At 43.7% G+C, this 115,343-nt stretch carries 100 protein-coding genes and 3 tRNA genes (2 of these 103 only partly in view); 61 read left to right on the top strand and 42 right to left on the bottom strand.

Annotated elements, in window-relative coordinates:
• Nucleotides 1-350, bottom strand: partial view of a nicotinate (nicotinamide) nucleotide adenylyltransferase gene (gene nadD / locus BMX95_RS03670; protein ID WP_081198780.1) — the 5' portion only. The gene continues 223 nt to the left of window position 1, outside the view; the window shows 350 of its 573 coding nt (coding positions 1-350); its start codon is at nucleotides 348-350; its stop codon lies off the left edge, out of view.
• 302 nt (nucleotides 351-652) lie between these two features.
• Nucleotides 653-886 (bottom strand): FeoA family protein, encoded by a 234-nt coding sequence (locus BMX95_RS03665; RefSeq protein ID WP_014222468.1) that lies wholly within the window; start codon nucleotides 884-886, stop codon nucleotides 653-655.
• A gap of 60 nt (nucleotides 887-946) precedes the next feature.
• On the opposite strand from BMX95_RS03665, the gene ybeY reads away from it, so the two are divergent.
• Both ybeY and mnmG read left to right on the top strand, forming a co-directional pair.
• Nucleotides 947-1,396, top strand: coding sequence for an rRNA maturation RNase YbeY (gene ybeY / locus BMX95_RS03660; RefSeq protein ID WP_081198781.1), 450 nt, complete (start codon nucleotides 947-949; stop codon nucleotides 1,394-1,396).
• 3,472 nt (nucleotides 1,397-4,868) lie between these two features.
• Nucleotides 4,869-6,731, top strand: a complete 1,863-nt coding sequence (gene mnmG, locus BMX95_RS03650) for a tRNA uridine-5-carboxymethylaminomethyl(34) synthesis enzyme MnmG (RefSeq protein WP_081198783.1) — start codon at nucleotides 4,869-4,871, stop codon at nucleotides 6,729-6,731.
• Between the two features lie 83 nt (nucleotides 6,732-6,814).
• Here the strand turns inward: mnmG and BMX95_RS03645 are convergent, their stop codons facing one another.
• The 3 genes from BMX95_RS03645 to nadA all read right to left on the bottom strand — a co-directional run bounded on the left by BMX95_RS03645 (nucleotide 6,815) and on the right by nadA (nucleotide 9,280).
• Nucleotides 6,815-7,591: an NIPSNAP family protein gene (locus BMX95_RS03645; RefSeq protein WP_081198784.1), complete on the bottom strand. Its 777-nt coding sequence runs from the start codon at nucleotides 7,589-7,591 to the stop codon at nucleotides 6,815-6,817.
• 18 nt (nucleotides 7,592-7,609) lie between these two features.
• Nucleotides 7,610-8,086: a GAF domain-containing protein gene (locus tag BMX95_RS03640; protein ID WP_081198785.1), complete on the bottom strand. Its 477-nt coding sequence runs from the start codon at nucleotides 8,084-8,086 to the stop codon at nucleotides 7,610-7,612.
• A 183-nt stretch (nucleotides 8,087-8,269) separates the two neighbouring features.
• The gene (nadA, locus tag BMX95_RS03635) at nucleotides 8,270-9,280 is read right to left on the bottom strand and encodes a quinolinate synthase NadA (RefSeq protein WP_081198786.1); all 1,011 of its coding nucleotides are present in this window, start codon (nucleotides 9,278-9,280) and stop codon (nucleotides 8,270-8,272) included.
• A 572-nt stretch (nucleotides 9,281-9,852) separates the two neighbouring features.
• Here nadA and BMX95_RS03630 point away from each other — a divergent pair.
• From BMX95_RS03630 to cydB, 4 genes are all read left to right on the top strand, one after another.
• Nucleotides 9,853-11,988 carry a peptidylprolyl isomerase gene (locus BMX95_RS03630; protein WP_081198787.1) on the top strand — a complete coding sequence of 712 codons (2,136 nt, stop codon included), beginning with the start codon at nucleotides 9,853-9,855 and terminating at the stop codon, nucleotides 11,986-11,988.
• 196 nt (nucleotides 11,989-12,184) lie between these two features.
• A complete protein-coding gene (locus BMX95_RS03625; RefSeq protein ID WP_081198788.1) occupies nucleotides 12,185-12,691 on the top strand; it encodes a DUF2480 family protein in 507 nt (168 codons plus the stop codon).
• A 118-nt stretch (nucleotides 12,692-12,809) separates the two neighbouring features.
• Nucleotides 12,810-14,216 carry a cytochrome ubiquinol oxidase subunit I gene (locus tag BMX95_RS03620; RefSeq protein WP_081198789.1) on the top strand — a complete coding sequence of 469 codons (1,407 nt, stop codon included), beginning with the start codon at nucleotides 12,810-12,812 and terminating at the stop codon, nucleotides 14,214-14,216.
• Nucleotides 14,217-14,244: 28 nt separating this feature from the next.
• The gene (gene cydB / locus BMX95_RS03615) at nucleotides 14,245-15,279 is read left to right on the top strand and encodes a cytochrome d ubiquinol oxidase subunit II (protein WP_081198790.1); all 1,035 of its coding nucleotides are present in this window, start codon (nucleotides 14,245-14,247) and stop codon (nucleotides 15,277-15,279) included.
• Nucleotides 15,280-15,320: 41 nt separating this feature from the next.
• Here cydB and BMX95_RS03610 read toward each other — a convergent pair whose 3' ends face one another.
• From BMX95_RS03610 to BMX95_RS03590, 5 genes are all read right to left on the bottom strand, one after another.
• Complete coding sequence (locus BMX95_RS03610; protein ID WP_081198791.1) at nucleotides 15,321-16,316, bottom strand: sugar phosphate isomerase/epimerase family protein; 996 nt, start codon at nucleotides 16,314-16,316, stop codon at nucleotides 15,321-15,323.
• Nucleotides 16,317-16,419: 103 nt separating this feature from the next.
• Nucleotides 16,420-17,523: a magnesium/cobalt transporter CorA gene (corA, locus tag BMX95_RS03605; RefSeq protein ID WP_081198792.1), complete on the bottom strand. Its 1,104-nt coding sequence runs from the start codon at nucleotides 17,521-17,523 to the stop codon at nucleotides 16,420-16,422.
• A 102-nt stretch (nucleotides 17,524-17,625) separates the two neighbouring features.
• The gene (locus tag BMX95_RS03600; RefSeq protein ID WP_081198793.1) at nucleotides 17,626-18,192 is read right to left on the bottom strand and encodes a hypothetical protein; all 567 of its coding nucleotides are present in this window, start codon (nucleotides 18,190-18,192) and stop codon (nucleotides 17,626-17,628) included.
• Between the two features lie 168 nt (nucleotides 18,193-18,360).
• Nucleotides 18,361-19,455 (bottom strand): iron-containing alcohol dehydrogenase family protein, encoded by a 1,095-nt coding sequence (locus BMX95_RS03595; protein WP_081198794.1) that lies wholly within the window; start codon nucleotides 19,453-19,455, stop codon nucleotides 18,361-18,363.
• A 176-nt stretch (nucleotides 19,456-19,631) separates the two neighbouring features.
• Nucleotides 19,632-21,149 carry a glycoside hydrolase family 32 protein gene (locus tag BMX95_RS03590; RefSeq protein ID WP_081198795.1) on the bottom strand — a complete coding sequence of 506 codons (1,518 nt, stop codon included), beginning with the start codon at nucleotides 21,147-21,149 and terminating at the stop codon, nucleotides 19,632-19,634.
• Nucleotides 21,150-21,392: 243 nt separating this feature from the next.
• Here BMX95_RS03590 and BMX95_RS03585 point away from each other — a divergent pair, with 243 nt between their 5' ends.
• Both BMX95_RS03585 and BMX95_RS03580 read left to right on the top strand, forming a co-directional pair.
• Nucleotides 21,393-21,965, top strand: a complete 573-nt coding sequence (locus BMX95_RS03585) for a peroxiredoxin (RefSeq protein ID WP_081198796.1) — start codon at nucleotides 21,393-21,395, stop codon at nucleotides 21,963-21,965.
• Nucleotides 21,966-22,038: 73 nt separating this feature from the next.
• Nucleotides 22,039-22,638 (top strand): carboxymuconolactone decarboxylase family protein, encoded by a 600-nt coding sequence (locus BMX95_RS03580; protein WP_081198797.1) that lies wholly within the window; start codon nucleotides 22,039-22,041, stop codon nucleotides 22,636-22,638.
• 65 nt (nucleotides 22,639-22,703) lie between these two features.
• On the opposite strand, the gene BMX95_RS03575 is transcribed toward BMX95_RS03580, so the two are convergent.
• The 5 genes from BMX95_RS03575 to BMX95_RS35615 form a co-directional block, all read right to left on the bottom strand.
• The gene (locus BMX95_RS03575) at nucleotides 22,704-23,615 is read right to left on the bottom strand and encodes an ROK family protein (protein ID WP_081199856.1); all 912 of its coding nucleotides are present in this window, start codon (nucleotides 23,613-23,615) and stop codon (nucleotides 22,704-22,706) included.
• Between the two features lie 27 nt (nucleotides 23,616-23,642).
• Nucleotides 23,643-24,368, bottom strand: coding sequence for a 3-deoxy-manno-octulosonate cytidylyltransferase (gene kdsB / locus BMX95_RS03570; RefSeq protein ID WP_081198798.1), 726 nt, complete (start codon nucleotides 24,366-24,368; stop codon nucleotides 23,643-23,645).
• Between the two features lie 85 nt (nucleotides 24,369-24,453).
• Nucleotides 24,454-25,272 carry a sterol desaturase family protein gene (locus BMX95_RS03565; protein WP_081198799.1) on the bottom strand — a complete coding sequence of 273 codons (819 nt, stop codon included), beginning with the start codon at nucleotides 25,270-25,272 and terminating at the stop codon, nucleotides 24,454-24,456.
• A gap of 182 nt (nucleotides 25,273-25,454) precedes the next feature.
• Nucleotides 25,455-26,570 (bottom strand): DNA polymerase III subunit beta, encoded by a 1,116-nt coding sequence (dnaN, locus tag BMX95_RS03560; RefSeq protein ID WP_081198800.1) that lies wholly within the window; start codon nucleotides 26,568-26,570, stop codon nucleotides 25,455-25,457.
• A gap of 84 nt (nucleotides 26,571-26,654) precedes the next feature.
• Nucleotides 26,655-26,789, bottom strand: a complete 135-nt coding sequence (locus tag BMX95_RS35615; protein ID WP_262493564.1) for a hypothetical protein — start codon at nucleotides 26,787-26,789, stop codon at nucleotides 26,655-26,657.
• Between the two features lie 245 nt (nucleotides 26,790-27,034).
• On the opposite strand from BMX95_RS35615, the gene BMX95_RS03555 reads away from it, so the two are divergent.
• The 7 genes from BMX95_RS03555 to BMX95_RS03525 all read left to right on the top strand — a co-directional run bounded on the left by BMX95_RS03555 (nucleotide 27,035) and on the right by BMX95_RS03525 (nucleotide 34,414).
• A complete protein-coding gene (locus BMX95_RS03555) occupies nucleotides 27,035-28,357 on the top strand; it encodes a type III secretion system chaperone family protein (RefSeq protein WP_081198801.1) in 1,323 nt (440 codons plus the stop codon).
• Between the two features lie 62 nt (nucleotides 28,358-28,419).
• Entirely contained in the window at nucleotides 28,420-29,517 is a 1,098-nt protein-coding gene (locus tag BMX95_RS03550; RefSeq protein ID WP_081198802.1) for a trypsin-like peptidase domain-containing protein, read from the top strand.
• Nucleotide 29,518: 1 nt separating this feature from the next.
• A complete protein-coding gene (locus tag BMX95_RS03545) occupies nucleotides 29,519-30,004 on the top strand; it encodes a regulatory protein RecX (RefSeq protein WP_081198803.1) in 486 nt (161 codons plus the stop codon).
• A 709-nt stretch (nucleotides 30,005-30,713) separates the two neighbouring features.
• Nucleotides 30,714-31,439 (top strand): carboxy-S-adenosyl-L-methionine synthase CmoA, encoded by a 726-nt coding sequence (cmoA, locus tag BMX95_RS03540; protein WP_081198804.1) that lies wholly within the window; start codon nucleotides 30,714-30,716, stop codon nucleotides 31,437-31,439.
• A 63-nt stretch (nucleotides 31,440-31,502) separates the two neighbouring features.
• Nucleotides 31,503-32,177: a methyltransferase family protein gene (locus tag BMX95_RS03535; RefSeq protein ID WP_207631531.1), complete on the top strand. Its 675-nt coding sequence runs from the start codon at nucleotides 31,503-31,505 to the stop codon at nucleotides 32,175-32,177.
• Nucleotides 32,178-32,463: 286 nt separating this feature from the next.
• Entirely contained in the window at nucleotides 32,464-33,519 is a 1,056-nt protein-coding gene (locus tag BMX95_RS03530) for a sensor histidine kinase (RefSeq protein WP_165758861.1), read from the top strand.
• 115 nt (nucleotides 33,520-33,634) lie between these two features.
• Nucleotides 33,635-34,414, top strand: coding sequence for a LytR/AlgR family response regulator transcription factor (locus BMX95_RS03525; protein WP_081198807.1), 780 nt, complete (start codon nucleotides 33,635-33,637; stop codon nucleotides 34,412-34,414).
• A gap of 54 nt (nucleotides 34,415-34,468) precedes the next feature.
• On the opposite strand, the gene BMX95_RS03520 is transcribed toward BMX95_RS03525, so the two are convergent.
• From BMX95_RS03520 to BMX95_RS03510, 3 genes are all read right to left on the bottom strand, one after another.
• Nucleotides 34,469-37,531 carry a sensor histidine kinase gene (locus BMX95_RS03520; RefSeq protein ID WP_133053884.1) on the bottom strand — a complete coding sequence of 1,021 codons (3,063 nt, stop codon included), beginning with the start codon at nucleotides 37,529-37,531 and terminating at the stop codon, nucleotides 34,469-34,471.
• Between the two features lie 400 nt (nucleotides 37,532-37,931).
• The gene (locus tag BMX95_RS03515; RefSeq protein WP_081198809.1) at nucleotides 37,932-39,212 is read right to left on the bottom strand and encodes an OmpA family protein; all 1,281 of its coding nucleotides are present in this window, start codon (nucleotides 39,210-39,212) and stop codon (nucleotides 37,932-37,934) included.
• A gap of 96 nt (nucleotides 39,213-39,308) precedes the next feature.
• Complete coding sequence (locus BMX95_RS03510) at nucleotides 39,309-41,540, bottom strand: FUSC family protein (RefSeq protein WP_081198810.1); 2,232 nt, start codon at nucleotides 41,538-41,540, stop codon at nucleotides 39,309-39,311.
• A 694-nt stretch (nucleotides 41,541-42,234) separates the two neighbouring features.
• On the opposite strand from BMX95_RS03510, the gene BMX95_RS03505 reads away from it, so the two are divergent.
• Nucleotides 42,235-42,486 carry a hypothetical protein gene (locus tag BMX95_RS03505; RefSeq protein WP_081198811.1) on the top strand — a complete coding sequence of 84 codons (252 nt, stop codon included), beginning with the start codon at nucleotides 42,235-42,237 and terminating at the stop codon, nucleotides 42,484-42,486.
• Between the two features lie 138 nt (nucleotides 42,487-42,624).
• Nucleotides 42,625-43,422, top strand: a complete 798-nt coding sequence (locus BMX95_RS03500; RefSeq protein ID WP_081198812.1) for a copper resistance protein NlpE N-terminal domain-containing protein — start codon at nucleotides 42,625-42,627, stop codon at nucleotides 43,420-43,422.
• Nucleotides 43,423-43,442: 20 nt separating this feature from the next.
• Here the strand turns inward: BMX95_RS03500 and BMX95_RS03495 are convergent, their stop codons facing one another.
• The 5 genes from BMX95_RS03495 to BMX95_RS03475 form a co-directional block, all read right to left on the bottom strand.
• On the bottom strand, nucleotides 43,443-43,727 hold the full coding sequence (locus tag BMX95_RS03495) for a hypothetical protein (RefSeq protein ID WP_133053885.1): 285 nt from the start codon (nucleotides 43,725-43,727) through the stop codon (nucleotides 43,443-43,445).
• Nucleotides 43,728-43,757: 30 nt separating this feature from the next.
• Nucleotides 43,758-45,701, bottom strand: a complete 1,944-nt coding sequence (locus BMX95_RS03490) for a M1 family metallopeptidase (protein WP_081198814.1) — start codon at nucleotides 45,699-45,701, stop codon at nucleotides 43,758-43,760.
• A gap of 101 nt (nucleotides 45,702-45,802) precedes the next feature.
• A complete protein-coding gene (locus BMX95_RS03485) occupies nucleotides 45,803-48,046 on the bottom strand; it encodes a penicillin-binding protein 1A (RefSeq protein WP_081198815.1) in 2,244 nt (747 codons plus the stop codon).
• A gap of 216 nt (nucleotides 48,047-48,262) precedes the next feature.
• Complete coding sequence (locus tag BMX95_RS03480; RefSeq protein WP_081198816.1) at nucleotides 48,263-49,267, bottom strand: EamA family transporter; 1,005 nt, start codon at nucleotides 49,265-49,267, stop codon at nucleotides 48,263-48,265.
• A gap of 4 nt (nucleotides 49,268-49,271) precedes the next feature.
• Nucleotides 49,272-49,742 (bottom strand): Lrp/AsnC family transcriptional regulator, encoded by a 471-nt coding sequence (locus tag BMX95_RS03475; protein WP_081198817.1) that lies wholly within the window; start codon nucleotides 49,740-49,742, stop codon nucleotides 49,272-49,274.
• 420 nt (nucleotides 49,743-50,162) lie between these two features.
• Between BMX95_RS03475 and BMX95_RS34830 the strand changes: the two genes are divergently transcribed.
• The 4 genes from BMX95_RS34830 to BMX95_RS03460 all read left to right on the top strand — a co-directional run bounded on the left by BMX95_RS34830 (nucleotide 50,163) and on the right by BMX95_RS03460 (nucleotide 51,984).
• A complete protein-coding gene (locus BMX95_RS34830; RefSeq protein ID WP_165758862.1) occupies nucleotides 50,163-50,315 on the top strand; it encodes a hypothetical protein in 153 nt (50 codons plus the stop codon).
• 185 nt (nucleotides 50,316-50,500) lie between these two features.
• On the top strand, nucleotides 50,501-50,776 hold the full coding sequence (locus BMX95_RS03470) for a hypothetical protein (protein WP_090519275.1): 276 nt from the start codon (nucleotides 50,501-50,503) through the stop codon (nucleotides 50,774-50,776).
• A gap of 244 nt (nucleotides 50,777-51,020) precedes the next feature.
• Nucleotides 51,021-51,530 (top strand): hypothetical protein, encoded by a 510-nt coding sequence (locus BMX95_RS03465; RefSeq protein ID WP_081198819.1) that lies wholly within the window; start codon nucleotides 51,021-51,023, stop codon nucleotides 51,528-51,530.
• 85 nt (nucleotides 51,531-51,615) lie between these two features.
• A complete protein-coding gene (locus BMX95_RS03460; protein WP_081198820.1) occupies nucleotides 51,616-51,984 on the top strand; it encodes a DUF3127 domain-containing protein in 369 nt (122 codons plus the stop codon).
• Between the two features lie 78 nt (nucleotides 51,985-52,062).
• Here BMX95_RS03460 and BMX95_RS03455 read toward each other — a convergent pair whose 3' ends face one another.
• The gene (locus tag BMX95_RS03455; RefSeq protein WP_081198821.1) at nucleotides 52,063-53,223 is read right to left on the bottom strand and encodes a vWA domain-containing protein; all 1,161 of its coding nucleotides are present in this window, start codon (nucleotides 53,221-53,223) and stop codon (nucleotides 52,063-52,065) included.
• Nucleotides 53,224-53,328: 105 nt separating this feature from the next.
• On the opposite strand from BMX95_RS03455, the gene BMX95_RS03450 reads away from it, so the two are divergent.
• Together BMX95_RS03450 and BMX95_RS03445 are read left to right on the top strand one after the other, a co-directional pair.
• Nucleotides 53,329-53,796, top strand: a complete 468-nt coding sequence (locus BMX95_RS03450) for a hypothetical protein (protein ID WP_165758863.1) — start codon at nucleotides 53,329-53,331, stop codon at nucleotides 53,794-53,796.
• 70 nt (nucleotides 53,797-53,866) lie between these two features.
• Nucleotides 53,867-54,091, top strand: a complete 225-nt coding sequence (locus BMX95_RS03445; protein WP_014222518.1) for a CDGSH iron-sulfur domain-containing protein — start codon at nucleotides 53,867-53,869, stop codon at nucleotides 54,089-54,091.
• A 21-nt stretch (nucleotides 54,092-54,112) separates the two neighbouring features.
• Here BMX95_RS03445 and BMX95_RS03440 read toward each other — a convergent pair whose 3' ends face one another.
• Nucleotides 54,113-54,622: an asparaginase domain-containing protein gene (locus tag BMX95_RS03440; protein ID WP_081198823.1), complete on the bottom strand. Its 510-nt coding sequence runs from the start codon at nucleotides 54,620-54,622 to the stop codon at nucleotides 54,113-54,115.
• 348 nt (nucleotides 54,623-54,970) lie between these two features.
• Between BMX95_RS03440 and BMX95_RS03435 the strand changes: the two genes are divergently transcribed.
• The 10 genes from BMX95_RS03435 (at nucleotide 54,971) to BMX95_RS03390 (ending at nucleotide 63,376) form a co-directional block, all read left to right on the top strand.
• Nucleotides 54,971-55,735 carry a hypothetical protein gene (locus tag BMX95_RS03435; RefSeq protein WP_081198824.1) on the top strand — a complete coding sequence of 255 codons (765 nt, stop codon included), beginning with the start codon at nucleotides 54,971-54,973 and terminating at the stop codon, nucleotides 55,733-55,735.
• Nucleotides 55,736-55,838: 103 nt separating this feature from the next.
• Nucleotides 55,839-56,528: a response regulator transcription factor gene (locus BMX95_RS03430; protein WP_081198825.1), complete on the top strand. Its 690-nt coding sequence runs from the start codon at nucleotides 55,839-55,841 to the stop codon at nucleotides 56,526-56,528.
• 5 nt (nucleotides 56,529-56,533) lie between these two features.
• Nucleotides 56,534-57,907 carry a HAMP domain-containing sensor histidine kinase gene (locus BMX95_RS03425; RefSeq protein WP_081198826.1) on the top strand — a complete coding sequence of 458 codons (1,374 nt, stop codon included), beginning with the start codon at nucleotides 56,534-56,536 and terminating at the stop codon, nucleotides 57,905-57,907.
• Nucleotides 57,908-58,026: 119 nt separating this feature from the next.
• Nucleotides 58,027-58,539, top strand: a complete 513-nt coding sequence (locus tag BMX95_RS03420; protein WP_081198827.1) for an adenine nucleotide alpha hydrolase family protein — start codon at nucleotides 58,027-58,029, stop codon at nucleotides 58,537-58,539.
• A gap of 37 nt (nucleotides 58,540-58,576) precedes the next feature.
• Entirely contained in the window at nucleotides 58,577-59,488 is a 912-nt protein-coding gene (locus BMX95_RS03415; RefSeq protein WP_081198828.1) for a bestrophin family protein, read from the top strand.
• A gap of 524 nt (nucleotides 59,489-60,012) precedes the next feature.
• Nucleotides 60,013-62,076, top strand: coding sequence for an elongation factor G (gene fusA / locus BMX95_RS03410; RefSeq protein ID WP_081199858.1), 2,064 nt, complete (start codon nucleotides 60,013-60,015; stop codon nucleotides 62,074-62,076).
• A 135-nt stretch (nucleotides 62,077-62,211) separates the two neighbouring features.
• Nucleotides 62,212-62,574, top strand: coding sequence for a RagB/SusD family nutrient uptake outer membrane protein (locus tag BMX95_RS03405; RefSeq protein WP_165758864.1), 363 nt, complete (start codon nucleotides 62,212-62,214; stop codon nucleotides 62,572-62,574).
• An 89-nt stretch (nucleotides 62,575-62,663) separates the two neighbouring features.
• Nucleotides 62,664-62,876, top strand: a complete 213-nt coding sequence (locus tag BMX95_RS03400) for an RICIN domain-containing protein (RefSeq protein ID WP_165758865.1) — start codon at nucleotides 62,664-62,666, stop codon at nucleotides 62,874-62,876.
• Between the two features lie 216 nt (nucleotides 62,877-63,092).
• Nucleotides 63,093-63,165: transfer RNA gene (locus BMX95_RS03395), tRNA-Leu, on the top strand.
• Between the two features lie 124 nt (nucleotides 63,166-63,289).
• A tRNA-Ser gene (locus BMX95_RS03390) sits at nucleotides 63,290-63,376 on the top strand.
• A 322-nt stretch (nucleotides 63,377-63,698) separates the two neighbouring features.
• On the opposite strand, the gene BMX95_RS03385 is transcribed toward BMX95_RS03390, so the two are convergent.
• From BMX95_RS03385 to BMX95_RS03375, 3 genes are read right to left on the bottom strand one after another with little or no spacing between them, the layout of a single operon-like run.
• Complete coding sequence (locus tag BMX95_RS03385) at nucleotides 63,699-64,121, bottom strand: SH3 domain-containing protein (protein ID WP_081198831.1); 423 nt, start codon at nucleotides 64,119-64,121, stop codon at nucleotides 63,699-63,701.
• 15 nt (nucleotides 64,122-64,136) lie between these two features.
• A complete protein-coding gene (locus tag BMX95_RS03380) occupies nucleotides 64,137-64,634 on the bottom strand; it encodes a BON domain-containing protein (protein WP_081198832.1) in 498 nt (165 codons plus the stop codon).
• 40 nt (nucleotides 64,635-64,674) lie between these two features.
• On the bottom strand, nucleotides 64,675-65,925 hold the full coding sequence (locus BMX95_RS03375) for an OmpA family protein (protein ID WP_081198833.1): 1,251 nt from the start codon (nucleotides 65,923-65,925) through the stop codon (nucleotides 64,675-64,677).
• Between the two features lie 331 nt (nucleotides 65,926-66,256).
• Here BMX95_RS03375 and BMX95_RS03370 point away from each other — a divergent pair, with 331 nt between their 5' ends.
• Complete coding sequence (locus BMX95_RS03370) at nucleotides 66,257-66,721, top strand: DUF4268 domain-containing protein (protein WP_081198834.1); 465 nt, start codon at nucleotides 66,257-66,259, stop codon at nucleotides 66,719-66,721.
• Between the two features lie 18 nt (nucleotides 66,722-66,739).
• Here BMX95_RS03370 and BMX95_RS34400 read toward each other — a convergent pair whose 3' ends face one another.
• Nucleotides 66,740-67,447 (bottom strand): hypothetical protein, encoded by a 708-nt coding sequence (locus BMX95_RS34400; RefSeq protein ID WP_133053886.1) that lies wholly within the window; start codon nucleotides 67,445-67,447, stop codon nucleotides 66,740-66,742.
• Between the two features lie 157 nt (nucleotides 67,448-67,604).
• Between BMX95_RS34400 and BMX95_RS34825 the strand changes: the two genes are divergently transcribed.
• Nucleotides 67,605-67,751: a hypothetical protein gene (locus BMX95_RS34825; RefSeq protein ID WP_165758866.1), complete on the top strand. Its 147-nt coding sequence runs from the start codon at nucleotides 67,605-67,607 to the stop codon at nucleotides 67,749-67,751.
• A gap of 422 nt (nucleotides 67,752-68,173) precedes the next feature.
• Entirely contained in the window at nucleotides 68,174-69,784 is a 1,611-nt protein-coding gene (locus BMX95_RS03360) for an NAD(P)/FAD-dependent oxidoreductase (protein ID WP_081198836.1), read from the top strand.
• A gap of 156 nt (nucleotides 69,785-69,940) precedes the next feature.
• Here BMX95_RS03360 and BMX95_RS03355 read toward each other — a convergent pair.
• From BMX95_RS03355 to recQ, 3 genes are all read right to left on the bottom strand, one after another.
• Nucleotides 69,941-70,013 (bottom strand) — tRNA-Phe (locus BMX95_RS03355).
• Nucleotides 70,014-70,204: 191 nt separating this feature from the next.
• Entirely contained in the window at nucleotides 70,205-70,633 is a 429-nt protein-coding gene (locus tag BMX95_RS03350) for a hypothetical protein (protein WP_081198837.1), read from the bottom strand.
• A 216-nt stretch (nucleotides 70,634-70,849) separates the two neighbouring features.
• Nucleotides 70,850-73,141 (bottom strand): DNA helicase RecQ, encoded by a 2,292-nt coding sequence (gene recQ / locus BMX95_RS03345; protein WP_207631536.1) that lies wholly within the window; start codon nucleotides 73,139-73,141, stop codon nucleotides 70,850-70,852.
• Between the two features lie 439 nt (nucleotides 73,142-73,580).
• On the opposite strand from recQ, the gene BMX95_RS03340 reads away from it, so the two are divergent.
• The 6 genes from BMX95_RS03340 (at nucleotide 73,581) to BMX95_RS03315 (ending at nucleotide 78,552) form a co-directional block, all read left to right on the top strand.
• Nucleotides 73,581-74,558, top strand: coding sequence for a KpsF/GutQ family sugar-phosphate isomerase (locus tag BMX95_RS03340; RefSeq protein WP_081198838.1), 978 nt, complete (start codon nucleotides 73,581-73,583; stop codon nucleotides 74,556-74,558).
• A gap of 129 nt (nucleotides 74,559-74,687) precedes the next feature.
• Complete coding sequence (locus BMX95_RS03335) at nucleotides 74,688-75,770, top strand: mannose-1-phosphate guanylyltransferase (RefSeq protein WP_081198839.1); 1,083 nt, start codon at nucleotides 74,688-74,690, stop codon at nucleotides 75,768-75,770.
• 2 nt (nucleotides 75,771-75,772) lie between these two features.
• On the top strand, nucleotides 75,773-76,489 hold the full coding sequence (locus BMX95_RS03330; RefSeq protein ID WP_081198840.1) for a 3'-5' exonuclease: 717 nt from the start codon (nucleotides 75,773-75,775) through the stop codon (nucleotides 76,487-76,489).
• A gap of 11 nt (nucleotides 76,490-76,500) precedes the next feature.
• On the top strand, nucleotides 76,501-76,860 hold the full coding sequence (locus BMX95_RS03325; protein WP_081198841.1) for an MmcQ/YjbR family DNA-binding protein: 360 nt from the start codon (nucleotides 76,501-76,503) through the stop codon (nucleotides 76,858-76,860).
• 29 nt (nucleotides 76,861-76,889) lie between these two features.
• Nucleotides 76,890-78,041 (top strand): methionine aminotransferase, encoded by a 1,152-nt coding sequence (locus BMX95_RS03320; protein WP_081198842.1) that lies wholly within the window; start codon nucleotides 76,890-76,892, stop codon nucleotides 78,039-78,041.
• Nucleotides 78,042-78,060: 19 nt separating this feature from the next.
• The gene (locus BMX95_RS03315; RefSeq protein ID WP_081198843.1) at nucleotides 78,061-78,552 is read left to right on the top strand and encodes a GNAT family N-acetyltransferase; all 492 of its coding nucleotides are present in this window, start codon (nucleotides 78,061-78,063) and stop codon (nucleotides 78,550-78,552) included.
• Between the two features lie 407 nt (nucleotides 78,553-78,959).
• Here BMX95_RS03315 and feoB read toward each other — a convergent pair whose 3' ends face one another.
• The 4 genes from feoB to BMX95_RS03295 all read right to left on the bottom strand — a co-directional run bounded on the left by feoB (nucleotide 78,960) and on the right by BMX95_RS03295 (nucleotide 84,688).
• Nucleotides 78,960-81,083, bottom strand: a complete 2,124-nt coding sequence (gene feoB, locus BMX95_RS03310) for a ferrous iron transport protein B (RefSeq protein ID WP_081198844.1) — start codon at nucleotides 81,081-81,083, stop codon at nucleotides 78,960-78,962.
• 121 nt (nucleotides 81,084-81,204) lie between these two features.
• Complete coding sequence (locus tag BMX95_RS03305; protein WP_081198845.1) at nucleotides 81,205-83,148, bottom strand: glycoside hydrolase family 97 protein; 1,944 nt, start codon at nucleotides 83,146-83,148, stop codon at nucleotides 81,205-81,207.
• 102 nt (nucleotides 83,149-83,250) lie between these two features.
• Entirely contained in the window at nucleotides 83,251-84,234 is a 984-nt protein-coding gene (locus tag BMX95_RS03300; RefSeq protein WP_081198846.1) for a 2-hydroxyacid dehydrogenase, read from the bottom strand.
• Nucleotides 84,235-84,418: 184 nt separating this feature from the next.
• Nucleotides 84,419-84,688, bottom strand: coding sequence for a hypothetical protein (locus tag BMX95_RS03295; RefSeq protein WP_081198847.1), 270 nt, complete (start codon nucleotides 84,686-84,688; stop codon nucleotides 84,419-84,421).
• A 278-nt stretch (nucleotides 84,689-84,966) separates the two neighbouring features.
• Between BMX95_RS03295 and asnS the strand changes: the two genes are divergently transcribed.
• Nucleotides 84,967-86,406, top strand: coding sequence for an asparagine--tRNA ligase (gene asnS / locus BMX95_RS03290; protein WP_081199862.1), 1,440 nt, complete (start codon nucleotides 84,967-84,969; stop codon nucleotides 86,404-86,406).
• 70 nt (nucleotides 86,407-86,476) lie between these two features.
• Here the strand turns inward: asnS and BMX95_RS03285 are convergent, their stop codons facing one another.
• Nucleotides 86,477-87,319, bottom strand: coding sequence for a universal stress protein (locus BMX95_RS03285; protein ID WP_081198848.1), 843 nt, complete (start codon nucleotides 87,317-87,319; stop codon nucleotides 86,477-86,479).
• A 132-nt stretch (nucleotides 87,320-87,451) separates the two neighbouring features.
• On the opposite strand from BMX95_RS03285, the gene BMX95_RS03280 reads away from it, so the two are divergent.
• The 12 genes from BMX95_RS03280 to rho all read left to right on the top strand — a co-directional run bounded on the left by BMX95_RS03280 (nucleotide 87,452) and on the right by rho (nucleotide 100,714).
• Nucleotides 87,452-88,012, top strand: coding sequence for an ExbD/TolR family protein (locus BMX95_RS03280; RefSeq protein ID WP_081198849.1), 561 nt, complete (start codon nucleotides 87,452-87,454; stop codon nucleotides 88,010-88,012).
• A 133-nt stretch (nucleotides 88,013-88,145) separates the two neighbouring features.
• Entirely contained in the window at nucleotides 88,146-89,090 is a 945-nt protein-coding gene (locus tag BMX95_RS03275; protein WP_081198850.1) for an isopenicillin N synthase family dioxygenase, read from the top strand.
• A gap of 203 nt (nucleotides 89,091-89,293) precedes the next feature.
• Nucleotides 89,294-89,779: a hypothetical protein gene (locus BMX95_RS03270; protein ID WP_081198851.1), complete on the top strand. Its 486-nt coding sequence runs from the start codon at nucleotides 89,294-89,296 to the stop codon at nucleotides 89,777-89,779.
• Between the two features lie 64 nt (nucleotides 89,780-89,843).
• Nucleotides 89,844-90,431, top strand: coding sequence for a penicillin-binding protein activator LpoB (locus tag BMX95_RS03265; RefSeq protein WP_081198852.1), 588 nt, complete (start codon nucleotides 89,844-89,846; stop codon nucleotides 90,429-90,431).
• Nucleotides 90,432-90,491: 60 nt separating this feature from the next.
• Nucleotides 90,492-91,895, top strand: a complete 1,404-nt coding sequence (locus BMX95_RS03260) for a COG3014 family protein (RefSeq protein ID WP_242673075.1) — start codon at nucleotides 90,492-90,494, stop codon at nucleotides 91,893-91,895.
• Between the two features lie 463 nt (nucleotides 91,896-92,358).
• Entirely contained in the window at nucleotides 92,359-92,643 is a 285-nt protein-coding gene (locus BMX95_RS03255) for a hypothetical protein (protein WP_090519273.1), read from the top strand.
• Between the two features lie 29 nt (nucleotides 92,644-92,672).
• On the top strand, nucleotides 92,673-93,053 hold the full coding sequence (locus BMX95_RS03250; protein ID WP_244898062.1) for a PadR family transcriptional regulator: 381 nt from the start codon (nucleotides 92,673-92,675) through the stop codon (nucleotides 93,051-93,053).
• Nucleotides 93,054-93,080: 27 nt separating this feature from the next.
• Entirely contained in the window at nucleotides 93,081-95,375 is a 2,295-nt protein-coding gene (locus BMX95_RS03245; protein ID WP_081198856.1) for a PspC domain-containing protein, read from the top strand.
• A 332-nt stretch (nucleotides 95,376-95,707) separates the two neighbouring features.
• Entirely contained in the window at nucleotides 95,708-96,793 is a 1,086-nt protein-coding gene (gene gcvT, locus BMX95_RS03240; protein WP_081198857.1) for a glycine cleavage system aminomethyltransferase GcvT, read from the top strand.
• A gap of 113 nt (nucleotides 96,794-96,906) precedes the next feature.
• Nucleotides 96,907-97,395 (top strand): SRPBCC family protein, encoded by a 489-nt coding sequence (locus tag BMX95_RS03235; protein ID WP_081198858.1) that lies wholly within the window; start codon nucleotides 96,907-96,909, stop codon nucleotides 97,393-97,395.
• 84 nt (nucleotides 97,396-97,479) lie between these two features.
• Entirely contained in the window at nucleotides 97,480-98,223 is a 744-nt protein-coding gene (locus tag BMX95_RS03230) for a 2-phosphosulfolactate phosphatase (protein WP_081198859.1), read from the top strand.
• A gap of 790 nt (nucleotides 98,224-99,013) precedes the next feature.
• On the top strand, nucleotides 99,014-100,714 hold the full coding sequence (gene rho, locus BMX95_RS03225) for a transcription termination factor Rho (RefSeq protein WP_081198860.1): 1,701 nt from the start codon (nucleotides 99,014-99,016) through the stop codon (nucleotides 100,712-100,714).
• 106 nt (nucleotides 100,715-100,820) lie between these two features.
• On the opposite strand, the gene BMX95_RS03220 is transcribed toward rho, so the two are convergent.
• From BMX95_RS03220 to BMX95_RS03210, 3 genes are read right to left on the bottom strand one after another with little or no spacing between them, the layout of a single operon-like run.
• Nucleotides 100,821-101,054 carry a 4a-hydroxytetrahydrobiopterin dehydratase gene (locus BMX95_RS03220; RefSeq protein ID WP_081199864.1) on the bottom strand — a complete coding sequence of 78 codons (234 nt, stop codon included), beginning with the start codon at nucleotides 101,052-101,054 and terminating at the stop codon, nucleotides 100,821-100,823.
• A gap of 41 nt (nucleotides 101,055-101,095) precedes the next feature.
• Nucleotides 101,096-101,530, bottom strand: a complete 435-nt coding sequence (locus BMX95_RS03215; RefSeq protein WP_081198861.1) for an IPExxxVDY family protein — start codon at nucleotides 101,528-101,530, stop codon at nucleotides 101,096-101,098.
• 29 nt (nucleotides 101,531-101,559) lie between these two features.
• Nucleotides 101,560-103,209, bottom strand: coding sequence for a M28 family peptidase (locus BMX95_RS03210; protein WP_081198862.1), 1,650 nt, complete (start codon nucleotides 103,207-103,209; stop codon nucleotides 101,560-101,562).
• A gap of 408 nt (nucleotides 103,210-103,617) precedes the next feature.
• On the opposite strand from BMX95_RS03210, the gene BMX95_RS03205 reads away from it, so the two are divergent.
• Together BMX95_RS03205 and BMX95_RS03200 are read left to right on the top strand one after the other, a co-directional pair.
• Entirely contained in the window at nucleotides 103,618-107,391 is a 3,774-nt protein-coding gene (locus BMX95_RS03205; RefSeq protein WP_081198863.1) for a DEAD/DEAH box helicase, read from the top strand.
• 221 nt (nucleotides 107,392-107,612) lie between these two features.
• Nucleotides 107,613-110,657, top strand: a complete 3,045-nt coding sequence (locus tag BMX95_RS03200) for an outer membrane beta-barrel family protein (RefSeq protein ID WP_081198864.1) — start codon at nucleotides 107,613-107,615, stop codon at nucleotides 110,655-110,657.
• A gap of 162 nt (nucleotides 110,658-110,819) precedes the next feature.
• On the opposite strand, the gene BMX95_RS34820 is transcribed toward BMX95_RS03200, so the two are convergent.
• The gene (locus tag BMX95_RS34820) at nucleotides 110,820-110,987 is read right to left on the bottom strand and encodes a hypothetical protein (RefSeq protein WP_165758867.1); all 168 of its coding nucleotides are present in this window, start codon (nucleotides 110,985-110,987) and stop codon (nucleotides 110,820-110,822) included.
• A gap of 147 nt (nucleotides 110,988-111,134) precedes the next feature.
• Between BMX95_RS34820 and BMX95_RS03195 the strand changes: the two genes are divergently transcribed.
• The 4 genes from BMX95_RS03195 (at nucleotide 111,135) to BMX95_RS03180 (ending at nucleotide 114,816) form a co-directional block, all read left to right on the top strand.
• A complete protein-coding gene (locus BMX95_RS03195; RefSeq protein WP_081198865.1) occupies nucleotides 111,135-111,695 on the top strand; it encodes a hypothetical protein in 561 nt (186 codons plus the stop codon).
• A gap of 102 nt (nucleotides 111,696-111,797) precedes the next feature.
• On the top strand, nucleotides 111,798-111,947 hold the full coding sequence (locus BMX95_RS34815; protein ID WP_165758868.1) for a hypothetical protein: 150 nt from the start codon (nucleotides 111,798-111,800) through the stop codon (nucleotides 111,945-111,947).
• A complete protein-coding gene (locus BMX95_RS03185) occupies nucleotides 111,923-112,933 on the top strand; it encodes an outer membrane beta-barrel protein (protein ID WP_081198867.1) in 1,011 nt (336 codons plus the stop codon). Before BMX95_RS34815 ends, BMX95_RS03185 begins: the two co-directional genes overlap by 25 nt.
• A 68-nt stretch (nucleotides 112,934-113,001) precedes the next feature.
• The gene (locus tag BMX95_RS03180; RefSeq protein WP_081198868.1) at nucleotides 113,002-114,816 is read left to right on the top strand and encodes an alpha-amylase family glycosyl hydrolase; all 1,815 of its coding nucleotides are present in this window, start codon (nucleotides 113,002-113,004) and stop codon (nucleotides 114,814-114,816) included.
• Between the two features lie 364 nt (nucleotides 114,817-115,180).
• On the opposite strand, the gene BMX95_RS03175 is transcribed toward BMX95_RS03180, so the two are convergent.
• On the bottom strand, nucleotides 115,181-115,343 hold the 3' end of the coding sequence (locus BMX95_RS03175; RefSeq protein ID WP_165758869.1) for a GLPGLI family protein. It continues 401 nt past the right edge of the window; 163 of the gene's 564 nt are visible here — the last part of the coding sequence; its start codon lies beyond the right edge, outside the window — the gene reads right to left on this strand; its stop codon occupies nucleotides 115,181-115,183.

Below are 115,343 nucleotides of genomic sequence, written 5' to 3'. Positions count from 1 at the left end.
TTTTTCCATTTGGCCAGGTTTTCAAAACTGTCGCTGCCCATAATAATAGCGAACTGATGTGTTGGATATTTTTCCTGTAAATAGGCCAATGTATTCACGGTGTACGATGGTTGTGGCAAACGAAATTCAATATCGCTGGCTTTTAATTTCGGTTCGCCTTCAATGGCGAGTTGAACCAGGTTCAGCCGGTTATAGGAATTCAACAAACTGGCCGATTGCTTGAATGGATTTTGCGGCGACACCACCAGCCATATTTGATCGAGATCAGAATTTTGTAACATGTAATTCGCAATGATCAAATGACCATGGTGAATGGGATTGAACGATCCGAAGTATAATCCGACTTTCATTGCTTTATAATTCCCGCTTTTTTAAGTTCCTTAATTAATTGCAAAGAAACAGATTAGTGAGATGAATGATGAGGGATCAGTGGCGAATGTTAGATGAAAGAAGCAAAAGTTTGTATAAGGAACAGATAGCTGTTTCCAGTTCCTGGTATCAGGTCTTGACGTTCGAAGTGTCGACAAAAAATAAGAAATGCTGAATTATAAATCCTGGTAGCCAGTAACTGGCAACTGGTATAATTCAGTTAGATACCACACGCAATATTTGATGCGGAATTGATTTTATCCTAAAAGAAAAAGGAACCGCATCAAGCGATTCCCAGTTCTTCAACAAATATATTATCGGCTTCATTCAATCGTAGACTGAGGTTGTAGCCAGCTACAATTATTGAGATGGGATCACCCAGGGGGGCAATCTGCTCTACCTTAACCAATTCACCCGGTACACAACCCATTTCCATTAACTTTAAAAACAGGTCGTTATTTTCAAAAGAAAGTATCCGGGCTACTGTTCCTGCTCCAATTTCTGATAATCGTTTCATAATTCAATAGACAACAAATGTAGCTTTGTATTAATTAATGACAGTTACGAATTTCGAAAAATGCCAAAGAATAATTCAACTCCCCCCATTCATTTTCATTTTCTGGAACCTATAACCTTTACCCAGCGAACACTGGTTAAAGAGGTGATCCGAGATCTGTTCAAAAAGGAGAAGACTAAATTGGAACAACTCCGGTATATATTCTGTTCAGATGAATACCTTTTACAGATAAATAAGGAACACCTGAATCACAACTACTATACCGACATCATCACCTTCGATCTTTCTGAAAGTCCCAGGGCAACTACCGGGGAAATTTATATCAGTGTTGATCGGGTTAGGGATAATGCGCAAAACTATGAAGTGTCTTTTAAGCATGAGTTATTACGTGTGATTTTCCATGGTGCCTTACACCTCTGTGGGTATAAAGACAAATCAAGTAAGGAAGAACAACTAATGCGAAAAGCTGAAGACAAATACCTGAAGTACTACTTGTCGAAAGTCAAATAGTGTGTTCCACGTGGAACTATGACTTTTCACAGATATCAGCCACAATCACTTGCACTTAATAAAGACCCGCAATGTATCAATTGCGGGTCTTTTTATTTCCAGTTGATCTTGTCCATCAAATAAGATAAACTACTTCTAATCTAAATTGTCTATTAACAACCAGCTCCCAGGTTATTTAGAAGCTAAGTCCTAGTATAGAGCTATAAACACCGGAAGTGCTGTGCTGAAAGAGCAACTCCAATTTGCTAAATTGGGAGGTCGTACCCAGGTAAATCCTATTAACAAAACTGATCCCTTTTATCTTCCTGCTTTCCCTGCCTATCCTGAAGATTGGTTCCCTAGGCTCCAGTTCTAATAGTAAGTCTATATCCTCCGCCCAAAGTCCTTGTTAACCTATATCTACCATTTCTTGATCCTACAAAGAGAAGCAATCAAGTCCGCTACCCCCAAATATAACCGCCACTATTCTTCCCTATGCATACCCACATTGGTAACAGTTTTTGTTCCCCTTTTGGCAATGGCATCTTCGAATGACCCTCCAATACTAAACTTAATTTTAACCAACTTTCAGCTATCACCCATCCTAGGGTCATCCTTAGGTTATCCTAAGGTCATCCTAGGGTTATCCTTGGGTTTTTTCCTTAGCATAACCCTAAGAAAACCTTAAGTACTCCTTAGGATACAAGTACCCAAAAGCCAACTTAAAATTGGACTTAGGTTTAGAATAGTTTCTTACCCATCTAACTCGAGGCCCTCAAGGTCCAGGAGTGCGTGCAAACTGGAGCATGTTGCACTATTAATCAGCAACCAAGTCCTGGTTAGTAAAGCTGGAGACTCACTCTTCAATAGCTAAACTCCCCTGTTTGGAAGTTAAACCCCGAGATAGGTACGCCACCCTCCATAAGCCCAAGGATAAATGAATACAAATAATGGGAAGACCCACAGCCGAATGGATAGGTCCGAATAAAGGTTTACATAAGGGACCCTATAAATCAAACGGGAATTCCTCGTTGATTAAGTAACCAACTAGGTTCTGACCAGCAAGGATACAGACCCACCTCTTAATATTAAACACGCTCTTAAGAAAGATAGACCCGGAGATAACGACATTGCCCTTTACCAGGCAAAGAAATCGAAGCCCAATTGGGTAAGGAACTACTACCGAACGGACTTATTTAAACAGGGCTTACATCACGAGGTCCTCATAAAAGGATAACCTTTACAAAGAGGATCGAAGAAGGACCTTTAAATGAAAGACTTTTACATAGTACAAAAGGCTTTTCCTCCCAGTATATCCCGGAGATATATAGAAACCAGCCCCTTCTTTCTTGTGGAAAGTCCCTGAAAAGGTCAATACTGTCTAAGGAAAATCTCCCATAGAGGTAACTAATGAGACCCGACCCAATCCCACACAGCAAACCGGTAGTAAAGACAAGCACCCCTCAGGTAAATAAGCGAACGAGTAAATCACGGGTTCTCCCAAAGGAGGGTTAAGTACCTGTATCTTTTATAGGGTAAGTCATGACAAGGAGAATCAGTAACAGTTAAAAAAACTCTCTTTTGAAGAACCTATAGAGACATACTGCTACTTCCTGGATAATACCGGTTATAAAAGAAAAGCATTCATATTGGTAATTCAGTGAGGGGTATAACAAAGTCCCTCTATAGGAGACTTCAATACATGTATAAATACAAAGGGTAGGAGAATGAAAGTCAGTTAAAGTATCACCTCTATAAAGGACTTCTCTCTCAACCCCCTAAATAAAGTCAATCTTACCTGTAAGTGTCCTTGGATATATCCATGGGCAAAAGAATACTATCTCTTAAAAGGATAACCACCGGTAATTATAAAAGACTGATCCGGTAGAAGATCAAGGAAAAACCATCCTCCATAAGGGTAGGAACACCTCTTTCCTGATAAAGTACCTTCCTACAATAGCCTAAACATATACTTCCCATGTCAAAATCGGGGAGGGAAATGCCGAGTTATCCTCTGAATTAAAGTAGATAACCTCTCCTATAAGGACTAAAAAGGCATGGTAAGGAACATGTGTCCACCATACAGATTATCACCATGATACCACCAGCACCCAGATATACCAATAAATCATTAAGATTAGTCATGGATAGATAACCGGATGAGGCGTGTTTCCAAACATCAATAACAAAATCCCTTAAGGTCTTTACCTCAAAGGGTAGGGGGACATAATCCATATTCATCCCTATAAGCGTGTGCTTATACACCTGAAACTATTCCTTTTAACAAGTCTACTGGGCAGGATGACCCATATTGCCGAAGTTCCTATATCAGAAGAATAGATATCCAAAGGCTTAAGTGTTTCTTCCACGGGTCCCAGGAAATGGCAAATAAGGTAAAAGGACTACAGGTTATGAATACAATCCCCCAGGATTATATAGGGAATAAAATATCATTTCAAGTACCTGGTTGAATATCAACAATAGGGTAAAAGAAGGGGATTGGTTCCACGTGGAACATCAGACCGTGGAAACAAGGGTTTTCCACGGAGGAACAGAAAAAGAAAGCAGCTTCAGGCAACGTAAAAGTGTTGAAAACAGAAGGAGATGAAAGGGTTTATAGGATTGACAACGTTGATAGAAGCACTCATGGGTTCCGTAAAAAAGCAAATAGTATAAGGAGTCAATGTACTGATAAACACCGCGCAGTTAAAAATGAAAAGGCATAAAGGAAAAGATGTAGGTATAGATTTTAAAGGTTTCACTCCCTAGGGAAGAAAATATCACAGATGCTACTGGAAAAAGAACAAGAGACTTAGTGGATTATCCCAGTTAAGGCATGGGTTGGGGAAGAAAAGAGGAAAGGAAAATCCGGAACCAAAGAGGTGTAAGCAACCTACAGTTAAACCAGACAGAAGTATCACATACCATCCAGATTCTTTCAGGGGTGCCTACCTTGAAGATTAGGCAGCAAAACAAAAACACAAGGGCAGGGGGAGAGACTTCCCAGGTTAAGTTTACCGCCAGAAAAGGTATGAAAAAGGTACTTCAAGAAAGAGGGAACAGACTCCTACATAAAGAATATGATCATACCCTGGATAAATCAGAACCTCAGAAATGTAGAAGAAAACCAGAAATGGTAAGTCACTCCCCAGGAAGAAACATGGATACTCAACCCTAAACCCGGGATTATAAACAGTGAATCAAACAGTATGGCCGGAATCTACATCACTAAGGCCTTAAACTATGACACATAAAGAAGACCAAGGCAACTGTAGGTAACTAATGAGAGGTATCATTTCACCTATACTTCAATCATGATTGAAAATCTTCCGGCTGTATGACATAGTAAGTTGGACTTAAATTCTCACGTTCTTTAAAGAGCCAGCCCCGGAAAGAATTAAATATTCAATTAGTAAGTACTTTTCTAAACTAATCAGCCCCCGTCCTGTTTTTCTCTTTTTACCCCTTGACAAGCATCTTGTAATTTTGCACCATGTTTCCAGAATATGACGTAATTGTAGTAGGCGCAGGTCATGCCGGCTGTGAAGCTGCCGCTGCCGCCGCCAACCTTGGTTCAAAGGTTCTTTTAGTAACCATGAACATGCAAACCATTGCCCAAATGAGTTGTAACCCAGCCATGGGTGGTATTGCCAAAGGTCAAATTGTTCGCGAGATCGATGCCATGGGTGGATACTCCGGTATTGTCACCGACCTCAGCATGATCCAGTTTCGCATGTTGAACCTCTCAAAAGGTCCAGCCATGTGGAGCCCCCGCGCACAAAACGATCGCATGTTATTTGCCGCTACCTGGCGGGAAATGTTGGAGAAAACACCCAACGTAGATTTCTACCAGGATATGGTCCGCTCACTCATCATAAAAGATGGACGTGCCTGCGGTGTAGTAACTGGTCTTGGTCATGAAATTCCATCAAAATCAGTAGTGATTACCAGCGGTACTTTTCTGAATGGTATTATCCATATTGGTGAAAAACAATTCGGCGGTGGACGCGTAGCTGAAAAAGCTGCCACCGGCATCACCGAACAACTCGTTGAATTCGGCTTTGAAAGCGATCGCCTCAAAACCGGAACACCTCCCCGGATCGACGGACGCAGTCTGGATTATAGTAAAATGGAAGAACAAAAAGGCGACGAAGAAATGGTTGGCTTTTCTTACACCGATACTAAAAAACCAACTGAACAAAGAAGCTGCTGGATCACCTATACAAGTCAGAAAGTTCACGACATCTTAAAAACCGGCTTCGACAGGAGTCCTATGTACGCAGGACGAATTGAAGGTGTTGGTCCCAGATATTGTCCCAGCATCGAAGACAAAATCAATCGCTTTGCTGAAAGGGAAAGACACCAGCTTTTTGTAGAACCCGAAGGTTGGAATACCGTCGAGATCTATGTAAATGGTTTCTCAACTTCCCTTCCTGAAGAAGTACAATACGCAGCTTTACGCCAGGTTCCTGGTTTCGAAAATGTACGCATCTTCCGACCTGGGTATGCCATCGAATATGATTACTTTCCACCAACACAGTTGAATCACTCACTGGAAACAAAACTGATCAGTAATCTATTCTTTGCCGGACAAATAAACGGAACCACCGGTTATGAAGAAGCTGCTTGCCAGGGATTGATGGCCGGCATCAACGCCCATCAAAAAGCAAAAGAATTAGAACCCGTTATTTTAAAAAGAAGCGATGCCTACATCGGAGTTTTAATCGACGATCTCATCAGTAAAGGAACTGAAGAACCGTACCGCATGTTTACGAGCCGGGCCGAATTCAGAACCATCCTTCGTCAGGATAATGCTGATCTTCGCTTGACTGAATTAAGTTATCGGTTAGGTCTGGCCTCCCAGGACAGAATGGATAAAGTGATCAGCAAAAGAGAAGGCGTTGAAAAAGTAAAAGATATCCTGAAAGAGATCTCTCTTGATCCAACTGAAGCCGATGGATTCCTGGCTGAAAATAATTCTGCCCCATTACCGCAAAAACAAAAAGCTGTTCAATTGCTGCTGCGTCCAAATATTTCACTGCAAGCTATGATTGCCGGCTTACCAAAAATTCAACAAGCCTTGACAGGTTTCACTGATGAAGTAATTGAGCAAGCTGATATTCAGATCAAATACAATGTATACATCGAAAAAGAAAAGGAGCTTGTAAAAAGAATGAATCAACTCGAAGATCTGTTGATCCCCGAAAATTTCGATTATAACAAGATCACTTCTTTATCGAATGAAGCCTTGCAGAAATTCAAAAAAATAAAACCACGTACATTAGGTCAGGCGAGTCGCATCAGCGGTGTAAATCCGAGCGATGTTCAAATACTGATGGTGTATATGGGTAGATAGAAATATTTCAAAGTGAAATAACTTATAATACAAAAGGCTCCTGATAAAATCGGGAGCCTTTTGTATTACATGTAATATTTTTATTATACTTGCGAGTAAGGAGTTGGCTCTAAAAACACGCGCCGGATATTTGAAACTGTGTTAGCATATATGGGATCGTTAGACACTTTTTTCCAATCTGTATCTGCCCCAAACGCTGCCCAGTTTTTGTCACGCTCTTCCATATTTTTAAAGGTGATCATATACGTTAGACAGGGGAGGTTTGGTCCGGAAATAGCTTCACCAAAAAATACACGGTTCAATCTTGTTCTGTCAAAAATGGTGAACTCTTCCTCATTGAACATTTTCACTTTTCTTCTAACCGCATCTTCATTGTAACCTTCATAAGTACGCAATTCAAAAATGCGTGTTTCCTTAGCCGGCACTTTTATGGAAGGCATATTATCGAATGCCACTAACAGCGTAGAATTATACCTGTTGAAAACCGGTTTCTCTGCAGGAATTTTATCCCACTCGGTACTGTTCTGTTTAAAGTCACTATCTGACTTTACTTTCATATTGATTTCGCCATATTCTTCCATTGAAGGATAAACGATCAACACATATACTTTAGCCGGTTCGGATTTTCCAATTTCTTTGAAAACACCTACGTTCTTAACACCGAATTTATTGAAGGCAGGAATTAATGCTTTCTCGAGATAAGCATGCAATGCATTTTGGTTTCCACCAAAATGAATTTCGTATTCCCGTATTTCAAACAATTCTTTTTTTCCAGCTTTGGCAGAACCAGCGTATGATAATTTTCCTGCAAGGAGTGCGGATGACATAGCTGCTGTCTGGATAAAGTTTCTTCTTTTCATATGGCAAGCAAATGTTAGCTATTCAAAAATGACGAGATTCACAATTTCTTCCAGGAATTGTTTATCCGTTTCATCAAAGGCAGCCAGCTGTTCACTGTCCACATCCAATACACCCATCACTTTGTTGTCACGAATTACCGGAACAACAATCTCTGATCTGGACTTACTGCTGCAGGCAATATGTCCCGGGAATTTTTCTACATCAGCTACCACGATGGTTTCCGCCTTTTCCCAGCTGGTTCCACAAACACCCCGTCCTTTTTTGATGCGGGTACAAGCTACCGGTCCCTGAAACGGGGCCAGCACTAATTGATTTTCTTTCACCAGGTAGAATCCTATCCACAGCCAGCCGAATTGTTCCATCAGGGCCGCTACTATGTTAGCCAGGTTTGCCACCAGATCGGGCTCGCCTTCAATCAACGCTTTTATTTGGGGAATTACAGATTGATATTTTTCCTCTTTTGTGCCCTGCACAATGCTCAAGTCTTCTGCCATGGAGCAAATATAGTTTGAATGATTATTTCACAAAATTCTACAGATCGAAAACCCCTTCCCTAACAGTCATTGTGTCGAAATAGGGGCTTGTTCAGGGGTTATTAACACAATTAACAGGTTTATTCACAAACATGACCTATCAGGTTCGATTGCTTCGATGGCGGAACCTGACGGGTTACTGCCTTACAAACCATATTTAGCGCTGATTTCCAACATTCTATCGATTGGTTTCTTCGCTGCCTTGCGTAATTCTTCCTCCATGGTGATTTCCGGAGTCTCGTATTCCATGCACAGGTATAGCTTTTCCAGGGTATTCAGTTTCATGTGTGGACAATCGTTACAGGCGCAGCTGTTATTGGGTGGCGCGGGGATGAAAGTTTTGTTGGGGGAAGCTTTTTGCATCTGGTGCAAAATGCCGGTTTCGGTGGCCACAATGAATTCGGTTGCCTCACTTTGCTGGCTGTACTTCAACAAACCAGTGGTGGAACCGATGTAGTCAGCTATCCGAAGTACCGCATCTTCACACTCGGGGTGAGCAATGAATTTCGCATTGGGGTGGCGGGTTTTCAACTTGGTGATCTTTTCCAGGCTGAAAATTTCGTGCACCATACAGGCGCCATTCCACAAAACCATATCGCGGCCCGTTTTCTTCACCAGGTAAGCGCCCAGGTTTTTGTCCGGTGCAAAAATGATCTTTTGGTCTTTCGGCACACTTTCCACAATTTTCTCGGCATTGCTCGAAGTAACGATGATGTCACTCAGCGCTTTGATCTCGGCCGAGCAGTTCACGTAGGAGATGACGATGTGATCGGGGTGCTGTTCTTTGAATTTTTTGAAAAGATCGGCGGGGGCACTGTCGGCCAGGGAGCAACCTGCATTCAAATCGGGCAGCAACACTTTCTTGGCCGGGTTTAAAATTTTCGCTGTTTCAGCCATGAAATGAACGCCGGCGAAAACGATGATATCCGCGCTGGTTTTTTCCGCCTGTTGTGCCAGACCCAAACTATCCCCAATGTAGTCGGCCACATCCTGAATATCGGGCTCCTGGTAATAGTGCGCGAGCAGCACCATATTTTTTTCTTTTTTCAAACGTTCGATTTCGGAAAACAAATCGATCGTGGGGTCAATCTCGATATCGAGGAATCCTTTCTTCGGCACATTTTTTTTTGCGTTGGCTACGTGGATATCTTCCATAGTATTTATATTAATTTCTTTTTTTTATAAATAACCTATTATTATTACGGCTGTGAATTCGTGGATAAAATAACGATTCAGAAATTTGGTAAAGTTACAACAACCTGGTTATCCACGGTTTTCCACTTTCTCTCCACATTCAACAAATAAGGACTGGCGTAGGTTTTCGGCAGTTTTCCACGCCGGTGGAATAAAAAAGGCCTGAAAAAAATTAACGATAATAACATATAAAAAGTCTGTTAATGGAGGTCTAATAACTCAGGGTTTTTATACACCGCCCGGTACGGGAAAGTATGGATCAAAACTTATTGGCCAACTATCCACCGTTTCGAAAGAGCAAAAACACGGGTTACCAACATATTTTAGAGGTTATCCAGTTTTAATGTTAGAATTGTTTTCACGACACTGTTCCACAAGGTTTGCATATATTATAAAATTTGGCGTTATTCACAGCTGTGTGGGCTGGCAAAACCTTTATTTGATGCTGGTTTTGAGCGGTTTTCCACAGTTTGTTCATAAACATTTTTCACCTATTTTTGCCATCCTTATTAAAAGAGGTATACACTTATTTTATGTCAGTTATTCAAACCATCCGCGACAAAGCAGCGTGGATTATCATTGGTGCGATTGCATTAGCCCTTATCGCCTTTATTGTGCAGGATGCCCTTCAGGGGGGAAGCCGGGGTTTGTTCAGCGGTAACTCTACTACGCTGGGTAAAGTTAATGGTACCAGTATCGATGTTCGCGACTTTGAGGCACGCTACAAAATGGCCGAAGACAACTACCGTGCACAGAATTACCCTGTGAATGACCAAATGCGCAGCCAGATCCGTGAAAGCCTTTGGAACGAGTTCGTAGAGGACGCGTTAATGACAGACGAGTATTCCAAACTCGGCATCACTATATCTGACAAAGAAGTGGGTGATATATTATATGGTGCTAACCCGCCCCAAATGTTAAAACAGCAGTTTACCGATTCAACCGGTATGTTCAATGCACAAGCTGCTTACCAGGCGATCCGTTCCCTGAAAAAAGGTACTCCTCAGTACAACAGCTTCTGGGGTGAATTTGTACCCTCCCTGGAAAAAAGCCGTCAGCGTGAGAAATTCACTTCGCTGGTTGGTAAAAGCATGTATGTTCCCAAATGGTTGTTGGAGAAATCCAATGCCGAGAACAGCCAACGTGCTGCCATTTCTTATGTGAATGTTCCTTACTCAACTATTCCCGATTCTACCATCAAGATCTCTGATGATGATGTGCGGGATTATGTTAATAAACATAAAGACACTTACAAACAGGAAAATGAGCGTAGCCTGATCTATGTATCTTTCGACGCTTCACCCAGCGGTACTGACAGTGCAAAAATACTGGAAGAAGTTGCCAAACAAAAAGATGCATTGGCCGCTGCCAATACTACTCCCGAAATTCAAACTGTGATGGCAAACAGCGCCAGCGAAACACCCTACTTCGATGGCTATGTATTGAGCAGCCGCATGCAAATGGGCAACGCCGATACTTTGCGCAAACTGGCCGATGGACAAATCATTGGACCCTATCTCGATGGTCCAAATTATACCATGGCTAAAATGGTAGGCCGCCGCCAAATGCCCGACAGTGTAAAATGCCGTCACATCTTAATTAAAATAGGTGATCAGCAGGGTCAGGCAAGAACTGACAGTGCTGCCAAAAAATTAATCGATAGCATTCAAACTGCTATTGCAGGTGGCGCCAACTTCGACAGCATGGTGGTTAAATATAGCGACGATGCCGGCAGCAAGGATAAAGGCGGTGAATATGAATTCGCTTCTTTGCAATTCTCTAACCTGAGCAAAGAATTTGCTGAAACCATCTTCTATGGCACTCCTGGTGAAAAGAAAGTAGTAAAAGTGGATAACCAGTCTTACAGTGGATACCATTATATAGAAGTGTTAAGCCAGAAGAAAATTGAAACAGCTTTCAAAATTGCATACATCTCACACGCGATCGTTCCAAGTGATGAAACCATCAATGGCGCCAGCGGTATGGCTTCTCAGTTTGCTGCGGCCAGTCGTGACCTGAAGCAATTTGATGATAATGCTGCAAAAGGAAAGTATAATAAATTACAGGCCGATGTGAAAGAATCTGATTTCATGATCATGGGTCTGGGTGAAACACGTGAAATTATTCGCTGGGCTTTCAATGATGCCAAAAGAGGCAGTGTAGCTGAACACCCTTACCAGGTTGGTGATAAATTTGTAGTGCCTGCCGTTACAGGTGCTTCTGAAAAAGGAACTATGTCTGTTGAAAAAGCCCGTCCATTGGTTGAATACAAAGTACGCAATGAGAAAAAGGCTGAGGATATTGTTAAGAAAATTGGCAGTGCTTCAACCCTCGAAGCAGTAGCCCAGGCTACGGGTCAACAAGTATTCAATGCTGACAGTGTTACTTTCAACAGCACCTTTATCCCAAATGTGGGTAATGAAATGAAAGTACTGGGTGCATCTTTCAACAAAGAGTACCAGACTAAAGTTTCTGCTCCAATAAAAGGTGAGATCGGTGTATTTGTTATTAAAGTTAATAACATCAGTGCTGTACCTAATCCAAACTTTGATGCCAAAGCGCAACAGCAAGCCATTCAACAACAAATGGGTGCTATGTTCGGATACAGAGTTATGGAGATCATGAAGAAATCTGCTGACATAAAGGATAATAGGATTAAATTCTTTTAGTTAATCTGTTAACTAGTTGCTAGGGTTGACCAGTTTTTTAAACTCGTCAACCCTATTTTTTTTAAACATTCACTCATATCTGCTTGTTTATCAGTGTGAAATTCTAAGATCTACCCTTACTGGTTAACTCGTCAACTTTTCAACTAATTAACTAATTCCGTATTACCTTTGTATAAGTCTAGTGAAATTGAATATTATGAGTGAAGAAATAGTAAATAAGGTCGCGCAAAGCCAGCTGGTCACCATTGACCTGGAAAACTATTTTCCAGCAGAAGAGATTGCGGTCTTTGACCTGAAGCCCCATTTATTTATGGAGCTGATCCTGAAAGAAAAGGAATTCCGCGCCGCTTTGCAAAACAATGACTGGAGTATTTATCAGAATAAAGTAGTAGCTGTTACCTGTACAGCCGATGCCATTATTCCCATGTGGGCGTATATGCTGGTAGGTTCATACCTGCAGCCGGTTGCAAAAGATATTGTTTACGGGGATGAAAATGCTGCCCGCCAGCAATTGTTTGTGCAAAAGATCGAAGCCATCGATGCTTCTCCGTTTGTAGATAAACGAATTGTTGTTAAAGGTTGTGGGGATATACCCATAGGAGAGTTTGCCTACCTGGCCATAACAAAAAAGTTGATGCCGGTAGCCAAAAGCATAATGTATGGCGAACCTTGCAGTACTGTTCCTATCTTTAAAAAGAAATAACTAACGAAGCCGATGCCGAAGCGTCGGCTTTTTTTTGCCTTGCCCCGGAAAGAAAAGTCAGCACAACGATTGCGTAGTCCAAACTGAGCGCATTACATAGAACTAAAACTGCCCGACCATGGACGTTGAAATATTAGCACGCATCCAATTCGCATTTACCATTGCCTTTCACTACATCTACCCGCCTTTAAGTATCGGACTTGGTTTATTGCTAGTCGTATTTGAAGGATTGTATCTGAAAACGGGCAATAAGATGTATGAGCAGATTACCCGTTTCTGGATCAAGATCTTTGCCCTGATCTTTGGTATTGGTGTAGCCACCGGTATTATTATGGAATTTGAGTTTGGTACCAACTGGGCCACGTACTCAAAATATGTGGGCGATATTTTCGGGAGCGCCCTGGCAGCGGAAGGGATCTTTGCCTTTGCGCTGGAGTCGGGCTTTTTGGGAATACTCATTTTTGGCTGGAACCGGGTTAGTTCGCGGGTGCATTTCTTTTCAACGATCATGGTATTCCTCGGTTCCATGTTCTCGGCCATCTGGATTGTGGTGGCCAACTCCTGGCAACAAACGCCGGCCGGTTTTCATATTGTAGGCACCGGCATGGACGCCCGTGCCGAGATCACCGATTTCTGGGCCATGGTGTTCAATCCATCAAGTGTACAACGACTGATGCATGTGTGGATAGCCGCTTTTCTGGCGGGGATATTTTTAGTACTGAGTGTGAACGCCTGGTATATCTTAAAAGGCAAACACCTTGACATTGCAAAACGTTCTTTCAAAATAGCCTTGATAGCAGCCACCGTTTTTTCCCTGTTGCAACTGGTAGCGGGCCATAGCAGTGCCGATGTGGTATATAAACACCAGCCGGCAAAACTTGCTGCACTTGAAGGGCATTATGATTCCCTGGCCGCAGCCGATATGTTTTTGCTGGGCTATGTTGATCAGAAAAATCAAAAAGTAACCGGGATAAAAATACCCGGCGGTTTGTCCTTCCTCACCCAATTCGATTTTAAAAAACCGGTTAAAGGCCTGAATGCTTTTAAACCAGAAGAAAGACCCACACAGGTAAATACTATTTTCCAGTTCTACCATATTATGGTGGGCCTCGGCATGTTTATGATCGCTTTAACCCTGTATGCATCGTGGTTGAGTTATAAGAATAAACTATTCGAAAAACGCTGGCTGATGGGAATTTTTGTATGGGCAGTATTGGGACCACAGATCGCCAATCAAACCGGGTGGTTTGCTGCGGAAATGGGCCGTCAGCCCTGGGTGGTATATGGTTTGTTGCGAACTTCTGATGCCCTGTCGAAAACAGTAACGGCTAACCAGGTGGTGTTTTCATTGATCATGTTCACGGTAGTATACCTGTTGTTATTTGTGCTGTTCCTGTATTTATTGAACAAGAAAATTGTACACGGCCCTGTTGATTATGGTACCAAGGAAGATATTGAAGAAGGCAGCAAACGTGATAACCCGATTTTGGACCACACCGGAAAAGGCCCAATTGCAGCACACTAACCATACTACTCACAACAACTAGTAAACAATGGAAACTTTTTTAGGACTCGATTATAATCTTTGGTGGTTCTTAGTTTTTGGCGCTGTGATCAGTGGGTATGCAATATTGGATGGATTTGATCTGGGCGCCGGTTCCTTACACCTCTTTTTGACTAAAGAACAAAGCCGGCGAATTGCCCTGAATGCAATTGGCCCGGTATGGGATGGAAATGAAGTATGGCTGGTTATTGGTGGCGGCGCCTTGTTTGCTGGTTTCCCGGTAGCGTATGCAGCTATCTTCTCTGCTTTTTATGTTCCGTTTATGGTGTTCCTGGTGGGATTGATCTTTAGAGGCGTTGCCATAGAATTCCGGAGTAAAGAACCCGGTAAATTATGGCGCAAAACCTGGGATATTGTGTATTGCCTAGCTTCCATCATTATCTCTTTATCACTCGGGCTGATGTTGGGTAATGTAGCGTATGGTATATCTTTAAATGAACATAAAGAATTTTCGGGCGACTGGTTATCGTTCTTTAATTTCTTTTCAATTATGGTAGCCATTACAACGCTGGCTTTATTCATGATGCACGGCGCTATATATCTCACCATGAAAACTGAGAGCCGGTTATACACAAAACTCTATTTACTGGCCCGACAATTCATCATCTTTTTTGTGTTGAGTTTTGTGATCACTACTTTATATACCTTATTATATGTGCCGCACCTCAGCGATTTTTTCAGAGAACATCCTTCTTCTTTTATAATACCGATATTGATGGTATTGGCCATTGCCAATATACCCCGGTTGTTGAAAAAGGGTAAATACAGTTATGCATTTATTTTTTCCTCAGCAACAATTGCGTTGCTGTTGATAATGGTGGCGCTGGAAGTGTTTCCTTATTTGTTATATTCAAAAGGGAATCCTTCAAATAGTATAACAGTGCATAACGCAGCTGCATCGCCGAAAACCATGAAGATATTATTGATCATTGCATTGATAGGAACGCCCCTGGTAGCCACCTATACTTCCTTTGTATTCTGGACCTTTAAAGGAAAAGTGAAGTTGGATGAAACAAGTTATTAAAACAAAAAGTCCCCCGGTGTATAAGGGGGACTTTTTGTTAATTACTTTATCATGGCGCCTACCCGTTCAAGCAGGGCCTTTGTTTTTTTGATGCCCTCTTCTTCGCTTAATTTATCGCCTTCATATTCGATTCCCATATAACCTTTGAACCCGGCTGATTTTACTACTTTCAACATTTTTACATAGTCGGTTTCAATGCAATTACCCTGTTCATCGAAATCATTGGTTTTAGCGCTTACGCCTTTTGCAAATGGCATCATTTCACCCACACCTTTATAACGATCATATTCCTCTATACATTTGCTGCCCCATTGTGCACCGCCTTCGCGTTTGATACAGAAATTTCCAAAATCGGGGAGAGTGCCTACATTTTTACGGCCTACCTTTTTCATTACACCCGAAAGCCATTGTCCGTTAGAAGTATAACCACCATGGTTTTCCACAATTACATTTATACCGGTTTTGCCGGCATATTCACCCAGTTTGCTTAGTGACTCAGCAGCAGCTTTTGCCACTTCTTCCGCACTGCCCTGTCCGAAGGCGTTTACCCGAATAGTAGCACAACCCAGGTATTTGGCGGCATCTACCCATTTATAATGGTTTTCTACAGCCTGGTTCCTTACGTTGGCATCGGGTGAACCCATGTCGCCTTCCCCATCGCACATGATCAGGTGATTTTTAACCCCATTGTCATTACAGCGTTTCAACAGCTCAGCCAGGTATTTTTCATCCTTTGCCTTGTCTTTAAAAAACTGGTTCACATATTCTACTACGCTGATGCCATACGTGTTTTTGGCCATGGCAGGAAAATCGAGGTTGTCCATTTCTTTTGCAAAGAGCTTTTTATGCAATGACCATTGGGCCAGTGAAATGGTAAAAAACAAAGGAGCGGGCGCAAAGTCCGGGTAAGACGTATGCCCTTTTGTTTGAAAGTCTTCGTTTGGAGAATTGATGAAGGATAATCCGGTGGAAGCGGCGCCAAAGCCGGCTGCCAATCCACCCAGTTGTCTTAAAAAATGACGGCGATTTGAGGGCATGGCAATAATTGTTTGGTTGATTTGATAGTTAATTCAATCGTTCCTTATAAAGTTCGGGAATTAGCACCATCAAACCATCAGCCAAACAAACAATAGAAATTTATTAAAACCACCCTCTTTTTCTGAAAAGACGGATCATCCAGAGCGGGATAAGCAGCATGGCGCCTACTGCCAGAAAAAATCCCCAGCGGTTATGGATGTAGGGGATCGTTTCAAAGTTCATACCAAAGATGCCGCCAATAACGGTTGCGGGAGCCAGTAAGCAGGTAACAATGGCCATTACCTTCATTACTTCGTTCATACGCAGGTTCACATTATTTATATACAGGTCCTGCATACTGCTGATGATATCGCGGTAGTTTTCGCTGAGATCATAAGCCTGTATAATGTGATCATATACGTCTTTATAATATTTGGTAGTAGCCTCATCGAGCAGCTCACTTTCACTGCGGATAATGCCGTTCAGCAGATCGCGTACCGGTGCAAAGTTCCTTTTCAACACGATCAGCTCTTTACGCAGCTGGTTAATACGGGCCAGCGACCGGGTATTAGCATTGCGGATCACTTCTTCTTCCACGATCTCGATCTGCTCGCTTACCTTTTCCATTACAATAAAGTAATTATCGACGATTAAATCGAGCAGTGAATAACACAGGTAATCTGCCCCGCGTTGTCTGATCTTGGCATTGTTGATCTTAAGCCTGTGCCTAAGGGGATTGAATACGTCCCGCTCAGAATCTTCCTGGAAAGAAAGCACGTATTTAGGACCTAATATTATACTGATCTGTTCTGTTTCAATTGACTTTTTTTGTTCGTTGAAGTACAACATATTCAACAGACAAAATAATATGCCATCTACTTCATCGAATTTGGGGCGCTGGTTAATGCTGAGGATGTCTTCAATAACCAGCGGGTGAATGCCATAATCGTTACAAATGGTTTCCACCTCGTTTTTACGCAATCCATCGATATTGATCCAGCTGATGTATTTTCCTTCCTTACAATGCAGGCAGTCTGCTACACTTTCCGCTCCATATTCATGTACGGAATGGGCATCGTATTCGTATACGAAGATCTTTACTTCATTCGCTTCTTCACGTTGCGGCAGAACGGTGGGGTTGACCTGCAATATCTCCTTGGTTCGGGCGGTGCCGAACAAATTTGGCAACATTAGATAACGCAGGTATTTCTGAGGGCTCATACTCATACAACAAAAATGGCTAAAAATTCCGAAAATGAATTCCTGCAGTTAGATAACGCATGGTTAACAAGGACATTGCATAAAACCTGCCAAAAGCCGCAAACGTGTCTATTCCACTGAATTTAAAGTAAGATCAGCGCCCAGGGTATTGCCTTCAATTTTCAATAGTAAGGGGGTAGCGGCATTATTGAGGATCCAGATATGGGTTGAACCGTTGGCACTTTCCAGGTAATATGCATCAACAGTCTTGCCAGAAATTTTTAATTGTTGTTGCTCGGTGGGTGTTTTAACGGTATAAACCTGTTGATCGAAATTGATCTTTTTGTCTTTTTGCAGCATTTCCCACTGGGCTTTTGAGATCAGCACCACTACCTGGTCATCGGCCATATCTTCTACGGTACCGGGGCTGGGTTGGTTCCAGAAACCGCGGTTGCCACTTTCAAGCGATTTGCTTTTCATTACCCAGCCGCCGCTGCCAAAACCTTCCACAGTCCAACCTACTTTCACATAGCCGGCCGTTAATGAATCCAATGAAAATACACAAGGGAAAGTTTGGCCGTTCACCATGGCAGAAAAATTAAGCCTGGTACCTTGCTTAACAACAGGTGAGTATTTGTCTTGCGCAAACGAAGACGCAGCCACGAACAAACTCAGTCCGAAAAGTATTTTTTTCATAAAAGGGTTATTTGTGGTGAATTTACGCAATGGCCGCATTGCCTAATAATAAATTATGATTAACGCTTAAAGCAGAAAGACCTGTCAGGTGTCCCTTTGCTTGCTGATTTAGCAAGATGATAAAGGAAACCTGACAGGTCTTAATAAATTAAATATGATGTAAGGTGATTACAACTTTTCGTATAAGGCCCGCAGTTTCTCACGGGTCATTATTTTTTCCCAGTCTTTGCCCAGCGCATTTTCCCACAGGGGTTTCATGCCCAGTGATACATTGATCATGGTATCGAATTGATCATCGGTCAACCCTTTGCAGATACCAACGGGGATATCGATGTTATTTTTCTCCACCATTCTTTTAAATTCAGCAACACCTGCGGGGTAGTAGGGTTCCAGGTGGTTCATCACAATGCAATTGCCAATACCATGTTTGGTACCCAGCAAATAGCTTAAACCATAGCTTACCGCATGGGCTACACCCACCTGTGAATAAGCGATGCTCATGCCACCGGCAAAAGATGCCATCATCAGTTTCTCGTCGCACTCAGCATCCCAGTTATCTTTTTCCAGGAAAATATGCTGGCATAATTGTAATGCTTTTTCACCATACGATTTACTGAACTCGTTCAGGTAAGTACCCTGCAGGCTTTCAATACAATGGATATAACAATCCATACCGGTATAAAAACGCTGGTTAACAGGTGCGTTGGCTATTAATTCGGGGTCAAGTACGATTTGGCTAAAAGGAGTAAAGTCAGAGTTCATACCCAATTTGCGGGTAGGGCCGGTAAGAACGGTAGTACGGGAAACCTCGGCGCCGGTTCCGCTCAAAGTAGGAATACCCACTTTGTAAACACCGGGAACTTTTACCAGGTCCCAGCCCTGGTAATCGGCCGAAGAACCGGGGTTGGTCATCATTAAAGAAACCGCTTTGGCCAGATCGAGGGTTGAACCGCCGCCTATACCAATTACACCGCTCACAGTACCAAACTCGTCTTTTAATTGTTTGGACAGTTTATCAACCTGGGTAGTTTTTGGTTCGTAGGTAACATCTGCAAAGATCACTTTGTCTTTACCACGCAGGGGAATACGGCTTACAAGCGCCTTGCCATCGCCGGTAGCGGCCCCTTTTTCAAAAAAATGATCTACCAAAAAGATCATGGGCGCATCGCCTTTTCTATGTGGAGCTAAAATTTCATCGAGCTGATTAAAACTGCCGTGGCCGTAAACAACATAATCGACCATTTTAAAGTTTCTGAACTTCATATGCTTACGCTAAATGATTTTTAACAGATACTGTGATTTAGCGGTGCGAAGGTACTGGTTAAGTGGGAAATGTCCGAGGGGGAGGGGCCCTGTTTTTAACAGGCGGGCTCCGGATTTATAGGAGAAAGTTTGAAACCTGAACCTGCCTCTTAAATCCACTCAGACCATGAACCATCCTATTGCCAGATGGTATGCAACGGCCACACTTTTGCCGAGATAATACGAGTAACCCCGTTTTCACTAAAAAATGCAATTCCGTCGAGACTGGCATATGGGAAAAGCTGGGTAGTTAATACCACCTCGCCATCATTGGCATATACTTCCAGGATACTTTTATCTAAAAAGGCATGCAAACGCAGTTTGCCATTCTGCAACGGAACCCGGGTAACAGCAGACGAGACATTGGCAAACTGTTTATCGAAATCAACATTACCGGTTTTTGAACGGTTGACCGTTACCTGTTGACTGGCGGCATCATAACTTATAATAACAGCCCGTCCATCAGCGGCTGCCAGTTTGATGCCGCAAATACCTGCTTTGGCTGGTATGAGTTCCGCACCCAGTTCAAGCACCTGGCCTTTGGCCGGAAAGGCTTCCTCTTTGCTAATGTCTTTGTTTTTCCATTCAGTAGGAGCGGCCCGCAGGGTTTGCAGGGCCTTTACCGGTTGTTGCAAAAGCGTAAAGGTATTGCTGGTTTTTTTTAAGCGCAGCGAGCGGGGCAGTGACATCGCGCTTCGCCAGGGCGAGGTGGGGATGGCCTGCGCGTATTTCCAGTTATTGGCCCAGCCAATCAGAACCGGGTCCTGACCGGGCGGCAGGTTATTATAAGTGATGCCGGCATAAAAGTCAGGCCCATAATCGGGTCTCAGTATGGTATCGGCCGGGTTTTCATTGTGGAAAACGGTGCCGTCAAACGTTCCCACAAAATATTGCATGGTGAATTGTTGTGAATTCAGAAGCACCCATTTGCTTTTGCCCGGCTGGCCATTGATGGGCACCTGCAACAGATCGGGACATTCCCAAATACCACTGATATCACCGGCCGGGCCAAAATCACTCAGGTGCGACCAGGTTTTCAGATCCGGTGAACCATGAAACTGCATAATATGCTCATTTGGTAAAACAGTCACCATGATCCATTTTCTGCCGGGTTCATACCAGAATACTTTAGGATCGCGGAAATCCTTTTTATGCAGATCGAGCACGGGGTTGCCGGTATATTTTGTCCAGGAACGGCCATCATCGAGGCTGTAAGCGATGTGCTGGGTTTGCAGGTAATCGTCGGGTTTTGATTTATCGGGAATGATGTGCGCGGTATACACGGCTACCATGGGAATTTGTCCTGGTTTTTGGGCAAACCCACTGCTGTTGTTTTTATCCACCACACAACTACCGCTGAAGATCATGTTCTTTTCATCTTCAGGAATAGCCAGGGTCAATGATTGCCAGTGTACCAGGTCTTTACTAACAGCATGTGCCCAACTCATATGCCCCCAGGTATTGCCCATGGGGTTGTATTGGTAAAATAAATGGTATTCCCCTTTATAATATACCAGGCCATTGGGATCATTTGTCCAGTTATGAGGCGGAGAGAAATGGAACTGCGGGCGGTAAGCTTCTTTATAGGTTGGTTTGCTTTGTGAGAAAAGACTAACAGGCAACAGGCCCATTAATAATACCAACGTGTTTTTCATAAACAATCGTTTTGGGTTTTCTAAATCTACTCATTTTAGCAGACATCACAGTCATAGACAAAATCTATCGTTTTATAGAATAATCCTATAAATATCTATATCGTTTTTTATCATCTTTGCGGCCATCTAACCAAACTCTCCGCCAGCCGGCGGACCACGATTGCCTCCCAGCCAAATGAAAGTTGAATAGCGTTAAGCTTTATGCTTCGCATAATATATTATTGTAAAAAACCAAACCCATATATGAGTAATAGAATTTTGTCTATTGGAAGTCAGTTTCCGGCATTTAAGAAGAAAGCAGTAGTATCTATCGAGAAAGGAAAAGAGTTGACTGAAATAACCAACGAGTATGCCAGTGCAAAAGGTAAATGGATGGTTATGTTCTGGTGGCCTAAAGATTTCACATTTGTATGTCCCACTGAAATCGCAGAATTCAACAAAAAACACGGCGAATTCACTGATAGAGATGCCGTATTGATCGGTGCTTCAACCGATTCAGAATATGTGCATGCAGCCTGGAGAAGAGATCACAGTGACCTGCGCGATCTTAAATTCCCCATGCTGGCTGATACATCTAAATCACTGGCTGAAGAACTGGGGATCCTGGACCAGGAAGAAAAAGTGGCCCTGCGCGCTACCTTCATCATAGACCCACAAGGTATTATACGTTGGGTAAGCGTATATGACCTGAATGTTGGCCGTAATGTACAGGAAGTGGTTCGTGTACTGGATGCTTTGCAAACAGACGAACTGTGCCCCTGTAACTGGCAAGGTGGTCAGGAAACACTGAAAGACGTTGAATTGACCATGAATTAATTTTCACTCTTTGGAGAACTATATACAGGGCCGGTAAAGCCGGTCCTGTTATTTTAAAAGCTAAACGTAAAACATGAGCCAGGGAACCCTGATACAAAATGAGACGTTCAACAATATGTTGAATGATCTGCAAATACCTGACTATACGCCTTCTGCCACTGCACAACAATTGATACAGGTAGAATCGAGGTATATAAAGGATCTGAAGATCAATGTGAGTAATGTGCTTAACAACACGCAATACCTGAATAAAAAGGAAGCGTTGTTACTGGCATATGGGGTAGCTGTAAATGAAAAGTTCGATCTGCTGAAAGATACCTTTTATAAACAGGCACAGGAAGCCGGCGCTACCGATGCCGAACTGGCTGAAATTGTTTCGTGTACTTCGCTGATGAACGCGAACAATATCTTCTACCGGTTCCGTCACTATGTGAAGAAGGATTTTTATACCAATACACCAGCCGGTATAAAAATGAGCATTATGATGAACCCAGTTTTAGGGAAAGAATTTTTTGAACTGGTGAGCCTGGTGATCTCTTCCATCAATGGTTGTGAAATGTGCATTACTTCGCACGAACATTCCATTTTACAACATGGTGGTACCGAAAGCCGCATTCTGGAAGGGGTGAAGCTGGGCGCGATAATAAAGTCGTTGATAACTGTTTTGGCGTAAAAAAATATTGGTTCCCTCCTCGCCTCCCCCTAATGGGGGAGGTTGGGAGGGGGGCCTAATTCGTTTTAAGCAACCAGTGCTGCGGCACCAAAAACGCCGGCACTGTCGCCCAGACTGGGTTTTAGTATTTGTACGTCAACCCGGTTATTGAATATGAATTTATGCAGAGATTCCATACCGGCTGTGTAAATGCTGTCGATATTGCCTACACCGCCACCCACCACAATTACATCGGGATCGAGCAGATTGGTAATTACCGAAACGGCTTTTCCGAAGAAGTGATTCAACCGGTCGATGGTTTTAACGGCTGCGGGATCATTCCCCTGCAGGGCATGGGCCAGGATATCTTTTAATGAAAGCATGGAACCGGTAATGCTTTTATAATACCGTTGCAATCCGGGGCCCGATAACACGGTTTCCACACAACCTGTTTTTCCACAATAGCAGGGACCGCCTGATTCATCGAGGAAATTATGACCCCATTCACCGGCAATACCATGTTTGCCATTCCATACCTGACCATTTACAACAATACCACCGCCAACACCTGTTCCCATAATTATCCCGAATACCAGTTTGGCTTCGGGTGCTTTTTCTTTTACCACACCCCAGTGGGTTTCGGCTAAAGCGAAACAGTTGGCATCGTTGGCCAGCACACAGGGAACCCCCAGTTTTTCTTCCAGGTCTTTTTTCAGGGGCTGACCGTTCAGGGCTGTGCTATTGCAATTTTTCATGGTTTGCAATATGGGGTCCAGTACACCGGGAGTACCCAGCCCAATGTGGGCCGGCTGCAAGCCCGATTGCTTTTTCATTGTTTGAACCAGCGTCTCTATCTGGCCAATGATGTGCTCATATCCCTTGTAACCTTCCGTATCGATGCGGGTCCTTAAAATGGGTTGTGGATTATCTAATGAAGGAACAATTACGCCTTCTATTTTGGTTCCTCCCAGATCGATACCCCAAAGTGGTTGCGTCATGGTGTTGGTTGTTTTTTTCAGCAATCGTTATAAAAGCCGGGCTGCTCTTTCCAGGTCTTCGGGTGTGTCTATTTCAACACCCATATATTCTGTTACTACCATTTTTAATGGTACGCCGTTTTCGAGATAACGGAGACATTCAATTTTTTCGGCTGCTTCCAGTGGAGTCATGGGCCAGGTGGTAAAGCTCATGAGGGCATCTTTGCGAAAAGCGTATACCCCAATATGTTCATAATAGGTGGGTTTCGCTTCGTTATTGCGCGGATAGGGAATGATGCTTCTGCTAAAGAAGAGCGAGTTCATGTTTTTATCAACCGCTACTTTCACATAATTGGGATCGGCAATAAATTGCGGTTCTTTCAACACCTGCATCAGGGAGGCTACCTGCACTTTTTCCCCCGCTTCGCCTTCAAATACCTGTAATAGTTTCTGTAATGGTTCCTTTTTTACAAACGGTTCATCGCCCTGTACATTTACCACAATATCAGTCTCCATATCGGCCACTGCTTCGGCTATGCGGTCGCTTCCGCTTTCGTGTTGCTGACGGCTCATACACACTTTGCCGCCATTTGACGCGATCTCATTAAAAATAATATCACTGTCTGTTACCACCCATACTTCATCAAATAAACCGGTGGCTACGGTATTATCATAGGTATGCCGAATAACAGTTTTGGTTCCCAGCAGCTGCATTAATTTGGCAGGAAACCGGGTTGCCGCATAGCGGGCCGGGATCATTGCAATTTTTTTCATCGCGATAAAGATACTGGTTTAGCAGTTAACCAGTTTACGTGTTAACCTGTTAACAGGTTAACACGTCGACATTTCAACCTCGCGACTAGTAATCAGTCTTTATATTTTTATTGAACGGAAGTTTTAATTGGTAACCCAAACTCTCATCCGTTTTTCCATCCAGCACATCCAATCCATATTTTAATTGTTTTGGATCAGTGTAGGCAAAAGTGCCAAAAAGCCGGTCCCAGAAAGAAAAGATGTTGGCGTAGTTGGTATCGGTAAACGGGCGTTTATAATGGTGATGCACCTTGTGCATATTGGGAGAAACGAAGATCCAGCTGATGGGTTTATCCAACCAGAGCGGCACCCGGATATTGGCGTGATTGAAGTGTGTGAAAATAGCCGATACGCTGCGGTACAGGAAATACATGCCAATGGAAAGCCCCATTACATATACCCCAATAATAGTGAAACATTCCCTGAAGATCCATTCGCCCGGGTGGTGCCGGGTTCCGGTAGTAACATCAACCTTGGTATCGCTGTGGTGGATCATATGAAATTTCCACATGAATTTTACTTTGTGCATCAGGTAATGCGGGGCATACTGCGCAAAGAAATCCATAAAGAGCAAACCGATGATGATATTTGCCCATACAGGCAGGTTGAACAAATTCAGTAATCCAAAATGATTATCGGTAACCCATCTACAGGCTAAAATGGTGATCGAGCCTAATAAGATATTCAATATGACCGTGGTGGTAAGAAAAACCAGGTTTACGCCGGCATGTTTGTACCGTTTCCATGAGAATGTAAAAAGCGGATAATGGCCTTCTACCAGCCAGAAGAAGATCATACCACCCAGCAAAATGGCCATGCGTTGCCAGGAGGCAATATGCTCCCAAAAGTTCATAAAAGCATTCATATCGCCAATCGTTTACCAGTAATTTACGCATAAAATCCCGGCCGGAACAGAAGAGAATCAGCTATAAAATTTTGATACTTATAAGGGGCTAAAGATGATGTAAAAGTGAAAAAGGAGTACAATAAAAAATCCCGCAATAAGCGGGATTGATTTATGAAAAACGAGATATATAAAAATAGCGATCAGGTGTTCAACATTAATGGCATTACCAGCATCATCAGTTCTTCATTTTCATCCTGGTCGCCGGGGCGGATGATACCGGCTTTAGTTGATGTTGATAACTCAACCGTTACATCTTCGGTATCGGTGGCGCTCAGCATTTCGATCAGGAATTTGGCGTTGAATGCGATTTGCAGGTCTTCGCCATTGTACTGACATTTCATGCGCTCATTACCTTCAAACGAGAAATCGATGTCCTGCGCTGTCAGTTGCAGCTGGCTGCCGCTGATGCTTAATACAACCTGGTTGGTGCTTTTATTACTGAAGATACCCACACGACGCAAAGCGCCCTGGAAATCGGTACGGTTTACAGTCAGTTTGTACGGGTTATCTGAAGGAATTACTACTTTATAATCAGGGAAACGGGCATCGATGAGGCGACAGCTTAACTGCGTGGTGCCATGTATTACAAACAGGTGATTGCTGTTGTAACTGACAGTCAGCTCATCATCGTTTACCGGCATAGCTGATTTTAACAGGTTAAGCGGTTTTTTAGGAACGATGAGGGAATCAGTTTTAGGACAGCTTACATCTGTGCGTTTGTAGCGAACCAGGCGGTGTGCATCCGTAGCAACAAATTGCAATCCTTTTGTATCCATTTCGAAGAAAACCCCCGTCATGGCCGGACGCAGATCATCGTTACTAACCGCGAACAATGTTTTGTTGATGGCAGTAACCAGGGCTGCTGAGGAAATGGTGAAAGAATTGGTCTCATCAGCTACAGGATCCTTGGGGAAATTATCGGGATTTTCACCCATTACTTTATACTTACCATTATCGCTGGTTATTTCAACCGCGTAATTTTTGTCAATATTGAACGTGAGCGGTTGCTCAGGAATGTTCTTTAAAGAATCCATCAGTATTTTAGCCGGGATACAAACGCGGCCGGTATCTTTCGCTTCAACCTCCAGCTGAATTTTCATTACCGTTTCCAGATCAGTTGCCACTACTGACAGTTGATTCTTTTGTACATCAAACAAAAAATCTTCCAGGATCGGCAGTACCGTATTGGCATTGATCACCCCGCTAATCTGTTGTAATTGTTTCAATAAAGCCGAAGATGAAACGATAAACTTCATATAACTGATTAAGATTTGAGCAAATATAGGGTTATGACTGAATAATTTACCCGCTTTTTTTAAAACACGAAATCCACAAATACGCTATCTTGCCTGCCAGCGGTATTGAAATACCGGCACCTGAAATGTGTTCCGGTTGCTGATTTCAATGAATACCACTTCCCGAACCGTAGCAATGATCAGCAGGCCGTTACTCCGTTTTACAACAAAACGGTCCATTCAAGCAGTAAACGGCAGGCTTGGTTAAGGTGGCTTTCCCACATAATATCATAAAGGCGGGTTTTCGTTCCTGTACAGCAATTTGCTGAACATGTCTTTTAGCGTTACCCATTGAGCATTAAGGAGTAAGCGGTATTGGGTATTTTTCAGAACCGCTGATTAAAAGTTAAATAGACAGCAATTTTATTAGTCATATACTGTTTATATAGGTTCCCGATCTTGCAATTAAAACGACATAACCTTATATGTTTGACAAATTATTCGGACGTGGTAAAAAAAGTCCGGACCAGGCACTTCAACCAGACATCCCTTTTGGCCGCTATTCCGACAATAATAAAACGGTTGAAAAAGTGCGCCGTTGGACTGAGGCCGACGATCTTTTCAAACAACAATCTTATTATGATAGCATTGCCGCATTTTTCGACTACCTGGCCGACGATAAGGTAGGTAATGTTATCCTGAACCGAAATAACGATCGTGGCACCTTTCAGTTATACCAGGGCTCCAAGATCGTTAGAGGCGAATTTGACCGGGAAGGCCTCAAAGCCGAAATTACCCTGGCCAGAATGCCACAGGCCAGCATACCGGTTATGCGCCGCCTGCTGGATATGAACTTCAACCTTTATTACAGCCGGTTTGCCCTGGATAATGACCGCCTGTGCATGCGGTTCGACAGCGATATAAGTGCCGCCAATCCCAACAGACTGTATTACGGTTTAAAGGAAATGGCCATTAAAGCTGATAAACTCGATGACCTGCTGGTACAGGAATTTGCTGCCCTGCAAACGATAGATACCGAACATATAATTGGCATTCCCGATACAGAAAAAGAGGTGAAATACCATTTCATGCTCACCTGGATCAAGGAAACGCTTGACTATGCAGCCACCCTGGAGGCCGATAAATTTGCCGGTGGAATTGCTTATCTGTTACTGGCGCTTGCCTTCCGCATCGATTTTTTGATCTGCCCCGATGGTAAATTATTGATCGAGCTGGAAAAGATCGTGGAGATCTATTTCCGCAAAGAAGAAAAAAGTACAGAGGAGCGCAACAAGGGCATGATCGAAGGGTTTAAAAAACTGCTCAGTAAAACAAAAGAAGAGGTATATCCCTACCTGTTCCGTTTAAAACATACATTCTCTATGGTGCTGCCGCAACATCACACTACCGTTGTGGATGCCATTAATAAGGCGGCGCAAAATGTGATCTGGTACCGCGATAACGATTATACGCTTATTGGCAATAATGTAATGGAGTACGCCCTTACGTTCAGCCAGTATTCATACAGTTTGCCCAAACCCCTCAGCGATCTGGTATTGTTATATATGCAGATCAATTATCGCTCGTATTTTGAAGGGCTGGGATTTAGCGTTCCTTATTATGATGCCCAGTCGGGTCAGTTTGACCGGGAGCGTATAAACGAACGAATTATGCAGATCATGGAAACCTGGCAGGCGAAGTACCCCCACCTGGTGTTTAATGTAGACAGGCTGCAATTCCAATCCCTGCTACTATTCAACAGCAGCTTTAATACAGAGATCACTACCTTAAATTTCGACGCAAACTAATTTTTAAACAGACAGGTATCGGCCAATGCGCCGAATGCCTGCTGGTGCAAAATATTCAATCAATGGTTCAGGATATAATAGGCCAGTTTCAAACCGCCATCATACAAATTTCCACCCAAACCGGTACAGGTACCGGCTTTTATGTAAAGGAATTCGATCTGATAGTAACCAACGATCACGTGGTGCATGACAATGCCGAGGTTACCATTGCCGGCAAAACTTTTGAGAAAACCTTGTCCCGCGTTTGGTATACGGATCGCAAACACGACCTGGCTTTTTTACAGGGACCTGCTAATGTGGACATTCCTGAAATTCGGCTGGGCCAGTATGAAGGTTTGAAAGATGGCGATGAAATATTGGCCATCGGTCATCCCTATGGGCTTAAATATTCCGCCACCCAGGGCGTTATTTCAAAAGTTGACCGCATTCTTGGGGGCTTAAAATTCATCCAGATAGATGCGGCCATCAACCCCGGGAACAGCGGTGGCCCGCTGGTGAATACCATGGGGGAAGTGATTGGCGTGAATTCGTTCAAAATACAGGGAGGCGATAATATGGGGTTTGCCTTACCGGTAAATTACCTGCGCCAGGCCCTGCAATTATATGCGCCGCATAAAGGTATCAGCAGCAGCCGTTGCCATAGTTGCGATTACCTGGTACTGCCCGAAAACATCGATTCTGAAAAATATTGCCCGGTCTGCGGTACCGAGGTAACACTGCCTAAAATGCCCGAGCAGGAAGTAGTACCAACCGGTATTGCCAAAACCATTGAAGATATTTTACAGGAACTGGGGAAAGACATCAAGCTCTCCCGCGAAGGTGTAAACCGCTGGGAAGTACGCGAAGGCAGTGCCAAAATAAAGATCACTTATAATGCTGAAAATTACTTTGTGGTAGGCGACGCCTATTTATGCCAATTGCCAACAGATGCCCTGAAAATAAAACCACTGTACCAGTTCCTGCTGCAGGAAAACTACCGTACCAACACCCTGGTATTAAGTTGCCAGAACGAGAACATTGTTCTATCGTTTATTATGTATGATATGGACATTACTAAAGAGGGCGGTTTAAAAATCTTCGAAAACCTGTTTAAAAAAGCTGACTATTACGACGACCTGCTGAAGAATGATTTTGGTTGTTTGAATAGAATTGAGGAATAATATGTTTCAAAAAAAGCAGCAGTTAAGCAAAGAGCAGGCCTTGCAAAAGCTACGGCATTATTGCGCTTACCAGGAACGCTGCCATGCAGAGGTGAAAGAAAAACTATATTCATTCGGCTTACGCAAACAAATGGTGGAAGAGTCAATCGCTCAGTTGATCGAAGAAGATTACCTGAACGAAGAACGTTTTGCCATCCAGTTTGCCGGCGGCAAATTCCGCATGAAGCAATGGGGAAAGGTAAAAATAAAACATGCCCTGATACAAAAACAGGTAAGCACCTATTGTATAAACAAGGCCATGAAGGAACTGGATGCAGAAGATTATGAAAAAACCTTACATAAACTCGCCCGGCAAAAATGGGACACCGTAACAGGCGTAGGCGTTAATGGATTTGTGAAAATGGCGAAGACTACTGATTATTTATTGCAAAAGGGATTTGAACCGGAACTGGTGAGAATGGCGGTGAATGAGTTGAAGGAGGGTTGATCAGTTGACGAGTTAACCATTTAACAGGTTGACACGGGATAACACATAAAAAAACCTCCCTCGGCTCAGCCGGGGAGGATAATTAATTAAGGAGATCCTTGGTAAACAATTGGTCTTTCAGGATTGGACAGACTTTTCACGGATTTTGGACAGATGGTTTTTCACCTATTGGACCCTGATAGCTTTCAAAGAGTACTTACTGGTTCTTTTCGGAATAATGGATTTCGTTAACAGTTAACGATACAAAGATGCTACGGCCATCCCCTATTTCAAACCAATTGCCTGTTTAATTGGGCCGGGTTTGTATTAAACTTATTTTGATTTAGTGGCATACCCTTAGACTACTTATTTTACTAACAGTGACCGGTGTCTAAAAAGTGCGAAAAATACGACCGGCTTTAGCAGTGAGCTTATCTTAAAATCTCATTAATAAATAGCAACTACGCTTTGATCCATTATACATTGTAATATCTTGTTCTGTCTACACAATTTGCCATTTTGTCTATTTCAGGATATATCGCGTCGAGTTTTAAATAGACGAGTTAATCAATTTGGCGCAAATCGATAGACCCGGCCAGGCTGATTTGTACAATAAATGCCTGTTTTGAAGCGCTTTTCTGGTATAATTATTTGTGACATAATAGCAATTACCGGCACTGATTGCCGTCCAACTATAAACTATCATTAAGAAACCAAAGAAACCAGATCAATGCTAAAAGACGAAGTCTTTAAGGAACAGACATTACCGGCCGACTTTAAGTTTAGTAAAAAAGTGGCCGATGTATTTGACGACATGGTGAACCGCTCGGTTCCCTATTATGGCGAAATGCAACGTATGATTGCTGAATTGGCCGCCAATCACGCACTTGATGGAACCAATGTATACGATCTCGGTTGTTCAACAGGTACCTCATTTTTGCTGATGGATGAAACGATCTCAAAAGACATCCGGTTTGTTGGCATCGATGATTCTCCGGAGATGCTGCAGAAATGCAAGTCAAAACTCGATGACGCCGGAATCAGCAGACCCTATGATCTGATAGTTGGGGATTTGAATAAAGGCATTGAGATCAACAATGCATCTGTGGTGAACCTTTGTTTAACCCTTCAGTTTGTACGGCCGCTTTACCGCGAAAGATTATTGAAAACAATCGCAGATGGTCTTGTTACCAATGGCGTACTGATCATAGTGGAAAAAATACTGGCAGAAGAGAGCAGTTTTAACCGCGATTTTATCGACTACTACTACAATTACAAAAGGCGGCAGCATTACAGCGAAATGGAAATATCGCAAAAGCGGGAAGCGCTTGAAAATGTGTTGATCCCCTATAAACTAAGCGAAAACATATTGATGCTGCGGGAAGCTGGTTTTTCGCATTGTGAAATATTTTTCAAATGGTATAACTTCTCAGGCATCATCGCCGTAAAAAACTAAACGCAATACATAAGAATGATCTCGATCGGCAATTTCTTTTTCCGATACAGGAACTTTTTATTCATGTTTCTGTACGTAGCGCTTTTTATTCCCTCTACCCCGCTTTTTTCACCTGCAGTGTTTGGTGAGAACTATTATATCTTACCTGTATTAATTGGATTGATCATTACCGTTAGCGGCCAGCTGATCAGGGGCGCTACCATTGGCCTGGCTTATATTATCCGGGGCGGTAAAGAAGGAAAAGTATATGCCGAAGACCTGGTGACCAGTGGTATTTTCAACCATTGCCGCAACCCCCTGTATGTGGGAAATATTTTGATGTTGTGCGGAGTGGGCGTATTGTCGAACTCCCTGTTGTATGTAGCGGTATTTATACCCTTTTTTCTTTTTGTATACCAGGCCATCGTACTGGCCGAGGAAAATTTTCTGCGAAGCAAATTCAGTGTAAAATATGATCAGTATGCCGCCACTGTAAACCGCTGGGTGCCGAGCCTGAATGGATTATCGGCTACCTTCCACAGCATGCAGTTTAAATGGAAGCGCTGGGTGCTGAAAGAATACAATACCCAATACATCTGGCTCAGCGGTATTACTCTTATATTATTGTTTAGGTATCCTGAGCTTACCCATTACGATGCCGGGCTTCGAAATACCTTACTGGCAATTATTTTACCCCTGTTGGGATTTGCCTATTTATTTGTGAGGTATTTAAAGAAATCTGGAAAGATGAAAGAGTAGAAAAGGGCTGGTATTTAGACGAATGGAGGCAAAGAAGCAGTTTCAGGTTGCAAGTTACAGGTTCCAGGGCTTTTACTTAAGTTTTGCCCTTGCAACCTGAAACTTGTAACCTTTTCTTTTATTGACCAATGTCTGCAGTCTGGTCTATTGCCTTTTACGATAAATTTGTTCCTAAATCTACAACCCACCCGGCCGTTGGATCAGTTCATCGGCGAAACCGTCAATTGATGCGCACATCATTAAACCAGGTACAAAACAATTGTAATTTAATTGCAAACTGATGGGAATGGAGGCATATGCCGACGATATAAAACCATTGTCGTACTCCAGAAAGGAATGGGTGATAGCTGTGCTTTTGATGCCACCCTTTGCTGTTTTACTGAACTTTGTGTTATTTGGTACGCAGTATTTTTCTTCACTTCGGAATTTTCTGATACCAACAGGAGTGACCCTGGCTGTTATCACCCTGGTTTATGTGTGCTGCGGAATGGTGGCTACCATGTTAAGAAACCGCTTTCCCAAATACAGCCAATCCTTTAAACGCATAGCCATAGGCCTGGGCATTTACATTACCATTATGATTGCCGCCCTAAGCATCATTTTCTGGGGCTACGATTATATTGGTTTCATGGGCTACCAGATAAACCTGAATAAATACATCTGGACGCTGATCGTGGGCGCCTTTTGTAATATCATGGCTACCAGCTTGAACGAAGGCGCTGCTTTTTTTGAGCGCTGGCGGGAAGTGGTAGATGAGGCGGAGCAATTGAAAAAAGAAAACCTACAAAGCCAGCTTGAAGGACTAAAAGGCCAGGTAAACCCACACTTCCTGTTCAACAGCCTGAATTCGCTTTCTTCCCTCATCAGCGATGACCCCGAAAAAGCCGAGAAATTCCTTGACGAAATGAGCAAGGTATACAGGTACCTGTTGCGTACCAACGAAGACGGCCTGGCCACCCTGCAGGCTGAAATGGATTTTATCCATTCCTATTTCCATTTGCTGAAAACCAGGTATGGCGATGGCCTCAATTTGAAGATCACCATCGAGGAACGTTACCTCACCTGGCAGTTGCCCTCACTTACCCTGCAAATGCTGGTTGAAAATGCCGTAAAACACAACATGATCCTGAAAGACAATCCATTACAGATCATGATCCTGACCACCAACAGCGGCCGCCTGATTGTAAGCAATAACCTGCAGCGAAAAGACAGGATGGTCGCTTCTAACAAGGTGGGACTGAGCAACATCGTCAAAAAATACCGGTTAATGAAACAGGAAGATATTACCGTTCGGGACGACGGGAAGGAATTTGCTGTGGTTGTCCCACTGATTCATCCATAATTCCCCATCCCTAAAAAACACAATTCATCCCCGGTTTTGGCAATTCATTCCCGGCTGACCCGCAATGCAGCGGGCTATTTGTAATTTGCAGGTATACCACAAAATCCACGGACACATGAAAGTACTTATTATTGAAGACGAAGAACTGGCGGTTAGAAAGTTGCAAAAGACCTTAGCCAGTGTTGACGCCACCGCAGAGGTGGTAGGAGTAGCCGATAGTATCAGGAGTTCAGTTAGCTGGCTGCAGCAGAACCCATCGCCCGACCTCATATTGATGGATATTGAACTGGCCGATGGACAAAGCTTCGAGATCTTCGATAAAGTGGAAGTTAAAAGCACCGTTATATTCACTACCTCATACGACGAATACGCGTTAAAAGCATTTAAGGTGAACAGTGTGGATTACCTGTTAAAACCCATTCAAAAAGAAGACCTGCATGCTGCGTTGGAAAAACTGAAAGGGTTGAAATCCCTTTACGGAAATAATACCAGCGCACCCTCCCTCAATGTGGAAAGCCTGGTGAAAGAGCTGCAACAAAAACTGCAACCCAAAGAATACCGCAAACGCTTTTTGGTAAAACATGCCCAGAAACTGGTAAGTGTCGATGTAGAAGAGATCACTTATTTCTACAGTGATGGCCGGCTGAACTTTTTCAAAACAACCGACAATCGCAAGTTTGTGGTTGATTACACCATGGACGACCTGGAGGACATGCTCGATCCGGATCAATTTTTTCGCATTAGCCGTGCGTTTTATGTAGCGGTAAACAGTATAGATCAAATTCACGATTATTTTGGCAATCGCCTATTATTGAACCTGAAACCGGCTGTGGATAAAGAGGCCATTGTTAGCCGCGAAAAAGTGACCGATTTTAAAAAGTGGATGGGGAAGTAAAGTTAACCAGTTGACTGGTTGATAAGTTAGCAGGTTGACACATATTTCACAATGTTACTTCGACATAACAAGATTCACTGATGTACCAGTATTGATCTCCGATTTCAAAGTCAGTTTCGCATTGATCGTAGCGGCCCGGCGGCGCATTTCGCTGAGCCCTCTTGACAGTTCCACTAATTCTACATTGAACCCTTTGCCATCATCGCGAATGCATAAGATGAGGGCAGGCCTTTTGTACCGCAGGTTTACTTCAATGTATTTTGCCTGCGCATGGCGGGCTGCATTGTTCACTGCTTCTTTATAAATGCTCAGCATTTCATAGCGGGCTTCCATAGATAACCGAACGTCTTTTGCCTGTTCATCGATTTGGAAAATAATCGACGGCGTATACATGCTTTCCATTTCAGCAGCATAGTTTTTCATTCTGTCAACAGTGTGTTGCAGGGTATCGTTCTCGGGGTTAATGCTCCACACCATATCATACATGGCCTGTACCATGCGGTTGCTGCTGTCGCTGATCTGGATAATATATTCCTTGGTGCGTTCGGTATCGGTATCAATTGTGGTTTTTGCCAGTTCACTGGTGATGTTGATACTGCTCAGCGAATTGCCCATGTCTTCAGTAAGACTATGCGCAATGCGGTTACGCACACTTTCCGTAGCCTTTATTTTTAACATCCTTAATTTATCAAACCAAAGGAAAATGCCGAGGCAGGCAAAAAGGATCATTCCAAAGAACCACCAGGTTTGCCAATAACGCGGTTTTACTTTTATGATAAGCGTAGTTGTATTCTTTCCCGGTGTTCCTTCGCTGTCTTCTGTTATTGCCTTAAAAGTATAAGTGCCCTGTGGCAGATAAGGGTATACAGCCTGGTTGGCGATATCGGTGCGGATCCAGTCTTTATCGATGCCGTCCAGTTTGTATTTTATAATAGACGTTGAATTGTACATGAGCGACGACAGCTCGATGGTAATGTTATTTTCAGTGGGCTCCAGTTCTATCAATTTCAAATTGCGCAATGAATCAACCAGCAGCGATTTATCCTGCACTTTAAATCCGGTTATGGAAACTTCGGGCAATGAATCTGTGAGGTCAATATGCTGGGGATCGAAAACAACGAACTGATTGCTGCTGCCAAACAGTAACCGGCCATCAGCTAAACTTGCTGAGGCACCTGGAATAAAATGATCGTTGATGATGCCATCGATGCGATCAAATACAATAACTATATTTTTTTTGCTAAGGCTAAACCGTAACAAACCGGTGCTTTGGGTTATCCAGATGTACCCGTTCCGGTCTTTTTGAATAGCCGCCACATCACTGGGCCGGGTATTGCCCATTCGAATGGGTTGAATGGTTTGTTTAACGGGATTGTATATATTAATGCCGCCGCAGCCGATAAAAATGGTAGTATCGTTATAATTATAAATAGCAGTGGCCTTTATATTGGGCAACTGTTGATTGGCGGGGCCATCAGTTGAAAAATGATGAAGCACCTGGTTATTGCCGGTATCAATAACATATACGCCATTGGTATTGGTAGCCACCAGCAGGTGACCGCTTTTATCATAATCAAGCGCATTGATGGTACGGGCATCAACGGCGTTTATTTTATCAACATGCCGGGTAAAATCGTAACCAGACCCTGTTTTGGAATATTTGTACAAACCCCGGGAATTGGTACCCAGCCATAAATTGCCCTGCTTATCTTCTGCCAGCTGACAGATGGTGGAGCCTTCTACGGCTGGAACGTCGTAATATTGCGCAGACCGGCTTTTGCGATCGTATTTGTATAAACCGCCAGGCTGAGTGCCCATCCAAACAGTGCGGCCATCATTGCCTGACAGCATATGCCAAACCACCACCGAATTCTTTTCAACAATTCCTTTTATGCCTACCGGTATGTTGTTAAATGAAGAATCGTACCGGTAAATGCCATTGCCCCAGGCGCCCATTAATATGGTGCCATTATCTTCAATAAAGCTGAGCGCGGAACCTTCGCCGGGCGTATTTTTCGCCCGGTTATAATGATGCACATTTAAAAAGAATTCCTGCGAAGGGTTGAACCGGAACAAACCGTTGTTGTTCGTTGCCACCCACAGATTTTCTTCGCGGTCTTCCTGCAGGTCCCAAACTGTTTCGAAGGCGATACTTTGGTCGTTGGTGTACCCATTGTGTACCAACTGGAATTTGTTCTCTTTATCGAGGTAACGGGCAAAGATATTTCCCCCTTTTATCCAAACCGTGCCATTCTTTTGCTCCATCATGGCATTGGGCTCATAGTACTCTTTTATTAAAGGAAAAAAACTGTATTGTTTTAAGACGGTTGTTTTGCTTTGCAGGTTAATACAAAAGAAGTAAGGGCCGCCAACGGCAGGAGGCCAGGTTAAGAACCATAACTGCCGTTTTGAATCCAGCAACATCGGTGCTACGAAAGGGATGCGTCCGTATTGTTCTATCAACCATTCGTTTTCCACATTGTGACCTGAATAACTCTGTTTATGTGTGTTGGAATTATACACCACCATACCGGAATCGGTGCCAATGAAATATTTACCGCTAGCCTTTTCTTCACAAAAAGAAATGATTGACCAGTTGGGCGGGAGCGGCATCAGACTGGCTGCGGAAACGAACCGGTTGTCTTTTTCATTATATACCAATAACTCGCTCTTGAAACAGAGTAAGTAAATATTGCCATGACTGTCGGTGAAAAACTTTTTGTCGGCTAATAAGGAGCTTTTTTTAGCGGGTTGAATAGCTACTGGTTTGAACCGGAAATATTTGGTATCGAAGACCCCTACGTGACCGGAACCTGTGAGTAACCACAGTTTGTTTTTTTTACAACGGAAAAGCTGGTTGATGCTGTTCTCGGGAATGCTGGTGGAGTCGTTTTTTCGATTATAAAAAGTAATAAAGCGCGTACCATCGAAACGCTGCAGGCCGGTGGAAGTACCAACCCACATATAACCGGCATCATCCTGAACAACGGCTCTTACGTCGTACCCTGCCAATCCTTTATCGGTACCATAATGCGCAAATGCATACTGCCTTTCATCCTGCGACAGACAAACCAGATAGCTTATACAAGTGAGAACTAATAAGAGTATTCGTTGCACAAAAAGTAATGAGTTATCAAATATAAACTTTTGATCAGCTAAAATGTGGATTTAGACAGATGAATTGTTGATAAGGTTGTTGAATCGGGGAAATCAGGTAATGGATCGCAGCAGTTGAAAACCCCGGGCTGCATTTCATACAAAATCAATAACAACTCATACAAACACTGCTATCTGCAGGCTCTTCTTTGTATCATATTTACAGGGCCATAAGAATATTTGGAGAAAATAGAAAAGCTGGGTATCCCGCATTTCCCATTTAAAAAAGCGCTTGAAGTTACCGGGCGTTCAACAACTAATGGCAATTCTGCCGAAACCCTGGTGGTTGTATAAGACAGTTATTAGTCACATGCGAGAAAAGGGGAACCCTCCCGATTTATCGGGAGGGTTTATTGTTTTCTTACTTTATCACTTTCATTTCAATTCTTCTGTTGGCTGCTTTTCCTTCCTTTGTTTTGTTGTCTGCTACTGGTTCCGCTTCGCCTTTTCCATCTGTTTCAATTCTCGATCCGTCAATTCCATATTCATTTACCAGGGCTGTTTTTACGGCTTCGCCACGTTTCTGAGATAATTGCAGATTGTCTTTATCGTTGCCATCGCTATCGGTATGACCGGTAATTTTTATACGTACCTCTTTATATTCATTCAAAATACCGGCAACTTCCTTAATGGTCCCGTATGATTCCGGTTTAAGCGTGGCGGCGTTTACATCGAATAGAATAGAAGTAGTGCTGAATTTTCCTTCGTCAATCAATTTATGCCGGGTATCGGGTAGCCCCTTGGCCATTTTAATATTGCTGATATAAATACCATACTGACTGTCGTTGTAATTGGTGGAGTGAATTCGTATTTGCAATTGGTTCATTACATAATTCAGCGGCACGCCTTTGGGAATATCGAATATTTTTACTTCGTTTGCCCACATGCGAAACCGTTCCTTCTGTACCTGAATGGCCATGTGTACCGGGCGTCCGTACCATTGTTCCAGCTCGGGAATGGTTTTGGGCTCACCGGTAAAAAAGCCTCTGCCATCTACGTACGATTTCAACACCACTTTTGAGCTTTTAAATTCACCCGGACTAAACAAGGCTGTTACCGCGCCGTATTTGTCATAGTCCTTTAAAAAGTCATTGGCTGTATTTGTTTCGGTGCCTGATGAAAAAAGGCCGAAAGAAACCTGGGGGTACATCCAACCATTGTTTTTTAACTGCAGAATGATATCGAATTCGATGGTATAATTCTCACTGAATTCGGCTTTATTGGCGGTTAAATAGGTGAATGGGTGATGTACGCGCAGCCATTTACCAGGGTATTTATCAAGGGTAGTAATTTCACCGGTGCCATTGGTGTTCCAGCCGGTAGGCAATTCACCCAGGGCCTCCTGTTCAAAGTTTTCGTAGTAGAAGATGGTGGAACCGGCGATGAAATCAAACTTCGAAGTACTTTTTACGACCGGTTCATCAGCCACGATGGTATTGCCGGCAGGTGCTGGTGTGGAAGAAACCGTTGTTGTGGTGGGCTTTCCTTCTGCTTTATCCAACCCTTTGTCGATGGCAGCATCCACTTTTTGATCAACGCGTTGGTTTACTTTGTTCTTCACTTTGTTTACCAGTCCGCCCAACTGGGCCGAACCAACAAACGGAAATGTGGCCAACAAAGTAGCCACTGCAAAATTTTTCATGGTAATATGCTTTTGAAACTAAAGCTACCATGGGATAAAAGCAACAGCGATACTAAGCTGTGTGAATTGTGGAAAAGGCAGCGTGAGTTGGATTAATCAACCCGCAGCTGCCAGTTGCAAACTTGATTTTTTAATATCAGCGGTAACATCATGAATGATCCTGAACTCATCGGTAACAGATTTCACCTCCAGCAATAATTTACGGGTTTCGGTATCTGCATCTGTTAAACCCTGATGCAATTCTTTATGCCGGCTCATCATTAAATTGGTCACCCGTTTATCGATCATTTGCCATTGCGGTGCCCGGGCCGATTCGGCCTGGGTTGCCTGGCCTTTAAGAATGGCAGAGGAAACGCATAACTCAGTTTCAATATAATTGGCTACCGATCCAAAATCCTTTGTTACGTTGGCCACAGCAAACTGCTGACCGAAATTCGAAAGCGTGGCAATATGTGAGGTGAGCAGGTGATTATACACCACAAACTGGTGAATAATATTGATATTCTTTTGTTGCCATTTAGGATCGCCCAGCATGCGGGTAAAAGCATCTGACAGGTTACCCAGCGCCACAAAGGCCTCTTTTCTACTGATGCGGTATTCAATGGGTGTTACCGGTTTACCCATAAAGTTGGTAACCGCTGTTTTAAACCAGGCCGTATTTTTTTCAATAGCCGTTGCAATCAGGCTTGAGATCTGTGCACGCTCCCAAAGCGGAACGATCAACAGATTGGCAATAAAGGCAATCACGGAGCCAATAGTGGTGTCTATAAGCCGGTCGGTAAGTACGTTTTTTAATGGAATGTCGTATAGTAGTTGAAAGATCAACAGCACATAGGGCGTCATAAAAATAACGGCGAACATATAATTGGTACGCAGCAGGCTGTAAGTACCCAGCATCAATACCAGCATGATCGCAAATAAAACGGTTCTGTCTTTTATAAAATACAGAATGCCCAATCCAATAATGGCGCCGGCAATAGTCCCGAAAAGCCGTTCAAAATTTCGTTTTTTTGTAAGGCTGTATTGGGGTTTTAAGATCACAATAATGGTTAGCAATATCCAGTAGCTGTGTCCCACATTCAGAAAGAGGGAGGCTATATAGCCAGCCAGGGTAGCCAGGCTAACCCGCAATGCATGCCTGAAATAGTTTGACTGCATGCTGAGGTTATCGATCAGTACTTTAAAGCTGAAATCCTGCCGGTTTATAAACTTCTCATAATCATCGGGGGTATTGATATTACCGACTTTCTGTTGGTAGGTTGTATATAAATGGAGGGTATGCATGCGGTCGGCAATGTCTTCGATATTGCTTAAAATATTCCGCATGGTAATATAATACTCCAGTGTTTCGGGCGTCCTTTTGGTATTCCGCAGTTCAATGTAATAACGGCGGGTTTCTTTAATGGCATCGGCCAGGGCCGTAGTTTCCCTTGACCGGCGGCCACTTTTTACAGCTATACTGATGTCATCGAGTTCGGCGGCCAGCTGCATGATCAGCTGGCGATACCGGCTCATGAGCTCAGTTCCTTCAAAGGCGGCATGCAGGTCTTTGTAATCATCGTGGTAGGAGGTTATGATCTGCTCAAATAGATCAACCAGGCTTCTGAAAAGCATCAACAGGGTGCGGCCGGTATTCGTTGTTTCTTTTACGATGTCGCGACTTTTATAAAACAGTTCCCGAACCAGCTCCTGTTCGGTATGAACGATGGCCTGCTGTTCGATCATTTGCCGGTAGATCTTATCGAAATCGGCATCGTTATCATAGAAGTGGGCACGAATACGGATGTAATTGGCAGTTGCGGCCATACATTCGCCCAGGGCCTGTTGGCCCAGCCGGTAAGGGGCAAACTTGTGAAGTAATAAACTTAAACCGGTATACCATAAACCGCCCAGTAAAATATACGCTGCCTGAATGATCACCTCTTTTCCCTGGCTGGGGTGCGACATTTGTAAAACCATGATGAGCAAGGCATTAACCCCAATGGCAATGGCGCGGGCGCCATACACCCCAATCATGGAGAGCACAAAACAAAACGCCGTGATAAGAATGCCCAGTAAAACCGGGTAAGCAGCCGTAAGGCTGGTTAAAGAGGCCACTATTACTAAAAACAACAGGCATATAAGCATGCCATTGCGCCGGTGATGTATGGGTCCGGGGTTATCGGTACCACTTACACACATAGCACCCAGCGATACGGCCACCCCTTGTGACAGCATATCGAAATAACTAAAAATAAGTGCGGGCAAAACCACCCCTACTGTAATACGTACGCCTGAGCTTAGGTAATAACTGTATAAAAAGCTCTTATACTTCTTCAGATAGTCCATGAATTATTAAAGTACGTATTTTTTAATGTGTGTACACTAAAAAAATAAAAATAACGATTGACTATTCTGGCTTATTATAATATTGGTAAAGAAACCCTTACTATATACCCATTTGATTTATGAAAAAAATGTTGCACGCTATGGCCAAACTTAATATATGATAAGTGTTTTTTTAATTGTATTGTTGTAACTTTAAAAAAGCTGTATGACATTAGCCATCCTTCCACAGATGGTTCTCTCCTGAGATTTACTGTTACACTTATACCCGCTATAATTTTTAAAGCAATCGACCTTCCGTGCTCCAACTTTAAATTGTATTGAAGGCAACGTGTGCCTTGTTGAATTACCCGCCTTATTCGTGCTGATCCACCCTTATTTGTATAACATATGCCACGTTTTTGTATGTGTGCGAAAAAATGACTGCATATTTGGGCGCTGGGCTATTGGCATTATTATTTTAACAATTTTAAATAACTATTGCTTAACTATTTTAGTAAGGCGACATTACGTGTCTAGGTAACTGTTGGACTGATCGGCGTAGCAGCGCATTCTTACTTGCATAAAACAGATAGCAACCTCTTCCCCAAACATGCTGAACCATTTAGATAAGGCTTAACATCATGGCATTGAAGCAGGCCCTCACACGCTATGAAAATTTAAAATCAATATTTGCTCACGTTAAAAATTTAGAACTATGGAGCTGGAAGAACCTGTTTTAAAAATTTTACGCAAGAAGTACCAACCTTCTTCTTTTATTGAAACGCATTGCAATCACTACGATCTGGCATTTAAAACCGACAGGGAAGGGGATGCCATTGTATTAGTCCTTGGCCGTAAAGACAATACCGGCTGCATAAAGGGAGAACGTTTTACGCGGCGGCTCCGCCAAATGGCAGATGGCAGGATTGTTAAAGAATTTTGGGAACACAAAGGCAAAGCAAGCTAAGCAGGATGGGTCCTTATTTACCGAAGGGCAAATTACGAAGATCCGTACCCTTTTTTCTTTGTTTTAGTCAATATCGGCCCATTCTTTGCAGGAAGAACCTTCACTTTCCGGTAAAAATCCCTTTGGAAAGAAATAACAATGAGATCTTGTTTTGGCCTGATTATGCTGGTTATAATAGCCTGCAAAAATCCTTCAACAGTACTTGTACCGCCTCCAACGGATACTACTATAATCGATACCCAATTTTCAGCAAAGGACTTTGATCCCGATGAATCAGATACACCTACTACCTTCATAACGGGGTATTATACCGGAACAATACCCTGTAATGATTGCAGCAGCATTACCAGACAAATTTTATTGTTAGCCGACCATACCTTTCACCTGAAAGATGAGTTTAACGGCAGGGAGCTGCCGCCTCAGGAAACCGAAGGCCGGTGGTTAACCACTAACGATCAATTGCAGCTGCTGATAAACAATGACCTGATAAAACGTTTTGCCGTTACCAACAAAGGCCTGAAAGAAGTGAGTTTAACGGGTGCTCCGGTATCGCTTTATTCAAATACTTATCTCAGTCGTAAAATGATCGGGGCCGGGAACATTACCTGGATGGAAAAGAAAGCTGCAGGTATCGATTTTTTTGCCCTGGGAAATGAGCCTTTCTGGCTGATGGAAATCGATAAAGATAAACAGATCAGTTTTTTACAGGTAGATAGTACCCAGCCCGCTGTATTCCCTTATGTGGCAGCCATACAACAAAACGGCCAATACATTTATAATACAGAAGCCGGTACTGCCGATATGCAAATAATTATAACGCCCCGGTTTTGCAGCGATGGCATGAGTGATAACTGGTATGAATATAAAGTAGAAGCTAAGTACAACGGTCTAACCTATGTTGGCTGTGGTGTAAAGTTGAGCCCGGATAGTCTTTAAGCACTGGTAACATTTGTAATTTATACCTGCTCACTTTCTTCAGTAATATCCGGTTCTGGAAGATGAGCTACCTCTCTAAGTATAGCCCGCTCATCTTCGATGGTCAATTCGCCGCCGCGTAAAGAGCGATAATAAGCCTGACCGGCTGCAATGGCGGCTTCGCGATCGTCGCCATCCAGCGCCGCTTCATATTTCTCTTTCAGCATTTTTAATGCATCGGTTTTATTCAGATAACCCACTGAAATAAAAATGATGATCAAAAAACCAACCGCAAGGAATAATATTTTTTCTGTCAGGCTCATCATACTGCTGCTGGATATTTATATAAAGGTAATTTATTGGGCTTTCCACACATTATTTTGGCGATTGGCATCGGGCAGCATCTGATCGGGATCGATGGTTACCGTATTTATGGCCGCTGTAACCGGTACCGACAGCGTATAGGTGGTGTGCTGCAACCAGGTTTCAACCGGCAATTGCAAACGCTGGGTTGTTCCATTGTTGAAAGATAGCTGAATAACTACCGGCATAACCATTTTATTCAGGTTGGCAATGGTGATCTTTGCCATATTGCCAGTTACGGCTACCTGCTGTACGGCCTGATCGAGCGGCCAGTTGTTGCAAAACCATTCACGCCAGAACCAGGTAAGATCTTCACCGCTTTCGTTATCCATAGTGTGGAAAAATTCCTCGGGTGAAGGGTGTTTGAATGCCCAATTGTGAATATATCGTTTGAAAGCATAATCAAACCTGTCTTTTCCCAGAATGTATTCCCGCAACAGGTACAAACCCAAAGCTGGTTTAAAATAAGAGATGGGATGACGATACCCTTCGGGAATGGCATCGGCGGCCATCATCATGGAAGGTGCTTTGGAATCACTTAAATATGGCAATATTTCATCGGCCGGATTGCCACCGCCCGGTGCATACTCACTGTCGCGCTTGGGTGCGTATTCACCCTTATTGAATACATCCGATGCGTACAGATCTATAAATGTATTAAAACCTTCGTCCATCCACGCATTACTGCGTTCGTTGGAACCAACGATCATCGGGAACCAGTTGTGGCCTATTTCATGGGCAGTAACCCAGTATAATTCTTTTCCTTTATCATTGATGCCATCGAACAAAATACCGGGGTACTCCATACCGCCGGCAATGCCTGCCTCATTAATGGCGGTAGGGTAGGGATACACAAACCAGGTTTCAGAAAAATGTTCAATGGATGCTTTCAGGTATTCTGTTGAACGGCCCCAGGCCTCGTTGCCCTCGCTTTCAACCGGGTATACCGACATCGCCATGCACTTTTTACCGTTGGGTAAGTTTACCTTAGCCGCATCCCACATAAAGGCAGCAGAAGCGCCAAATGCCACATCACGGGTATTGTTCATTTTAAAACGCCAGGTACAATTGCCTTTTTGTACCGGGCGGCTGTGGGGGTCAGTAATTTCTGCAGCTGACCTGATGACAACTGTTTTATCGCTGTTGCGGGCCGCAGCCAATCGTTCAATTTGCCTGGGTGTAAGCACTTCCGTGGGGTTTTGTAATTCACCTGCACCTGCCACGATCATATTCCAGGGTACAGTTACACTATAATCAAAATTTCCATATTCACAATAAAACTCACCGCTGCCCAGGAAGGGAAGCGTATTCCAGCCAACGAGGTCATCGTATACACACATGCGCGGATACCATTGGGCAATTTCGTAAATGGTGCCATTTTTCGTTTTCACATAGTCGGTGCGACCGCCAAAAGCACCCGGAATGGTGTAATGGTATTTTATACGTATGGTGATGGTGCCGGTTTTGGCCGGAACGGCTTTTCCCAGCCTGATCTGCATGCGGGTGTCGGTAATAATATAATTGGCAGTAGTGGTCTTGGCATCCTGCTGAATCTGTAAGTCATCGATGGAATAACCGGTGGTAAACTCCTGCGGTTGTTGATCAGTTAAATAATTGCTGCGTGCGCCTTTTTGATAGGTGTTCTGATCGAGCTGCAACCACAATGAAGCTAAGGAATCAGGACTATTATTTGTATAATGAATAACCGCAAATCCTGTCAGTTGCTGTTTCAGGGTATCGATGGTGGCCTGCAAGGTATAATCGGCCCGGTTTTGCCAGTAGGCATGGCTGGGAGCGCCATTGGCCGATCGCATGATACTGCTTTTATTGGTATAAAACCCCGGAGCAAAAGTTTCTGCCGGATCATACAACGATTTGGATTGTGCAAAACCAGCAACTGAAAAAGCTAACGTGACTGACAATAATAAATGACGCATGCAGGTGTGAATTATTTTCTGATGTAACGATCAGCAATTTAAAAGAAAAAGGGCCGACTAAAAATTTTTAGTCGGCCCTTAGCAACTTTATATGTTAAAGCTTAGTATCCACTATTCGAGGAACTGTCTACAGGAGCCGAGTCACCTTCGCCACTACCAACGGTAGGTCTTTTAGTCCAGTCTGCTGGTAATGTATCAATAACCATCCCCTGGGGTTTTACAAATGGGTGTCTGCTATCCAGCCCGGTGCTCTTGTCTTTTAAACAGTTTGCATAAAAATATGCCCAAACCGGTAAGGCCACGGAAGAACCCTGACCAACAGCCGTACTACTGAAACGGATGAAACGATCGTCGCAACCCGTCCATACGCCACACAACAATTGCGGTGTGTAACCCATGAACCAGGCATCACTGTTGTCGTTGGTGGTTCCGGTTTTACCGGCCACGTTGGCGATATTAATGCCATAGCTGGCAGTGCGTTTACCGGTACCATGATTTATTACGCCCTGCATCATGGTGATCACATTATAGGCAGTAGAGGCGCTGATCACTTCTTTGCGTTCGGAAGTAAATACCTGTAAAGGGTTGCCATTTTTATCTTCTATACGTGTTATGTACATTGGTTTTACAGAGAAACCACCCGCGGGGAACATGCTGTAAGCCTGTATCATTTCGTACAATGAAATTTCACCACTACCCAAACAAATAGCGGGCACTGGCTCAATATCCGTTGTAACGCCACAGGTCTTCAGGAAGTTTACAAACCGCACAGCGGCGTCATTACCCTTGTTACCCATGTTTTTCATAATATAGGCAGTAGCACAGTTACGTGACTGGGCCAGCGCTTCGGCCATGGGCATGGTTTGGTTTGAACACGATGCATTGGTAGCAGGTACCGGTCCAAAACCTTCAAAATTCTGCTGTACATCCTCAACCGGCGTAGAGGGTGTAAAACCACCGTCGTTAATAGCCAAACCGTACAACAACGGTTTAATTGTACTACCTACCTGACGTTTTGTACCAATATTCGCGTGATCGAATTTGAATGTTTTAAAATCAACGCCGCCTACCCAGGCTTTGATGGCTCCGGTTTGCGGGTCCATGGCCAGGAATCCGGCCTGTAACATCTGACGGCAATATTTAATACTGTCGTAAGGCGTCATCAAGGTATCGATCTCGTGTTTATCGTTCCAGGCAAAAACCGTCATTTTGGTTTTTTCCTTAAAGCTCTTGCGGATATCATCATCGCTTTTTCCCTCCTTCTTCATATTCTTCCAGCGATCGCTTGATTTCATGGCTGCTTCCAGAATATTCTCATGTTCTTTCCATACTGAACCGTTCTTGATGTTCTTTTGCGCGTTTAGTATTTTTTGCATGTAGGGAATATGGCGGGCAACAGCCTGTTCTGCATACTGCTGTAACGCCGGATTGATGGTTGTATAGATCCTCAAGCCATCTTTAAATAAATTATAAGGCTTACCGGTAGCAGGGTTTTCGTGGTCTTTACACCATTTTTTTAATTCTTCACCCAATACCGCACGGAAATAAGGCGCGAGGCCTGTATTTTCATTCAGCTTTCTATAATTCAGTTTTATTGGTTCCTTACTCAAAGCATTAGCTTCTGCTTCGGTAATAAAATTACTTCTCACCATTTGGTGAAACACCCAATTTCTTCTGTCTTTTGCTCTATCGGGGAACTTTCGTGGATTGTATAGATTGTTTCCATTTAACATACCCACCAGTACCGCTGCTTCGGAAGTGCTTAACTCGGAAGGTTCTTTCTGGAAAAAGGTGCTGGAGGCATTTCTGATGCCGTATACGTTATCGCTATACGCAACTGTATTTAAATAAAGCGTGATAATTTCTTCTTTTGAAAAATTACGCTCCAGTCTTACCGCAATGATGCCCTCTTTTATTTTCTGAATAAGTCGGGCCGGAAGACTGCTGGTAGCCCAGTCATCGGTAAACAGGTTTTTTGCCGTTTGCATGGTGATGGTACTGGCGCCACCTTTGGTACCAAAAGAGGAAAGTGAGCGCATCAGCGAACGGCCATCGATGCCGTTGTGGGAATAAAAGCGTTCGTCTTCTGTAGCAACCAGGGCATTTATCACCTGGGGGCTGATGTCTTTAAACTCCACTTCAATACGGTCTTCAATGAGGTATTTACCCATCAGGGTGCCATCTTCCGCATACACCTGGCTGGCGATGAGCGCCGTTGGGTTCGATAATTCGGTAATGGAAGGCATTTTGCCCAATAAACCAACACTGGCCGAAACAATAACCATAATGCCACAAATGAGTCCGCAAAAAAAGACCCACCAGAAGATTTTTACTCCCTTTTTCATAGATCAGAGATTATAGGTACAATACTGGATGAATGTTAAAAAAGATAATATTTTGTACAGTGTTCTCCGGCAAGGTACAATAAACAAGTCTCAACCGAAAGTCCCCTGCTGGAATTTATACAAATCTTTATGATCGAAGAATAATGCCAAAAAATAAAACCGGCCATTGCTGACCGGTCTATTTATAACCTAAAAACCCAATTATTTATAATGCTGTTAGATCACCGCTTTTTGTCTGGGCGAGATCACTATGTTATCTTTTAAGGGCGAGGATTCATTTTCACTCGCCAACGATTTTTTTTCCTTGCGATATTTTGCCAGGTTTATCAACAGAACGCTCAGCAGGATCACTGCCAAACCGGTTATTTGCAACGCGGTCATATGCTCGCCGGCAAATAATACTCCCAATAAAACCGCTACTACCGGGTTTACGTATGCATAGGTGCTTACCTGTGTGGCCGGGCGTACCTGCAACAACCATACATAAGCACTAAAACCAGCCAGGGAGCCCATGGTAATAAGGTAAAGCAGCGACAACCAGGAACTTGTTGTTACTGAAGCCACCTGAAAAGTACTCCATTCATTATTTATAAAACTACCTGGTACAAAGACAATACCGGCAGCCAGCATTTGCCAGGCCGTATTTACTGTTGCCGACGTAGATTTTGAATTATATTTCGAGTATAAGGATCCACCGGCCCAGGCCATGGCGCCAATGATCAACACGATCAGGCCTATTACCTGGTGGCCATTGCCAGCGCCCAATGCCTTGCTTGTTTGTTCGCTGAATAATAAGATCACACCAATAAAACCTACTATCAAACCTATTATAGTGGGGCGGCTGGTAAGGTTTTCCTTCCACTTGGGTTTATCCAACACCACAAACCAGATGGGCGCCGATGAAACTAATACCGCTACCAGTGAACTGGCGAGTGATTGTTCAGCCCAGATTACAGCACCGTTCCCAACAAACAACATCAACAAACCACTAACAAGCGCTGGTTTTATATGTGCCCAGTTAAATAATTTTTCGCCTTTAATAGCACACCAGGTAAGTAATAATCCACCCGCAACTAAAAAGCGGATGGCGCCCAGTATAAACGGCGGGATGTGCTCAACAGCGCGTTGTATAAAGAAATACGTTGAGCCCCAAACCAGGTACACAGTTGCAAAAGCAATTACAACTAATAAAGGAGAAGCGCTTTTTTTTGCATCACTCATACAGTTAAATTTTAGGAATCACCAATTGTTGTTGTTCTTTCACGGTTTCCAGAACGATGGTTGTTTTCGTGCTTGCGATGTTAGGGATTTTTTGCAGCTGGTTGCGCATCAACTGCATCAGTGTTGATGAGTCGGCGGTACGCACCTTAATAAGATAACAGTCTTCACCGGCAATGTGATGTACTTCCTGTACCTCAGGTATAGCCGCTAACGCCTGGGCGGTACTACTGCTGCAGGTAAAACCTTCAGACGAGCGGATAAATATAAACGCAAGCAATTTTTGTTGTATCGAGGCAGGATTGATCTGCGTGGAATATCCCTGGATCACCTTTTTCTGCTCCAGCTTTTTAACCCGTTCCAGTACTGCTGAAGGCGCCATGTTTAATTCGCGGGCCAAATCAGCATTTGAAATACGGGCATTGGCCTGCATGCGCTCCAGGATTTGCAGATCGGTATTATCTAAAACAACATCCATTCCGATGAATTTTCTGTAAAATTAGGGTATTTCTGAATAATATTCTGTCTGCAAGAATGTTTTAAGAAATTTATTGTAAATTTGTAAGGTGTTACCGAATATTTGTCGGGGACGGATCGTTATTGTTTGAATAACAAATGATTATAGCATAACGGCTGTTAGTAAGTAAAAAAGATCTTGAGTTTAACCCACTGAATTATTCGGTTTTGAAGTTTTAAGTTTCAGTAACGGGTTTAGCCATGAAAAAAGTAAAAGTCATCTGTTGCAGGGTGACTTTTAATTTTATAAAAGAATCCCAAATTCTGCCTGCAAAACAAGGAGATATACGTTTGTAATGAGTAATTCGTTATATTGAACACTTCTTGTGCTGTAGCCTAATTTGACAGGCTTTTGTAACTTTACCCATATAAATTTAAATATATGTCACTGTTTAATACTAATAAGAATAAAGACAAAAAGAAAGGAAACGCTACAACAGGTAACAAAGCGCCCATTCCAACCAAGGGAAAAAGCAATACAAAGGGTGCTGCCAAATCAACACGCGTAGCAGGCCGTGCACAACGCGGTTCCTAAAGTAAATGTTTCCACAAATAGGTGTTTTAATTACCCACTCGTTGTGCGTGAAACGCATAAGGATTTATCGTAGAATCTCCTCCCGGGATGTGAAGAATTATCAGTCAGGGAACTGGCACAGCAGGGTTTTTCCGGCATAGTTGTTGAAAAACTACTGTATCTATAACTAAAAAGGGAGGATTCTTATGAGTACCAGAAAGAATGCAACGAGAATGAGAACTGAGGAGTTTGAAATGGTGGTTGGCGATACTCCGCTTTTTGTAAAAGCCACCGCATTTCAAACGTACACCATGGAAACGCAATACCGGGTCAGTGTGAATGGAAGTCCTGTGTATATTTTTGGATGGCATCCGGCATTAAAGCGAATAACCGCCATCGACAGAGGTTCTGCCGCAGGTAATATTCCCCCAAATGTTGTAAATGCAATCGGGGATCAGTTATCTCACAGAATGGCAGCCTAAGTATACATTTTTTGTAAATTATCTAAATGAAGCGCCGATTTCAAATCGGTGCTTTTTTTATTGTAATAAATAATTAACTTTCCGTGTAATATATAAATCAGGTGTATAACGGTATGGGCTATATTACAATGCCACGCCTGAACCCCCCAAACCCTGCATCGGGGAATAAAAACCCTTCAACTAAAACGGTTGTTATTTCATAATAATAAAATACGGTTATGCTTGCATAATTGAAGTTTATTGTATGCAGTCCTATATTAACCACCTACTAGCAGATATTGCAGAAGCCTGCCGGGAACAACAACCTGAAACCTATTCAGCTGCTGCCGGAGAAAATGATCTGGAATCCATAGAGCGATACTTTGAAGAAGTAGAGCGCTGGTTGGAGAATGATCCGGAACACGATTTCAGTTATTATTGCGGATTACAATTAGAACAATTTCCACCAACGGACCAATTAACCAACGATCAAATGGAGGCGGTAAGCCTTGCATTTGAAAAATTGTTGTTTACCTGGAATATTGGGGTAGAAATGCCGGAGAAATTACCCATTTCCAGAAAATATACCCTGCTGATCAGTGTCCTGGAAAAAAAAGTGGCCATTGTGGAAAACGGTTTTGAAACAGTTGAATTCTGCAATTACGACCCGCCATCCTGTCCGTTTGAAGAATGGTGCACCTGTAAAGAATTGGGCCTTAAAGATCAATACGACGATGACCTGGAGGATGTTGACCCGGACAACATTCCTTTTTAAGGCTGTTAAAAAATTGTGAGATCAATTTTCCCGAAATGTGAACGGTAAACATACCTTTGACGAGGTATAAAAGAAATTACTAACTATGGATATCAGCGGAAAAATTATTCAGTTCTTACAGGTTCAGTCTGGCCAGGGAAAAAATGGTACCTGGAAAAAGCAAGAATTTATTCTTGAAACAGGCGACAATTATCCTAAAAAAGTATGTATCGCTGTTTGGGGCGATAAAATTGATATGGGCAGCTTTAAAACAGGCGACCTGGTAGATGTTTCTTTTGATGTGGAAAGCAGGGAATACAATGGTCGTTGGTACACCGATGTAAAAGCCTGGAAAATGGTTCCCAAAAATGGTGGCGGCGGCAGTGCTCCTGTGCCCGGCAATAACAGCAACTTCAACACCATGCCTGGTACGTTTGAATCATCGTCTTCAGGCGATGATGATCTGCCATTCTAAGTAAGTTGTCTTAAAAAGATTAGCGGCGGTAGTTACAATAACTATCGCCGCTTTTTATATATAGAACCGTCTCAAGCTTTATTGTATGGTCAGGTTGTACTTTTTAGCCTGTGCCCTGATTATTTTTTCAATTTCGGTTTCCAACGTTTGCTCGTTGCCACCATTGGCGCGGCGGGCTTTTTCAGTATTTATATAAGCTTCCCTTTTTACCGATACCGCAGAGATCTGTTTTTGTATGTCTGCGCGTTCCTTGCTCTTGGTAGTTACTATTTGTTTTAACTCGGTGCGGGATTTATTTTTTAAGTTATCAGGCAGGGTATTCATATCAACCTTCTCCACAATGGCAGCATCATCCTGGCTGGCGTCTACAAGGTCCCAGTTTGAATTATTATATAACTGCTTTTGCCCTTTAACGGCCACGCGTTTTGCAGCGGCTGCTTTATTCATACCGTAATTCAATTTATCTACCTCTTCCTGTTTCGACATGTTTGCCTGGCCTGCTCTCCCGTAGCCGATATAGGTGCCGTTTAATTGAATGTTCAACTGAAAAAGAACCGTGTCGTATGGAGTGGGGATATCGATCATCTGTGCATTTTGATTGATGTTGGTAAAGCTGCCGGTACCACATTCACTACCCAGGTTCCAGTGCTCGCGAATGCCCTGGTTCCGGTCGCCGCAATAAATAGTGTTAATAATTACGCCTTTTTTCTTGGCCTCGGAACAGGCCTGGGTATAAGAAATATCACCCTGTAAGAAGTCTTCATTACCGGCAATAAAAATTACTTTATAGTTATCGGGGTTGGCATCCCATTCCAAACTGGTTAAGGAAGTGTATATAACGTGGCCGCAATATTCATCACCCCCATTGGTGGTAAGCCTGAAAAGGTTGCGCGATACTTCATCGAGGTCGCGGGTAAAATAATTGATCTGTTTTACATAACCCGACCTGGCATCATTGGTAGGGCGGCCATATTCATAAAGGGCAATTTCAACAGTAGGTGCCACATCGTTACAGGTGGCTTTTCCCAATACACTTACCATGTTCCATAACTGGGCTTTGGCCTGGCCAATAAGGCCATCCATACTATTGCTCACATCGAGCAGCACTGCAATTTGCACTTTCTTTTGACGGCTGGGATCTGGTTTAAGGGGTGCTACAGGCGGTTTCCTTGAATAGATAAGGGTGGTTGCGCCAACAATAAGCAGACTGCTTGTAAGGAGTTTATACAGGGTGTTCATACAATTTGTTTTGAATTGGATGCTCCCCTGATTTAGTTTACATAAAGGATATAGATAATAAGAAGGTCTTTTAGATTATTTTAACAATTGAGTACTTTAGCAGCTGTGACGGAATTAGAAAAAATAGCACTCAAAAACAGCCTGAAGCTGGCAGCGCAGCAGCTTATTGAGCAACGGATAACCGCTGCCAAAACCCTGATAAATAATGCACAGGAAGCGGCAAACAGCGAAGAGAAAAGCTCAGTAGGCGATAAGTATGAAACAGCGCGGGCTATGGGCCAGCTGGAATCGGAGATGCATTCGAAACAGCTGGCACAACAGGTAAAAGAGCTGGCTTTGCTTCACGAAGTGAAAACAGATGTAGTATACCAGTTTGCCACCATGGGCGCCTGTATTGAATGTGCTGATCTTACCTTCTTTATTGCAGCGGGTTTAGGCAAACAAACAATCAATGGTAAATTGATCGTTTTCCTTTCGCCCCAGGCGCCCCTCGCCAAATTGTTACAAAATAAAAAAGCAGGCGAATCATTTGTTTTTAGTGGAAAAGAAACCCTGATAGAATCTGTTTATTAAGGAAGTGTTGTTCTAATAATTTCTGAATGCTTTTCCTGTATCTTGCGCCCCTAATTTATTTTTAATTACGATGGCAACAACAAAGATTACAGTTAACAGCAACGGTTCATTACGGGTAGAAGGTGATTTTGAAATTGTGGATAAAAATGGCAATGTATACGATCTGGGTGGTCGGGAAGTGATTTCAATTTGCCGTTGTGGAATGTCGCAGAATAAACCCTTTTGTGATGGTTCGCATAAAGGTCATTTCGAACATGAAGCCGTAGCGTTTAGTCTTCCTCCCAAGAAACCATAAAGCTGAGTAATCAGCTTTTTTTTATTTAGCACTGGCAGATACAGGTGGTAACTCTTCAAAAATACCCGTCTGTCTGTTCTTGCGTACATTGTCCCAGTTAAAAAAGCGGCCATTCATCGCAACATATACTCCGGGTGGAAGGGATTGTACAAAAGCAAGTGCGCTGCCCAGGTTGAACAGTCCGTCGGAGCTACCAAATTTTATGGGTATCATGGCGCCGGTTAATACAATTGTTTTACCGGTTACTTTCTTGGCCAGCACACGGGCCGTTTCTGCCATGGTATCGGTGCCATGTGTAATAACGATCCTTTGTTCATCACATTGCTGGCATTCTTCGGCAATCAGGTTCCGGTGATCGGGTGTCATTTCAAGGCTATCGATCATCATGAGGGTTTTAATATGCACATTTAGTCGACTTCTGCCTTCAGCCAACAACTCATTCATGTGGGTATCTTTAAAATACAACTCACCATTCAGCTCATTATATTCCTTGTCGAAAGTGCCGCCCGTGATAAAAATTCGAATAGCCATTATACAAAGTTTGTAAGTACAAAGATATTAGTTAATACAGGCATAATCCCTTCCTAAACAGGCAATCAGGCAAAAATTGAATATGTAAATGATGTAGGAAGATTCGTTAAAAATCATTCACCGTACGAGTAAAAGCGGTGGATAATATTTAATGATATCCCCATTTTGATGTTGATAAGACATCCCGGTTATACAGTTCATGTAACTCATTCTACATTTCATGCTGCTCCCCGAAGTGGAGCGCCCCTTCCTGTGGTAACATTGCGCTCTGCTTCACCGCAGCAACGTATAGCCAAACCATGAGCCGGTGAAGTAAAACCATATTTCAAACAACCTACAATTACAGTTATGAAAAAGATTTTTCTGTTGGCCGGCGCGATGGCCCTGCTGGTAGCAAGTTCATGTAAGAAAGACAACAACTCCAATGGCAATAACAATGGCGGCGAAACCACCCGGCAATTGAAGAAAGTGACCAAAACAGAGAATGGTAAGACTACTATTTACAATTTAACCTACGACGGTAGTAAATTAACATCATTCAGCTCAACTGATAATCTTGAATCTACTGCTTTTACCTATGATGGGTCGGGTAACATGGTGAAACTGGACATCAGAGGCAACAGCTATTACAGTACGTATACCTATACCTACAATAATGGAACACCGGTTTCCGGCACAGTAAAAGTGATTCACAAAATACCCGGAGAACCCGATGACCTCGTTCAGGATGATGTTCTTTCCTATACCGTTACAAACAATCAGGTAACCAGAATTAAACAGGAAATGAAACTGGCAGATATGGAACAAATAGCCAACATCACTTATAACAGCAATGGCAATGTGGAAAAACTAACCACTGAAGGGGATGAGACGATTGCTGTTTCGTTTACTTACGGCACCAAAAAGCCAGGTTACCCAACCATAACCCAATGGGTGCTTGACGCAGGTTACACCATGCAGTTCCATGCCAAAAACGAGGTAGTCACCGCTTTTTATGATTTTCCCGGCACACAGTTAGATAACACCATTACTACAAAGTATACCTATGATGGAAAAGGATACCCTTTAACCTCCGACGACGGAGAAACACAATTGAAGTACGAATATCAGTAACGCTGTATTCATTAGTATAAGCCAGTAAACAAAAAGCACTCCCCTTCCAGTATTGGAGGGGATTTGTTTTTTAGTGGTTATTTTTGCTTAAATACATTCAGCGATGAAAATCCTTTTGGTGGAAGACGAGGCAGCATTGGCCAGTATGCTGAACAAGGGGTTGAAGGAGGCCGGTTATGAGGTAACCGTAGCGCCCGATGGCCTTATTGGCCATGAAATGGCCATCAAAAACCAGTTTGACGTAATGGTGCTTGACATTATGCTGCCAGGCCTGAATGGTATTCAATTATGCAAACAATTACGTCGCCAGCAAATCGATACCCCCATCCTGATGCTAACAGCGCTGGGCACTACAGAAAATATTGTGGCCGGGCTCGACAGTGGTGCCGACGATTACCTGGTTAAACCTTTTCATTTTGCCGAGCTGGAAGCCCGTTTGCGAACGTTGGTGCGGCGCAAATCACCCGGCAATACCAATCAGCCTGATGTATTGCAAATAGGGAACCTTATCCTGAACATCAGTACGCGTTCGGCCAGCCTGAATGGCGAACCGGTTACCCTCACAGCCACAGAATACCGGCTGCTTGAATTTATGATGCACAACCGGGGACGCGTGCTGAGCCGTATGGAGTTGCTGGAAAATGTATGGGGAATAGATTTCAACATGAGCACCAATGTGGTGGATGTATATGTGAATTACCTGCGTAAAAAAATAGATACCAATCCGGCACAGAAACTTATTCATACCATGATCGGTATGGGCTACATCCTCAAGGAAGATAAAAAAAGTTAATACCATTGAAAATACAGACACAAACCGCGTTGTTGTTTACGGTGCTAACGGCATTGCTGATCCTGTTCATCAGTTTTACCACTTATTACCTGGTGACCCGGTTTGCGTCGAACGATTTTTTAAAACGACTGGAGCTGCGCGTACGGGTAGCAGCCAAACTTCGTTTTGAGCAGAACAAAGTATCCACCGTTACTTACCAGGAATTGCGGCGGCAGTATTTGGAAGTGCTTCCCAAAGAACAGGAATATCTGTTAACCTGGGATTCCGTCTCCAACGCCATTTATCCCCTGGTACAAGCCAAACTGCCGCATTCGTTTTACCGCGAGATAATAACCGCAGAAGGCAAAACAGTGTTCATTGAAAAAGACAAAGTGCACTATGCAGGGATATTGTACCGCGATGAAACGAAGACCTATCTTGTTATTAAATCAGCGGTAAATACATATGGGAACCAGTTGTTAAGCACCTTATTCCGCATAAAGGTCATCATCTTTATAGTGGGGGTTTTATTGGTGTTTACCGCCGGCATATTTTTTAGCCGCAAAACCTTTCAACCCTTGCGGCAGCTCATCAGCAAGGTACAGGACATTAGCGCGCATAACCTGCACCTGCGCCTGGAGCCTAAGAAAGGAAAAGACGAAATGACAGAACTGGCGCATACTTTCAATACCATGCTCGACCGTCTGCAAACCGCGTTTGAAACCCAGAATAATTTTGTAAGCAATGCTTCCCATGAACTGCGCACGCCGCTTACTACCATCATGGGCGAAGCTGATATTGCGCTGAAAAAAGCCCGCACCAATGAAGAATACCGGCAAAGCCTACAGGTGATCTTAAACGAAGCCGTAAAACTTGACCATTTAACCAGCAGCCTGCTGGCCCTGGCGCAAAGTGGTTTCGATGGTAAAAAACAACGCCGCAGCGTGGTTAGAATAGATGAATTATTGTGGGAGGTAAAACACGCGGTAGATGAACTGCATCCCGACAATAAAGTGCAGTTGCATTATGGCGAATTGCCGCCCAATGAAAACCAGTTGTCAGTAGAAGGAAATTACCATTTATTAAAACTGGCATTGACCAATATTGTAATGAACGCCTGTAAATACAGCAATGACCGGCCTGTACAGCTTACGCTCAGGGTAGAAAAACAAAAGATCAGGATCGGCATTGTAGACGAGGGTATTGGCATTCCGGCAACCGAGTTAAAATACGTTTTTGAACCCTTTTACCGGGCCTCCAATACCGACAGATTTGAAGGTCATGGGGTAGGCCTTCCCCTGGCACGAAATATTATCCGCCTGCATAATGGCGAATTGTTGATAAGATCTGAGGAAGGGAAGGGCACTTCCGTTGAGATCACTTTAAACGGGCAACATTAATTTTCTAATCCCATTCTTATTCCCTTTTTAATGTATTCTTAAGTGACTCTTAAGCGCTTCTAATACCAAAGTGCCAGCTTTGCTACTGTAAACATCATTGCTAATTTAATCATTACAGTATGCGAAATGTGTTGGTACCCACCGATTTTTCTACTGCTTCTTTCGACCTGGTTGAAAAAGCCATTCAAAACATGGGTGAGCAGGTTGTGAACATTACGATGTTCCACGCTTTTCAAATTCCTTTTTTTGTGAGTGACCTCATCAGGAATCAGCGGCAGCCATACCACGACTTATTAACAGATACCTTCAGGAACAACTGCAAACAAATAAAGCAACAGTTTCCCAAACAGGTGAGCAGTATCGTTTTCCGTCATTTGTATGGAAATACACCAGTTGTGTTCCGCCACTTTGTAGATGCAAATGATATTGACCTGATCGTATACCCTGAACAATATGAATTTGTAAAGGTGCATCCCGATAGTGTAAACCCCGACAGCATGTTCAAAAAAAGCAGGGTTCCCTTATTGCGTCAGTTCAAAATAAAACAACGCCGTGTTGTAACCATCCCTGAAATAAGAGCGGTGGAAGAAGAAGCAGTGGCTATGCTGAAGCTGCTGAATGCGCAGAGTTGAGTAAGATGATTATTTCAGAAAGTTAAACAATACCTCGATGCTACTAAAAAAGAATATTCCCATTGGTTATGTGTTTGGGAAAGTAAAGTATGAACTGCTGGTAATATTAATTTATAGTTTGACTATCGCAGTGATCCACCAGTTTTTTTTGACAGTACCGATAAGTATTCCCCTGTCGATACCCACTATTTTGGGAACAGTGATCTCTTTACTGTTGGGCTTCAGAAGTAACCAGGCGTATGATCGCTGGTGGGAAGCCCGGCAGGTATGGGGCGCCATTGTGAACGACTCGCGCACACTGGCGCGGCAGGTACTCAATTTTACCGAGAGCCAGTATGAAGAAGATGAAGTAATGCAATTGCGGCAGCGAATGATCCGCAGGCAGATAGGCTGGTGTTATGCATTGGGACAAAGTTTACGCCGGTTAAACCCAACAGGCGGACTTGAAAAGTATATAAGCCGCCGGGAACTGGAAAGCCTGAGTCGCTATAATAACGTGCCCACGGCCATGTTAGACCAGCATGCGCGTGATTTAAAGCGGGCCCTGGAAGAAGGATATATAAACAGGTATCAGCAAATTGAAATGGACCGCACACTTACCCGCTTATGCGATGCCATGGGTAAAGCAGAACGGATAAAGAACACGGTATTTCCAAGTACATACAGTTTATACATTCATTTCTCTTTACTGTTGTTTATAAGCATGTTGCCATTTGGCGTAATAGAACACTTTGGGTTTTTGGAAGTACCGTTGGTAGTATCCATCAGCGCCTGTTTTTTACTGATAGAAAAGATGGCTATTCATTTACAGGACCCCTTTGAGAACAAACCAACCGATACGCCCGTGACAGCAATTGCCAATAACATTGAAAAAGACCTGCGGCAACTGTTGCAGGATCAGGAAGAACCGGAAGAAAAGCGCCAGGGGGCATTTTATTATATCATGTAGGGTTAAAAGAGGAAGTTTCAGGTAATGGGGATAAGTAGGCAAGGCTTCCCGACATTTGTCGGGGGGCCTTGTTGGTAATATAAAAAAATGATTAAGCCCTTTGTTATTTCCATTCTTTTATTAGTTTTGCATCCTCGATTATAACAAACAATGATTAAAACGCTTACATACAAGACAGGTATAAACGCAACTACTGCGATCAGAGCAGTAATTGCCAGTACTTGTATTGTCTTTATAGACAATGGGGAGACAAACCCATTTTCGGATAAGCGGAACTGATCATTTCAATAATAATACTATTGAAGCCCTGACAGTACCGTCAGGGCTTTTTGTTTGTCTCCCCACGTTACACCTTCAACAATCAACCAACATTTTTTAATCAGCAATATGAAATTCATAATCAAAACAATAATGAGCTCATTCCGGGAATACATTCCGTAATGGCAGGATTGTTTTGCATATTGCAAAAGGCCTTCCGTTACGAACGGAGGGCCTTTTTTATTTATTCTATCTCGAAATATTATATGAAACGGTTACAACAATACAGGAATATAGGAATTATGGCCCATGTGGATGCAGGTAAGACAACAGTTACAGAACGCATGTTGTATTATACAGGATTTATACATCGCCTGGGCAATGTGGATGATGGCAACACCGTAATGGATAGCGATCCGCAGGAAGAAAAGCGGGGTATTACCATTTCTTCGGCTGCGATTACCACCTATTGGAAATATCTGGATGATACTTACCAGATCAATATCATCGATACACCCGGGCACGTGGATTTTGCTGCTGAAGTGGAAAGATCGTTGCGCGTGCTGGATGGAGCGGTAGCCGTGTTTTGCGCCAAATCGGGCGTGCAACCACAATCTGAAACGGTATGGCGGCAGGCCAACCGGTATAATATTCCGCGTATTGTGCTGATCAATAAAATGGACCGGCAGGGTGCACAATTTATGCGGGTGGTGAATGAGATAAAACAAAAGCTACACGCGAATGTAGTTCCTGTGCAAATGCCAATAGGAGCAGAAGATGCCTTTAGTGGTATCATTGATCTGATAGAAATGAAAGCATTGTTATGGAACAGTGACGATGGAAAGAATTATGAAGTGGCCACTATTCCGGCTCATTTATTGGCGGAAGCAGAACAGCATCGCAATCATTTGCTGGAAGAATTGTCGCTGACCAATGAAGCGCTGTTTGACCAATTCACAACCGATGCGGCAACCATTACTGTAGAAAGCATCTACGAAGCATTGCGTGCGGCAACCATTAGCAGACAACTGGTTCCTGTGGTGTGTGGCGCAGCCTATAAGAACAAAGGCGTACAACCATTGCTGAATGCAGTGGTGCAGTATTTGCCATCGCCGGTTGATATCCCTGCTGTTACTGGTATTGATCCATTTAATGAGGAACCGGTAACTGTACAAACCGACAGAGATGCGGCGTTTGCTGGATTGGCCTTTAAAATAATCACCAACGATTATACCGGCAGGCTGGCATTGGTACGTGTGTATTCTGGTACCTTAAACCAGGGCGATGCGTTGGTGAATGGCAGAACAGGAAAGAAAGTGCGTGTGAGCCGTTTGTTGCGCATCATGTCTGATAAATATGAAACCGTTGAGCAAATAGGCGCCGGTGATATTGGGGCATTAGTAGGGTTGAAGGATGTACGCACGGGCGATACCCTGTCTGATCCAGAACATCCGGTATTGCTGGAAAACATCCACTTCCCGGAACCAATGATCGGGTATTCTATAGAAGCAAAAACCGGTAAGGAATCAGGTAAGTTAAGTGAGGCCTTATCGAGCCTGCTTGAAGAAGACCCAACGCTGGTAGTAGAAACAGATAAAGAAACCGGTCAAACTATTTTGAAGGGAATGGGTGAATTACACCTGGAAGTAGTACTGGAGAAACTGGCCACCGAATATGAGGTAGCTGTTAATAAAGGAAAACCACAGATCGCTTACAAAGAGATCTTCACGCAACCTGTGCTGCACAAAGAGGTATTTAAAAAGCAGAATGGTGGCTCGGGCAGTTTCGCCGAGATCCATTTTGAATTATCTACGCGTGAGCAGGATGCACCGGGGTTGGAATTTATTAATGAGATCAAAGGCGGCGCCATACCGAAGGAGTTTATTGCTTCCGTGAACAAAGGGTTTGAAACCGCTATGCAAACCGGTGCGTTGGCTGGTTACCCCGTTAATTCCATGCGTGTACGATTATTTGATGGAGCTATTCATGAAAAGGATTCCAGTGCGCAAGACTTTGAACAGGTAGCAGGGATGGGTTTCAAAGCAGCTGCAGTTAAAGCAGTACCCAGATTGTTGGAGCCGGTGATGCTGGTAGAAGTATCAACACCCGATGAATATACCGGTGCCATCACCGGCGACTTAAATCGGCGGCGGGGTATCATCAGAGGTATTGAAATGAAAGACAATGTACAATGCATAAAAGCAGAAGTACCATTGTCTGAGTTGTTCGGATATATAATGACGTTGAGAAGCTTATCGTCTGGCCGGGCCGGTGCTTCGATAACTTTCCATAATTATCAAATGGTTCCAGGTAATATAACTGTTACCTAATAAAACAAGGCTTCCTTTTTGGAAGCCTTGTTTTATTTACTATATCATTACCAATTGGTGGTGTTGATTATATTTTAACCAAGAACGTTACTTATGTTGGTAATGTTAGCCGGTTAACCATGGGCGGTCCTGCGGTTGTCACAGGCTGCAGACGCAGATGGCGGCCTGGATATTTATGTATTCCGGTATGCAGATGTATGGCTGATGCTGGCAGAATCAGCCAGTGAAAACAATGACCCCACTACGGCCCTGACGGCAGTAAATGAAATAAGGAAAAGATCTTTTGGCGCAACAGGTGTATTTACCGCCAATCTTTCCAAAGAAGATATGGCCAGCTATTTATTTAAAGAGCGTGCGGTAGAATTTTATGGTGAAGGTCAGCGCCGGCTTGACCTCATCAGATGGGGTAAGCTGTACAACTCAGTTAAAACGGCGGCTGCTACGGAAGATGCGTTTGTAGCAGGCCCTTTCGTGCAGTTACCGGCGATGAGGCATTAACTGATTTACAAAAAGGAGAAGCTACCGGGAAGACACATACAATGGGCATGCCATCCGTACTTATGTGAGCGATTACCAGGGTGGGCGGATTGGTAAAACAATACAACTATGGGGCAGACAGTATTTATAATGATGAGTTTGCGCTTATCCCTGTAGGTAGTGGTTATTATAAGATCATTGCCCGTCATAGCGGGCTTTATATGAATGTGGCCGGTGCCAGCCAAAGTAATGGAGCATTGATAAAGCAATGGGATTATGTAGGTGATTTGCATACCCATTTTCAGTTAGTGCCTATTCCGTAAGAAATAATTGCAGACAGTGTTTTGTTATTTAGAATCTTTCATTAGCTTTGCAACATGATTCGCACTAATTCATATTTACTGTCATTGTCGCTCAGTAGTTGTTACTACGAGCTGAAGGGCAGTTATATGTATGCGGACAAAAGTTGATAGAAAAAATAAACTTTATAAACGCATTAAAGCCCTTCAGGTCAAGCACTTGGAGGGCTTTTTGTTTTTAGCCCCTTAGCCCAACGGGAGAGGCTGCTGTCTTAGAAACAGTATAGTGTGAGTTCGAATCTCACAGGGGTTACTCATATGCCTAACCGGAAATACCGGTGCCGTTACATAAGAGCAGGTACTCAATACTGATATAGAGATTGGTCTGCAAAACCAATTCAATATGGGTTTAATTCCCATCCTGCTCTCAATATTTTGGAAGGTTAGCATAATTGGTAATGCAGCAGTCTTGAAAACTGCCGTACGTGTAACAGCGTTTACAGGTTCGAGTCCTGTACCTTCCGCCTTCGCCGTCGAAGCCTTAGCGTAAGCGGGCTTACATCTGGAGAGTAGTCAGATACTGGTTTGCTGTGACATCCTGCTAAGATGTTTCTCGTTTAACAACGGGATGAAGGTTCGATTCCTTTGCTCTCCGCTACCACCCGCCGAAGCCTTGGCGAAGATGGGCATCTCTGGGGCGTCGGTAACGACGGTGGAGTTACACCAGACTGTAAATCTGGTACATTAGAAACACAGGGGGTTCGAATCCCTCACGCCCCACTTGCAAAAAATAAGGGGATCACTTCATTAGAGGTGATCCCCTTAAAACAATTAGCTTTAAAGTTTTCAACTTTGAGGCGATAGATATTGTGCATAAGCATATCCCTCTTCGCCGGCATCGGTTCTGATAAGCCACCATTGGTCATTGGTTTTACTAACCAACGTAACAATTTCATGATGCGCTGCTTTACCAACTATCGGTTGATCGGTTCCCGGCCCTTTTCTGATATTCAGGTTCGATTTATCGGTTGTTACCTTTGCTTTACCACCAGGAGCCATAGATGAAACGTTTATATTCATAACCACATCACCAGATCGAAAATCGGGATCAAGCTTTCCATAAATATCCCACAAGCTGTCTTTTGCTGTGCCGTTCGGAGCTTCACCGTCAATATACAGAACATTATCCTGTTCACGGACCTGTAAGTTGGCAATGCCAACAGTTTTTGCCGTATTCAACAATTGCTGGTATTTGTCTTGTAGTGCCATAATTACATCCTCCTTTTATTGAATGGTAAGCTGATTGTCGATCTTTTTAGGTTTTAACGATTGCAGGCTCATCATCAGTTTTTGAAGATTTGACCGTTTAATATTTCCTGTGAGTGTAACAACACCGTCCTTAACAGATGCCGTAACGCCGGGGTAATCTTTAACAGCATCGTTTACATTCCTGATCAATGTTTCATCCTGGGCAATAGTTACCGGAGCGGGCTGAGCCGGGGGAGGCATTACAGTGCAATTATTAACCACCTGTTTCACTCCTTTTACTTTGGCTACTTCCGATTCTACAGCCGATTTACTGGCCTCGTCTTTACATTCACCCGAAAGGGTAACAACTCCTTTTTCCACATTGGCAGCTATACCATTGGTGGAAGGATTACTTCTGATAGCAGTTTCTACGTCTGCCTGAATTTTGCTGTCCTTCGGGCCACAGGAAGAAATGAAAAATGCAACGATGAAGAAAAGCAAAAGCATTACTGCACGACAACTATTCTTTTTCATACATAAAATTTATTCTGGGTGAACTTTCATCAGTAGGTAATTATTTATGGCGAACATTAACGGCCATCCTTCTGTCTTTTTTTCTTTCTTCATCGGACGCATCGGCTGGGGCCTTGGCAAATTTAGATCCATAGCCTTCGGCTCCGGAAAGCTGAGCGGCAGGTACTCCGTCATTTTGTAAAGCTGTATGTACGGCCTCTGCTCTTGCTTTTGAAAGCTTCAGGTTGCTGCTTTCATTACCTGTTTTATCAGTATACCCGCCGATCTTTATCGCCGCAGACGGAAACGCTTTCATGATAGCGGCAATGTTTTTTATTTGTGTCATACTTTCAGGCATGATGTTGGCGCTGCCTGTTTCAAAATTCACATTGTCAAAATCGAACCAGGTGTTTTTATCGACTTTTTTAGAAGGGTCGTTTAGAAACTTTACCAGTTGATCTTCTATTCCACCCTTATAAGCATTGATTTCTGTACCATTGGGTAATTGCACCATTATGGATGCCGGGGTAGCCGGGCGATTCACAGGTGGGGCAGATGCAATGGCTGAGTCAGGTCGCATATTGATGCCTGATTGCGCAGTTTCGTTCCTGTTATTTCTTCTACCCATGAATAGCCAGATAAGAGCAATAAGCGCGAGGGCCAGCAAAGCGGGGACAAACCAGTTGGTTCTTTTACGAGTTCCTGGAATATTGGCGGCGGTATTTTTTATAGATCCGCCAATGCCTGACAGGGCGCTTGTTAATCGGGTGCCTATGGCTCCCAGGCTGCTTAATCCCAATGCGCTGGCAAGATTGAAACCAGAAGGAACGGCATTCAGGATGTTATCCTTTTGGTTGTTAAGAAAAGAAAGAAAACCTGAAGTACTCATGTTTGTCGATACAGCATGGCTGCCTAAAGCACCGAGGGCTGCGGGAGCAGTTGCACTTAGTAGGGCGGTTGCTGATCCGGGTTTAATGCCTGCATAGCTGGCAATCATGTTTGTAACATTGCTTAGGCGGTCGCCAAAAATACTCTTGAGCAGATCTCCGCCTCTGGAAAGCAAACTATTGTCACTGAAAAACCGGCCTACATTGTTAAGCATCCCGCTGTTAAATGTTTCTTTAGACATTCTAAGTAGGTTTCCTGCATCACCCGATCCTGCCTTTTCCAAAATGCCGGTTAGTACCGCAGGAATTGCTCCCGACGCTGCTTTCTGCATATTATTTTCATTCTCACCTAGAACATTACTGGCATTGTCAATGACATCATTGCCCAGAAATCCTCTTACGGAATCAAATAAGTTGAATGACATAAACCTTCATTTTAGAGATGAATAAATAAGTTGAAGTTTATTAAATAAGGTGCGGTATGAACGGATACGAAAATGGTGGGTTGAGGAGTCAATCAACGTTATAAGCACTGCACAGGATAGATAGTTTTGTGCATAGTTAGGTTGGTTGCGTATGTGGTAAGTTCGCAATAAGGGAGCCAGGGTGAAACTAAGTTAGACCTCTTCATTGCGGATTCCAAATTAAGTTTGCCTGCTTTTCGGAAGATTTCCCGCTCAATAATGAACCGGTACTTTGGCAAGTAGCGTTATAGTTTAAACCCAGACCATTATATCTTTTTAATAGCTTTATGCCATGTACACAAAAGAAGAGGTTTCGCGTCAGAAGCAGGCATTTTGGACAACTTTCGGCAGGTATATGCGGCCTGTATTATCGGCGGAGGGAACAGCAGTTGGCTGGCTGAATTACAAAACCGGTATTCCTGGTGTTCAGTTTAAAATGGAAGCAGATCATAAACAAGTGAGCATAGCTATTGTGTTGTCGCACAAGGATGAAGTATTTCGCTCGGCACATTACAAAAAGCTAATGGAGCTAAAGGGAATGCTAGAGCATGAAATGGGAAGCGAAGCCTGGCTGTGGCAGCAACAGGTCACTGATGAGTGGGGTAAAACGGTTAGCGCTGTAAGCAAAGCGTTTACAGGTGTAAATATTCACCGCAAAGAAGACTGGCCCGCAATGATCTCGTTCCTGAAAGAACGCCTCATTGCATTGGATACCTTCTGGAGTATGGCCAGGTATGGATTTGAAGAGTTGACCTGATAAGTGAAAGTAGCTGGTTTATTGTTGGGTGATTTGAGTATTATCTTGTTTAGACACCGTTGTTTTATGTCTGTTAATGACAAGATAACTTATGGCGGCTAACTGGAACAGGGTTGCCGGCAAAACAGTACGTCCCAATTCTATGCCACCTGAAATACACAGGAATAGTGCAAAAAAGATGGAATTGAGAAGGAGTACGCCAACAAAAATTAGCAACTGTTTATCCATGGCAGACAAATACTTTCTGAACGAAAACTTAGTTTTCATACGCTGCCTGATAAACCAGGTTATAAGGGTTAAGAAGGAAAAGGCAAGGGCAAAATACACCCCGTTCTTTTTGAGCATTTTAATAGACGGGCCATAACAAAAATCAACACAGACAAGACCAAACTTAGTGTCGCGTATATACCTTTCAACAGACAAGCCCATCAGTTTGATTATGTCTTGTTTTCTTTGGAAGTATGCTATCTTGAATGCGTGATTGATCGTATCTGTATAAGCTTTGTCGTTGACTTTCAACAACTTTAGTTCCTCCATTGGCGTTATCAACGGGTCGCTGTTATATTTGGCCTGAAGCAATTCAATGTCTTCAACCATCAGGCTCATGAAACGGGCTTCTTTGCTTGTGGTATCTTTCGACTCTTTCAATCTTGCTTTTAAATCATCTGCTTTATCAGAGTTAGCCATCAGGTACACGATATTGGCAGAAGAAGAACTTTTGCTCATATTGTACCGGTAGCTGAAGATAAAAGATCCGATAGTTACAATTAACAGAACGAGCGCTGGTGTTCTTGCGGAGCGGAAAGCTTTGGTGAACAAGGCTATCACAGTGAACAACACACTACAGCCAACTACATAGACCATTATCCAGGGCTTTAACAGAATGGCAAGTAAACAGATCACCAGTGAATACAGAATTGTCTTTGCCAGCGAATTGGGCTGTTTTGGGAAAAAAAGGAAGGATAAAAAAATGACCATCCAGATCTCTACCGCAAAAAGAATGGACTCTGTTAAACAGGCGCCACAATAACTTGAGATAGCGGGCAGTAACAAAACAACGATCAGTATGGCAAAATTTGTTGACGATAATAATTTTTTGCGTGGACCGCAAAACCAAAAGAGAGCCGCCAGGCTTATAATTTCAATAAAGTAACAAACGAGACTTAGTTTCAGATGTAACTTGTTCGTTATTAGCAACAAAAGCGGAAATAATATAGGCCGGCCGGAAGACGTATCACCCAGGTTGTTAGCCGTTTCCAGGTAGCCGTCTGAATCAGGAAAAAAATTAACTGGTTTAATACAAAGCAGAATAAGCCAGGTAATAAATAGAAATACAGCAATGAATTGGAAAAATATTGAGCGAGCTCGGGTGGGTATACGAAACATGCTCAAATGTAAAGAAGAAAACATAAAGCACATGGAAAAATTATATTACTTTCACGGCCTTATTACATGAAAAACGACACTGTTAATCACGACAAGAAAGCGATCATAATTGGGGCCGGACCTGCAGGTTTGACAGCAGCCTACGAATTATTGACACGCACCAATATTAAGCCAATAATCCTTGAAAAGACCGGAGACATTGGGGGTATATCCAAGACCGTTAATTACAAAGGCAACCGGATCGATATAGGAGGACACCGTTTTTTTTCCAAATCCGACAGGGTTATGGATTGGTGGTACAGCTTCATGCCAATAGAGACAACTACTGATGGTGAAGTAAATATAAACTATCAGAACAAGTCGCGCAAGTTAAACACCACCGGAACTACCGGCTCAGCACCCCTCGATAAGGACAAGGTTATGCTGTTACGCCGCCGGTTGTCACGCATTTATTTCCTGCGTCAATTCTTTAATTATCCGCTTAATCTATCGGCCAATACCCTACGCAAATTAGGGCTTCTCCGAACCATAAAAATTGGTATTTCCTATACCATAGCCAAGCTGTTCCCGCGGCGAAAGGAAAAAACGTTGGAAGATTTTATGATCAACCGGTTTGGCAGGACCTTATATAAAACTTTTTTTAAAGATTATACCGAAAAGGTTTGGGGAGTTAGCTGCAGTGAAATTTCTGCAGAGTGGGGCGCACAGCGGATCAAAGGTGTATCCGTTAGCAAGGCAATAGCGCATGCCCTGAAGCGTAAGAAAAAAGACGATCAGGATATTGCGCAAAAAAATGTGGAAACCAGTCAGATCGAACGCTTTCTTTATCCAAAATTAGGACCTGGACAATTGTGGGAAGAAGTTGCGCAGCAGATCGAAAGCCTGGGCGGTAAAATTATCTTCCATCAAAAGATAACAAGTATAGTCAATGAGAAAGACGGTGTTTCTGCCGTTCGGTCTGTCAACACTGAAACCGGGGAATCTCAATCCTGGGAAGGCGACTATTATTTCTCTACCATGCCCATAAATGAGCTTATTGGCGGAATGTTAGGCGGTGTACCGGAAGATGTGAAGGAAGTAGCAGCTGGTTTATTATACCGCGATTTTATTACGGTAGGTTTGCTGCTGAAGCAATTCTCTGTTCCGGACAAGGCTACTGCCAGCTTCCGAAAACTTAGCCTGGAAGATACCTGGATTTACGTACAGGAAAAGGATGTAAAGGTGGGCCGGTTGCAGTTGTTTAACAATTGGAGCCCTTACCTGGTAAAAGATCCCACAACCAGCTGGATCGGGATGGAATACTTTTGTAACCAAAATGACGAGTTTTGGAATCAGTCTGAAGAAGTCATAAAGGAAACGGCTATCACTGAACTGGAGAAGATCGGCCTCGCACGGAAGGAAGATCTTTTGGATTCCACCGTACTTCGGATGGAGAAAACCTATCCAGCCTACTTTGGTACCTACAATCGGTTCGACGTTATCCGAAACTTTGTAGACGGTCTTCAAAATCTGTATTTGGTAGGCCGGAACGGGATGCATAAATACAACAATTCCGATCATTCTATGCTTACTGCTATGACAGCGGTAGACAACATTGTAGCCGGAATAGCCGATAAATCGAATATCTGGTCCATCAACACTGAAATGGAATACCACGAAGAGGATAAGAAGAAATAAACAAACTTCAGCATACATCATGAAAAAAGGAAGCGCTACATGCAGTGCTTCCTTTTTTATTGCCCTATGTTGTAATAGATTCTTTTGCTATGTGGATCGAACCGCCGACAGAGACGTAAAATAAAAAAGCCCCTGATTTGTATCAGAGGCTTTCCGTGGTGTGGGACGGGATCGAACCGCCGACACAAGGATTTTCAGTCCTTTGCTCTACCGACTGAGCTACCGCACCATTGAACTTATTCTAGCTTTTGATTTTCGCACCTACCGTGCTAAATCGGGCTGCAAAAATAGGGGATATTCTGAATAAAAAAACAAAATTATTAAAAAGAATTATAAAAAAAAGCACCCGGCTCGGAGTGCTTATTGGCTTATTCATTATTCATGCCCTTATTGCAGTTTCTTTATATAATTTCTTTCTATTTAAATTGATTCTACCGGAACTTTTTGCCGAACCGCACTGTCCGCATCCAACTCCAATATCAGTTGTTTCGCCTCGGGAACAGCCTCCTTATGAGGAGCTGCTTGTTTAATACCTTCCGGATTCGATGGCACCTGAGGAACATCCACTTCATTATCTGTGATCAGATCAGACCCTACAGCCTTTTCAAAGAGCGGATCATCTATCCAATGGCTGTCATCGAGGGTTTTTGAAGTAGCTGATTTATGGTCAGCATGCTCGGTTGTTAATCCTTTGTTTGTTTTATCCTTGTCGCCGGTATCAATGGGCGATGTGGCCCCCTGGGCCTGATTAAAGGATAAGATCTTGCTGACTGCACTCTCCTTATTCATTACGCCATACACCCCCGCCAGCATCAGGCATGAAACGCCCATCAATACAATGGTTTTCATTAGGATCTTAATTTTAGCGTTTAGGAGTTATTCCTTACTTCTAAACGGAATTATAAAATCTAAAGTATTAACCCGGAACGAAATATGCCCTTTATTTCGATTAAAGGTCTTTATTGTTCGATGAATACCTGTTTAAACCACGTTGGTTCTAATAAAAAATGTATGCCACCGACTAGCGGGACATACATTCCAAATTGAGTAATTTATGTAGCGTAATTACATGCCGTACAATGCCAGGAATTTGATGCGCATGATCTTTAACTGCTCCCAGTTAAAGTTATGTTCAGCCAGCTCCTCAAGGGCTACCTGCAGCGATGAGGTTTCACACCCTTTAAAATATTCAAGGATTTCTTCCTGCTCATTATCATCCAGCATTTCGGCAATGGCATAATCAAGGTTGAGCTTGGTACCGCTGGCTGCAATGGTTTCCATTTCTTCCAGCATTTCATCCATACGCCAGCCCTTGTTTTTGGCAATTACTTCCAGCGGGATCTTTTTATCGGTTTGTTGAATGATGTATACTTTGTTACCGCTTTTGTTCACCACGCTTTTCATTACGAAATCATCGGGACGAACGATATTGTTTTCTTCAACATAGCGGGCTACCAGTTCAATAAACGGCTTGCCATAACGAATAGCTTTGCCCTTACTTACACCTGAACATTTCTCCAGCTCTTCCAGCTTGGTGGGGTACAGGGTGGCCATATCCTGCAGAGAGGTTTCCAAAAAGATCACAAAGGGTGGCAGTGACTTCCGCTTGGCTTCTTTCTGGCGTAACTCTTTCAGCATTTCAAACAGCTTTTCATCGGCTGCGGCGCCGGTAGCTGCTTCTGAACCTTCCTCATCATCGGCATTGGCTTCTTCGTACAAATTGTTCAATACGATCTTGAACGATTTGGGCTTTTTGGCAAATGCATCTCCATTCTTGGTGATCTTTAATACACCGTAGTCTTCAATATCCTTGCTCAGCAAACCTTCGAGCAGCATTTGACGGATCAGTGAATTCCAGTAATGATCTGGCTGATCGTTACCAATGCCAAATTCAGGAATGCCTTCGTGGCGGTACATGGTAATATTGGGAGTTAAACGCCCAATAATAATGTTCACGGTGTAATCTGAAGCAAAGCGTTCATCGAGCGCTTTGATGGCCTTCAACACCTTCACCACATTATCTTTTGCTTCAACCTGTTCTTTCGGATGTAAACAGTTATCGCACTGGCCGCAATTGGGCTCGGTATATTCTTCCCCGAAATAGCTCATCAGTATTTTACGGCGGCATACACCACTTTCGGCATACGCAACCGTTTCACTGATTAGCTGGGCACCAACTTCACGTTCGCTCAGCGGTTTGTCGCGCATCAAATGTTCAAGCTTTGATACGTCTTTATGCGAATAGTATAAAATACATTTTCCTTCCAATCCATCACGGCCTGCACGGCCTGTTTCCTGGTAATAGTTTTCAATACTTTTTGGAATGTTATAGTGAATTACAAAACGGATATCCGGTTTGTCGATACCCATTCCAAAAGCGATGGTGGCAACGATCACCTGTACGTCTTCATTTAAGAAGAGGTCCTGGCGTTCTGCACGCAACTTGCTGTCGAGACCTGCATGGTATGCTACGGCTTTGATTCCATTAGCCATCAGCATGTCGGCCAGCTCTTCCGTTGTTTTCCGGTTTAACGTATAAATGATGCCGCTCTTGCCTTTCATGGAGACAATGAACCGCACAATGTTTTTGATCGTTTGATCTTTCTTGATCTTGGGCTGTATTTCGTAATACAGGTTAGGGCGGTTAAAAGAAGATATGAAGATGTCTGGTTCTTTCAGACCCAGGTTCTTGATAATATCGCTTTGTACTTTAGGAGTAGCAGTGGCGGTCAATGCAATAACCGGAATGTCGGGATTGATCTGCGTCATCATTTCACGCAACCTTCTGTATTCAGGGCGGAAGTCATGACCCCACTCAGAGATACAGTGTGCTTCGTCAACCGCAAAGAATGAAAGTTTCAGATCGGAGAAGAACTCCAGGTTTTCCTGCTTGGTTAAAGTTTCTGGCGCAACGTATAACATTTTGGTGCGTCCGCTAAGCAGGTCATCATGCACCTCGCGAATTTCCTTTTTTGTTAAAGTGGAGTTAAGAAAGTGGGCTACATCATCTTTGCTGCTGTAACTGCGAACCAGGTCAACCTGGTTTTTCATCAATGCAATCAGCGGGCTAATGATTATAGCAACACCTTCGCTTATAATGGCCGGCAATTGATAGCATAAGCTTTTTCCACCGCCGGTAGGCTTAATTACAAACGTATCTTTTCCTGCTAATAAAGTCTTTATAATGGCTTCCTGGTTGCCCTTAAAATGATCGAATCCAAATTGTTCCTGGAGTGCTTGATGTAAAGAAGCGCTGGAAATGGTAGTAGAAGAGGTAGACGCTTTTTTCTTTGCTACTGTAGTGTCTTTCTGAAGTTTTGTCGTTTTTGACGACGTTTTTTTTGATGTGGTTGACATTGCTCTAATTGTTTCCTTCGCACAGATTGTTTCAGAAAATATTTATTTACGTGCCTGTTTATTGCCGGTATTATAACGGCAATAAATGCTCAAAGTTGCCCTTTAGATAGCAAATCGTCAGATCAGTTTGAATGGGTTTAAATCAGGCCATTAGGATAAAGATGTATACAGGCATCTTGTAAAGGGATGCGAATTTAATTCATTTTTGTTGTTATGCCAACCTTTTAATTGTCAATAAATCATATTTAAAAACCTGTTTAAGTGATATTTTAGGCCATAAACATTGTTTTATAACATACTACAGCAGGATTACTTACAAAGTGCTTAACTTAATGAAGTCGGCGCTGTTATTGCTATTATCTGAAAATGCCGGCCATACCGCAAAGACAGGTATAAAGCTTTGTTCAATTAACAATTTCAAGTAGGTTTGCGCCTTAATATGTCAACTGTGTCTGCCATTGATATTAAGTCTGTTGCGCTTCGAACCATAGGGTTGGAAGCGGAGGCAATTGCATCGTTACAAACCATGGTAAACGATGATTTTGAGCGTGCTGTTAAAGCTATATATGAAACCAAAGGCCGCGTGGTTATAAGTGGTATTGGAAAGAGTGCATTGATTGCCCAGAAACTGGTGGCAACATTAAACTCAACCGGTACCCCTGCCATTTTCTTACATGCTGCCGATGCCATCCACGGCGACCTGGGTATGATTCAACAGAACGATGTGGTGATGATCATCAGTAAAAGCGGCGAAAGCCCTGAGATAAAAATGCTGGTGCCCCTGGTTAAAAACTTTGGCAATACTTTAATCGGCATGGTTGGTAACATGGCGTCTTTCCTGGCCAGGCAGTCGGGCATTGTGTTAAACACTACCGTGTCGCAGGAGGCTTGTCCAAACAACCTGGCGCCTACTTCCAGTACAACGGCCCAGCTGGTAATGGGTGATGCCATAGCAGTAAGCCTGATGGAGCTGAGAGGGTTTACCTCCGAAGACTTTGCCCGGTTTCACCCGGGTGGAACCCTGGGCAAGAAATTATACCTGCGCGTTTCTGAACTGTACCCCAATAACGAAAAGCCGCGGGTAAGCGAACTGGCTTCATTGAAAGAAGTGATCGTTGAGATCTCAAAAAAGCGACTGGGCACAACGGCAGTTACCGATGCAAACAATCGCCTGCTGGGTATCATTACCGATGGTGACCTCCGCCGGATGCTGGAAAAGAATATTCCTTTAGACAGTGTTACGGCCAGGGAGATCATGACCCTTAATCCGAAAACCATCACCGCCGATGCATTGGCTGTAGAAGCACTTGATCGTTTGCGAAAGTTTGATATCAATCAGCTGGTGGTAGTGGCTGACGACGACTCGTACCTGGGTTTCATTCATTTGCACGACCTGATCAGGGAAGGGCTTATTTAGTTAACTTATTTATTCAACAAGATTGTAACTTTATCAATAATATTGTCAACCTTTCGTTTAGGAGGGAATTACACATTACGAAAAACCCTATTAACATATTGGGCTTAGCCGAAGGACAACTTACATAAAATGGACAAACAAACTTACGTAGCAATAATGGCAGGTGGAATAGGCAGTCGTTTCTGGCCTGCAAGTAGAACCAACTATCCCAAACAGTTCCTGGATATTCTGAATAGCGGTAAAACGCTTATACAGGCTACCTACGACCGGTTTGCTGCTTTTGTTCCTGCCGAAAACATTTATGTAGTTACCTCCAATGAATATATAAATATTGTTAAGAAGCAATTGCCGCAATTGCCGCTGCAGAACATTCTGGGCGAACCTTCACGCAAAAACACCGCACCCTGCATTGCTTATATTTCCTATAAACTGCACCAGCTCAATCCCCAGGCTTCGCTGATCATAGCGCCGTCTGATCACCTGATCCTCGATCCGGTGGCTTTTAATAAAGTTTGTCTGGAAGCACTTGGTTTTGTTAGGGAGCACAATGCCCTGATCACCCTGGGCATTAAACCCACTTATCCTAATACCGGTTATGGGTATATACAATACGAACAGCAAACGGTTAGCGATAATGTGTATAAAGTAAAAACATTTACCGAAAAGCCCGATCTGGACCAGGCCAAAATGTTTATAGCTACCGGTGAGTTTTTATGGAACGCCGGCATCTTCGTTTGGCAGGTAAAAAACGTTATCCCTGCGTTCGCAAAGTACCTGCCTGAAATGTTTGATGTGTTCGAGGCCGAAAAATCGCATTTCAATACCGTGGAAGAAAGCCAGGCATTACAACGCATCTATCCCCTCTGTACAAATATCTCCATCGATTTTGGTATCATGGAAAAAGCCGATAATGTGTATGTTATTCCCTCTTCATTTGGCTGGAGCGACCTCGGTAGCTGGAACAGCGCATGGGAAAACCTGGAAAAAGATTACATGCACAATGCTTCCGCTGGCGGCAATGTTATTGTATTCGACACACAACGGTGCATGATACAAACTCCTTCAGATAAACTGGTAGTGCTGCAAGGCATGGAAGACTACATTGTAGTTGATACCAACGATGTACTGCTTATCTGCAAAAGAGAGAAAGAGCAGGACATCAAAGAATATGTAGCAGAAATAAAAAGGAATAAGGGAGATAAGTACCTTTAGGTATGGTCACACTCAACAATATTCTTTTTCTCGACATTGAAACAGTTCCGCAGCACGATAGCTATGAAAAATTATCGCCCGAGTGGAAAGCCCTTTGGGACCTGAAAGCGGCATACCTGATTCGCAATAAAGAAGAAGAAACAGTTGAAACCATTTACAACCGGGCCGGTATATATGCCGAGTTTGGCAAAGTGGTATGTATCACCTGCGGAATTATTCAGGGCTATCATCCTTCCAAAAAGTTGGTGTTGAAATCGTTTTGCGGTGATGATGAAAAAGAGATCCTGTTGCAGTTTGCCGATATGCTGAAACGCTGGGCTTCCGATACCAACAAAAGCCTGTGCGCCCATAATGGAAAAGAATTCGACTTCCCTTTTCTCTGCCGCCGAATGATCATTCATAATATTCCACTGCCAGCCATCCTCAATACCCGCGGTAAAAAGCCCTGGGAAATAACTCACCTCGATACCATGGAACTCTGGCGCTTCGGCGATTATAAAAACTTTACTTCGTTAAACCTGCTGGCTACCACGCTGGGCATCCCCACTCCCAAAGATGATATCGATGGCAGCATGGTATGGGAAGTATACTGGAAAGAAAGAAACCTGGAACGCATTGTTTGCTATTGCCAGAAGGATGTAGTTACCGCGGCCCAGGTATACTTGCGAATGACAGGCGAAGCATTGTTAGAGGCAGACAGTATCGAGATCAAACAATAAAGCTGAGTTGTATGGACATTGAATCATTACGCGAATATTGCTTATCGAAACCGGCAGTTGAAGAAACCTTCCCCTTTGGGCCCGAAACCCTGGTGTATAAAGTAGGTGGTAAAATATTTTTGCTCTGTTCTTTAGATTCCGATTCTCTCCAGTTTAACGTAAAATGCGATCCCGAAAAAGTCATCGAATTGCGGGAGCGGTACGATTGTGTACAACCAGGTTATCATATGAACAAAAAGCACTGGAACACCATTGTTGTTGATGGAAGTGTGAATAACTCCCTGTTAAAAGAGTGGATAGATGATTCATACGACCTGATTGTGGCCAGCCTGCCCGCAAAAGCACGTGAGCAGCTGAAAGGAAAAAAATAAACTTATTCTACAACCTTCAAATTTTCAACTTGAGTCATATACCCATCCAATCCAAATTACCCCAGGTAGGTACTACTATCTTCACAGTAATGAGCGCACTGGCCACTGAGCACAAGGCTGTAAACCTGGGTCAGGGTTTTCCCGATTTCCCCATGAGTGCAGAGTTGATGTCACTGGTAACCGAAGCCATGCAAAGCGGGTTCAACCAGTATGCACCCATGCCCGGTTATATGCCCTTACGCGAAGCCATTGCAGAAAAGATCGAATTCCTGTATACCACCAGGGTGAATCCCGATACCCAGATCACCATTACTCCCGGCGGCACCTATGCTATTTATACTGCACTTACTACTGTTTTACAACCAGGTGATGAAGTGATTGTGTTTGAACCTGGCTACGACAGCTATATTCCTAACATCCTTGTGAATGGCGCCATACCGGTACGCATCGATCTGCAGTTTCCCGGGTATAAGATCAATTGGAACGAAGTGCGGCAGCGCATCACCCCCAAAACAAGAATGATCATGCTTAACTCGCCACATAACCCCACAGGTGCAGTGTTGAGGGAAGAGGATATTCAACAATTGCGCGCACTGGTGCAGGGCACCAACATTATTATTGTTTCCGATGAAGTGTATGAGCATATTGTGTTTGATAATGTAAAGCACCTGTCTATTCTGCGCTATCCCGACCTGGCCGAACGGAGTTTTGTATGTTTCTCCTTCGGCAAAGTATACCATTGCACCGGTTGGAAGCTGGGCTATGCCATAGCTCCGGAAGCGTTTATGCGTGAATTTCGCAAGGTGCACCAATTCAACTGCTTTAGCTGTCATACCCCATCGCAGGTAGCCCTGGCTACTTTCCTTCGCAATAAAGATTCCTATTTAACGCTCAGCTCCCTGCTGCAACAAAAGCGCGATTACTTTTTGCAGCTCATGAAAAATACCCGGTTCTCCATGCTGGATAGTAAGGGCAGTTATTTTATCTGTGCGCAGTACGATCGCATCAGCGAAGAAAGCGATAAAGACTTCGCCATTCGCATTACAAAAGAGTTTGGGGTGGCTGTTATTCCGGTATCTGCTTTTTACCAGGACGGCACCGATAACAAGGTGGTGCGTTTTTGTTTTGGGAAAAAAGAAGAAACGCTGGCCCTGGCTGCAGAACGGTTGGCCCGTGTATAAAATACAGGTAAATTAGCTGATGATCTCCCTGATACCAATGCAGCCCGAACACGCCAGTGTGGTACTGGAAATATATGGCCATGGCATAGCCTCCGGCATGGCCACCTTCGAAACAAAAGTGCCCGACTGGCAAACTTTCAATCTCAAATATCTTCCACACTCAAGAATTATTGCCATCGCGGAAAGTGAACCGGTAGGGTGGGCGGCCCTTACGCCTGTATCTGCCCGGGAATGTTACAACGGCGTAGCCGAAGTAAGCGTGTACGTTCATCAGCAACATCAACGAAAAGGCATTGGCAGGATCTTGCTGGAAGCCCTCATAAACATCAGTGAACAAAACGGGATCTGGTCATTGTTAAGCGTGATCCATGAAGAGAACAGGGCCAGTATTCATTTACATGAACAATGCGGCTTTCGCTACATTGGTTATCGCGAACGTATTGCCCAACTCGATGGCGTATGGCGAACAACCGTTATGCTTGAAAAGCGAAGTAAATTTGTAGGACAATAAAACAACTGCTACCGGGAGAGATTAAAATCGTATTAAAGGAAAAAAATTAATATTAATCTTCATTACATCTTACTGCTTTTTGCCACTTTCATGTCGTAGTGTTATAGCGATCCTTTAACCGTTCTATAACAAACCTTTCATATCATCAGACGTCATATATATGACTATGCATTTGAGCTGATTAGCCTGATTTGTTAGTATTTGGTTAATCGGGGTTCTTGGACAAACTCAGCAAGACCATCCAGCGTATAGTTTCCTATTAAACGAATATTGCCATTGCTTTTATAGCGTCAAGATATTATCAGGACGGTTTATTTTTCATGGATTGGACAAAACACAAAGGGGCTTTTTCGTGAGCCCTTTTCTTTTTTCTTAGTATGTGAGTTTTGTAAATGTCTTGTTAACGCTTATTTCAGCAGTTGATAAGCAATGAAGCTCATGATGTAGGCCAGCCCGGTCATATACACCAGTTGAATAAGCGGCCACTTCCAGCTACGCGTTTCGCGTTTAACAATGGCCAGCGTACTCATACACTGCATGGCGAAGGCATAAAAGATCATAAGAGAGATACCGGTTGCCAGCGTATACACTTTTGTTCCATCCCGCCGTACTGCAGCATTCATTTTCTCCATCAGCGTACTTTCATCGGCATCAGCACCGCCTTCCACACTGTATAAAGTAGCCATGGTTCCAACAAATACTTCACGGGCAGCGAAAGAAGTGATCAGGGCAATGCCGATCTTCCAGTCGTAACCCAGTGGTTTAATAACTGGCTCTATGCTGTGGCCCAGCATACCGGCATAGGAGTTTTGTAGTAGCTCGGTATTTTTTAACCGGGTCAGGTCTGCTTCCTGTTCCGGATGTAGTTTTAATTGTTGCTCGTAACGCGCCTTTACTCCATTCATTCTTTCACTGGGGCCATAGGTACTCAATGCCCACAAAATAAGACTGATGACCATGATCACTCTACCGGCATCAAATACAAAGATCTTTGCCTTGTTGATCATAGTTACTATCACATTTTTCCAGCGGGGTGCACGGTAAACCGGCAGTTCCAGTATGAAAAAGCTTTTCTCCTTAATGTCAATAAACAGGCGGGCAATGTACGATACCAGCATCGACATAATAGGTCCCAACAGGTACAGACCCATCATCACCAGTCCCTGCAATCCTAAAATGCCAAGGAACATTTTTTTCGGGATCACCAATCCAATCAGAATGGTATATACCGGCAGGCGGGCGCTGCAGCTCATTAAAGGAGTAACCAGTATGGTGAGTAATCTTTCTTTTTTGTTTTCAATATTGCGGGCGCTCATGATGGCGGGTACGGCACAGGCGAACCCACTGATCATGGGCATCACGCTTTTACCATTCAGGCCCACCTTACGCATCAGCTTGTCGGTCAAAAAACTAATGCGGGCCATGTAACCGGTGTCTTCGAGTATGGTCACCAGGCCAAACAGGATCATGATCTGCGGTATAAATACCAGTATGCCACCCAACCCGGCCATAATACCATTGATGAACAGATCGGTTAACCAGCCCCCGGGTAATGCATTGCTTAACCAGTTGCTGATTTCGGTAAAGCTCCAGTCAATCAAATTCATTGGGTACTCCGCCAGCCAGAACACGCTTTGAAACAACAGGAACAAAACAGAAAGCAGAATAATATATCCCCAGCGCCGGTGCAGGAAAATGTTATCCAGCTTTTCAGTGAACAGGGTTTTTTGCAGTGGCGACGGTTCTGTCACTGATTGTTTCAGAATGGTGCCAATGCGCTGATACCGCTGCAGTATTTCTTCCGCCTGTGTTTTGGTATGGTTGAAATTATTAGCCAGTTCAATCGATTCTATTTTATCCTGCAGTGTTTTGCTGAGGGCAAAAGATTCATGATTGATGAGGTAATGAACGGCTTTGTAATCACTTAATTCGGGGAACAGCTCTTTTACGCTGCCGATGGCGGCAGGAGCCAGGGCCTCGTTATTGATAAAATCGCGAACAGGCGCTTTGTATAATTCCAGGGCTGTTTGCTCGATGGCCTTTTTTAAAGGCTGAATGCCCTTGTTTTTGCGGGGGTTGATGGGAATTACCGGTACACCCAGTTCTCTTTCCAGTTCCGGCACATCTATCTGGATGCCCTTCTGGCGGGCGATATCCATCATGGTCAGGCCTACTACAACCGGTATTTTCAGGTCAATGATCTGGGAAGCGAATAACAAATTGCGTTTCAGGTTGCTGGCATCAGCAATCAACACTACCATTTCCGGAGCCTCTACGTCTTTATCCTGCTGCATCAACACACGATAAGCCACCCACTCATCTTCCCGCCGGGGATACAAACTGTACGTTCCGGGCAGGTCAACAATAGAAGCACTCAACCCGTCAGACAACTGACAGGTGCCTACTTTTTTGTCTACCGTTACACCCGGAAAGTTGCCCACTTGCTGGTTCAGGCCGGTTAAAACATTGAACAGGGAACTTTTGCCGCTGTTTGGATTTCCTACTAATGCAATATGTATCGTCTTCCTCATTACTAATATACCCTTTCACTTAAGCAAAAGGGTTAAAACAAGGTTGCAAAAGTACCTATTTAACCAACCCCGGCTTTACGAGATAAGTAAAAACTAAGTAAATATTAATGTGAAAGTTAATTCACGGTACCAGCACCATCACAAAACCGTCGTGTGCGCCCAGGGTAATGTTTTCTTTTTTGTTGGGTAGAAGGGTAACAGCCTGCTGATCAATAAAATTGTCGCCCTTGCTGTTCAGGAGCACAACGGCCTTTTTTGCTTTATAGGCCGACAGGTCAAGCGCCAGTGATCTTTTTTGGGTGGAACCATTTATGCCGGCGAGATACCATTTATTACCCGATTTACGCGCCAGCACCACAAACTCGCCGGGAAAACCATCGATGAAACGCACATCGTCCCAGCCAGTGGGCAGCTTTTGCAGAAACTCCTTTACATACCCGGGCATATGGGCCATCCCGGCCGGCGTTTCAACAAAATGCTGGGCGCCGGAAAGGAACAAAACCGACAATGCCAGCTCAAATGCGGCGGTGGTTTGGCGGTTTATTCTGGGTATTTTATACAAACACATGGGCGTAAAATCAATGGGGTCGAAGGCATTGCGGGTAAAGGGCAGCACAGCGGTATGTGCAGGCTCTTCATCGGCTGCCGTTTGACCAAAAGTGATGTATTCAAAACCCTTTATGGCTTCCGCACTCATTAAGTTGGGCCATGTGCGCTGCCAGCCACGGGGCAGGGTAGCGCCGTGAAAATTCACCATTAAATGGTGGGCCGCCGCGTCGTTTAAAATGTCGATGTAATACTGGATCATCGACTGGCCATCGCCCCCAAAAAAGTCGATCTTGATGCCAGCCACCCCCATTTCAGCTAACCGGCTGAATTCTTTGTCCCGGTCCTCATGGGTAAGCAACTTATTGCGGGGATGATAAGGCGTGGTATTCCAGCTGCCAGCTGAATTGTACCATAGCCAAACACCAACCTTTTTTTGTTTAGCGTAGTTGATTAACAATTGAATGCTGTCGTACCCGATTTTGGTATCCCAGTTCACATCTATTAAACTGTATTGCCAGTGCATGTCGGCTGCATAATCAATAAAGCGTTTTTGAACATCGTATACAATGGAGTCATCTTTTAACAACGCCCAGCTCCAGGCCGATTTGCCTGCTTTGGCAAAGGAAAAGTGCTGGCCAGCCGCCGCCGGTTTGGCCAGGTCGGTTCCCAGTGATGATTCAATAATATTGGCCAGACTGCCAACAGTTATAATACGCCAGGGCGAATAAAAGGGCCCGGTGCCAGAGGGTTTTAAACCCTTGCCGGGGATAACCTCCCGGGTATCGGGAAAAGCAATATGGTAGTTGGTGTTGGCCGAATCATTATCAAGCCTGGTTCCGCAATAGCGGCCATCCATATCGGCCTCCGTGATCAACAACCAATGACCCGCCGATTGAAACAGGGCTGGATATACCCAGCCGGCCTTAAGTGGCGATGGCGTGCCGGCAGCAATGCCCTTTTCATAAAATTCTTCATAACATGGGTTTACCTGTTCCCAGCCGGTTTTGGCCACACTCATAGGCTGTAGCCAGCCCTTAGCGGTGGCAGGCAGATGGAAAGAAGTATATTCTGTGTCTATTTGTTTGGGCTCAGTAGTTGCGCCGGGAAAATAATAGCGAAAGGCCACACCATCATTCGATACCTGCCAGATGAGGTCCAGTAAACCGCCACCGGCATTTCTATAATGAATAACCCGCCGATTGGCCGTATATACATTGCTCTGGCGTTTACCCGATACCAGCTGGTATTTGTCTTTTACAAGGGCAGGCGGTGTAACAGTTGTTTGAACCAATGCTCTGGAGAAATCGCCATCCGGGCAAACGAGCCCCAATTGCGAAGGTTCCAGCACCACGCTGTTTTTATATTGAACCGAGTAGGTGGGTTTGCCTTCTCCATCGAGTTGGCAGGTAACCTGTATTGATTTATTGGGACTGAGAATAGAAACGCCCGCAGACTGGGCAATGGAAGAACTGTATACAAGTAGGATGGGGATGCACAAGGCAACCAATTTTTTCATGTGGCTAATTTCGTTAGTGTGTACAATCGTTATTCAGCCATTCGAAAATAAGGAAAATAATAAATGTTCGAATGACATTAGCTAAGGACGCTATCTTCGTTATTATCCAACTTTATTAATAAGTGGTTTGTCATCCTCAAAGTCCGCTATATTCTGCAAGGTTGTTTGAGCAATTTGGGTAAGCGCTTCATCGGTAAAAAATCCCTGGTGACTGGTGACCAGTACATTAGGGAAGCTCATTAACCGCATGATATTATCGTCGGGAATGATCTCTTCTGACCGGTTGTAAAAAAACAGTTTATCTTCCTGCTCATACACATCGATGCCCAGGTAACCTATACGTCCGATTTTTAAGGCCTGAATGGTGGCCTGTGTGTTTATAAGGGCACCCCGGCTGGTGTTAATAAGCATAACACCTGGTTTCATTAAATTGATCGTATCTGTATTGATGAGATGCCTGGTTTGATCGGTAAGCGGGCAGTGCAGGGAGATAATATCACATTGCGGCAGTAGCTCTACCAGCGGCAGGTATTCCACCCCTTTGGCTTCCAGTTCTCTGTTGGCTATCAGGTCAAAGGCAAGCACCCGGCAGCCGAAACCCTTCATAATATGGCAAAACACTTCCCCAATTTTACCGGTGCCAATTACGCCCACGGTTTTCCCGTACAGATCAAAACCTATCAATTTATCGAGGGAAAAATTGCCTTCGCGCACCCGGTTATATGCTTTGTGTGTTTTGCGGTTTAAGGTAAGAATAAGGGCCACTGCATGTTCCGCCACGGCATGGGGCGAATAAGCCGGCACGCGTACTACTTTCACGCTATAGAGAGAAGTGGCGATCAGGTCTACGTTATTATAACCGGCACAACGCAGGGCAATCAGCTCAATACCTGACTTGGATAGTAATTGAATGACCGCATTATCCAATACGTCATTCACAAATGCACAAACAGCGTCACAGCCATAAGCCAGTGAAACCGTTGATTTATTCAACTGAGCGTCAAAAAACCTCAGATCGTGCCGGGTATTGTAGCGCAGGAAATATTCCCTGTCGTATGGCTGGGTGGAAAAGAAGGCGACTTTCATGCTAACAAATTTACCGGAAAGACACCTTAATCCACTCTCAATCCTTCCTCATTGCCTTCCCGGCGGCGTAAAGGTAAGAGAGACTTCATAAAGGATTCAAAGAGGAGCCAACGAGGAAGCATCGAGAGGGCATATCGCTATAATGTCGCCGTAAGGTCGCTATGATCACTAAACCCGCCAACATTTAGCCCGTCGGTTGATTTGTATTGTCTTCTTTCGACTTCTCCATATTCCGGCCTATGTTTTTTTCAGCAACAGTGAACCCAATATACAGGCCAATGGAAAGTGTTCCAATACACAGGAAAATGACAAACAGGGTAAATGCGTGGTAAAAATCGTCGCTGTGGGGAACTGCCTTGCGCAGGTCTTCAAAATACCGGAAAGCCAAACCTGAGAAGAATAAGCCAAGGGCTAAAAATGGAGCCTTCTCCAATGTAAACAACTTGCTTTTCATTGTTATTAAATAAAATGTTATAACCTCCCATTCAGGTTATTAAATACATTTTATCTAATAGCTAGCAACCAACCGTCATTAATTAGAATGGGTAATTAATGAATGTAAATGAATACAGAGTGGCATATCCTCCTACCACTCCATTCCAAAACTACCTAACATTCATTAGCTGACAAAAATATTTTATGTGTTTTATTTCACCTGACAAACTTCCGCCAAATCTTATCTTTGCCCTCCTTCCGCTCATTGGGGGCGGAAACCTTAAAAATCTATTGGATATGTTCAACAAACGGGTAAAAGTTAAAGATCTGCTGGCCAGTGAGCCTACCGGTCAGGAAGTTACAGTAATGGGTTGGGTACGCGGTTTCCGCAATAATCAGTTTATTGCCGTAAATGACGGTAGTACCAATAATAATATCCAGGTAGTGGTGGAGTTGGGTATGCTCGATGAGGAGACCCAAAAACGTATTACCCAAAGCGCCTCTATTAAAGCCGTAGGAACCCTCATCGCATCCCAGGGTAAAGGACAGAAAGTAGAGGTAAAAGCAACTTCTATTGAAATACTGGGAGATTGCGATGCGGAGAAATATCCTTTACAACTTAAAAACAGACCCAGTCTCGAATACCTGCGTGAGATAGCGCACCTGCGTTTCCGTACCAACACCTTTGGTGCGGTATTCCGTGTGCGTCACGCATTGGCATTTGCCGTACATAAATTCTTTAACGAAAAAGGATTTGTTTACATGCATACGCCCATCGTTACAGCCAGTGATGCCGAAGGTGCCGGTGAAATGTTCCGCGTAACCACCCTGCCTTTCGATAACCCACCCCGTAACGAGGACGGTACCATCAACTTCAAAGAAGATTTCTTTGGCCGCAGTACCAACTTAACGGTGAGCGGACAGCTGGAAGGTGAGCTCGCTGCTACTGCTTTTAGCGAGATCTATACCTTCGGTCCTACCTTCCGCGCTGAAAACTCCAACACGGCCCGTCACCTGGCAGAGTTCTGGATGATTGAGCCGGAAATGGCGTTCTATGACATTGAAGACAACCAGAACCTGGCCGAAGAGTTTATCAAATACCTCATTCGCCATGTAATGGAACACAACCGCGAAGACCTGGAGTTCCTTACGCAGCGCCTGGCCGAAGAAGAAAAACAACTGCCGCAGGACAAACGCAGCGAAATGGGCCTTATTGAAAAGCTGGAGTTTGTGATCAACAACGATTTCGAACGCATTACCTATACCGAAGCAATCGACATCCTGCTGCAATCACCTGCGTACAAGAAAAAGAAATTCCAGTACGAAGTGAAATGGGGCATCGATATGCAAAGTGAGCATGAGCGCTACCTGGTGGAAAAACATTTCAAAAAACCGGTTATTGTTACCGGTTATCCAAAGGAAATCAAGGCGTTTTATATGCGCCAGAACGACGATGGTAAAACCGTTGCCGCTATGGACATTCTGGCCCCCGGTATTGGTGAAATAGTAGGTGGTTCACAAAGGGAAGAACGTTTAGACAAACTCACCCAGCGCATGGAAGAAATGCACATCCCTGCTGAAGAACTGTGGTGGTACCTCGATACGCGCCGTTACGGCACGGTACCACATGCCGGCTTTGGCCTGGGCTTCGAGCGCATGGTGTTATTTGTAACCGGCATGACAAACATTCGCGATGTGATTGCTTTCCCAAGAACACCGAAGAACGCAGAATTCTAACTTCCTTGGTCCTTCTATAAAAGAAACGGTCCCGATTTTAATCGGGGCCGTTTTGCTTTTAGATGCTATTCTATTCATGGATAGAAACAATCGGTATATGTGCATGGGTTATTAGCTCTTTGCTTTGACTCTTGTGAAACAGGCTATCGATAAACCGGTGTTTTTTAGGGATCACCATCACCAGGTCGAGGTTATTGGTTTCGGCAAAACTGGTAATGCTGTCCACCACATTTTTACCGGTTAATTGAACATAATTGGGCCGCACATCTTCCAGCATAGCGTCAAGATAAACGGCATCCATTGTTGACGGTTCTTCCCAATCAGTTTCAGCATCCTTTTTATCCTGCACATTCAATACGTACAGATCGGCGCCAAATTCTTTTACAATATTTTTAATGTACTCTACCGGGGTCGACTGTACTACATTTTCAAAATCACAGGCCAGCCCAATCTTTTTGATGCCATGGTAAGTGGTACCGGGTGGAATTACAATAACCGGACATTTGATATGTTTAATGGCGTTCAGGGTAGTACTGCCCATGATCATTCGTTCAAAACCTGTAGCTCCATGACTACCCATAATTACCGCCATTGGGTCGAGCGATTTGCAAATCGCTTCCAACTCTTCAATGGGTTCGCCCAGGCGCGACTCACTATATATTTGTATTTTGCCCGAAGTAACCATCACCAGGTTCTTTTTCAATTCTTCCAACCGCTCCACACTTGATCGTTTCACTTCTTCAAGCGATACGGTTGTTACCGGGGCAACAGGCGCCTCCGTAAAGGATACCGGTACATTGTACACGTGCAGTAACACTAAACCGGCATTAATTGCCTGCGCCATGTCAACAGCATAATTGAGTGCATTGACCGATACAGACGAGAAATCCGTAGGAACTACCAGTGTTTTCATGTTTATTATTTTTTGATGAATAAAAGTAAGTCCGTTCCCTGAGTTATAAAATGATATCAGTCAGTAGCCCAACTGATTTAATTGTATATGGAAAAATTGTGCCACCGCATCTTATAATCAAACCAATTAGTTATGGCTGAAATTAATACCCCCAATGCAGCCGGTGGTAAAGCCGGTGCACGCAGAAGTAAAAAGTTAAGTACTAAAGTTGACTTAACCCCCATGGTTGACCTTGGTTTTTTGCTCATAACCTTTTTCATATTTACTACTACCATGTCAGAATCCAAGGCCATGAAACTGATCATGCCCGATGACTCTGACCCCAAAAAAGACATGACCCTCGGGCGAAGCAATGCGTTAACTGTTATTCCCCTTGCGGATAACAAAGTGTTTTATTATCACGGTGAATTGAACGATGCTTTAAAATCAAATGGCTGGGGCGTTACCAATTATTCAGAGATGGATGGGTTGGGAAAAATTGTACGAAACAAGCAGGCAGCGCTCGATAAAATAACACCCGGTAAAAGAAAAGACCTGATGTTGATGATAAAACCATCACCCGAATCGAATTACCAGAATGTGGTAAACGCCCTGGATGAAGCCATGATCAACGATGTAAAACGCTATGCCATTCTGGACATTACCCCCGAGGAAAAAGAGGTGGCAGCAGCAAAAAGCTTAACCGTTCATTAATACGATTTACTAACGGTTGCCCAATTACCGGAAATTGCCGCTTTAATTTTGCCGGCGTTACAATAGTTTTGTAAATTGTATATCCCACAATGGTTCGGGTAATTCATTGTATAAACCGATTTAAAATTATTTTATGGCAATACCGGTAGTTAATCTCGCCGATTTTTTATCAGGCGATCCCCAGCTGAAGCAGGCATTCGTAAATCAACTGGGCAAGGCGTATGAAGATGTTGGTTTTGTAGCGGTAAAGAATCATGGCATTCCCGATGAGCTGATAGCCGATCTGTACAAATACGTACAACAGTTTTTTGCATTGCCGCGCGATGCAAAAGAGAAATACGAAATACCGGATCTGGCAGGTCAGCGGGGCTACACTTCTTTCGGTAAAGAACATGCAAAAGGCAGTGAAGCACCAGACCTGAAAGAATTCTTTCAGTTTGGGCAAACCGTTGAAGATGATGACCCCATTAAAAGCGAATATCCTGATAACGTACAGGTAAATGATGTGGCTTCTTTTAATGTCACCTTTACCAAAACTTACCGGGCGTTCGAAAAATCGGGCCGGGCGTTGTTGCAGGCTATTGCCCTATACCTTGGTCTGGATGAACATTATTTCGATGAGCACATCCACAATGGTAATTCTATCTTACGGGCTATACACTATCCGCCAATTACGCAGGAACCGAAATCAGCCATTCGTGCCGAACAACATGAAGATATTAACCTGATCACCCTGTTAGTAGGCGCCTCGGCTGATGGTTTGCAAATATTAACAAAGCAGAATGATTGGGTACCGGTTACTTCCTTACCCGAGCAAATTGTAGTGAATGTAGGCGATATGTTACAACGCCTTACCAATAACAAACTGAAATCTACTACGCATCGTGTAGTAAATCCACCAAGGGAAATGTGGAATACTTCGAGGTATTCCATCCCGTTCTTCCTGCATCCTAAAGGCGAAATGAGCCTGGCCTGTCTGGAAAGTTGTATAGATGCCAGTCACCCAAAGGCATACCCCGACGCAACAGCCGGTGAGTACCTCGATGAACGGTTACGCGAGATCGGTTTAAAGAAATGATAAACTAACTGTGAAGCGCCCTTCTTTGCCTCCCCCAATGGGGGAGGCAAAGAAGGGCGCTTTCTTTTAACCCCTACTTAACGAATTGCTTATTAATTTAGACTTATGAAAAAAATTAGTTATTCATCTGGCGCCACGGATAATTAATACATGATTTTTTTCGTTAATAGTATTGCACCTTTTTTAAAGTAAAACCCCGATCAATGAAAAGAAATGTACTCTATAATTTTTCTCTGTCATCAATAGCTATGCTGATAGCTGTATGTGGCATGTCACAAACCCTTGTTGAAGACCAGAATCCTGACTATATGATCAGTCAGGTAAAATACATGGGTATGGCTGACTCCCTGAATGCCCTGCAGGGTACTACTCCCCAGGAAACATATAAGGCAATCGACTGGATGGCCGAAAGACAGGAAAGGCGTGATGCACGTCGCGCATTCCGTCGCGAACTGCGTTTGGCAAGGGCGCAGAACGGCTGGTACTATAATGACTACAGTTATTATAATTACCGAAGCTCTTATTACCCGGTTTATAACGGCAATTATTACTACAATTACAATCCCTATCACACGTATTATCGTCCCAGATACAATTACTATCGCCCCGGCTATAGCAGCAGAAACTGGGTGCCATGGGTAGCTACGGCTGCAACCGTTGCAACTGTTGGCTGGTTATTGACCCGTTAACAGGTAGTAAGCAGACTTCCGCACAAACAAAAAATTACTGTTCCCTTTATAAATAAAAGACAAAATGAAACACGTTTATCTGGCTGTTATGGCCCTGATAGTAGCAGGCACAAGTATCTCATGTTCACATAAAGTAACCCGAATTGATCCGAAGGAACAGGTTGACCTCAGTGGCCGCTGGAATAACACCGACTCACGCCTGGTGGCAGAGCAAATGATTGACCAGGTTTTAAAAGAAAGATGGGTAGGGGAGCACCAGGAAGCGCACAATGGACAAAGACCCGTAGTAATTGTAGGCTTTGTTACCAATAAAAGCCATGAGCATATTGAAGCCGAAACCTTTGTTACAGATGTTGAACAAAGCTTTATAAGATCGGGAAGAGTGCGCCTGGTACAGGGTGGTAAAAAAAGAGATGAACTGCGTGCAGAAAGAGCCGATCAGCAAACCAACTCCTCCGCTTCTTCCATGAAAAAGTTTGGCCTTGAACAAGGCGCCGACTATATATTGCAGGGATCTATCAACTCCATCGTTGATTCACAAAAGCGCAGAAAAGTGGTGTACTACCAGATCAACCTGGAGTTAACCAATATCCAAAGCAATGAAGTAGTATGGTTAGGTGACAAGAAGATTGCCAAATACGTGAAAAACTAATTGATCTCATCAGCAGGTTCGCTGCAATAGTACCCCAAAATGGTTTTACCCCTTAAACATATGATAAGAGCATTGGGCGTTGTATGCCCAATGCTCTTGTTATTCTCCTGCGCCACATACAACAATCGAATCGGCAGTTATTACGAACAGGTAGTTAATAACCAGTTCGATAAAGCGTACCTGGCCATAGACCATAACAAACTGTTGCAACGCAGACGCAACAGGTTACTGTACCTTTTTGAAAAGGGAAAGATGGCCCATTTGCTGAAACAATACGACAGCAGCAATTTGTACTTTAATGAAGCCGATCTGTTCATTGAAGATGCCCGCACCTCCGCAAGGGATATCGCGTTCGGTACCCTGCTCAATCCCATGATGGAAACCTACAAAGGCGAGGATTTTGAAAAATTCATGGTGCATTATTATAAAGCCCTGAATTACCTGAACCTGGGTCAAAGTGACGAAGCCATGGTGGAAGCCCGGCGTATTTCCCTTACCAGCTACGCCCAGCAGGATAAGACCGGAAATAAAGACAACCGCTATTCAGACGATGCTTTTTCGCTGATGATGCAGGGTATTATCTATGAACAAAGCGGGGATATCAACAACGCATTCATTTCTTACAGGAATGCCGCGGATCTGTTTCTGCAGCATAATAACCTATGGTATGGTGTTAGCATGCCCGAACAATTGAAACAGGACGTGCTGCGCACCGCCACAGCCATGGGATTTACAGAAGACGTACAGCACTATTCCTCTTTATTGAATACCACGTTACAGCCTGTTACAAAAACCGCCGGCGGTGAGCTGGTATTGTTTTGGGAGAATGGATTGGCGCCTGTAAAACAGGAGCAGAATTTTATTTTCGCCCTTACAAAAGACGGGTTGGGCAATTTTACCTTTACCGATGCTACCGGTACCATTAATGTGCCTTTTATATTCGACGACAATTTTATTAATAAGGACAGTTTAAGGGCGGCAGACATCCGCTCGTTACGGGTGGCTTTTCCCAAATACCAGGAACAACCGGTATTTTATACCCAGGGCTCTGTTTCTGCAAACAATGCGCAGTACAATTTTGAAAGCGCCGAAAACATAAACGACCTGGCTTTTGCCACGTTGAAAGAACGGTTCTTTAAAGAAATGGCCAAAACCCTGAGCCGGCTGGCTGTAAAAAAACTGGCCGAAATGGCTGCCCGGCCAAAAAGCAATGATAAGAACAAGGATGAAAAAGAGGCATTGGCCACAGCCATCCAGGTTTTTAGTTTCGTTACCGAAAAAGCCGATACACGTAACTGGCAGAGTTTACCTCATACTATATTATATACACGCATCCCCTTGCAAACTGGTACCAATACCATCCAGATAAACTTTATGGGTATGAACCAGCAGACCAAACCCATTAGTCTTACCGTAGAGGGCAATGGCTGTTTGCAGGTGCAGAATGTATGTACCCTGCGGTAGGTTCAATGTTAGCCTGATCTAGAAATTTATTCAATAAAGCGGATAAGCGGCCCATACAGGGAAGCTCATCCGTTTATTATTTGGGCCGTGTAAAACAGGAGGCTGGCAGGGAATTTACCCGGACCTAACAGGGAATTAATCCCTTTCAGGTCCGGGTGATGTCCCTGTTATGTCCTTGTGAGGTCATCCAAAATCAGGTTTGAATTTCGGTAAAACCCCGGAATTAGCAGGAAACCGGGTTGCCGCCATTCGGCCCGGGTTTTAGCCATTCATACAATCTCAATAACTCCTCAAATTTGCCTGAGTTCTGTATATAACTGACAATCAATGATTATCGGTTAAGCTAGTTATTGTTTATTAGGTATTACCATAAATAAAATGGTACTATGTGTTGCATAGTACTAAAAACCACCCTATATTTGTGTTGTGAAAGGGAATAAAAACCCCGACTTCACAAGTAGCCATGCCAATCCCGATAATTATAGCCATGTTAATAGCCCTGTTTACACTGGGTGCAACAATGAAAAACAAACCTGCGGGTAAGCCGGAAACAATAGTGATCATTGGCGGAAAAAATTATGACCCCCACACCATTACTATACAGGGGCAGCAGGAGTCAGCTTTTTTTGAAAACATATTTCAGTGTTCAAGTTTATATCAGATCATAAAAGAAGAACCAGTGACTTACATTAATAACTCTATTAACAGCAACATAAAACAGGCAGTAGCCCTGTCAGTAAAAGAATAGCCATGAATATTGAGAACACCCAAAGTCAGATGCGGAAGGGGATACTGGAGTTTTGCATTCTGTCTATCATCCGCCGCGGGGAAGCTTACCCGAGTGATATTGTGGATGAAATGAGAGGAGCAAATCTCCAGATCCTGGAGGGTACTCTTTACCCCTTGTTAACCCGATTGAAGAATGCTGAGATGCTAACCTATAGATGGGTTGAGAGTAACTCGGGCCCTCCCCGCAAATACTTTTCGCTTACACCAAAGGGCGAAGAGTTTTTTAAAGAGCTGGAAACTACGTGGAATGAGTTGGCCAATGCAGTGAATACACTGGCCAGCAAGCGCGAGTCGCTGGTGTCATCGGTCAATTCAGCTTCATCAGATAACGCATCCTACCCAACCGAAACAAACCAACCCAACAACTAACACTTCAACCAACAAATAGTATTCACCATGAAAAAGGTAATCAACATAAATTTCCAGGGCAGGGTGGTTCCTATAGAGGAAACTGCTTTTGAAATACTGAAGCAATACATCGAAAGTTTGCGAAGGTATTTTGCAAACGAGGAAGGCCGCGATGAAATTATCAACGACATTGAAAGCCGTATTGCGGAACTGTTCTCTGAAACTTTGAAGAAGGGCGCTACCTGCATCACTGACGCAGATGTACAGGCGGTAATGACCAGCATGGGCCGTCCCGAAGATTTTGAAGCAGAGGCAGGTTTGAACGAAAACGGCGGTACCCACGCAACAGGCGCCGGGGCAGGAGCGGGGCAGCAACAACAAAGTTCCTCGCAACAGCAACAGTCGCAATATACCGGTGGTGCAGGCGCTTATACCAGTCCTGGCGTAGGCCGTGGCCGGTTGTATCGCAATGCCGATGATAAAATTATTGCCGGTGTATGTAGTGGCCTGGCCAACTACTTCCACATTGACCCGGTGATTATGCGGATTATTTTTGCGGTGTTGCTGTTCACCGGTGGTTCAGGATTTCTTGTGTATGTTATTTTGTGGGTGGCCGTTCCCTCGCAATCTGTTCAATCGAACATCACCAAACGTTTATACCGCAGTTCAGACGACAGAGTAATTGCAGGGGTATGCGGTGGTTTGGCTGCTTATTTCAACATCAATACCTGGGTGCCCCGCCTCATTTTTGCGTTGCCTTTGATCATTGCATTGTTATCGGGCGTTTTTAACTGGTGGTGGGCAAATGATATGGGTTTCTGGTTTGGTCCCCGGGTAGTGACCGGTTCTTTAACCAGTACGTTGTTTGTAACCTATATTGTTTTGTGGATAGCTGTTCCCATTGCCGTTACTGCAGCAGAAAAACTCGAAATGCGGGGGGAGCGCGTTGATCTGAACTCTATACGTGATACAGTGAAGGAAGACCTGGAGAGTTTCAGATCTAAAGCACAGAACTGGGGAAATGAAGTGAAACAATCGGCCCAACAATTTGGCGACAGGGCCAGGGAGTTCAGCCAAAGCGACCGGGTAAAAACATTTACCACTGAAGCCTCATCAACGGCCCGCAATGCAGGCAGCGGTATTGCCCATATCATTGGCGTACTGTTCAAAGCGTTCTTTCTCTTTATAGTTGGTATGATAGCGCTGGCTTTATTTGGTACGTTGATGGCATTGCTTTTTGGCTGGGTGCCGGTAATGTCATTCAAAGAATTTTTGCTGGAAGGTTTCTGGCAGAACTTCCTGGCCTGGTTAACCGTATTCCTGTTCCTGGGTGTGCCTATCATTGCATTGATCACCTGGCTGATCCGCCGTATCATGGGCGTGCGTTCTAAAAACCATTATCTCGGTTACGTATTTGGCACCTTGTGGTTTATTGGCATCATAAGCGCGGCCATGCTTACCGGCGCCATCTTCCGCAGTTTTAAATCAAGAGGTTTTGTTGAAGAGAATGTATCTATCGCGCAACCTGCCCACGGAAAACTGTACCTGGATGTAACATCCAGCAACATCAACTACCGTTATTACAGCAACGACTGGTTCGATTGGGACCAGGACTGGCCATTGTTTGGCGCCAACCTCGATTCTTTTATGCTGAACACCGTTCGCGTAGATGTGGTTAAAAGTCCCGACAGTGCTTTCCATGCTACAAAAGTGAAGTTCAGCCGGGGAACAGATCCTGTAAACGCCCGCAATCTGGCAGAAAAGATCAATTTTCAAACCTATCAGGTAGATAGCATACTGTTCCTGCCCAAAGGATTTTCGATCAGCAAAAAGGAACGGTTCAGAAGTCAGCAGATCCTGATGGTTTTACAGGTTCCCGTTGGAAAAAGGTTCTTTTTCAACAGAGCTATTTCAAATTACAACTGGTTCGATGTACGGTATAACCGGCATGGCGGTTTTGAGATCGATGATAACTGGGATCATACCTACTGGGTGGATGCAGATAATGAATATATCATGACACCCGATGGTCCTAAAAAAGTAAAAGACCTCGATCCCGATGCCCTAAGCAGAGGAGAATATAAAGACCGGGAAAAACAGAATCAGGAGGATAAAGAAGAACATGAAGGCCGGAAAAGCAAGCGTAAGAACGATCGTAATAACGATGAGCCGGTGCAGAAAGATACCACCAGCGGCTATCGTTACCACCAGCAAACACCGGTGAAGAAAAAAGACTCGGTTCGGGCAAACGTGCATACTTCATCTGCGCGTGTGGATGATAACAATGAAGAACAGCCGATGACTTTGTTTGCGCCCCTTTTAGCTACCGACGTAATTAGTTAACAGCCGCATGAAAAAAATTGATTAACCCTCCCCGCCGCTTTGCTTAACCGTTAGTCGGAAGCAGGCGGGGTTGAAGTTGGAACAACAGGGGCCCTTTTGAGGGCCCTTTTTTATTAAGGGCAAAGGGCAGAGGGGAGAAGGCAGAGGGCAGAGAAGAAAGGCAATGGGGAATGGGCAATAGGCAATGGGAGGAAATGGCAGAGCCTGTCTCGCTTGCGGGCGGCAGGGGTGGGTCGCTCGAGGTCTTACCTGTTAACCTGTCAACCCGTTAACTCATCAACTTGTCAACTAATCAACTAAATTGCGCTCCAAACAAAAACTACACATACTGTATGAAGAACACGCCTTTCACGCAAAAGCATATTGCCCTGGGGGCTAAAATGGCGGAATTTGCCGGGTATAATATGCCCATTTCCTATAGCGGCATCAACGATGAGCATGCTGCTGTGAGAACCAATGCCGGGGTATTTGACGTAAGCCATATGGGCGAGTTTATTCTGAAAGGCGATCAGGCGCTTGACCTTATTCAACGGGTTACTTCTAATGATGCCTCCAAATTAACCGCTGGCAAGGCCCAATACAGCTGTCTGCCCAACCAGGAAGGTGGTATCGTTGATGACCTGCTGGTGTATTGCATCGAGGAAAACAACGTGTATATGCTGGTGGTAAATGCTTCCAACATAGAAAAAGACTGGAACTGGATCTCGAAGTTCAATACCAATAATGTGGAAATGCACAACATTTCCGACAAAACCTGCCTGCTGGCCATTCAGGGCCCCAACGCCACCAAAATGTTGCAACCCCTGACAGATATAGATATTCTTAATTTAAAATATTACACGTTTGCCAAAGGTAAGTTTGCCGGGGTTGATAATGTTGTGATCAGCGCTACCGGTTATACAGGCGCCGGTGGTATTGAAATATATTTTGAAGATAAAGATGGCAGCGGCGAAAAAGTATGGGATGCTATTTTTAACCTGGGTGCGCCACAGGGACTGAAGCCCATAGGTTTGGGCGCCCGCGATACCCTGCGGTTGGAAATGGGTTTCTGTCTGTACGGAAACGACATCGACGACACTACTTCGCCCCTGGAAGCCGGTTTGGGCTGGATCACCAAATTCACCAAAGATTTCACGGCCCGCCCCATTCTGGAAAAACAAAAAACAACCGGTGTTACCCGTAAACTGGTTGGGTTTGAAATGGTTGATAAAGGTATTCCCCGCCATCATTACGATATCAAAGACGCTGCTGGAAATAAAATAGGCTTTGTTACCTCTGGAACACAAGCGCCCAGCCTGCAAAAAGCAATAGGTATGGGTTATGTGAACCTGGACCATGCTGCACTGGATACTGAAATATATATCGGGGTGCGCGACAAGCTGTTAAAAGCAAAAGTGGTTAAGTTCCCATTCATTTAATTGTAATAGGTTCAGGGCACAGGAATTTTTCTTGTGCCTTGTTTCTTTTAGTCTGAACCTTGGCTTATTTCTTGCTGCAAAGGGCTACGTTTTCTAAATTGGAGAATCCCCGTATGCCAACTATCCATTTGACCACGTTTATTGCCGCACCTATAGAAAGGGTTTTTGATCTGAGCCGTAGCATTGACCTGCACAAAAAATCAATGTCGGAATACCGCGAAGAGGCTGTAGCCGGCACCGTCATGGGATTGATAAACCTGAATGAGACGGTGACCTGGAAAGCCAAACACCTGATGAAGAACCGGGTGATGCAGGTACAGATCACCTCCATGGCAAGACCATTCTCTTTTACCGACGAAATGAAAAAAGGCGATTTTAAAAGCATGAAACATGAGCACCATTTCAAAGCAATTGAAAATGGAACGCTGATGATCGATGTTTTTAAATTTGTAGCACCCTATGGTGGACTGGGAAGATTTTTCAGTAGCATCTACCTTTCGGGCTATATGGAAAAACTGTTGGAGCAACGCAATGACCTGATAAAAGAATATGCGGAAAGCAACAAGTGGAAACATGTTTTAGACAACAAACAAGGGGCGTAACGTTAGCAACTTTTTGCGTTTTTGTAGGAAGAGAAGACGAAGGATTGCCAATTGATTTAACTACTTTTGCGGTTTATTAGAATTATGTCAAACAACAAACCGACTCTATACACATCTCCGTCTCCTGCATTACTTGATTTGTACGATATTAATAATACAATTGTTGTGATCATTGATGTGTTTCGCGCCACATCAACCATTGCTACTGCATTGTACAATGGCGCCAAATGCATTATACCGGTTGACAGTGTAGCGAAATGTATTGAACTGGGTAAAAAGATTGAAGCCATCACCGCCGGTGAACGCGATGGTAAAATCGCTGAAGGACTGGAGTACGGCAATTCACCCTTTGAATACTCAAAAGAATTTATCAGTGGCAAAACGCTGGTACTCACTACCACCAATGGTACAAAGCTGCTGCATATGGCTTTGGACCGGGGGGCCGGGCATGTTATAACCGGTTCGTTCCCTAATCTGTCGGCTATTTGTGAGTATCTTATTCAGCAAAAACAGCCGGTGTTGCTGGGTTGTGCAGCCTGGAAAGATCGCGTGAATATGGAAGACATGTTATTTGCCGGTGCAGTGATACACCAGGTAAAAGAACATTTCAACATCAATTGCGACAGTTCAGGAATTGCCGAAACCCTGTACCTCAATGCCAAGAGCGATATGTACGGTTTCATAAAAGACAAGCAGGCTACGCACTTTCAACGGCTCACCAATTTTGGGTTGGAAAAAGATATCCGCTATTGCCTTACGCCAGATATAGCAAATGTGCTGCCGTTTTATGAAGATGGTAAACTGGTGGTTCACAATGGCCAGTATTAAGTTGACTGTATTTTAGCGTTCCTTTAATAAACTATTTCAAATCCCTGTGCGTTATTTGAACAGGGATTTTTCATTTCAACACTTCTGCACAGATGCGATCTTACCTGGTAAATAGTGCGGTTGTATATACCTGTTGTTATGTGAGGTGAGGTTTAGCGTAACCATCATGGTTAAATGTTTAGCAATCTATAGCTGGCTTCCGGTAAGGGTTTGGTAAAAACAAGCCATTGTGTGTGCACCCGGGTATAATTTTGTGCTGGCAGGTACAAGTAATACCTTACAAATGGGCGGCTTACCTTGTTTTGGAACAATAAGTTATACACATAATGCCCGTTTTCATAAAAAAATGCCGTTAAAAGGGACCTTGTAAGCGTTATGTAACTAATTTTTTATAATATTTGTGCAGCAAATCCGTTTTAAGGTGGAATTGAATTTGCATATTCTTCATTAAGCCTGGTTGTAGATCATTTCATAATAGGTGCCGCAGTGATAGAAATTGTGAAAAATAGCAGAGCCTGAAAACCGTCAGAAAGTATCCCCTGGCCCTGAATGTAAGCCTTCAGGGTTAAAAAAGTGACAGAAAAGCGGGATCGGACCCAAAAATTTTTGCTTTTTGTAAATTTGGCGTATTATTGTGTTTGGAATAGGGCTGATAAGTCATACCCGATACTCACAAAGCTCATCAGTTATTCTCATTCCACGCATTATAACTCATTTCAATTTTTTTCAACAGAATTTTCAACGAACAAATTTTGCTCGTCTGATTAGGTGTTAACTCACAAGTTATTTTATGTATGACATTTTGCAATTGAACGACATGCTCGTTCCAGAACTGTTAGATATTGCCGAACAGTTAAAAATACCCAACGCAAAAAAATTAGACAAACAGGAACTAGTATATAAAATCCTCGATAAGCAGGCAGTGATGGCCAGTGCAGTAAAGAATGGTGCAGCCGATGATAAAGGTAAACGTAAAAGAGTAGTAAAAACAACTACTGCAAACGCAACAGAAGAAGCTGATGTAGTGAGCGGTGATGATAAACCAGTGCGTAAAGAAATGAAGAAAGAAGCCCCTAAAAAGAAGGTGATTGAAAAGCCTGCAGCTCCTGTAAAAAAAGGACGCAAGAAACCAGAGCCGGAAGAAGAAGAGGAAGAAGCAACCCCCATTTTACCAGTGTTGATGGATGATGATCATGATGATGAAGAAATGCAGGAAATGCCTTCACACGATGACGAAGACGAAGAAGGCGATGATGAAGATGGCGGCTCAATCATCACACACGAGCACCACGAGCGGATTTCAGAACCACAACCTTCATCAGAACAGCAACAAAAATCATATCCTCACCGCCGCGAATCTGCCTTTAACATTGAGTTTGACGGCGTTATTATGGCAGAGGGTGTTTTGGAAATGATGCCCGACGGATATGGCTTCTTACGCTCTTCAGATTACAACTACCTTTCTTCTCCCGACGATATTTATGTTTCTCCTTCTCAGATAAAATTATTCGGCTTAAAAACAGGTGACACCATTTTCGGTGCTGTTCGTCCGCCCAAAGAAGGTGAAAAGTATTTTGCGTTATTGAAAGTGGAAACCATCAACGGCAAACAGCCCGAAGATGTACGTGACCGGGTTCCTTTCGATTACCTGACACCTTTGTTCCCATTCGAAAAGCTGAACCTGTTTACAGTTCCCAATCAATACAGCACCCGTATCATGGACTTGTTTACGCCCATTGGTAAGGGACAACGTGGATTGATTGTGGCGCAGCCTAAAACCGGTAAAACCGTATTGCTGAAAGAAGTGGCCAACGCCATTGCAGCCAATCACCCCGAATGTTATTTGATGGTGGTACTGGTTGATGAGCGTCCTGAGGAGGTTACCGATATGGAACGCAGCGTACGTGCCGAAGTAATCGCTTCTACGTTCGATGAACCAGCTGAAAAGCACGTAAAAGTATCTACCATTGCCCTGCAAAAGGCAAAACGCCTGGTAGAGTGCGGACATGATGTAGTTATCCTGTTAGACTCTATTACCCGTTTGGCCCGCGCCCATAACACGGTAGCACCAGCATCAGGTAAAGTATTATCTGGTGGTGTGGAAGCAAACGCCATGCAAAAACCTAAACAGTTCTTTGGTGCTGCCCGTAAAATTGAGAACGGCGGTTCCTTAACCATACTGGCTACAGCCCTGATCGATACCGGTTCTAAAATGGATGAGGTGATCTTTGAAGAGTTCAAAGGTACCGGTAACATGGAATTGCAACTCGATCGCCGCCTGGCCAACAGGCGCGTGTTCCCGGCCATTGACCTGGTAGCATCATCTACCCGTCGCGATGACCTGTTGCTGGAACGCGATGTACTGCAACGTATGAACCTGTTACGTGTATATCTTACAGACATGAATACGGAAGAAGCAATGAGCGAATTGCTGAAACGTATGCGTGGTACAAAAGACAACCACGAGTTCCTGGCAAGCATGAACGGCTGAACTCCTTCGGCCACCCATCATACTAAAAAGCCACACCGTTAACGGGGTGGCTTTTTTTCTTTTACCCACCGAAGCCCTGGCGTAGGCGGGTTTTATGTATAGAGGCCTATTTCACGATTGCATCTATTTTCTTAGCCAGTTGCCGGTCTTTATCAGTAATAACATCTCCGGCATCGTGGGTGCTTAACCACACCTCTACCTGGTTGTACACATTGGTCCACAGGGGGTGATGGTTCATCTTTTCCGCCTCCAGCGCCACGCGCGTCATAAAGGCAAATGCTTCTGAAAAGTTCCTGAATGTAAACTTCTGGTATAACTTGTTATTTTGTTCCTGCCACATATAGTTAGTTTTTTCGTAAAACGTGAAGGGTCCCATTTCAACTAGAAAATCAGGTGCCCTTTATTCTTGATCTTCTCGTTAGTAAGCTCCATTACCAACTGCACGCCGTTGAGGGTCTTTACAGAACCAATGATCTGTTGAAAGAACGCATCAGCTACTGTATCGCCCTTCATCAGCCACAGGAAATCAAGATGCCTGAATTCGGGCAACAGGTATTCACCATCATACTGATTGTTATATAAATAGTGTACCAGGCTGCCTACAGGCTGGCGGTATTCAAATACAGAGAAATAATAATTGCGGTTCTTTTTCTGAAGCTGGATCTCGATGTCGTTGTTTATGCGAAAGTCGAAATGTAATAAATGATTGAGATGCCAGCAGAACTGGTAACTTTTCAGGGGTGCCACAATACCCGCCAAACGGGTATCCTCAAAAAAATCATTGGCTAAATCATCCAGGTCGAGCTTAAGTTTCATGCCTTAATATTGGCATAAAGGTATAAAACTTAAAATTCAACGGGACCTTCTTTCATTTCCTCCCCTCTTTTATACTTTACCGTTGTTTTATCGCCCTTATTGAACTTTGATAACGCCTGCATATAGGTTTCGAGCGAGCTGGTGTTGAAGCTGCCCAGTTGTACAATAATATCCCCGGTTTGAATACCTGCTTTTTGTGCGGGCCGGCCATCGGTAACACCGTCAACCCGCACGCCGCTGCCCGAAAACGTATAATCGGGCATAATGCCCAGGGTTACATTAAACCGGGCGGTAGTGCCCATTGCCGGTTCGCGTGTTTTTTGAAAAACCAGCTTGCCTTTGGTATTGGTAAGGTCTACCAGGCTTTCGATATATTTTACAATGAACACCTCACCGGTGAAATTGATCTTGTTGTAATCATCGGTAGGCTTATGGTAATCGCTGTGTAAACCCGTGAAGAAGAACAGCACGGGAATACTCTTTAAATAAAAAGAGGTATGATCGCTGGGCCCTATGCCACTGGAGTCGTATTTGATGGTAAAATACTTTTGTTTGCTTAAGGAAGTGAATACAGGTCCCCAGGCAGGTGAGGTGCCGTAACCGCCAATGGTGATGGTTTTGCTGCTGTCATTTAACCGGCCAACCATATCCATATTCACCATAAAGTTTACCGATGGCAGATCGATGGTTGGGTGTTCAGTAAAGTATTTTGAGCCAAACAGCCCTAACTCTTCGCCTGAAAAGGCAATGAATACGTAATTGTTGTTCTTGTCTTTCGACAGCCTCAGCAAGCGCCCCAGTTCAATAAGGGCGGCTGTTCCGCTGGCATTGTCGTCGGCGCCATTGTGGATCTCTCTTGCTCCTGTACGCAGCATGGAGTTACCGTCTTCGCCATAGCCCAGGTGATCATAATGCGCACCAAATACAATCGTATTGGGAGCGCCGTTATTAATCATGCCTATCACGTTATGGCCGGTCCTTTTTTTATCAGTGATCACGGTTTTCAGCCGGATGTCGAGTGTGGCAGATTCATCGGCCAGGTATTGTTTGCAGGCTTTTGCGGTTAAATAAACAACGGGTATAGCCACCGGGCTGCTATTGTCTTTACTATCGAATGCAAGCTCATCGGCTATACTGCCTGTGTTATATACAAACAGGGCCGTAGCGCCTTTCTCATGCGCTTTATGGGCTATTATTTTAACAGCCTGGGTAAGATCGAAGTGCGGGTTGTCTTTATTGTCTTCAATAATGTCTTTCAGGTCATCGAACCAGGGAACACCTTTTTCTTTTACCGCAGGTGATACGGCCGCATCGAGGCTTGCATTAGGAGAAAATACAAAAGGAAAATATTCATCATTCAACTTCAGCTCATGGTCATTTACAAACAATAATGTAGAAGCATTGATCTGCTTGCCATCATATATTTCAAATGATTGTAACCAGCCCTGTTCCCCTTTGGGTTCAAGACCGGCTTTTTGAAATTGATTACTTATATATTCATACGCCAGTTTTTCTCCGTTAGTACCGGCCCTTCTGCCTTCCAATTTATCATCTGCCAGGTACATAACATGTGCCTGCAGGTTGGTAATCATAACTTTATCGGCTTTTTTCAACTTCTGGCCTACGGAAGAAAACGAGGCTAACAACAGAATGATCAATAAACGCATGTACAGGTTCATTGTACTAATTTTTCAGGCTTGGTTGCAAACAAAGTTATCATTAGACAAAGCCTGTACCAATAATAGTTTGTCATAAAATCCTCAATTTGTAAAACGCCCTGGCGAAGAAAAACCTCAAGCCTGGTGATGGAAATAATACTTTTTTAACAGATTTCGAGGGGTGGGATAAACTCGCTGCAAAATAATGCCCGAACAAATTACTTTATTATCTGTTCATAAATGACTGTTAACCGGATATTTCGGAAATAAACTACGAAGAAGCGGCTATATTAATTTTGTTTAACATCGTTTTTTTCTTTATAACCTCACCTTTTTTCCTTTACTTTTGCAGATTGCCCTTTTTTGAATTCGTCCCTGAACCGGGAGATAAAGATTTGTATAGAGGCAACGGAAATTTTAAATTTTAGCATGGCACTACCTCATCTTATTAAGTATGTGTATACCAATGGAACTGACGAAGTGATCCGGAGGGGAAAGAAGATACACGCTATTGGATATGTTGAACTGGTGGACTATGATGAACTACTTGATTCTGTAACCTTCAGGGTGAAAGACGACAGTTACACCACCTACTACAAAGTAAACATACAAAAGTTCAAGGATGCGCGTACCCTTTCGGTACGCTGTGCATGTCCCTATAATTTAGGCGATATCTGCCGCCACGAAGCAGCGGCGCTTATTCAGCTTCAGGAGATGCTGGATAAAAATATGCTGAAGACCGAAAAAGTTGATTACGACCAGAAGCATACCGTTTTGAAGATGAAATTCATCGATCTCAAAACATTACGGTTGCTCTGTTCGCCCGAAGCATATACCGATGCAGAGAAATACCTACGCACACAACGTGCCGACATAGAGTATGCCCAGGACGAAGTGGTGAAAGCCACGGTGACCATCGATGGCACGCCCTGGAAAGTGGTGATCCGAAAGAACGAAGAAAGAAATTTTGATACCAGTTGTAATTATGAAGATCGCCTGCATCCGCTTTGTTTGCCCAAGGTGATCGTTTTTCTGCAACTGCTGAATGCGTATGGTCCCTATTACTTCGACTCCATTCGCAACTGGGACAAAGAAAAAAACAAACTGCTGGAAGCCTATGGCTATCAGTTAAGTGATAACCTCGATGGCAAGTTTGAATTCACCTATAAAGATGGTAAACCATTTTTGCGGGTACTGGATTCCTCCATCAAACGTATTTCACCGCAGGATGCTGCACGTTCAAGACCAAAGCCTGTAGAGGTAGCAGTGCCTGATGCAGATGAAACGGTGGCCACAGACGTGGCGGATACAACACCCAAATACACACAGCGTATTGGCGTGGTGTTTAATTTCAACCATGAAAGTTATCCCGGCTTTGAAGTGGATGCCATTAGTGGTGAAATGAATGAAGAGGCCACACAGTTTACCGGCAAGATCGAGAAGCTTGACCTTACCAAGTTTGTGAACCTGGAGGTATACAGCGAAAACGACCGGCAAATGATTCCCCAACTGCGTAAAATGCAGGATGCGGAGGTAACCAAGTACCTTAACCGCAACTCACCATTCAGCGGCATTTGGGAAAACATCATTCACCACGAAGAAGACGACCTGCCCGAAGAAACAAAAGCCCTGATGGTAGAATACCTGCATCCCAAACTGAAAAAACTGTTTGTGGATGTAGCAGCCAACCCATTTGTATTTTACCTCAATGGCAAAAAGCCTTTCAAAACCGAGAACCTGCATACCGCTGGTATAGTAACTGATTATATCACACCATTCTTTAAAGTAATTGCCGGTAAAAACAATTATGAAATCGAGTGCTGGGTAAAACTGAACGGCCAACAGGTAAACATCAGCGAGAATGGCATCGATAGCAGTTTGTTGTTCTTCTATAACGACAATTTGTTTTTGTGGGATAAACCGGAAGACGTAAGCCTGGTGACCCAGTTCCATGGAAAAGGAAAACTGGCGTATTCAAAAGCTGACTGGCCCGAGCAGTTACGTAAAATGGTATTGCCGCTTACCAAAGATTACCATGTTGATTTTGATGGCACCCTGGTGAGTGAAGTAAAAGACGGCGATCCTGAAAAAAGAGTAGTGCTGCAGGAAAAAGGCGATTACCTCGTATTTCAACCGTTGTTCTCTTATAAAGGGTTTGAAACAAAACCCGGTGGTAAAGATGAACTGGTAATACCCGATACCGAAAAGGTGGTGATTGTTCACCGGAACCGGGAAAAAGAATCACAGTTTATAAAAAAACTGGAAGCCCTGCACTCCGGATTTATACGTCCGGAAGGTGGCCAACAGCTGGCGTTGAAAGGCAGTGATGTATTGAAGAACAACTGGTTCTTCCTGTTTGTAGACGCTATGAAGGAATTGAAGATTCCCGTATTTGGATTTGATGCGTTGAAGAACTTCCGCTTCAATACGGCGCGCCCGCAAACAAAGATCCACATCAGCAGCAATACCGATTGGTTCGATGCCCGGGTTGACATATTGTTTGGCGATCAAAAGGTGACCATTGCCGATGTGAAAAAGGCGCTGGCCAACCGGCAACAGTTTGTACAACTGAACGACGGTACCCTGGGTATTTTACCTGAAGAGTGGATCAAAAAATATTCGCTGTTGTTCAGGGTGGGCGAAGGCAAGCAAAACCAGTTGCGCCTGTCGAAATACCACATGAGCGTAATTGACGAATTGTACGACAATCGCAGTGAAGAAGAGCTGGTATTACGCCTGGAAGAGAAATATGAACAATTAAAGGGTTTCAACAAAATAAAAGAGATCCCGCTTCCTGAGCACCTGAAAAGCATCCTGCGTCCGTACCAGGAGCACGGGTATCACTGGTTGCACTATCTCAGTGAAATAGGCTGGGGTGGTATTCTGGCCGATGACATGGGGTTGGGTAAAACCGTACAGGCTTTATCGTACCTGAACTATTATCGCACCAGCCAGGGTAAACTGCGCGCATTGGTGGTTTGTCCTACCACGCTTATGTTTAACTGGGAGAATGAGATCAAGAAATTTACGCCCTCACTTACTTATTATATCCACCATGGTGGTGAAAGAACAAGAGGGAAGGACCAGTTCCTGAATGCAGAGATCATTATTACTACGTATGGTACATTACGCAGTGATATAAAGCTGCTGGTGGAAATACCATTCGATTATGTGGTGCTCGATGAGTCGCAGGCCATCAAGAACCCAACCAGTAAGGTTACCAAAGCCGCCTGTTTGCTGCAATCGAAAAACAGGATCTGTTTAAGTGGTACGCCTTTGCAGAATAATACGTTCGATATTTTTGCCCAAATGAACTTCCTGAACCCGGGTATGCTCGGCAGTGTGGAATTCTTCAGGCAGGAATTTGCGATCCCCATTGATAAATTCGGCGAAGCAGATCGTAAAGATCACTTACGCAAACTATTATATCCTTTTATTTTACGCCGTACCAAAGAGCAGGTGGCCAAAGACCTGCCCGATAAAATTGAGACCATCCTGTTTTGCGAAATGGGAACCGAACAAATGGCTATATATGATGCTTACCGCAACGATTTCCGCGATAAGATCATGGGTACTATTGAGCAAAATGGTATACAACGGTCACAATTGACCATCCTGCAGGGCTTAATGAAACTGCGCCAGATCTGTGACTCCCCGGCCATTTTGAATGAGGCGGAGAAATTTCCGAACCATTCTATAAAACTGGAGGAGTTGGGCCGTGAGATCACCGAAGGTGTTAGTAACCACAAAGCACTGGTGTTCTCACAGTTCCTGGGTATGCTGGCGCTTATTAAAGAGAAGCTGAAAGAGCTGGAAGTTGATTTTGAATACTTCGATGGCAGCACATCCGCTATTGACCGGGAACGGGCTATTCAGCGTTTCCAGAACGATGAAAATTGCCGTGTATTCCTGATCTCGCTGAAAGCGGGTGGTGTGGGTTTGAACCTTACCGCTGCCGACTATGTATACATTGTTGACCCCTGGTGGAACCCTGCGGTGGAACAACAGGCCATTGACCGTACGCATCGTATCGGCCAAACGAAAAACATCTTCGCTTACCGCATGATCTGTAAAGACACCATCGAGGATAAGATCCTGCAGCTGCAAGACAAAAAACGCTTGTTAGCCAAAGACCTGATCACCGATGATGAAGGATTTGTAAAATCGCTTACCCGTGAAGATGTGGAATACCTGTTCAGTTAATAAAGAACTGTTTTTCACTGTGTATTTTTGACCATTTATTGTTAGGAAAATATAAAATGCCACGATTTGCACATACCGTGTATAATCGTGGCATATTTTTTAGCGTTAATGCGCCGATAAGTTATCCAGACCTTTAAAACTTTTTGCCACCAGCTTTGTTCACACAAGTTCGGCGGCAATCTGACGTCAAAACCTGTATCTTAAGTAATAGTAACCCATACATGAAAAAGTTTTTTACCCTGTTCCTTGTGGTTATCGCATGTACAACCGCTGGATATGCCCAGAGTTCGGGCAGTGTCCAGGGGAAGTTATACGATAGCCTTTTTGTTGATAACCTGGTAGACGCTACCGTTACCGTACTCCATGCAACCGATACCTCCGTGGTATCTTATACCCTGGCAGATGCCCAGGGTGCATTCAAGATCAAGAACATTCCACTTGGCAGCTATCGTTTAATGATCAGCTATCAGGGTTACACCCCCAAGTACGTTAAATTCACAATTAAGGCCGATTCTGCTAATGTTCAATTTGGTACTATCTACATGACCAAGAAGGATAACATGCTGCAGGAAGTGATTGTGGAGGCCCCACCGATCAGTGTTAAAAAAGATACGGTTGAGTTTAGGGCCGATGCCTTTAAAACAAAACCCAACTCTACCGCTGAAGACCTGTTAAAGAAATTACCCGGCGTTCAGGTAGATAAAGACGGGAATGTAAAAGCACAGGGCGAAGATATACAAAAGGTATACGTTGATGGAAAGGAGTTCTTTGGCACTGATCCTAAAATGGCTACCAAGAACATCACGGCCGATATGATTGAATCGGTACAGGTGTTTGATGATATGAGCGACCAGGCCAAGTTCACGCGTATTGATGATGGTAGCCGTTCAAAAACGATCAACATTAAGCTGAAGAAAGATAAACGCAAGGGTTATTTTGGCCGGTTTGCAGCCGGTATAGGCGATAAGGACCGGTATACCGCAAGCGGGATGTTCAATCGTTTTGATAACGATCGCCGCATATCCATATTAGGAGGATCAAACAACCTGAATAAATCCAGCTTTTCATTTAACGACATCGTAAGCACCATGGGTGGCTATGGCAGCAGTGGTGGCGGTGGTGGCGGAGGTGGTGGCCGCAGCGGTGGCGGCGGTGGTGGAGGTGGAGGTCGCAGTGGCGGCGGAGGAAATGGCGGCGGCGGCGGCGGCCGTAGTGGTGGTGGCGGTGGCGGCGGTAATGCCGGCTTCAGTAATTTTGGAAGCAGCAACACCGGTATTACAAAAGCTACCAATGTTGGTATAAACTATACCGATAAATGGGGCAGCAAGATCGATGTAACCGGCAGCTATTTCTTTTCTAACAGTGTAACCAGCAAAGAACAGCAAAGTCTTAGCCAGCGAACTGCAGATATTGCAGCCGACTCTATTGTTTTGCAAAATGAGAACATGCATTCAAACAACAAGAACCAGAATCACCGGTTCAACCTGCGGTTTGAATATTACATCGACTCCATGAACTCATTGTTGTATACCCCCAACCTGGTAATACAACACTCTGAAACATACTCGTTCGATACCTTGTTCTCCAATGCCTTTTCTGCAAAAGTTCCGGAATTTTTAGCCAATGAAGGTATCAATGAGAACAGCAATACCCGCAACGGTATTAACCTGAACAATAACTTATTGTACCGCCGCAAGTTTCATAAGTTGGGCCGTACCTTAACTGTTGGGTTGAACAACAGCATCAGCGACAGTAAAGGAAATGGCGCTACGGTTTCGCCATTACGTTCATATGATGCTTCGAATAAATTAAGAAGTATAATAGACCAGAATTTTCATTCGAACCAAAAAACAAAATCGATGAACAATGTGGTCAGTGCTTCGTATACTGAACCCATTGGCCTCAATAAAATCCTGGAGTTTAACTATGCGTATACCAACCGGCACTCTACGAGCGACCGCGACGCATTTTATTTTAATCCGGCGTCAGGATACTACGATTCAGTATATAAAAGCCAGACCAACTACCTGGAAAACGATTTCATTGCGAACCGGGCCGGCGCCAACTTCCGCGTGCAAAACAAAATGTACAACTGGCAAATTGGTGCAGCTGTTGAACATTCTGAGCTGAATAATTATAACAATCGGGCATTGTCTGGCGATACCACTATAAAACAATCATATACTAACCTGTTCCCTACAGCGAACTTTACTTACCAGTTTAGCCGTTCAAAAAACCTGCGATTGTTTTACCGGGGAAGAACCAACCAGCCATCGGTTAACCAGTTACAGGAGGTGCCCGATGCATCGAATGTGTTGGCGGTGTCAAATGGTAACCCTTCGTTGAAACAGGAGTTTGCGCACAACGTGAATCTCAATTATAACACCTTCGATGCGGTGACCTTCAAATTCCTGTCAGTTAATATTAACCTGAACAGTACGCACAACCAGATTGTGACGAGCCTTGATACATTATTGCCCAACATCAGGCACCAATACAACCTGGATACCCTGCCGTACGGCGCCACCTATTCTATTCCGGTAAACATGAATGGATCGTTTGGAACTTCATCTTTTGTAACATTTGGTTTGCCCTTACAGGGAAAGCTGAAAGGAAGTAGCCTGAACTTCAACAACTCTATTGCGTATAACCGCGATATCAACCTCATGTATCAAAAGCGCAACGTTACCAACACATTTGTGGTTACGCAAACAGCAGGTATAAACATGAATATTAAAGACGCTTTGATTGTTGGATTGAATGGTAGCGTGGCCTATAACAAGGTTACTTCCTCACAACAATCGAATCTGAATAATGAATATTATACACAAACCTATTCGGCCGATATCAGCTATCAGTTCCTGAAAATTTTTGTGCTATCTACCGATTTTGATTATTACATAAATACAGGTCTTGCCCAGGGCTTCAATCAAAGTATTCCTTTGTGGAATGGCAGCCTGGCCTACCAAATGTTTAAAAAGAAAAATGGCGAGTTGAAGTTTTCGGTGAACGATATCATGAACCAGAACCAAAGCATTTCACGTTCAGTGATCAATGGTACTATTACCGATACCCGTTCGAACGTGTTGCGCCGTTACTTTATGCTCACCTTTACTTATAACCTGAACAGGGCCGGTGCTCCCCAACAACGGCGTGGCGCGCCAGGCATGCCGCGTAGCATACAGCGCCAAATGGATCGCCAGATGGATGGCGGCGCCAGTGGTGGAACCGCTATGCCAGCGCAGGGGCAGAGCCGTCAACAATAATGACATAGCTAATTAGCATAAAAAGGTGGGTCATCGCTGATGGCTCACCTTTTGTTTTTTCAGGTACCCCTATAAAATAAAAATCCTCCCGGCAGAACCGGGAGGTTAGCACATACTAATGTGGTTTCAGAGGTAAGTGCTATGCGTTATAGTTAATTTCTATTAGTGGAATTTTCTTCTTGCAATGGAGGGCGTGCTGATGGGAGAGTCGCCTAACATAACTACTGCTAACAAGGCTTTAACAAATCGAACGATGTTGGAAGATGGCCGGTAGATGGTTTTGTGAATTCTGGCCCGGTTCACATCATAATACATTGGATTCTTTTTCATTGGTATTGAATTGAGTATAAATAAATAGAATAAGCCGTCTATTGTAACGAATAAAGTAACATTTTTATTGCGTTCTCATGAATTTAATATAATCCGGTTAAAAAGCAAATTGGTTTTTATTACTTTTCCATTCCAAACCCTATAAACATGTGCAAAGTAACATCCTTGCTACTGGCTTTATTATTAAGCCTTAGCGCTGGCGCACAAGGCGTTTTTGTTAACCAGACAAACACCGCCCTGAAAATGGTGATTGAAGATTATCCCAATCACTTCAGTAATATTAAAGGCGATCCTATCAACACTCCGGAACCAGCAGCAAACTATAAATCAAAAGTCATTATCCCCGGTTCAGTAAACTGCGTGCTGACTGAATTTAAAACAACCGCGGCTTACAGCTGGACTTGTGAACTGTATTCCTCTGCTGACTTTCAAAACGCAAAAGAAAGATACAATAGTCTGTATAAAGAAATACATAACACTATCATAAAACTGGCCGGTGAAAAGCCTTCCATTCTCAATGGCCAGTATGCAGATCCCGATAAAAACAGAAAGCAAAATACCATTCATTTCCACTTTCTGCCCAATACCGGTATTATTCAAAAGCTGCATGTAGAATTGCGCCTGCAATCCGAAGAGGGTACCTGGAAAATTATGCTGCAGGTATTTGACGAGGCGCCTGCAAGCGGCAATATGCAAACGATGGCTTAAATATTAACCTTCATTAACATTAAACCAACCCTGCTTAACCTTCATTGCCGGTGTGTAAGAATATTTTCGTGATCGCTTTACAAACACGAAAATATAACCGGTATGAAGAAGTTCTACCTGCTGATTGTCTGCTGTATCCTGTGTTCCATAACATGGGCACAAAAAAATGGACTGGTAAAAGGCATTGCGTTTGACACCCTGTCGAAGCAGCCACGCAACAGGCTGCATTGGAAGGAAATACTCTGGTATTAGGCAAAGATTCAACCCTTCATAAAACCTTTTATAACTGGCTGCCCAATGCCCGTTTACAATATAACTTTACCAGGTTCCGCAACCTGCGACTGAATTATACAACCAGTACCAATCAACCCACAGTAACACAATTACAACCGGTGCCGGATAACAGCGACCCGCTGAATATAAAAGTGGGCAATGCCGATCTGAAACAAGAGTTAGTCCATACCATACAACTGAATTTCTTTTCGGTAAATCCATTTAGGAACAGGAACCTGTTTGCGTTCTTTAACATACGAAGGACAGATAATAAGATCGTTAATGCCGATATCATTGATTCGGTAGGCGTAAAAATAACCCGTCCGGTAAATGTGAATGGTGCGTATGATATTTCCGGTACCGTAAACATAGGATTGCCTGTCCGTTTGTGGAAAGGCTCCATTAACTTCAGCACCAATGGCAGCTATACAAAAAACAAAACCTTTATTAATGCTGCGGAGAATATGATCAGTACCTGGAATGTTGGTCCGGATGTACGGATTGAGATAAATGCATCGGAGAAATTAGACCTGTCGCTCGCTGCCGGAGTTAATTACTACAAAACGCAATATGGCTTACAACAAACTTTAAATACCCGGTATTTGAATCAGCAGTATAGCATGGAGATAAACTGGCAACTGCCGCACCGCTTTTACTTTAATACCGAGTTTACCTATACCATTAACAGCCAGCGGGCAAGTGGGTTCAATACCAGGGTACCATTATGGAATGCGTTTATCAGCAGGCAGTTCTTACGTTTTAACCGGGGTGAAATAAAGTTATCGGCCTTTGACCTGTTGAAACAAAACATTGGCGTAAGCCGTAATACCGGTCAGAATTACATTGAAGACAAACGGGTAAAAAACCTGCAACGCTTTTTCCTGTTGAGTTTTACCTATAACCTAACAAAGAACGGGTTGGGTGCGCCAGGTTCAGACCACAAATTACACATGATAGGTGGCTAGCATATAATGGGGGAGCATGGTAGCAAAATTGCAGAGTATGGAGTGAAATCCACACAAACATCATCACCATGGCAAAAAGTACAATGGAGGCCACCCCTGTGACCCGCATAGAAGGAATGGGTTCTATCCCAAATGATAACGGCGTATTTTTCAGAGTATGGGCGCCACATGCAAAAAAGGTATTTGTTACCGGCGAGTTTAATGACTGGTCAAAAAATAAACATCCCATGACGCATGAAGGCAATGGGTATTGGGGGATGAATATTTCCGAGGCAAAGGCTGGCAATCAATATAAATACATTTTACAAACCGATATGGGTTTGTTGTACCGCAACGATCCGTATGCAAGGGAGTTGACCAACTCGGCCGGTAATTCCCTTATTACCGATCCGAATTTTGAGTGGACGGACCATGATTTTCAAACCCCTTCCTGGAATGAACTGGTGATCTATGAAATGCACATAGGCTCTTTCAATGTAAAAGAAGATGGCAAGCCAGGTACTTTTGAAACGGCCCGGCAACGGCTGGGGTATTTAAAAGCGTTGGGAGTGAATGCCATTGAATTGATGCCGGCTACTGAATTTCCCGGAGGCATTTCATGGGGGTATAATTTATCGCACCCGTATGCTATTGAATCGGATTATGGCGGTGTAAAGGGTTTTAAAGCACTCATCAATGCAGCCCATGAATTGGGTATAGCAGTAATCCTCGATGTGGTGTATAACCATTTTGGCCCTTCAGACCTGGACCTGTGGCAATTTGATGGCTGGAGTGAAAATGGTGCCGGTGGTATTTATTTCTACCAGGACTGGCGGTCAGAAACGCCCTGGGGCCATACCCGGCCCGATTACGGCCGTCCCGAAGTTAGACAGTACCTGCGGGACAATGCCCTGATGTGGCTGGAAGATTACCATGTAGATGGCTTGCGTACTGATGCCTTGCTGTTTGTTCGGAATGTGCATGGCAAAAATACACCCGATGCAGACCTGCCCGAGGGCTGGTCAATGATGAAATGGATAAATGAAGAGGTGAATAAACGTTATCCCTGGAAGATCATGATAGCTGAAGACCTGCAGGACAATGAATGGATCACCAAAAGATCAGAAGAGAACGGGCAGGGTTTCAATACACAGTGGGACCCGGCTTTCACCTTTAGTGTGCGGGATGTATTGAAAGTGCCGGAAGATGATCACCGCGATCTGGAAAAGATACAATTTGCCCTTATGCATAATTTTAATGGAGATGCATTTCAACGGGTAATATATACTGAATCGCACGATGATGTGGCCAACGGTAAAACACGCGTGCCCGAAGAAATAGCACCCGGTGATGCACAGGGCTGGTTTGCCAAAAAGCGATCGGTATTAGGTGCCGTGCTGGTTTTTACGGCTGCAGGTATACCCATGATATTTCAGGGGCAGGAATTTGTGGAAGATGGCTGGTTTGATGATACCAAACCGCTGGACTGGTCGAAATTCTCGGACTTTAAAGGCATTGCGCGGTTGTACCGCGATTGCATTCGCCTGCGCCGCAATATGGAAGGGTTAACAAAAGGGTTATCGGGCCAGCATACCCGCGTCACCCATGTAAATAATGGGGATAAAGTGATTGTCTTTCACCGCTGGCACGAAGGCGGCCCAAAGGACAGCACCATTGTTGTTTTGAATTTTATGAATAAAGAACATAAAGATTATATAATAGGCGTACCAGCGGAAGGCGTATGGAAAATACGGTTCAACAGCGATTGGAAGGGGTATGATGAATCGTTTACCGATACCCCGGCGTTTGATGTGGAAACGTTTACAAGCAAGAAAGATGACCAGGAATACAGTATTGCCATCAACCTGGGGCCTTATAATGCATTGATCCTTTCGCAGGATTAAAAAAAGAGGGCCGGATAGACATCCAGCCCCGTATTAATCCAATATCCTATGAAAAACCGATAGGAAATTAATATCAAAATTTCACATAACCTATGACCATCATCATCGAAAGCACAGGTTTATATATTTATTGATTAGCGCTAACTTTTTTAAGGAAATGCAGCGAAAGAGTAAGTTATTAACAGGCTGTAAAAATATAAGGGGCCCCGAAGAATCGGGGCCCCGTGTTAATCCAATATCCTATGAAAAACCTTGATGAAAATAGAATGAATCCTGTTGTTATTCTATGACGGCCATCATCCAATTTTGATGATTGTGGCAATGCTTTTTAAAAGTTGTCCTATATGCGAAAAACGGGAAACCATTAATTACCTATGCGTATCACTCTTCTGCTGCCGTTATGTTGCATTTCTTCCATGGTTTTATCCCTTTCTTTAGAAAATTCATTTGCTGTTACCTTCTTGCCTTTTCGGGGCTCTTTAATGGCAGTCACATCAGCTTTCTGTGAAACTTCCACCGCTTTATAA

The organism is Niastella yeongjuensis, assembly GCF_900110245.1.
In the GTDB taxonomy this organism is placed as follows: Bacteria; Bacteroidota; Bacteroidia; order Chitinophagales; family Chitinophagaceae; genus Niastella; species Niastella yeongjuensis.
This window is presented reverse-complemented; position numbering and strand designations above follow the sequence as displayed.

Excerpts from the sequence above, each read along its gene's own strand:
- BMX95_RS03665 (WP_014222468.1), bottom strand. The coding sequence starts at position 886 with ATGAAACGATTATCAGAAATTGGAGCAGGAACAGTAGCCCGGATACTT.
- ybeY (WP_081198781.1), top strand. The coding sequence starts at position 947 with ATGCCAAAGAATAATTCAACTCCCCCCATTCATTTTCATTTTCTGGAA.
- mnmG (WP_081198783.1), top strand. The coding sequence starts at position 4,869 with ATGTTTCCAGAATATGACGTAATTGTAGTAGGCGCAGGTCATGCCGGC.
- BMX95_RS03645 (WP_081198784.1), bottom strand. The coding sequence starts at position 7,591 with ATGAAAAGAAGAAACTTTATCCAGACAGCAGCTATGTCATCCGCACTC.
- BMX95_RS03640 (WP_081198785.1), bottom strand. The coding sequence starts at position 8,086 with ATGGCAGAAGACTTGAGCATTGTGCAGGGCACAAAAGAGGAAAAATAT.
- nadA (WP_081198786.1), bottom strand. The coding sequence starts at position 9,280 with ATGGAAGATATCCACGTAGCCAACGCAAAAAAAAATGTGCCGAAGAAA.
- BMX95_RS03630 (WP_081198787.1), top strand. The coding sequence starts at position 9,853 with ATGTCAGTTATTCAAACCATCCGCGACAAAGCAGCGTGGATTATCATT.
- BMX95_RS03625 (WP_081198788.1), top strand. The coding sequence starts at position 12,185 with ATGAGTGAAGAAATAGTAAATAAGGTCGCGCAAAGCCAGCTGGTCACC.
- BMX95_RS03620 (WP_081198789.1), top strand. The coding sequence starts at position 12,810 with ATGGACGTTGAAATATTAGCACGCATCCAATTCGCATTTACCATTGCC.
- cydB (WP_081198790.1), top strand. The coding sequence starts at position 14,245 with ATGGAAACTTTTTTAGGACTCGATTATAATCTTTGGTGGTTCTTAGTT.
- BMX95_RS03610 (WP_081198791.1), bottom strand. The coding sequence starts at position 16,316 with ATGCCCTCAAATCGCCGTCATTTTTTAAGACAACTGGGTGGATTGGCA.
- corA (WP_081198792.1), bottom strand. The coding sequence starts at position 17,523 with ATGAGTATGAGCCCTCAGAAATACCTGCGTTATCTAATGTTGCCAAAT.
- BMX95_RS03600 (WP_081198793.1), bottom strand. The coding sequence starts at position 18,192 with ATGAAAAAAATACTTTTCGGACTGAGTTTGTTCGTGGCTGCGTCTTCG.
- BMX95_RS03595 (WP_081198794.1), bottom strand. The coding sequence starts at position 19,455 with ATGAAGTTCAGAAACTTTAAAATGGTCGATTATGTTGTTTACGGCCAC.
- BMX95_RS03590 (WP_081198795.1), bottom strand. The coding sequence starts at position 21,149 with ATGAAAAACACGTTGGTATTATTAATGGGCCTGTTGCCTGTTAGTCTT.
- BMX95_RS03585 (WP_081198796.1), top strand. The coding sequence starts at position 21,393 with ATGAGTAATAGAATTTTGTCTATTGGAAGTCAGTTTCCGGCATTTAAG.
- BMX95_RS03580 (WP_081198797.1), top strand. The coding sequence starts at position 22,039 with ATGAGCCAGGGAACCCTGATACAAAATGAGACGTTCAACAATATGTTG.
- BMX95_RS03575 (WP_081199856.1), bottom strand. The coding sequence starts at position 23,615 with ATGACGCAACCACTTTGGGGTATCGATCTGGGAGGAACCAAAATAGAA.
- kdsB (WP_081198798.1), bottom strand. The coding sequence starts at position 24,368 with ATGAAAAAAATTGCAATGATCCCGGCCCGCTATGCGGCAACCCGGTTT.
- BMX95_RS03565 (WP_081198799.1), bottom strand. The coding sequence starts at position 25,272 with ATGAATGCTTTTATGAACTTTTGGGAGCATATTGCCTCCTGGCAACGC.
- dnaN (WP_081198800.1), bottom strand. The coding sequence starts at position 26,570 with ATGAAGTTTATCGTTTCATCTTCGGCTTTATTGAAACAATTACAACAG.
- BMX95_RS35615 (WP_262493564.1), bottom strand. The coding sequence starts at position 26,789 with ATGGACCGTTTTGTTGTAAAACGGAGTAACGGCCTGCTGATCATTGCT.
- BMX95_RS03555 (WP_081198801.1), top strand. The coding sequence starts at position 27,035 with ATGTTTGACAAATTATTCGGACGTGGTAAAAAAAGTCCGGACCAGGCA.
- BMX95_RS03550 (WP_081198802.1), top strand. The coding sequence starts at position 28,420 with ATGGTTCAGGATATAATAGGCCAGTTTCAAACCGCCATCATACAAATT.
- BMX95_RS03545 (WP_081198803.1), top strand. The coding sequence starts at position 29,519 with ATGTTTCAAAAAAAGCAGCAGTTAAGCAAAGAGCAGGCCTTGCAAAAG.
- cmoA (WP_081198804.1), top strand. The coding sequence starts at position 30,714 with ATGCTAAAAGACGAAGTCTTTAAGGAACAGACATTACCGGCCGACTTT.
- BMX95_RS03535 (WP_207631531.1), top strand. The coding sequence starts at position 31,503 with ATGTTTCTGTACGTAGCGCTTTTTATTCCCTCTACCCCGCTTTTTTCA.
- BMX95_RS03530 (WP_165758861.1), top strand. The coding sequence starts at position 32,464 with ATGGAGGCATATGCCGACGATATAAAACCATTGTCGTACTCCAGAAAG.
- BMX95_RS03525 (WP_081198807.1), top strand. The coding sequence starts at position 33,635 with ATGAAAGTACTTATTATTGAAGACGAAGAACTGGCGGTTAGAAAGTTG.
- BMX95_RS03515 (WP_081198809.1), bottom strand. The coding sequence starts at position 39,212 with ATGAAAAATTTTGCAGTGGCTACTTTGTTGGCCACATTTCCGTTTGTT.
- BMX95_RS03510 (WP_081198810.1), bottom strand. The coding sequence starts at position 41,540 with ATGGACTATCTGAAGAAGTATAAGAGCTTTTTATACAGTTATTACCTA.
- BMX95_RS03505 (WP_081198811.1), top strand. The coding sequence starts at position 42,235 with ATGGAGCTGGAAGAACCTGTTTTAAAAATTTTACGCAAGAAGTACCAA.
- BMX95_RS03500 (WP_081198812.1), top strand. The coding sequence starts at position 42,625 with ATGAGATCTTGTTTTGGCCTGATTATGCTGGTTATAATAGCCTGCAAA.
- BMX95_RS03495 (WP_133053885.1), bottom strand. The coding sequence starts at position 43,727 with ATGATGAGCCTGACAGAAAAAATATTATTCCTTGCGGTTGGTTTTTTG.
- BMX95_RS03490 (WP_081198814.1), bottom strand. The coding sequence starts at position 45,701 with ATGCGTCATTTATTATTGTCAGTCACGTTAGCTTTTTCAGTTGCTGGT.
- BMX95_RS03485 (WP_081198815.1), bottom strand. The coding sequence starts at position 48,046 with ATGAAAAAGGGAGTAAAAATCTTCTGGTGGGTCTTTTTTTGCGGACTC.
- BMX95_RS03480 (WP_081198816.1), bottom strand. The coding sequence starts at position 49,267 with ATGAGTGATGCAAAAAAAAGCGCTTCTCCTTTATTAGTTGTAATTGCT.
- BMX95_RS03475 (WP_081198817.1), bottom strand. The coding sequence starts at position 49,742 with ATGGATGTTGTTTTAGATAATACCGATCTGCAAATCCTGGAGCGCATG.
- BMX95_RS34830 (WP_165758862.1), top strand. The coding sequence starts at position 50,163 with ATGTCACTGTTTAATACTAATAAGAATAAAGACAAAAAGAAAGGAAAC.
- BMX95_RS03470 (WP_090519275.1), top strand. The coding sequence starts at position 50,501 with ATGAGTACCAGAAAGAATGCAACGAGAATGAGAACTGAGGAGTTTGAA.
- BMX95_RS03465 (WP_081198819.1), top strand. The coding sequence starts at position 51,021 with ATGCAGTCCTATATTAACCACCTACTAGCAGATATTGCAGAAGCCTGC.
- BMX95_RS03460 (WP_081198820.1), top strand. The coding sequence starts at position 51,616 with ATGGATATCAGCGGAAAAATTATTCAGTTCTTACAGGTTCAGTCTGGC.
- BMX95_RS03455 (WP_081198821.1), bottom strand. The coding sequence starts at position 53,223 with ATGAACACCCTGTATAAACTCCTTACAAGCAGTCTGCTTATTGTTGGC.
- BMX95_RS03445 (WP_014222518.1), top strand. The coding sequence starts at position 53,867 with ATGGCAACAACAAAGATTACAGTTAACAGCAACGGTTCATTACGGGTA.
- BMX95_RS03440 (WP_081198823.1), bottom strand. The coding sequence starts at position 54,622 with ATGGCTATTCGAATTTTTATCACGGGCGGCACTTTCGACAAGGAATAT.
- BMX95_RS03435 (WP_081198824.1), top strand. The coding sequence starts at position 54,971 with ATGAAAAAGATTTTTCTGTTGGCCGGCGCGATGGCCCTGCTGGTAGCA.
- BMX95_RS03430 (WP_081198825.1), top strand. The coding sequence starts at position 55,839 with ATGAAAATCCTTTTGGTGGAAGACGAGGCAGCATTGGCCAGTATGCTG.
- BMX95_RS03420 (WP_081198827.1), top strand. The coding sequence starts at position 58,027 with ATGCGAAATGTGTTGGTACCCACCGATTTTTCTACTGCTTCTTTCGAC.
- BMX95_RS03415 (WP_081198828.1), top strand. The coding sequence starts at position 58,577 with ATGCTACTAAAAAAGAATATTCCCATTGGTTATGTGTTTGGGAAAGTA.
- fusA (WP_081199858.1), top strand. The coding sequence starts at position 60,013 with ATGAAACGGTTACAACAATACAGGAATATAGGAATTATGGCCCATGTG.
- BMX95_RS03385 (WP_081198831.1), bottom strand. The coding sequence starts at position 64,121 with ATGGCACTACAAGACAAATACCAGCAATTGTTGAATACGGCAAAAACT.
- BMX95_RS03380 (WP_081198832.1), bottom strand. The coding sequence starts at position 64,634 with ATGAAAAAGAATAGTTGTCGTGCAGTAATGCTTTTGCTTTTCTTCATC.
- BMX95_RS03375 (WP_081198833.1), bottom strand. The coding sequence starts at position 65,925 with ATGTCATTCAACTTATTTGATTCCGTAAGAGGATTTCTGGGCAATGAT.
- BMX95_RS03370 (WP_081198834.1), top strand. The coding sequence starts at position 66,257 with ATGTACACAAAAGAAGAGGTTTCGCGTCAGAAGCAGGCATTTTGGACA.
- BMX95_RS34400 (WP_133053886.1), bottom strand. The coding sequence starts at position 67,447 with ATGAGCAAAAGTTCTTCTTCTGCCAATATCGTGTACCTGATGGCTAAC.
- BMX95_RS34825 (WP_165758866.1), top strand. The coding sequence starts at position 67,605 with ATGGCAAGTAAACAGATCACCAGTGAATACAGAATTGTCTTTGCCAGC.
- BMX95_RS03360 (WP_081198836.1), top strand. The coding sequence starts at position 68,174 with ATGAAAAACGACACTGTTAATCACGACAAGAAAGCGATCATAATTGGG.
- BMX95_RS03350 (WP_081198837.1), bottom strand. The coding sequence starts at position 70,633 with ATGAAAACCATTGTATTGATGGGCGTTTCATGCCTGATGCTGGCGGGG.
- recQ (WP_207631536.1), bottom strand. The coding sequence starts at position 73,141 with ATGTCAACCACATCAAAAAAAACGTCGTCAAAAACGACAAAACTTCAG.
- BMX95_RS03340 (WP_081198838.1), top strand. The coding sequence starts at position 73,581 with ATGTCAACTGTGTCTGCCATTGATATTAAGTCTGTTGCGCTTCGAACC.
- BMX95_RS03335 (WP_081198839.1), top strand. The coding sequence starts at position 74,688 with ATGGACAAACAAACTTACGTAGCAATAATGGCAGGTGGAATAGGCAGT.
- BMX95_RS03330 (WP_081198840.1), top strand. The coding sequence starts at position 75,773 with ATGGTCACACTCAACAATATTCTTTTTCTCGACATTGAAACAGTTCCG.
- BMX95_RS03325 (WP_081198841.1), top strand. The coding sequence starts at position 76,501 with ATGGACATTGAATCATTACGCGAATATTGCTTATCGAAACCGGCAGTT.
- BMX95_RS03315 (WP_081198843.1), top strand. The coding sequence starts at position 78,061 with ATGATCTCCCTGATACCAATGCAGCCCGAACACGCCAGTGTGGTACTG.
- feoB (WP_081198844.1), bottom strand. The coding sequence starts at position 81,083 with ATGAGGAAGACGATACATATTGCATTAGTAGGAAATCCAAACAGCGGC.
- BMX95_RS03305 (WP_081198845.1), bottom strand. The coding sequence starts at position 83,148 with ATGAAAAAATTGGTTGCCTTGTGCATCCCCATCCTACTTGTATACAGT.
- BMX95_RS03300 (WP_081198846.1), bottom strand. The coding sequence starts at position 84,234 with ATGAAAGTCGCCTTCTTTTCCACCCAGCCATACGACAGGGAATATTTC.
- BMX95_RS03295 (WP_081198847.1), bottom strand. The coding sequence starts at position 84,688 with ATGAAAAGCAAGTTGTTTACATTGGAGAAGGCTCCATTTTTAGCCCTT.
- asnS (WP_081199862.1), top strand. The coding sequence starts at position 84,967 with ATGTTCAACAAACGGGTAAAAGTTAAAGATCTGCTGGCCAGTGAGCCT.
- BMX95_RS03285 (WP_081198848.1), bottom strand. The coding sequence starts at position 87,319 with ATGAAAACACTGGTAGTTCCTACGGATTTCTCGTCTGTATCGGTCAAT.
- BMX95_RS03280 (WP_081198849.1), top strand. The coding sequence starts at position 87,452 with ATGGCTGAAATTAATACCCCCAATGCAGCCGGTGGTAAAGCCGGTGCA.
- BMX95_RS03275 (WP_081198850.1), top strand. The coding sequence starts at position 88,146 with ATGGCAATACCGGTAGTTAATCTCGCCGATTTTTTATCAGGCGATCCC.
- BMX95_RS03270 (WP_081198851.1), top strand. The coding sequence starts at position 89,294 with ATGAAAAGAAATGTACTCTATAATTTTTCTCTGTCATCAATAGCTATG.
- BMX95_RS03265 (WP_081198852.1), top strand. The coding sequence starts at position 89,844 with ATGAAACACGTTTATCTGGCTGTTATGGCCCTGATAGTAGCAGGCACA.
- BMX95_RS03260 (WP_242673075.1), top strand. The coding sequence starts at position 90,492 with ATGATAAGAGCATTGGGCGTTGTATGCCCAATGCTCTTGTTATTCTCC.
- BMX95_RS03255 (WP_090519273.1), top strand. The coding sequence starts at position 92,359 with ATGCCAATCCCGATAATTATAGCCATGTTAATAGCCCTGTTTACACTG.
- BMX95_RS03250 (WP_244898062.1), top strand. The coding sequence starts at position 92,673 with ATGCGGAAGGGGATACTGGAGTTTTGCATTCTGTCTATCATCCGCCGC.
- BMX95_RS03245 (WP_081198856.1), top strand. The coding sequence starts at position 93,081 with ATGAAAAAGGTAATCAACATAAATTTCCAGGGCAGGGTGGTTCCTATA.
- gcvT (WP_081198857.1), top strand. The coding sequence starts at position 95,708 with ATGAAGAACACGCCTTTCACGCAAAAGCATATTGCCCTGGGGGCTAAA.
- BMX95_RS03235 (WP_081198858.1), top strand. The coding sequence starts at position 96,907 with ATGCCAACTATCCATTTGACCACGTTTATTGCCGCACCTATAGAAAGG.
- BMX95_RS03230 (WP_081198859.1), top strand. The coding sequence starts at position 97,480 with ATGTCAAACAACAAACCGACTCTATACACATCTCCGTCTCCTGCATTA.
- rho (WP_081198860.1), top strand. The coding sequence starts at position 99,014 with ATGTATGACATTTTGCAATTGAACGACATGCTCGTTCCAGAACTGTTA.
- BMX95_RS03220 (WP_081199864.1), bottom strand. The coding sequence starts at position 101,054 with ATGTGGCAGGAACAAAATAACAAGTTATACCAGAAGTTTACATTCAGG.
- BMX95_RS03215 (WP_081198861.1), bottom strand. The coding sequence starts at position 101,530 with ATGAAACTTAAGCTCGACCTGGATGATTTAGCCAATGATTTTTTTGAG.
- BMX95_RS03210 (WP_081198862.1), bottom strand. The coding sequence starts at position 103,209 with ATGAACCTGTACATGCGTTTATTGATCATTCTGTTGTTAGCCTCGTTT.
- BMX95_RS03205 (WP_081198863.1), top strand. The coding sequence starts at position 103,618 with ATGGCACTACCTCATCTTATTAAGTATGTGTATACCAATGGAACTGAC.
- BMX95_RS03200 (WP_081198864.1), top strand. The coding sequence starts at position 107,613 with ATGAAAAAGTTTTTTACCCTGTTCCTTGTGGTTATCGCATGTACAACC.
- BMX95_RS34820 (WP_165758867.1), bottom strand. The coding sequence starts at position 110,987 with ATGAAAAAGAATCCAATGTATTATGATGTGAACCGGGCCAGAATTCAC.
- BMX95_RS03195 (WP_081198865.1), top strand. The coding sequence starts at position 111,135 with ATGTGCAAAGTAACATCCTTGCTACTGGCTTTATTATTAAGCCTTAGC.
- BMX95_RS34815 (WP_165758868.1), top strand. The coding sequence starts at position 111,798 with ATGAAGAAGTTCTACCTGCTGATTGTCTGCTGTATCCTGTGTTCCATA.
- BMX95_RS03180 (WP_081198868.1), top strand. The coding sequence starts at position 113,002 with ATGGCAAAAAGTACAATGGAGGCCACCCCTGTGACCCGCATAGAAGGA.